This window comes from Herbiconiux oxytropis (assembly GCF_024979315.1).
Taxonomy (GTDB): Bacteria; Actinomycetota; Actinomycetes; order Actinomycetales; family Microbacteriaceae; genus Herbiconiux; species Herbiconiux oxytropis.
In genome coordinates this window covers 397,096-509,268 of record NZ_JANLCK010000001.1, presented here as the reverse complement: position 1 = coordinate 509,268, position 112,173 = coordinate 397,096, and the positions used below count along the sequence as shown (strand labels likewise).

Annotated in this window: 117 protein-coding genes and 3 tRNA genes (2 of these 120 cut by a window edge); 71 read left to right on the top strand and 49 right to left on the bottom strand. The window is 68.3% G+C overall.

Annotation, left to right across the window (positions count from 1 at the left end):
* A protein-coding gene (ygfZ, locus tag N1028_RS02500) for a CAF17-like 4Fe-4S cluster assembly/insertion protein YgfZ (RefSeq protein WP_259525186.1) crosses the window boundary here: on the top strand, positions 1–942 show its 3' portion. It extends 348 nt beyond the left edge of the window; the window shows 942 of its 1,290 coding nt (coding positions 349–1,290); its start codon lies beyond the left edge, outside the window; its stop codon occupies positions 940–942.
* A gap of 5 nt (positions 943–947) precedes the next feature.
* Positions 948–2,030, top strand: a complete 1,083-nt coding sequence (locus N1028_RS02495) for an FUSC family protein (protein WP_259525185.1) — start codon at positions 948–950, stop codon at positions 2,028–2,030.
* Positions 2,031–2,045: 15 nt separating this feature from the next.
* On the opposite strand, the gene N1028_RS02490 is transcribed toward N1028_RS02495, so the two are convergent.
* Positions 2,046–2,672, bottom strand: a complete 627-nt coding sequence (locus tag N1028_RS02490; protein ID WP_259525184.1) for a phosphoribosylanthranilate isomerase — start codon at positions 2,670–2,672, stop codon at positions 2,046–2,048.
* 11 nt (positions 2,673–2,683) lie between these two features.
* Complete coding sequence (locus N1028_RS02485) at positions 2,684–3,601, bottom strand: LysR family transcriptional regulator (protein WP_259525183.1); 918 nt, start codon at positions 3,599–3,601, stop codon at positions 2,684–2,686.
* Positions 3,602–3,697: 96 nt separating this feature from the next.
* On the opposite strand from N1028_RS02485, the gene N1028_RS02480 reads away from it, so the two are divergent.
* The gene (locus N1028_RS02480) at positions 3,698–4,609 is read left to right on the top strand and encodes a pseudouridine-5'-phosphate glycosidase (RefSeq protein WP_259525182.1); all 912 of its coding nucleotides are present in this window, start codon (positions 3,698–3,700) and stop codon (positions 4,607–4,609) included.
* 21 nt (positions 4,610–4,630) lie between these two features.
* Positions 4,631–5,062 (top strand): hypothetical protein, encoded by a 432-nt coding sequence (locus N1028_RS02475; RefSeq protein WP_259525181.1) that lies wholly within the window; start codon positions 4,631–4,633, stop codon positions 5,060–5,062.
* Here N1028_RS02475 and N1028_RS02470 read toward each other — a convergent pair.
* On the bottom strand, positions 5,055–5,867 hold the full coding sequence (locus tag N1028_RS02470; RefSeq protein WP_259525180.1) for a class I SAM-dependent methyltransferase: 813 nt from the start codon (positions 5,865–5,867) through the stop codon (positions 5,055–5,057). The two genes, N1028_RS02475 and N1028_RS02470, sit on opposite strands and share 8 nt — an antisense overlap.
* A 20-nt stretch (positions 5,868–5,887) precedes the next feature.
* Between N1028_RS02470 and N1028_RS02465 the strand changes: the two genes are divergently transcribed.
* Together N1028_RS02465 and N1028_RS02460 are read left to right on the top strand one after the other, a co-directional pair.
* A complete protein-coding gene (locus N1028_RS02465; RefSeq protein WP_259525179.1) occupies positions 5,888–6,640 on the top strand; it encodes a phosphoglyceromutase in 753 nt (250 codons plus the stop codon).
* Positions 6,641–6,644: 4 nt separating this feature from the next.
* Entirely contained in the window at positions 6,645–7,799 is a 1,155-nt protein-coding gene (locus N1028_RS02460) for a zinc-binding dehydrogenase (RefSeq protein WP_259525178.1), read from the top strand.
* A 75-nt stretch (positions 7,800–7,874) separates the two neighbouring features.
* Here N1028_RS02460 and phoU read toward each other — a convergent pair whose 3' ends face one another.
* Positions 7,875–8,534, bottom strand: coding sequence for a phosphate signaling complex protein PhoU (gene phoU / locus N1028_RS02455; protein ID WP_259525177.1), 660 nt, complete (start codon positions 8,532–8,534; stop codon positions 7,875–7,877).
* A 223-nt stretch (positions 8,535–8,757) separates the two neighbouring features.
* On the opposite strand from phoU, the gene N1028_RS02450 reads away from it, so the two are divergent.
* Both N1028_RS02450 and N1028_RS02445 read left to right on the top strand, forming a co-directional pair.
* Positions 8,758–9,837, top strand: coding sequence for a sensor histidine kinase (locus N1028_RS02450; RefSeq protein WP_310795560.1), 1,080 nt, complete (start codon positions 8,758–8,760; stop codon positions 9,835–9,837).
* Positions 9,834–10,514, top strand: coding sequence for a winged helix-turn-helix domain-containing protein (locus N1028_RS02445; RefSeq protein WP_259525174.1), 681 nt, complete (start codon positions 9,834–9,836; stop codon positions 10,512–10,514). Before N1028_RS02450 ends, N1028_RS02445 begins: the two co-directional genes overlap by 4 nt.
* Before the next feature lie 18 nt (positions 10,515–10,532).
* Here N1028_RS02445 and N1028_RS02440 read toward each other — a convergent pair whose 3' ends face one another.
* A complete protein-coding gene (locus N1028_RS02440) occupies positions 10,533–11,087 on the bottom strand; it encodes a DUF5018 domain-containing protein (protein ID WP_259525173.1) in 555 nt (184 codons plus the stop codon).
* 171 nt (positions 11,088–11,258) lie between these two features.
* On the opposite strand from N1028_RS02440, the gene N1028_RS02435 reads away from it, so the two are divergent.
* The 4 genes from N1028_RS02435 (at position 11,259) to rlmB (ending at position 15,782) form a co-directional block, all read left to right on the top strand.
* Positions 11,259–11,741, top strand: a complete 483-nt coding sequence (locus N1028_RS02435) for a CarD family transcriptional regulator (protein ID WP_066040922.1) — start codon at positions 11,259–11,261, stop codon at positions 11,739–11,741.
* Positions 11,742–11,752: 11 nt separating this feature from the next.
* Positions 11,753–12,967, top strand: a complete 1,215-nt coding sequence (gene ispD, locus N1028_RS02430) for a 2-C-methyl-D-erythritol 4-phosphate cytidylyltransferase (RefSeq protein ID WP_259525172.1) — start codon at positions 11,753–11,755, stop codon at positions 12,965–12,967.
* 267 nt (positions 12,968–13,234) lie between these two features.
* Positions 13,235–14,668, top strand: coding sequence for a cysteine--tRNA ligase (gene cysS, locus N1028_RS02425; protein WP_259525171.1), 1,434 nt, complete (start codon positions 13,235–13,237; stop codon positions 14,666–14,668).
* On the top strand, positions 14,661–15,782 hold the full coding sequence (rlmB, locus tag N1028_RS02420; RefSeq protein WP_259525170.1) for a 23S rRNA (guanosine(2251)-2'-O)-methyltransferase RlmB: 1,122 nt from the start codon (positions 14,661–14,663) through the stop codon (positions 15,780–15,782). The genes cysS and rlmB overlap by 8 nt, the downstream gene beginning before the upstream one ends.
* A 10-nt stretch (positions 15,783–15,792) precedes the next feature.
* Here rlmB and N1028_RS02415 read toward each other — a convergent pair whose 3' ends face one another.
* Together N1028_RS02415 and N1028_RS02410 are read right to left on the bottom strand one after the other, a co-directional pair.
* Positions 15,793–17,076 (bottom strand): DUF4032 domain-containing protein, encoded by a 1,284-nt coding sequence (locus N1028_RS02415; RefSeq protein ID WP_259525169.1) that lies wholly within the window; start codon positions 17,074–17,076, stop codon positions 15,793–15,795.
* A 2-nt stretch (positions 17,077–17,078) separates the two neighbouring features.
* Positions 17,079–18,179, bottom strand: coding sequence for an ABC transporter ATP-binding protein (locus N1028_RS02410; protein WP_259525167.1), 1,101 nt, complete (start codon positions 18,177–18,179; stop codon positions 17,079–17,081).
* Between the two features lie 195 nt (positions 18,180–18,374).
* Between N1028_RS02410 and N1028_RS19725 the strand changes: the two genes are divergently transcribed.
* Both N1028_RS19725 and N1028_RS02395 read left to right on the top strand, forming a co-directional pair.
* On the top strand, positions 18,375–19,343 hold the full coding sequence (locus N1028_RS19725; RefSeq protein ID WP_310795559.1) for a DsbA family protein: 969 nt from the start codon (positions 18,375–18,377) through the stop codon (positions 19,341–19,343).
* A 56-nt stretch (positions 19,344–19,399) separates the two neighbouring features.
* A tRNA-Thr gene (locus N1028_RS02395) sits at positions 19,400–19,475 on the top strand.
* A 68-nt stretch (positions 19,476–19,543) separates the two neighbouring features.
* Here N1028_RS02395 and N1028_RS02390 read toward each other — a convergent pair.
* The 3 genes from N1028_RS02390 to N1028_RS02380 all read right to left on the bottom strand — a co-directional run bounded on the left by N1028_RS02390 (position 19,544) and on the right by N1028_RS02380 (position 21,425).
* Positions 19,544–19,774: a tyrosine-type recombinase/integrase gene (locus tag N1028_RS02390; protein WP_259525335.1), complete on the bottom strand. Its 231-nt coding sequence runs from the start codon at positions 19,772–19,774 to the stop codon at positions 19,544–19,546.
* 493 nt (positions 19,775–20,267) lie between these two features.
* The gene (locus N1028_RS02385) at positions 20,268–20,849 is read right to left on the bottom strand and encodes a hypothetical protein (protein WP_259525165.1); all 582 of its coding nucleotides are present in this window, start codon (positions 20,847–20,849) and stop codon (positions 20,268–20,270) included.
* 60 nt (positions 20,850–20,909) lie between these two features.
* Complete coding sequence (locus tag N1028_RS02380; RefSeq protein ID WP_259525164.1) at positions 20,910–21,425, bottom strand: hypothetical protein; 516 nt, start codon at positions 21,423–21,425, stop codon at positions 20,910–20,912.
* A 125-nt stretch (positions 21,426–21,550) separates the two neighbouring features.
* Between N1028_RS02380 and N1028_RS02375 the strand changes: the two genes are divergently transcribed.
* Positions 21,551–22,030 carry a hypothetical protein gene (locus N1028_RS02375; RefSeq protein WP_259525163.1) on the top strand — a complete coding sequence of 160 codons (480 nt, stop codon included), beginning with the start codon at positions 21,551–21,553 and terminating at the stop codon, positions 22,028–22,030.
* A 24-nt stretch (positions 22,031–22,054) separates the two neighbouring features.
* On the opposite strand, the gene N1028_RS02370 is transcribed toward N1028_RS02375, so the two are convergent.
* The 5 genes from N1028_RS02370 to msrB form a co-directional block, all read right to left on the bottom strand.
* Entirely contained in the window at positions 22,055–22,903 is an 849-nt protein-coding gene (locus tag N1028_RS02370; RefSeq protein WP_259525162.1) for a hypothetical protein, read from the bottom strand.
* Positions 22,904–23,601: 698 nt separating this feature from the next.
* Positions 23,602–23,814: a helix-turn-helix transcriptional regulator gene (locus tag N1028_RS02365; protein WP_259525161.1), complete on the bottom strand. Its 213-nt coding sequence runs from the start codon at positions 23,812–23,814 to the stop codon at positions 23,602–23,604.
* A gap of 397 nt (positions 23,815–24,211) precedes the next feature.
* Positions 24,212–25,414 carry an MFS transporter gene (locus N1028_RS02360; RefSeq protein WP_259525160.1) on the bottom strand — a complete coding sequence of 401 codons (1,203 nt, stop codon included), beginning with the start codon at positions 25,412–25,414 and terminating at the stop codon, positions 24,212–24,214.
* A gap of 11 nt (positions 25,415–25,425) precedes the next feature.
* Positions 25,426–25,953: a nitroreductase family protein gene (locus tag N1028_RS02355; RefSeq protein ID WP_259525334.1), complete on the bottom strand. Its 528-nt coding sequence runs from the start codon at positions 25,951–25,953 to the stop codon at positions 25,426–25,428.
* A 17-nt stretch (positions 25,954–25,970) separates the two neighbouring features.
* The gene (gene msrB, locus N1028_RS02350) at positions 25,971–26,378 is read right to left on the bottom strand and encodes a peptide-methionine (R)-S-oxide reductase MsrB (RefSeq protein ID WP_259525159.1); all 408 of its coding nucleotides are present in this window, start codon (positions 26,376–26,378) and stop codon (positions 25,971–25,973) included.
* Positions 26,379–26,432: 54 nt separating this feature from the next.
* Here msrB and N1028_RS02345 point away from each other — a divergent pair, with 54 nt between their 5' ends.
* The 9 genes from N1028_RS02345 (at position 26,433) to N1028_RS02305 (ending at position 33,565) form a co-directional block, all read left to right on the top strand.
* Entirely contained in the window at positions 26,433–26,897 is a 465-nt protein-coding gene (locus N1028_RS02345) for a GNAT family N-acetyltransferase (RefSeq protein ID WP_259525157.1), read from the top strand.
* Positions 26,898–26,954: 57 nt separating this feature from the next.
* On the top strand, positions 26,955–27,203 hold the full coding sequence (locus N1028_RS02340; protein ID WP_310795558.1) for a DUF3263 domain-containing protein: 249 nt from the start codon (positions 26,955–26,957) through the stop codon (positions 27,201–27,203).
* A 15-nt stretch (positions 27,204–27,218) separates the two neighbouring features.
* Entirely contained in the window at positions 27,219–27,779 is a 561-nt protein-coding gene (locus N1028_RS02335; protein ID WP_259525155.1) for a LytR C-terminal domain-containing protein, read from the top strand.
* Positions 27,780–27,932: 153 nt separating this feature from the next.
* Positions 27,933–28,136: a cold-shock protein gene (locus tag N1028_RS02330; protein ID WP_259486230.1), complete on the top strand. Its 204-nt coding sequence runs from the start codon at positions 27,933–27,935 to the stop codon at positions 28,134–28,136.
* Positions 28,137–28,189: 53 nt separating this feature from the next.
* Positions 28,190–29,257, top strand: a complete 1,068-nt coding sequence (locus tag N1028_RS02325; RefSeq protein WP_259525154.1) for a DUF3048 domain-containing protein — start codon at positions 28,190–28,192, stop codon at positions 29,255–29,257.
* A 120-nt stretch (positions 29,258–29,377) separates the two neighbouring features.
* Positions 29,378–30,997, top strand: a complete 1,620-nt coding sequence (gene groL, locus N1028_RS02320) for a chaperonin GroEL (protein ID WP_259525153.1) — start codon at positions 29,378–29,380, stop codon at positions 30,995–30,997.
* 161 nt (positions 30,998–31,158) lie between these two features.
* Positions 31,159–31,491, top strand: coding sequence for a response regulator (locus tag N1028_RS02315; protein WP_259525152.1), 333 nt, complete (start codon positions 31,159–31,161; stop codon positions 31,489–31,491).
* Between the two features lie 29 nt (positions 31,492–31,520).
* Positions 31,521–31,892 (top strand): response regulator, encoded by a 372-nt coding sequence (locus tag N1028_RS02310; protein WP_259525151.1) that lies wholly within the window; start codon positions 31,521–31,523, stop codon positions 31,890–31,892.
* Positions 31,889–33,565, top strand: a complete 1,677-nt coding sequence (locus N1028_RS02305) for a sensor histidine kinase (protein ID WP_259525150.1) — start codon at positions 31,889–31,891, stop codon at positions 33,563–33,565. Before N1028_RS02310 ends, N1028_RS02305 begins: the two co-directional genes overlap by 4 nt.
* A 57-nt stretch (positions 33,566–33,622) precedes the next feature.
* Here the strand turns inward: N1028_RS02305 and N1028_RS02300 are convergent, their stop codons facing one another.
* Positions 33,623–35,323 carry a sensor histidine kinase gene (locus N1028_RS02300; RefSeq protein WP_259525149.1) on the bottom strand — a complete coding sequence of 567 codons (1,701 nt, stop codon included), beginning with the start codon at positions 35,321–35,323 and terminating at the stop codon, positions 33,623–33,625.
* A 30-nt stretch (positions 35,324–35,353) separates the two neighbouring features.
* Positions 35,354–36,043: a response regulator transcription factor gene (locus N1028_RS02295; RefSeq protein ID WP_259525148.1), complete on the bottom strand. Its 690-nt coding sequence runs from the start codon at positions 36,041–36,043 to the stop codon at positions 35,354–35,356.
* Positions 36,044–36,117: 74 nt separating this feature from the next.
* Between N1028_RS02295 and N1028_RS02290 the strand changes: the two genes are divergently transcribed.
* Both N1028_RS02290 and N1028_RS02285 read left to right on the top strand, forming a co-directional pair.
* Positions 36,118–36,999, top strand: a complete 882-nt coding sequence (locus N1028_RS02290; RefSeq protein WP_259525147.1) for a universal stress protein — start codon at positions 36,118–36,120, stop codon at positions 36,997–36,999.
* Positions 36,996–38,579 carry an APC family permease gene (locus tag N1028_RS02285; protein WP_259525146.1) on the top strand — a complete coding sequence of 528 codons (1,584 nt, stop codon included), beginning with the start codon at positions 36,996–36,998 and terminating at the stop codon, positions 38,577–38,579. Before N1028_RS02290 ends, N1028_RS02285 begins: the two co-directional genes overlap by 4 nt.
* Positions 38,580–38,594: 15 nt before the next feature.
* On the opposite strand, the gene N1028_RS02280 is transcribed toward N1028_RS02285, so the two are convergent.
* From N1028_RS02280 to N1028_RS02270, 3 genes are read right to left on the bottom strand one after another with little or no spacing between them, the layout of a single operon-like run.
* On the bottom strand, positions 38,595–40,235 hold the full coding sequence (locus tag N1028_RS02280) for a DNA repair helicase XPB (protein ID WP_259525145.1): 1,641 nt from the start codon (positions 40,233–40,235) through the stop codon (positions 38,595–38,597).
* A gap of 28 nt (positions 40,236–40,263) precedes the next feature.
* Positions 40,264–42,033: a helicase-associated domain-containing protein gene (locus N1028_RS02275; protein WP_259525144.1), complete on the bottom strand. Its 1,770-nt coding sequence runs from the start codon at positions 42,031–42,033 to the stop codon at positions 40,264–40,266.
* On the bottom strand, positions 42,030–42,299 hold the full coding sequence (locus N1028_RS02270) for a hypothetical protein (RefSeq protein ID WP_259525143.1): 270 nt from the start codon (positions 42,297–42,299) through the stop codon (positions 42,030–42,032). The genes N1028_RS02275 and N1028_RS02270 overlap by 4 nt, the downstream gene beginning before the upstream one ends.
* 79 nt (positions 42,300–42,378) lie before the next feature.
* Between N1028_RS02270 and N1028_RS02265 the strand changes: the two genes are divergently transcribed.
* Both N1028_RS02265 and N1028_RS02260 read left to right on the top strand, forming a co-directional pair.
* The gene (locus N1028_RS02265) at positions 42,379–42,759 is read left to right on the top strand and encodes a cold-shock protein (protein ID WP_259525142.1); all 381 of its coding nucleotides are present in this window, start codon (positions 42,379–42,381) and stop codon (positions 42,757–42,759) included.
* Complete coding sequence (locus N1028_RS02260; RefSeq protein WP_259525141.1) at positions 42,759–43,394, top strand: DUF3027 domain-containing protein; 636 nt, start codon at positions 42,759–42,761, stop codon at positions 43,392–43,394. Before N1028_RS02265 ends, N1028_RS02260 begins: the two co-directional genes overlap by 1 nt.
* A gap of 96 nt (positions 43,395–43,490) precedes the next feature.
* On the opposite strand, the gene serC is transcribed toward N1028_RS02260, so the two are convergent.
* Positions 43,491–44,609: a phosphoserine transaminase gene (serC, locus tag N1028_RS02255; protein WP_259525140.1), complete on the bottom strand. Its 1,119-nt coding sequence runs from the start codon at positions 44,607–44,609 to the stop codon at positions 43,491–43,493.
* A gap of 92 nt (positions 44,610–44,701) precedes the next feature.
* On the opposite strand from serC, the gene N1028_RS02250 reads away from it, so the two are divergent.
* The 4 genes from N1028_RS02250 to N1028_RS02235 all read left to right on the top strand — a co-directional run bounded on the left by N1028_RS02250 (position 44,702) and on the right by N1028_RS02235 (position 47,478).
* Positions 44,702–45,394, top strand: coding sequence for an iron-dependent transcriptional repressor DtxR (locus N1028_RS02250; RefSeq protein ID WP_259525139.1), 693 nt, complete (start codon positions 44,702–44,704; stop codon positions 45,392–45,394).
* 383 nt (positions 45,395–45,777) lie between these two features.
* Positions 45,778–46,569 carry a C40 family peptidase gene (locus tag N1028_RS02245; protein WP_259525138.1) on the top strand — a complete coding sequence of 264 codons (792 nt, stop codon included), beginning with the start codon at positions 45,778–45,780 and terminating at the stop codon, positions 46,567–46,569.
* Positions 46,570–46,888: 319 nt separating this feature from the next.
* Entirely contained in the window at positions 46,889–47,386 is a 498-nt protein-coding gene (locus tag N1028_RS02240; RefSeq protein ID WP_259525137.1) for an HNH endonuclease, read from the top strand.
* A gap of 20 nt (positions 47,387–47,406) precedes the next feature.
* Positions 47,407–47,478 (top strand) — tRNA-Arg (locus N1028_RS02235).
* A 99-nt stretch (positions 47,479–47,577) separates the two neighbouring features.
* Here the strand turns inward: N1028_RS02235 and N1028_RS02230 are convergent.
* From N1028_RS02230 to N1028_RS02220, 3 genes are all read right to left on the bottom strand, one after another.
* Complete coding sequence (locus N1028_RS02230; protein ID WP_259525136.1) at positions 47,578–48,513, bottom strand: nucleotidyl transferase AbiEii/AbiGii toxin family protein; 936 nt, start codon at positions 48,511–48,513, stop codon at positions 47,578–47,580.
* A 27-nt stretch (positions 48,514–48,540) separates the two neighbouring features.
* Positions 48,541–49,281: a type IV toxin-antitoxin system AbiEi family antitoxin domain-containing protein gene (locus tag N1028_RS02225; RefSeq protein WP_259525135.1), complete on the bottom strand. Its 741-nt coding sequence runs from the start codon at positions 49,279–49,281 to the stop codon at positions 48,541–48,543.
* Between the two features lie 818 nt (positions 49,282–50,099).
* The gene (locus N1028_RS02220) at positions 50,100–50,531 is read right to left on the bottom strand and encodes a site-specific integrase (RefSeq protein WP_259525134.1); all 432 of its coding nucleotides are present in this window, start codon (positions 50,529–50,531) and stop codon (positions 50,100–50,102) included.
* A gap of 1,095 nt (positions 50,532–51,626) precedes the next feature.
* Between N1028_RS02220 and N1028_RS02215 the strand changes: the two genes are divergently transcribed.
* On the top strand, positions 51,627–53,201 hold the full coding sequence (locus N1028_RS02215) for an LA2681 family HEPN domain-containing protein (protein ID WP_259525133.1): 1,575 nt from the start codon (positions 51,627–51,629) through the stop codon (positions 53,199–53,201).
* A 584-nt stretch (positions 53,202–53,785) separates the two neighbouring features.
* Here the strand turns inward: N1028_RS02215 and N1028_RS02210 are convergent.
* A complete protein-coding gene (locus tag N1028_RS02210; RefSeq protein ID WP_259525132.1) occupies positions 53,786–54,019 on the bottom strand; it encodes a hypothetical protein in 234 nt (77 codons plus the stop codon).
* A gap of 151 nt (positions 54,020–54,170) precedes the next feature.
* On the opposite strand from N1028_RS02210, the gene N1028_RS02205 reads away from it, so the two are divergent.
* From N1028_RS02205 to N1028_RS02190, 4 genes are all read left to right on the top strand, one after another.
* On the top strand, positions 54,171–55,127 hold the full coding sequence (locus N1028_RS02205; protein ID WP_259525131.1) for a manganese catalase family protein: 957 nt from the start codon (positions 54,171–54,173) through the stop codon (positions 55,125–55,127).
* Between the two features lie 6 nt (positions 55,128–55,133).
* A complete protein-coding gene (locus N1028_RS02200) occupies positions 55,134–55,331 on the top strand; it encodes a hypothetical protein (protein WP_259525129.1) in 198 nt (65 codons plus the stop codon).
* Positions 55,332–55,351: 20 nt separating this feature from the next.
* Positions 55,352–55,636, top strand: coding sequence for a GNAT family N-acetyltransferase (locus tag N1028_RS02195; RefSeq protein ID WP_259525128.1), 285 nt, complete (start codon positions 55,352–55,354; stop codon positions 55,634–55,636).
* A gap of 110 nt (positions 55,637–55,746) precedes the next feature.
* Positions 55,747–57,045: a GNAT family N-acetyltransferase gene (locus N1028_RS02190; RefSeq protein ID WP_259525127.1), complete on the top strand. Its 1,299-nt coding sequence runs from the start codon at positions 55,747–55,749 to the stop codon at positions 57,043–57,045.
* A gap of 38 nt (positions 57,046–57,083) precedes the next feature.
* On the opposite strand, the gene N1028_RS02185 is transcribed toward N1028_RS02190, so the two are convergent.
* Positions 57,084–57,653 (bottom strand): TetR/AcrR family transcriptional regulator, encoded by a 570-nt coding sequence (locus N1028_RS02185; protein WP_259525126.1) that lies wholly within the window; start codon positions 57,651–57,653, stop codon positions 57,084–57,086.
* A gap of 87 nt (positions 57,654–57,740) precedes the next feature.
* Between N1028_RS02185 and N1028_RS02180 the strand changes: the two genes are divergently transcribed.
* Positions 57,741–59,726 (top strand): cell wall-binding repeat-containing protein, encoded by a 1,986-nt coding sequence (locus N1028_RS02180; protein WP_259525333.1) that lies wholly within the window; start codon positions 57,741–57,743, stop codon positions 59,724–59,726.
* 24 nt (positions 59,727–59,750) lie between these two features.
* Here N1028_RS02180 and N1028_RS02175 read toward each other — a convergent pair whose 3' ends face one another.
* Positions 59,751–60,839 carry an LLM class flavin-dependent oxidoreductase gene (locus N1028_RS02175; protein ID WP_259525125.1) on the bottom strand — a complete coding sequence of 363 codons (1,089 nt, stop codon included), beginning with the start codon at positions 60,837–60,839 and terminating at the stop codon, positions 59,751–59,753.
* Positions 60,840–60,984: 145 nt separating this feature from the next.
* On the opposite strand from N1028_RS02175, the gene N1028_RS02170 reads away from it, so the two are divergent.
* Positions 60,985–64,776 carry an AAA family ATPase gene (locus N1028_RS02170; RefSeq protein ID WP_259525124.1) on the top strand — a complete coding sequence of 1,264 codons (3,792 nt, stop codon included), beginning with the start codon at positions 60,985–60,987 and terminating at the stop codon, positions 64,774–64,776.
* Positions 64,777–64,801: 25 nt separating this feature from the next.
* Entirely contained in the window at positions 64,802–65,002 is a 201-nt protein-coding gene (locus N1028_RS02165) for a hypothetical protein (protein WP_259525123.1), read from the top strand.
* Here the strand turns inward: N1028_RS02165 and mscL are convergent, their stop codons facing one another.
* From mscL to N1028_RS02150, 3 genes are read right to left on the bottom strand one after another with little or no spacing between them, the layout of a single operon-like run.
* Positions 65,003–65,461 (bottom strand): large conductance mechanosensitive channel protein MscL, encoded by a 459-nt coding sequence (gene mscL, locus N1028_RS02160; RefSeq protein ID WP_259525122.1) that lies wholly within the window; start codon positions 65,459–65,461, stop codon positions 65,003–65,005.
* Positions 65,462–65,471: 10 nt separating this feature from the next.
* The gene (locus N1028_RS02155) at positions 65,472–65,774 is read right to left on the bottom strand and encodes an FmdB family zinc ribbon protein (protein WP_259525121.1); all 303 of its coding nucleotides are present in this window, start codon (positions 65,772–65,774) and stop codon (positions 65,472–65,474) included.
* Between the two features lie 37 nt (positions 65,775–65,811).
* Positions 65,812–66,393, bottom strand: coding sequence for a 5-formyltetrahydrofolate cyclo-ligase (locus tag N1028_RS02150; RefSeq protein ID WP_259525120.1), 582 nt, complete (start codon positions 66,391–66,393; stop codon positions 65,812–65,814).
* A 25-nt stretch (positions 66,394–66,418) separates the two neighbouring features.
* Here N1028_RS02150 and galU point away from each other — a divergent pair, with 25 nt between their 5' ends.
* The 5 genes from galU to N1028_RS02125 all read left to right on the top strand — a co-directional run bounded on the left by galU (position 66,419) and on the right by N1028_RS02125 (position 70,519).
* The gene (gene galU / locus N1028_RS02145; RefSeq protein ID WP_259525119.1) at positions 66,419–67,309 is read left to right on the top strand and encodes a UTP--glucose-1-phosphate uridylyltransferase GalU; all 891 of its coding nucleotides are present in this window, start codon (positions 66,419–66,421) and stop codon (positions 67,307–67,309) included.
* Positions 67,310–67,323: 14 nt separating this feature from the next.
* Positions 67,324–67,977 carry a GNAT family N-acetyltransferase gene (locus N1028_RS02140; protein ID WP_259525118.1) on the top strand — a complete coding sequence of 218 codons (654 nt, stop codon included), beginning with the start codon at positions 67,324–67,326 and terminating at the stop codon, positions 67,975–67,977.
* A gap of 86 nt (positions 67,978–68,063) precedes the next feature.
* A complete protein-coding gene (locus N1028_RS02135) occupies positions 68,064–68,969 on the top strand; it encodes a hypothetical protein (protein WP_259525117.1) in 906 nt (301 codons plus the stop codon).
* 81 nt (positions 68,970–69,050) lie between these two features.
* A complete protein-coding gene (locus tag N1028_RS02130; RefSeq protein ID WP_259525116.1) occupies positions 69,051–70,415 on the top strand; it encodes an acyltransferase family protein in 1,365 nt (454 codons plus the stop codon).
* A 31-nt stretch (positions 70,416–70,446) separates the two neighbouring features.
* Positions 70,447–70,519, top strand: a tRNA-Ala gene (locus N1028_RS02125).
* 84 nt (positions 70,520–70,603) lie between these two features.
* On the opposite strand, the gene N1028_RS02120 is transcribed toward N1028_RS02125, so the two are convergent.
* The 5 genes from N1028_RS02120 to N1028_RS02100 form a co-directional block, all read right to left on the bottom strand.
* Positions 70,604–71,344, bottom strand: a complete 741-nt coding sequence (locus tag N1028_RS02120; RefSeq protein WP_310795557.1) for a GAF and ANTAR domain-containing protein — start codon at positions 71,342–71,344, stop codon at positions 70,604–70,606.
* A gap of 41 nt (positions 71,345–71,385) precedes the next feature.
* The gene (locus tag N1028_RS02115) at positions 71,386–72,075 is read right to left on the bottom strand and encodes a GAF and ANTAR domain-containing protein (RefSeq protein WP_259525114.1); all 690 of its coding nucleotides are present in this window, start codon (positions 72,073–72,075) and stop codon (positions 71,386–71,388) included.
* A gap of 227 nt (positions 72,076–72,302) precedes the next feature.
* Complete coding sequence (locus N1028_RS02110; RefSeq protein ID WP_259525113.1) at positions 72,303–72,983, bottom strand: GAF and ANTAR domain-containing protein; 681 nt, start codon at positions 72,981–72,983, stop codon at positions 72,303–72,305.
* A 68-nt stretch (positions 72,984–73,051) separates the two neighbouring features.
* Complete coding sequence (locus N1028_RS02105) at positions 73,052–73,765, bottom strand: GAF and ANTAR domain-containing protein (RefSeq protein ID WP_259525331.1); 714 nt, start codon at positions 73,763–73,765, stop codon at positions 73,052–73,054.
* A gap of 412 nt (positions 73,766–74,177) precedes the next feature.
* Positions 74,178–74,723, bottom strand: coding sequence for a hypothetical protein (locus N1028_RS02100; protein WP_259525112.1), 546 nt, complete (start codon positions 74,721–74,723; stop codon positions 74,178–74,180).
* Between the two features lie 232 nt (positions 74,724–74,955).
* Here N1028_RS02100 and N1028_RS02095 point away from each other — a divergent pair, with 232 nt between their 5' ends.
* Together N1028_RS02095 and N1028_RS02090 are read left to right on the top strand one after the other, a co-directional pair.
* A complete protein-coding gene (locus tag N1028_RS02095) occupies positions 74,956–75,363 on the top strand; it encodes a hypothetical protein (protein ID WP_259525111.1) in 408 nt (135 codons plus the stop codon).
* Positions 75,364–75,437: 74 nt separating this feature from the next.
* Positions 75,438–75,779, top strand: coding sequence for a hypothetical protein (locus tag N1028_RS02090; protein WP_259525110.1), 342 nt, complete (start codon positions 75,438–75,440; stop codon positions 75,777–75,779).
* A gap of 47 nt (positions 75,780–75,826) precedes the next feature.
* On the opposite strand, the gene N1028_RS02085 is transcribed toward N1028_RS02090, so the two are convergent.
* The 10 genes from N1028_RS02085 to N1028_RS02040 all read right to left on the bottom strand — a co-directional run bounded on the left by N1028_RS02085 (position 75,827) and on the right by N1028_RS02040 (position 82,768).
* Entirely contained in the window at positions 75,827–76,543 is a 717-nt protein-coding gene (locus N1028_RS02085) for an MBL fold metallo-hydrolase (protein WP_310795556.1), read from the bottom strand.
* Positions 76,544–76,611: 68 nt separating this feature from the next.
* Entirely contained in the window at positions 76,612–76,869 is a 258-nt protein-coding gene (locus N1028_RS02080; protein WP_259525108.1) for a hypothetical protein, read from the bottom strand.
* A 29-nt stretch (positions 76,870–76,898) separates the two neighbouring features.
* A complete protein-coding gene (locus N1028_RS02075) occupies positions 76,899–77,780 on the bottom strand; it encodes a manganese catalase (RefSeq protein WP_259525107.1) in 882 nt (293 codons plus the stop codon).
* A gap of 177 nt (positions 77,781–77,957) precedes the next feature.
* On the bottom strand, positions 77,958–78,359 hold the full coding sequence (locus tag N1028_RS02070) for a DUF7882 family protein (RefSeq protein ID WP_259525106.1): 402 nt from the start codon (positions 78,357–78,359) through the stop codon (positions 77,958–77,960).
* Complete coding sequence (locus N1028_RS02065) at positions 78,352–78,591, bottom strand: hypothetical protein (RefSeq protein ID WP_259525105.1); 240 nt, start codon at positions 78,589–78,591, stop codon at positions 78,352–78,354. Before N1028_RS02065 ends, N1028_RS02070 begins: the two co-directional genes overlap by 8 nt.
* A 314-nt stretch (positions 78,592–78,905) precedes the next feature.
* Positions 78,906–79,622: a GAF and ANTAR domain-containing protein gene (locus N1028_RS02060; protein ID WP_259525104.1), complete on the bottom strand. Its 717-nt coding sequence runs from the start codon at positions 79,620–79,622 to the stop codon at positions 78,906–78,908.
* Positions 79,623–79,653: 31 nt separating this feature from the next.
* Positions 79,654–80,031, bottom strand: a complete 378-nt coding sequence (locus tag N1028_RS02055) for an ANTAR domain-containing protein (RefSeq protein WP_259525103.1) — start codon at positions 80,029–80,031, stop codon at positions 79,654–79,656.
* Between the two features lie 455 nt (positions 80,032–80,486).
* Complete coding sequence (locus N1028_RS02050; RefSeq protein WP_259525102.1) at positions 80,487–80,921, bottom strand: hypothetical protein; 435 nt, start codon at positions 80,919–80,921, stop codon at positions 80,487–80,489.
* Positions 80,922–80,961: 40 nt separating this feature from the next.
* On the bottom strand, positions 80,962–81,960 hold the full coding sequence (locus N1028_RS02045) for an endonuclease/exonuclease/phosphatase family protein (protein WP_259525101.1): 999 nt from the start codon (positions 81,958–81,960) through the stop codon (positions 80,962–80,964).
* 52 nt (positions 81,961–82,012) lie between these two features.
* Positions 82,013–82,768, bottom strand: a complete 756-nt coding sequence (locus tag N1028_RS02040; RefSeq protein ID WP_259525100.1) for a DeoR/GlpR family DNA-binding transcription regulator — start codon at positions 82,766–82,768, stop codon at positions 82,013–82,015.
* A gap of 225 nt (positions 82,769–82,993) precedes the next feature.
* Between N1028_RS02040 and N1028_RS02035 the strand changes: the two genes are divergently transcribed.
* The 13 genes from N1028_RS02035 to N1028_RS01975 all read left to right on the top strand — a co-directional run bounded on the left by N1028_RS02035 (position 82,994) and on the right by N1028_RS01975 (position 98,748).
* A complete protein-coding gene (locus N1028_RS02035) occupies positions 82,994–84,235 on the top strand; it encodes a cupin domain-containing protein (protein ID WP_259525098.1) in 1,242 nt (413 codons plus the stop codon).
* On the top strand, positions 84,228–85,235 hold the full coding sequence (locus N1028_RS02030; RefSeq protein WP_259525097.1) for an aldose 1-epimerase family protein: 1,008 nt from the start codon (positions 84,228–84,230) through the stop codon (positions 85,233–85,235). The genes N1028_RS02035 and N1028_RS02030 overlap by 8 nt, the downstream gene beginning before the upstream one ends.
* Positions 85,232–86,752, top strand: coding sequence for a sugar ABC transporter ATP-binding protein (locus N1028_RS02025; protein ID WP_259525096.1), 1,521 nt, complete (start codon positions 85,232–85,234; stop codon positions 86,750–86,752). The genes N1028_RS02030 and N1028_RS02025 overlap by 4 nt, the downstream gene beginning before the upstream one ends.
* Entirely contained in the window at positions 86,749–87,777 is a 1,029-nt protein-coding gene (locus tag N1028_RS02020) for an ABC transporter permease (RefSeq protein ID WP_259525095.1), read from the top strand. The genes N1028_RS02025 and N1028_RS02020 overlap by 4 nt, the downstream gene beginning before the upstream one ends.
* Positions 87,774–88,841: an ABC transporter permease gene (locus tag N1028_RS02015; protein ID WP_259525094.1), complete on the top strand. Its 1,068-nt coding sequence runs from the start codon at positions 87,774–87,776 to the stop codon at positions 88,839–88,841. Before N1028_RS02020 ends, N1028_RS02015 begins: the two co-directional genes overlap by 4 nt.
* A 48-nt stretch (positions 88,842–88,889) precedes the next feature.
* The gene (locus N1028_RS02010) at positions 88,890–89,948 is read left to right on the top strand and encodes a rhamnose ABC transporter substrate-binding protein (RefSeq protein WP_259525092.1); all 1,059 of its coding nucleotides are present in this window, start codon (positions 88,890–88,892) and stop codon (positions 89,946–89,948) included.
* Positions 89,949–90,035: 87 nt separating this feature from the next.
* A complete protein-coding gene (locus N1028_RS02005) occupies positions 90,036–91,088 on the top strand; it encodes a LacI family DNA-binding transcriptional regulator (protein WP_259525091.1) in 1,053 nt (350 codons plus the stop codon).
* Positions 91,085–91,876, top strand: coding sequence for a class II aldolase/adducin family protein (locus tag N1028_RS02000; RefSeq protein ID WP_259525090.1), 792 nt, complete (start codon positions 91,085–91,087; stop codon positions 91,874–91,876). Before N1028_RS02005 ends, N1028_RS02000 begins: the two co-directional genes overlap by 4 nt.
* A complete protein-coding gene (locus N1028_RS01995; RefSeq protein WP_259525089.1) occupies positions 91,876–92,568 on the top strand; it encodes an HAD family hydrolase in 693 nt (230 codons plus the stop codon). Before N1028_RS02000 ends, N1028_RS01995 begins: the two co-directional genes overlap by 1 nt.
* Complete coding sequence (locus N1028_RS01990) at positions 92,565–94,070, top strand: FGGY-family carbohydrate kinase (protein WP_259525088.1); 1,506 nt, start codon at positions 92,565–92,567, stop codon at positions 94,068–94,070. Before N1028_RS01995 ends, N1028_RS01990 begins: the two co-directional genes overlap by 4 nt.
* Positions 94,064–95,230: an L-rhamnose isomerase gene (gene rhaI / locus N1028_RS01985; RefSeq protein ID WP_259525087.1), complete on the top strand. Its 1,167-nt coding sequence runs from the start codon at positions 94,064–94,066 to the stop codon at positions 95,228–95,230. Before N1028_RS01990 ends, rhaI begins: the two co-directional genes overlap by 7 nt.
* A gap of 24 nt (positions 95,231–95,254) precedes the next feature.
* Positions 95,255–97,291, top strand: a complete 2,037-nt coding sequence (locus N1028_RS01980; RefSeq protein ID WP_259525086.1) for a bifunctional aldolase/short-chain dehydrogenase — start codon at positions 95,255–95,257, stop codon at positions 97,289–97,291.
* A complete protein-coding gene (locus N1028_RS01975; RefSeq protein WP_259525085.1) occupies positions 97,291–98,748 on the top strand; it encodes a rhamnulokinase in 1,458 nt (485 codons plus the stop codon). Before N1028_RS01980 ends, N1028_RS01975 begins: the two co-directional genes overlap by 1 nt.
* A gap of 11 nt (positions 98,749–98,759) precedes the next feature.
* Here N1028_RS01975 and N1028_RS01970 read toward each other — a convergent pair whose 3' ends face one another.
* From N1028_RS01970 to N1028_RS01955, 4 genes are read right to left on the bottom strand one after another with little or no spacing between them, the layout of a single operon-like run.
* Positions 98,760–99,074, bottom strand: coding sequence for an NIPSNAP family protein (locus N1028_RS01970; RefSeq protein WP_259525084.1), 315 nt, complete (start codon positions 99,072–99,074; stop codon positions 98,760–98,762).
* An 8-nt stretch (positions 99,075–99,082) separates the two neighbouring features.
* Positions 99,083–99,898, bottom strand: coding sequence for a shikimate dehydrogenase family protein (locus N1028_RS01965; protein ID WP_259525083.1), 816 nt, complete (start codon positions 99,896–99,898; stop codon positions 99,083–99,085).
* A 32-nt stretch (positions 99,899–99,930) separates the two neighbouring features.
* Positions 99,931–100,665: an SDR family NAD(P)-dependent oxidoreductase gene (locus N1028_RS01960; protein WP_259525082.1), complete on the bottom strand. Its 735-nt coding sequence runs from the start codon at positions 100,663–100,665 to the stop codon at positions 99,931–99,933.
* A complete protein-coding gene (locus N1028_RS01955; protein ID WP_259525081.1) occupies positions 100,662–101,225 on the bottom strand; it encodes a flavin reductase family protein in 564 nt (187 codons plus the stop codon). The genes N1028_RS01960 and N1028_RS01955 overlap by 4 nt, the downstream gene beginning before the upstream one ends.
* A 190-nt stretch (positions 101,226–101,415) precedes the next feature.
* On the opposite strand from N1028_RS01955, the gene N1028_RS01950 reads away from it, so the two are divergent.
* From N1028_RS01950 to N1028_RS01900, 11 genes are all read left to right on the top strand, one after another.
* Positions 101,416–102,441 (top strand): AraC family transcriptional regulator, encoded by a 1,026-nt coding sequence (locus N1028_RS01950; RefSeq protein ID WP_259525080.1) that lies wholly within the window; start codon positions 101,416–101,418, stop codon positions 102,439–102,441.
* Positions 102,442–102,515: 74 nt separating this feature from the next.
* The gene (locus N1028_RS01945; protein ID WP_259525079.1) at positions 102,516–103,619 is read left to right on the top strand and encodes an LLM class flavin-dependent oxidoreductase; all 1,104 of its coding nucleotides are present in this window, start codon (positions 102,516–102,518) and stop codon (positions 103,617–103,619) included.
* On the top strand, positions 103,612–104,679 hold the full coding sequence (locus N1028_RS01940) for a maleylacetate reductase (protein WP_259525078.1): 1,068 nt from the start codon (positions 103,612–103,614) through the stop codon (positions 104,677–104,679). The genes N1028_RS01945 and N1028_RS01940 overlap by 8 nt, the downstream gene beginning before the upstream one ends.
* On the top strand, positions 104,676–105,569 hold the full coding sequence (locus N1028_RS01935; RefSeq protein WP_259525077.1) for a hydroxyquinol 1,2-dioxygenase: 894 nt from the start codon (positions 104,676–104,678) through the stop codon (positions 105,567–105,569). Before N1028_RS01940 ends, N1028_RS01935 begins: the two co-directional genes overlap by 4 nt.
* Before the next feature lie 55 nt (positions 105,570–105,624).
* Positions 105,625–106,785, top strand: a complete 1,161-nt coding sequence (locus tag N1028_RS01930) for a sugar ABC transporter substrate-binding protein (RefSeq protein WP_259525076.1) — start codon at positions 105,625–105,627, stop codon at positions 106,783–106,785.
* A gap of 6 nt (positions 106,786–106,791) precedes the next feature.
* On the top strand, positions 106,792–108,306 hold the full coding sequence (locus tag N1028_RS01925) for a sugar ABC transporter ATP-binding protein (protein ID WP_259525075.1): 1,515 nt from the start codon (positions 106,792–106,794) through the stop codon (positions 108,304–108,306).
* A gap of 31 nt (positions 108,307–108,337) precedes the next feature.
* A complete protein-coding gene (locus N1028_RS01920) occupies positions 108,338–109,435 on the top strand; it encodes an ABC transporter permease (protein WP_259525074.1) in 1,098 nt (365 codons plus the stop codon).
* Positions 109,432–110,442: an alpha/beta fold hydrolase gene (locus tag N1028_RS01915; protein ID WP_259525073.1), complete on the top strand. Its 1,011-nt coding sequence runs from the start codon at positions 109,432–109,434 to the stop codon at positions 110,440–110,442. The genes N1028_RS01920 and N1028_RS01915 overlap by 4 nt, the downstream gene beginning before the upstream one ends.
* Complete coding sequence (locus N1028_RS01910) at positions 110,439–111,194, top strand: SDR family NAD(P)-dependent oxidoreductase (RefSeq protein WP_259525072.1); 756 nt, start codon at positions 110,439–110,441, stop codon at positions 111,192–111,194. The genes N1028_RS01915 and N1028_RS01910 overlap by 4 nt, the downstream gene beginning before the upstream one ends.
* Before the next feature lie 64 nt (positions 111,195–111,258).
* Positions 111,259–111,969, top strand: a complete 711-nt coding sequence (locus tag N1028_RS01905) for a 3-oxoacid CoA-transferase subunit A (protein WP_259525071.1) — start codon at positions 111,259–111,261, stop codon at positions 111,967–111,969.
* Positions 111,966–112,173, top strand: partial view of a 3-oxoacid CoA-transferase subunit B gene (locus N1028_RS01900; protein WP_259525070.1) — the start only. The gene runs 488 nt beyond the window's last position; only the first 208 of its 696 coding nucleotides appear in the window; its start codon is at positions 111,966–111,968; the stop codon falls past the right edge of the window. Before N1028_RS01905 ends, N1028_RS01900 begins: the two co-directional genes overlap by 4 nt.

Genomic DNA, 112,173 nt, shown 5'->3' with positions numbered 1-112,173 from the left:
TTCGAGTCCGCCGAGACCCTGCTCCTCTCGGCGAACGGCCGCATCGAGCACGCCATCCGGGTGCTCGACGACGGCGAGACCGCCTGGCTGCTCGTCGACTCGGGCGAGACGGAGGCGCTCGAGACCTGGCTGCAGCGCATGCGCTTCATGCTGCGGGTCGAGATCGCCGATCGCTCGGCCGAGTTCGCCACCGTGGGCTGGCTCGCGGCGGGCCCGCAGGGAGAGGCTCCGGCAGCGCTCGCGGCGGTGGCCGCCGCGGCCCCGGCTCCCGGTGCCGACACCCCGCAGCTGCTCACCTGGGCCGATCCGTGGCCCGAGGTCGTGACCGGCGGCGTGCAGTACGCGCAGACCGATGAGCATCCTGGCGCCGACTGGTGGTGGCGCGAGACCCTCGTGCCGCGCTCGGAATTCGGAATGCTCGCCACCGCGGTGCTCCGGGGAGAGCTCCGCATCGCGGGTACCCTCGCGGCCGAGGCCCTGCGGGTCGCGGCCTGGCGCCCGCGGCTCAGCACCGAGGTCGACGACCGTACCATCCCGCACGAGCTCGACTGGATGCGTTCCGCCGTGCACCTCTCGAAGGGCTGCTACCGCGGCCAGGAGACCGTCGCGAAGGTGCACAACCTCGGCCACCCGCCGCGTCGCCTGGTGCTGCTGCACCTCGACGGCTCCGAGGGAGCGCTCCCCGCTCCGGGCGACGAGGTCGCGGTGGCCGGAGCCGACGACGCCACCGGAACCCTCACCACGGTCGCCCTGCACCACGAGTGGGGGCCCATCGCCCTCGCCGTCGTGAAGCGGCAGCTCGACCCGGCCGCCGACCTCCGGGTGCGCTCCGCCTCGGGCGAGATCGCTGCGAGCGCCGACGAGATCGTGTCTCCGGATGCCGGTGCCGCGGTGGGTCGCGTGCCGCGCCTGCCGCGACTGGGCGCCCGCAAGACCCGCTGACGCCGGTGCCCGACGCCGGGCGCTTCGGCGCCGAGGTCCGATCCTCCTTCGACCGGGTGGGCTCGAGTCTCCCCGCCATCGTGCAGCTCGTGGTCGCCGCGACGGTGGCCTACTCGGTGGCCCACTTCGTGCTCGGGCACCAGTACCCCATCGCCGCGGTGATGGTGACGCTCTCGAGCCTCGGGCTCGTGCTCGACGCGCGCCCGCGCCGGGTGCTGGAGCTCGCGCTGGCCGTGACGGTGGGGATCGCGGTGAGCGAGGTCATCCTGCTCGCCACGGGCCAGGGACTCTGGCAGTTCGCGCTCACCATCCTCGCCGCCCTCGTGGTGACGCGGCTGCTCTCACCGGTGCCCGGGCTGCCGATCCTCGCAGCTGTGCAGGGATCGCTCGTGGCGCTCATGCCGCTGCCCGAGGGCGGGCCGTTCACCCGCACGGTCGACGCTCTCGTCGGTGGGGCGGTCGCGATCGCCTGCACGGCCCTGCTGCCGCGTGACCCGCGACGTGCCGCCCGGCGGGAGGCGCTGAAGTTCTTCAGCGCGTTCAACGCGATCGCCGCCTCCCTCGTGACGGTCGTGCGGATCGGCGACAGGGCGACGGCCGAGATGGTGCTCGGGCGCGCCCGCGACACCCAGGGCCTGATCGAGCAGTGGCGTGCCTCGCTCGACTCCGCCGCGGCGGTGGCCCGCATCTCGCCGTTCCTCCGCCGACACCGCGCCGAACTCGCGGCGCTGCAGGTTATGCAGCTCCACATGGACCACGCCACCCGCAACCTCCGCGTCGTGACCCGCCGGCTGAGCGTGCTCCCCGGCGACCGTGCGAGACCCGAGCTCGCCGAGGTGCTCGCGGGCATCCAGAGCGCCACCTCGATGCTCGCGCAGAGCATCGACCGGCCAGAGCTGCGGCCCGTGGTGCGGCAGAGTCTCGTGCTGATCGCCATCACGCTCGACCCGAGGAGCCTCATCCCGGGGCAGCCCTACTCCGAGGCGTCGATCGTGGTCTCGCTGAGGCCCCTCGTGCTCGATCTCCTGGCGGCGAGCGGCATGCCGATCGACGACGCCAGGCGGACGCTCCCCGACATCACGACCTGAGGTTCCGGCCGCGGCTCACTCCGAGGCTCGGCCCGCGGCGCCTCGTGCGGCCGCTACGAACGCCTCGATCCGAACCGGGTCCTTGACCCCGCGAGCGCTCTCCACACCGCTTGAGACGTCGACGCCGGACGGCTCGAAGAAGCGGAAGAGCCGCGCGGCGTTCTCGGGGGTGAGCCCGCCGGCGAGCAGCCAGAACCCCTCGGGCCGCCGGCCCAGCTCGGTCTCGTCGAAGGTGACGCCGGCACCCGGCTCGGCGGCGTCGATGAGCAGGCGGTACGCCCCGAGGGCGCTCCGGCGGGCCTCGGAGAGACCACCGAACGCGCTGGCCGACAACGCGCGGAAGGGGCGGAGGCCTTCGTCGACGAGGCGCCGGAGGTCGTCGTCGGGCTCCGAGCCGTGCAGCTGCACGGTGCCCACGCCGGCGGCACGCGCGATCCCGATCACCTCGTCGATCGGCTGGTCGCGGAAGACCCCGACGGTCTCGACGGTCTCGGGGACGTCGGCGACGAGGCGCGCCGCGAGCCCGGGGTCGACGGTGCGCGGGCTGCCGGGTGCGAAGACGAACCCCACGGCATCGGCCCCGGCGTCGACGGCGGTGCGCACGGTCTCGGGGGTGCTCAGGCCACAGATCTTGATGTACACGGTGTCGCCTCTCAGGATGCGGGTGCCGGTGCGGGCGCGGGGCTTCGGCCGAGGCGGCGGACGGCCTCGAGCACCCGGAGCACGTCGGGCCGATCCTCGCCGACGCGCCACGCGAGTTCCAGGGGGAGTGTGACACCGGAGGAGATCGGGATCGCCTCGATCCCCGGCGCGGTGACGGCGGCCGACGACTCGGGGAGCAGACCGAACGCGCGGTTCTCCGCGATCAGGTACGAGCGGCTGCCGATGATCCGGGGCCGGCCCACCAGCACGTAGGGGTCGAGGCCGTCGGCCGCGCACGCTGCGAGCAGGAAGTCGTAGTAGGCGGCGCTGCGCTCACGAGGCCAGAGCAGCAGGGGCAGGTCGCCGAGTTCGGCGAGAGCGACCGAGGGCGAACCGGCGAGCGGATGCCGTGTGCTGAGTGCCACGAGGAGCCGCTCGCGGCGGAGGACCTCGGTGCGGAACGCCGGGCCCGGTTCGAGGAAGCGGCCGATGCCGATGTCGGCCTCACTCGAGGCCAGCGCCCGCTCGATGTCACCGGTCTCCACGGCGAGGTCGTCGATCACGATCCCGGCGAGATCGTCTTCGGCGGCCCTCAGCAGGCGCGGCACGAACTCGTTCATGGCGCTCGGACTCGCCGCGAGCCGCACCCGCCCCGAGCGCGCCCGGCCGGCAGCCGCCGCGGCCTGGGCGAAATCACCCGCAGACGCCAGGAGAGCCCTGGCGGTCGGGAGAAGGGCGGCGCCGGCCGCCGTGAGGGCGACGGATCGGGTGGACCGGTCGAAGAGGGCGAGGCCCAGCCGCTGCTCGAGCCGCCGCACCTCCTGGCTCACGACCGACTGCGAGACGAAGAGCGAGTCGGCCGCCCGCCCGAAGTGGAGCCGCGTCGCGACGGCGTGGAACGCCTCGACCTGTCGCAGCGAGAATTCCATAGCCTCAGCCTATCAATCGACGTCACTGTCAGCTTGATGCGATCGAGCGCCGGCTCGTAGTGTGGGAGCACGCTTTCGGATGAAGGAGACACCACCGTGCCCGCAGAATTCCTCGCGATCTCAGACGAGGTCCGCGCCGCCGTCGCCGACGGGCGCCCCGTGCTGGCCCTCGAGTCCACCATCTTCACCCATGGCCTGCCCCGCCCGCGCAACGTCGAGGTCGCCCTCGAGGCCGAGGAGCGCGTGCGTGCCGCAGGCGTCGTGCCTGCCACCATCGGCCTCGTCGACGGCGTGCCCACGGTCGGCCTCTCGACCGACGAGATCGAGCGCCTCTCGAACGACGACGCCGTCGTCAAGGTGAGCCTCCGTGACATCCCCGTCGCCTCGGCCAAGAAGCTCAACGGCGGCACCACGGTGGCCGCCACGGCGTACCTCGCCACGCTCGCCGGCGTGCGGGTGTTCTCCACGGGCGGCCTCGGGGGTGTGCACCGCGGTGCCGAGACCACCTTCGACGAGTCGGCCGACCTCGGCACCCTCGCCACCCTGCCCCTCGTGGTGGTGAGCGCGGGCGTCAAGTCGATCCTCGACATCCCGCTCACTCTCGAGCGCCTCGAGACCCTCAACCTCGCCGTGGTGGGCTACCGCACGACCGATTACCCGGGCTTCTACATCTCCGACTCCGGCTACGACATCGAGTACTCGGTCGACAGCCCTGAGGAGATCGCGCGGGTCGTCGCGGCCCGCGACGCCCTCCGGATCGCCTCGACCCTCCTGGTGGCGAACCCGGTCGCGGCCGACAAGCAGCTCGACCCCGCCGTGCACGACTCCGTGCTCGCCGAGGCCCTCGCCGCAGCCGAGGCGGCGGGCATCTCGGGCAACGAGACCACGCCGTTCCTGCTCGACTTCGTGCAGCGCACGACCGGCGGAGCGAGCCTCGACGTGAACGTCGAGGTCTATCGAGGCAACGTGGCGCTCGGCGCGCAGATCGCCGTCGCGCTCACGGCCTGAGATCCGCGATACCGTAGTGCCATGAAGATGCGAAAGCTCGTTCCGCTCACGGTCGCCACCCTCGCCGCAGCCTTCGCGCTGACCGGCTGCACCGTCACCGGCCCCACCGAGAACTTCTCGGGCCTGCCGGACGAGGAGCACATCGTGACCGAGAGCGAGGGCGGCGAGGACTCGGGTCTCCAGGCCTTCTGGCTGCACGAGGGGGCGCAGATCGGCGTCTCGATCTCCGGCAGTTCCACCTGCCCCGTGATCGGCTCCAAGATCTCCATCGTCGAACCCGAGGGCGAGGGCAACACCGTCGAGATCGCGACCGTGCCGCTGCCGGCCGACCAGCCCTGCACCATGGACTTCGTGCCGCACACCTCGGTGTTCTGGACCCCTGACTTCGTCACCACCACCGAGCCGCTCACGGTGCGCGTCGGCGACCAGGAGGTCGAGCTCCCGATCAAGTAGCGGGGGCCACCGAGCTCCACGGCAGTGTGAGCTCTCCCAGCCGCTGCCGGCGCTTCGTCGTCTGCACGGGCCAGCCCGCCGCGGCGAGTGCGGCCAGGGTCGCGAGCCAGCGCTGCACGGGGCCGTAGGTCCCGAGGCTCGCATTGTGCTGCCAGAACCGGTCGAGATCGACGAGCAGCCGGTGCACGGGCTCCCCGGGCACGTTGCGGTGGATGAGCGCCTTGGGCAGGCGTTCGGCCACGATCGACGGATGCTCGAGCCCCGTCAGGCGGAGCGACAGGCTGAAGGTCTGCGGCCCGCCGTGACCCACGACCACCCAGCTGCTCACCCGGCCGACCTCGTTGCAGGTGCCCTCGACGAGCACGCCCCCGGGCTGCAGCCGGGAGACCATGAGCTCCCACGACTCGGCCACCTGCGACTCGTCGTACTGCCGCAGCACGTTGAAGGCGCGGATGACGGCCGCTTTGCGGCCCGCGGGCAGCGGCACCTCGAAGCCGCCGAGCGCGAAGTCGACCGACGCGTCCCGGGCGAAGGTCGTGCGGCCGTCCCGCACCTCCTTCAGCTGCGCGGTGGCCGTCGCCACCCGTTCCGGCGCGATCTCGAGCCCGCGTACGTGCACGTCGGGCCGCACGGCGGCGAGGCGCGCCTGCAGCTCGAAGGCGGTGACACCGCTCGCGCCGTAGCCGAGGTCGACCACGAGCGGGTCCGTCGTGCGTCGTAGCACCGGGAGCGTCGTGATGAAGCGGTCGACCCGGCGAAGCCGGTTGGTGTTCGTCGTTCCCCGGGTCACGGCACCGATAGGCATGCCCCCAATAGTATGGAGGCATGCCCAATGAGCCCTACACCCTCATCCTCCTGCGCCACGGCAACAGCGAGTGGAACCAGAAGAACCTGTTCACCGGATGGGTCGACGTCGATCTCTCGGAGCAGGGCGTCGGCGAGGCCACCCGCGCCGGCGAGCTGCTCGCCGCATCCGGAACCCTGCCCGACGTGCTGTACACGTCGCGCCTGACCCGAGCCATCCGCACCGCCGAGCTCGCCCTCGCCGAGGCCGGCCGCTCCTGGATCGACGTCAAGCGCTCGTGGCGGCTCAACGAGCGCCACTACGGCGCCCTGCAGGGCAAGGACAAGGCGCAGACCCTGGCCGAGTACGGCCCGGAGCAGTTCCAGACCTGGCGGCGTTCGTTCGACGTGCCGCCGCCCCCCATCGACGACGCCGACCCCTACTCGCAGGTCGGCGACCCGCGCTACGCGGACCTCGGCGACGACGTGCCTCGCACCGAGTGCCTGAAAGACGTCATCGAGCGGATGCTGCCCTACTGGGAGTCCGACATCCAGCCCGACCTCGCCCTCGGCAAGACGGTGCTCGTCACGGCCCACGGCAACTCGCTGCGTGCGCTCGTGAAGCACCTCGACGGCATCTCCGACGACGACATCGCCGAGCTCAACATCCCCACCGGCATCCCGCTCGTCTACAAGCTCGACGAGTCGTTCGTGCCCGTGGGCCCCGCCGAGTACCTCGACCCGGAGGCCGCCGCCGCCGGGGCCGCCGCGGTCGCCGCGCAGGGCAAGAAGTAACACCGTGACCGAGTCGACAACGGCGTCGATGAGGGCCGCGATCTGGGAGGGCACGTCGAGCGCCCTCACGGTCGAGACCGTTCCGGTTCCCGAGCCCAAGGCGGGGGAGGCCCTGCTGCGGGTCGCCGCCTGCGGGGTCTGCCACACCGACCTGCACGTCATGAAAGGCGAGGTGGCGTTCCCTGCACCCGCCGTGATGGGGCACGAGGTCAGCGGCACCATCGTGTCGTTCGGGGGCGACGTCGACGGCCGGGAGCCGGCCTCCGAATCCGATCTCGCCGTCGGCGACCGGGTGGTCGGCGCGTTCATCATGCCGTGCACGCGCTGCGAGCCGTGCCTCGAGGGCCGCGACGACATGTGCGAGGTGTTCTTCGGTGAGAACCGGCTGAAGGGCAACCTCTTCGACGGCACCTCCAGGCTCACCCGCGCCGACGGCAGCCGACTCTCGATGTACTCGATGGCGGGCCTTGCCGAGTACGCGGTGGTGCCGGTGTCCGCGCTCGCGAAGCTGCCCGACGGCGTGCCGCTCGAGGAGGCCGCCGTGCTCGGCTGCGCCGCCTTCACCGCCTACGGAGCCGTGCAGAAGTCGGGCCTCACCGCCGGCCGCTCGATGGCCATCGTGGCGACCGGCGGGATCGGCTCGAGCCTCATCCAGGTGGGGCGCTGGGCCGGTGCGCATCCGATCATCGCGATCGACGTCGATGACGACAAGCTCGCCGCCGCCCGGGAGCTCGGTGCCGACGTCGTCATCAACTCCCGCACCGAGGATGCCCTGGCGCGGGCACGCGAGGCCACCGGCGGCAAGGGGGTGCACGTCGCCTTCGAGGCGCTCGGCCGCCCAGAGACCTTCGAGCTCGCCGTGTCGCTCCTGCGCGAGGGCGGGCGGATGGTCGCCGTCGGCATCGCCGCGGGTGCGGCGACGGCGGCCGTGCCGATCACGCCGCTCGTGCGCCGCGGCCAGGAGATCGTGGGCTCGTTCGGAGCCCGAACGCGTCAGGATCTCCCCGAGGTGGTGCGCATGGCGGCCGAAGGCGGCTACGACGTCCAGGACGCCGTGACCCGGCGGTTCCCGCTCGAAGAGGCGGGGGAGGCGTTCGCGCTGCTGGATCGCGGGGGCATCAAGGGCCGGGCGATCGTCGTCATGTCACCCGAGTCCTGAGTCCGACCCGCCGCTCACACCACGAAGCCCCCGGGCCCGCTGAGGGCGCCGGGGGCTTCGTCGGTGAACGCGTGGTTACGCGTTGGAGCTGCTGCTCGGCCACTCACCTGTGGCCAGGTACTGCACCTTCTTGGCGATCGACACCGCGTGGTCGGCGAAGCGCTCGTGGTAGCGGCTCGCGAGCGTGACGTCGACCGTGTCGACCGCCTCGCCCTTCCAGTGCGCGCCGAGCACGGCGTCGAAGACGCTCACGTGCAGCTCGTCGATCTGGTCGTCGTCGTTGCGGATCTCATCTGCCAGCTGCACGTCCTCCGTCTTCAGGAGCACCGTGAGCTTCTTGGCGATCTCCACGTCGAGCCGGCCCATCTCTGAGAACGTCTGGCGCAGGCTCTTCTTCACCACCTTGTCGGGGTAGCGGTAGCGGGCCAGCTGAGCGATGTGCTCGGCGATGTCCCCCATCCGCTCGAGTGAGGCGCTCACGCGGAGGGCCGTCACGACGATGCGCAGGTCGCGGGCGACCGGCTGCTGCAGCGCCAGGATGCTGATGGCGAGCTCGTCGAGACTCGCGGCGAGCGAGTCGATCTTGGGGTCTTCGGCGATGACCGTCTCGGCCAACGTGACATTCGACTCATTGAACGCCGTGGTGGCGTTCGTGATGGCGACGGTCACGAGCTCGGAGATCTCGACGAGACGCTCTTGAACCTCGCGCAGCTCTTGCTGGAATACCTCACGCATGCGTGCAGGGTCCTTTCTTCGGTACGGCCATCCTCACCGGAGGAGGTTAACGCGAGGTGCCGCGGAGTTGAACAGTCGACGAAGCGGCGGGCTCGCGCCCCTCCGTGGGGATCCCGAGGGTCGGCGACTCATTAGTGTAGTGCGTATGGAAACAGGCTGGTTGGTGCTGTTGTCTCTGGCACTCGGCCTCTTCGTCGGCGCAGGATTCGTGATCCTGCTCCACATGGCTGAACGACGGGGAAACGACGCGGTCACCGCCGTCTCGAGCGGTGTGCCCGACGGAGTCGACCACATGATCGACGCCCTCGACTTCGCGGGCCTCGTGCTCGACCCCTCGAACAACGTCGTCAAGGCCTCCGAGACCGCCTACACCTACGGCCTCGTCGCGAACGGGCTCCTTGTGCACGAGGAGATGCTCCGGTTCGTCGCGCGGGTGCGCACCACGGGCGACTCCGTCAACGAGGAGATCACGCTCGCCCGCGGCCCGTTCGGTGAGGCCATCATCCATCTCGACGTGCAGGTGGCCCGGCTCGGCGCCCGCTACATCCTCGTGCTCGCCGAAGACCGCACCGAGGCCTACCGCCTCGAAGAGGTGCGTCGTGACTTCATCGCGAACATCAGTCATGAGCTCAAGACGCCCATCGGTGCCATCTCGCTGCTGGCCGAGGCGCTCGAGCCGGCCTCGGACGACCCCGAGCAGGTGCGCCGGTTCGCTAAGCGCATGGGCACCGAGGCCACCAGGCTCACCCAGATCACCCGCGAGATCATCGAGCTCTCGCGGCTGCAGTCGACCGACGTGCTCGCCTCGGCGAAGCTCCTCGACATCGACGCCATCGTGTCGGCGGCCGTCGACCAGAATCACGTGGTGGCGGATGCGCGGGGCATGAAGATCGCGGTCGGCGGCTCCAGGAAGGTCAAGGTGATGGGCGACGAGACGCTGCTCACCCTCGCCCTCAACAACCTCATCGCCAACGCCGTGCAGTACTCTCCCGACGGATCGCGGATCGGCGTGGGCGTGCACCACGGCGACGGCGTGGTCGAGCTCGTGGTCACCGACCAGGGCATCGGCATCCCCGAGGACGACCTGCGGCGCGTGTTCGAGCGCTTCTTCCGCGTGGACCAGGCGCGCTCGCGCAACACCGGCGGCACCGGCCTCGGCCTCAGCATCGTCAAGCACGTGGTGCAGAACCACGGGGGCGACATCCGCGCCTGGTCGCAGATCGGGCAGGGCAGCACTTTCACCATCCGGTTACCCGAAGCCACGGCCGAGACGGCCGCCTCGCGAGGAGAGAAACAACGATGACGCACATCCTGCTGGTCGAAGACGAGGCCGCGCTCAGCGAGCCGCTGAGCTACCTGCTGCGCCGCGAGGGCTACGGGGTGACCGTCGCACCCGACGGCCCGAGCGCCCTCAGCGAGTTCGAGCGCGGGGGAGTCGACATCATCCTGCTCGACCTCATGATCCCGGGCATCCCCGGCACCGAGGTGTGCCGCGAGATCCGCACCCGGTCGCAGGTGCCGATCATCATGCTCACCGCGAAGGACTCCGAGATCGACATCGTGGTGGGGCTCGAGCTCGGGGCCGACGACTACGTCACCAAGCCCTATTCCACCCGCGAGCTGCTCGCGCGCATCCGGGCCGTGATGCGCCGGCAAGTCGAGGCCGTCGACGCCGCCGAGCCCCTGCTCGCAGCGGGTCCGGTGACGATGGACGTGGAGCGGCACACGGTGTCGGTCGACGGCAAGGAGGTGGCGATGCCGCTGAAGGAGTTCGAACTGCTCGAGCTGCTGCTGCGGAACTCCGGCCGTGTGCTGACCCGGGGGCAGCTGATCGACCGGGTGTGGGGGTCGGACTACTTCGGCGACACCAAGACGCTCGACGTGCACATCAAGCGCATCCGCTCGAAGATCGAGACGACGCCGTCAGAGCCTGCGCTGCTCGTGACCGTGCGCGGGCTCGGTTACCGCTTCGAGGGGTAGCCGGGCGGGCGGCTCCGGCTACTGGACCGGCTCGACGACCTCGGGCTGGGGGCTCTCAGTGGCCGGGGCCTCGGGGTCCACCAACACGTCGGCGGGTGCGTCTCCGGGCGTGGGGGTCGGCGTCGGCGTCTCCGTGGGTGTCGGTGTCGGCGCGAGGCCCGTGTACTCGGGCAGCGAGGTGTTGAGCACAGGCACGAGCACCTCGGCGCCCTCGGCGTCGCCCGCCTGGAAGTAGATCGGGAAGAGGCTGCCGGGCTCGGAGATGTTCGAGAGCAGGATGTCTTCGCGGTCGGAGTCGCCGAAGCTCGTGATGGCGCCACCACCGGCGACAGAGACGGTCTGGGTCACTCGCTCGCCGGTCTCGCCGTCCGCGTACTGCACCGTGATACGGGCGGCCTGGTCGCCCGTGTTGACGAACGAGATGAGGAGGCTGCCGAGCGTGCCGTCCTCGCTGATGACGATGGCGTTGCGGATGGCGACGTCGCCGATCTTCGCATTCACGCCGTCGGAGGCCTCGACGATCTTGGTGGTCGCCTGAGGGGTGACGAACGCGCATCCGGCCGTGCCGGTCACGATCAGGGCACCTACTAGAACGGATGCCGCGAACCGAGCTCTCACAAGACCCTCCAGAGTCGTCGACGCTTTGACATCAGCCTACAACGGGCGCGCGTTCGGCGGCTGGTTAGGCCACCCTTACCACATAGCCCCTGTGGTATCCTAGAGGTCACGGAAGGACATCCATTCATGCTTTTTGAGGTTGGCGAAACTGTCGTTTACCCCCACCACGGAGCCGCGACCATCTCCGAAGTCAAGACCCGGGTCATCAAGGGCGAAGAGAAGATCTACCTCAAACTCCGTGTGACGCAGGGCGACCTCACCATCGAGGTGCCGGCCGACAACGTCGATCTCGTCGGTGTGCGCGACGTCATCGGCCGTGAGGGTCTCGACAAGGTCTTCGAGGTCCTCCGTGCCCCCTTCACCGAGGAGCCCACCAACTGGTCGCGCCGCTACAAGGCCAACCTCGAGAAGCTCGCGTCGGGCGATGTCATCAAGGTGAGCGAGGTCGTGCGCGACCTGTGGCGCCGCGATCAGGATCGCGGACTGTCGGCGGGGGAGAAGCGCATGCTCGCGAAAGCCCGCCAGATCCTCATCTCCGAGCTGGCTCTCGCCGAGAAGACCGATGAGGAGAAGGCCTCGCTGGTGCTCGACGAGGTGCTGGCCTCCTAGCCACTCCCGACGTGTCGTCGCCCGCCCCGTCGATCGGGGTCGTCGTCGTCGCGGCCGGATCCGGCACACGGCTCGGCCGCGCGACGCCCAAGGCGTTCGTCGAGGTCGCCGGGCGCAGCATCCTGTCGTGGGCGATGGATTCCGTGCGCGGAATATCCGAGCCCATCGAGCTCGTGGTGGTCGTGCCCGCGGCTCTCGTCGAGGCCGCCCGCTCGCAGCTCGCGTCGCTCGGACTGCCGTTCGCGGCGGTCGCGGGCGGCACCACCCGGCAGCAGTCGGTGCAGGCCGGACTGTCGGTGCTCGGCGACGGAGTCGATGTCGTGCTCGTGCACGACGCCGCGCGCCCGTTCACGCCGGTCGAGGTGTTCGAGCGTGTGATCGCGGCGGTGCGATCGACGGGGTCGGGAGTCATCCCCGGCCAGCCGGTGATCGACACGATCAAGGGGGTCGACAGATCGGGCCTCGTGCTCGAGACGGTCGACCGGTCGCGCCTCACCGCCGTGCAGACGCCGCAGGGGTTTCCTCGCGCTCAGCTCGCGGAGGCCTATGAGCGGGCCGTCGAGGACGTGACCGACGACGCGGCGCTCGTGCAGCAGCTCGGGGGCAGTGTGTCGGTGGTCGCCGGCGATCCGCTCTCGTTCAAGATCACGACCCCGCACGACCTCGAGCACGCCGAGGAGCTGGCCGCCCGCACCGCGGGTGCCGACTCGGCCGGGAGCAGCATGATGCGCATCCGCACGGGCATCGGCGTCGATGCCCACGCCTTCTCCTCCTCTTCTCCCACCTCCTCCGGTGAGGGCGGCGGTGAGCTCTGGCTCGCTGGTCTGCACTGGCCGGGCGAGCGGGGTCTTGCCGGCCACAGCGACGGAGACGTCGTGGCCCACGCCATCTGCGACGCCCTCCTCTCCGCCTCGGGCCTCGGCGACCTCGGCTCCTGTTTCGGCACCTCCGACCCCGAGCTCGCGGGCGCCCACGGCGAGGTCTTCCTCCGCCGCACCCTCGCCCTCCTCACCGAGTCCGGCTTCACGGTGGTCAACGTGGCGGTGCAACTCGTCGGCAACCGCCCCCGCTTCGCCCCCCGCAAGCCCGAGGCCGACGCCCTCCTCACAGCCCTCCTGGGAGCCCCCGTCGCCGTCTCCGCCACCACCACCGACGGCCTCGGCTCCCCCGGCAGAGGCGAGGGCCTCACCGCCATAGCCACGGCCCTCCTCCTGGCCCCCCGCTAGCCCCCTCCCCCACCGCCCGGCGGCACAAGCCCGCACGAGTCCCCACGCAACGGGCCCTACTCGCCGACCCAAGGTGGCACCGACGCCGCCGGATGCCGCGCAGCGCCATCCGACGACGCCGGCGCCACATGTCGCCCGCGCCGCAGAGGCGGCGGCGCGGTGGAAGCACCCCACATGTCGCCCGCGCCGCAGAGGCGGCGGCGCGGTGGAAGCACCCCACATGTCGCCCGCGCCGCAGAGGCGGCGGCGCGGCATTAAGATGACACAGTGACCCTCCGCCTCCACGACTCGAAGGCCCGCGCCCTCCTCGACTTCACCCCGCTCGTCGCCGGGCAGGTCGGGATCTACGTGTGCGGCCCCACGGTGCAGTCCTCCCCGCACATCGGCCACCTCCGTTCGGCGCTCGTCTACGACCTGCTGCGGCGGTGGCTGGCGTTCAGCGGCTACGACGTGACCTTCGTGCGCAACGTCACCGACATCGACGACAAGATCCTGGTGAACGCCGCCGAGAGCGCGGCCGCGGGCAGCCCGGAGCAGTGGTGGGCGCTGGCCTACCGGATCGAGCTCGAGTTCACGGCCGCCTACAACGCGATCGGCGTGCTGCCGCCCACCTACGAGCCTCGCGCCACGGCGTCGATCCCCGAGATGCAGGAGATCATCCAGCGCCTCATCGACGCCGGTCACGCCTACGCCACGGATGACGGCACCGGCGACGTCTACTTCGACACCGCCTCCTGGTCGCTGTACGGCGAGCTCACCCACCAGAAGCTCGACGACATGGCGCCCGCCACCGACTCCGACTCCCGGGGCAAGCGCGACGTGCGCGACTTCGCGCTCTGGAAGGGACACAAGGAGGGCGAGCCGCAGTCGGCTGCGTGGCACAGCCCGTGGGGCTCCGGCCGGCCCGGCTGGCACATCGAGTGCTCGGCGATGTCCACGAAGTACCTCGGGTCGCGGTTCGACATCCACGGCGGCGGGCTCGACCTGCGCTTCCCGCACCACGAGAACGAGCTCGCGCAGTCGCACGCCGCCGGCGACCCGTTCGCCAACTACTGGCTGCACAACGGCCTGGTCTCCATCACCGGCCAGAAGATGTCGAAGTCGCTCGGCAACTCGATCTTCGCGGCCGAACTCATCGCATCCGCCCGCCCCGTGGTGCTGCGCTACTACCTCGGCGCAGCGCACTACCGCTCGACGCTCGAGTACCACGACGGAGCACTCGAGGAGGCCGAGGCCGCCGTCTCGCGCATCGAGGGCTTCCTCGAGCGCGCCGAGCGCCGCCTCGCCGGCACCCGCTTCGCCGGCACGGCCGAGCTCACGGTGCCGCAGGAGTTCCGCGAGGCGATGGACGACGATCTCAGCGTGCCCCAGGCCATCGCCGTCATCCACGAGACCGTGCGCCGGGGCAACGCTGCTCTCGACGACGAGGACTTCGCGCTCACCGCCTCCCTCCTCGGCGAAGTGCTCGCGATGACCGACGTGCTCGGCATCAACCCCCTCGCGCCCGAATGGGCCACTGGCAAGGACGACGTCGCCGAGCGCGCACTCGCTACGCTGGTCGAAAGCCTCGTCTCCGACCGGGAGACGGCACGCAAGACCCGCGACTTCACCACCGCGGACCGCATCCGGGATGAACTCGGACAGGCCGGAATCTCGATAGAAGACACGCCCACAGGCGCGCACTGGAGTCTCGATGGCTAAGAATTCAACCGGCCGCCCCTCACGGGCCGGCGCTGTCCGCAGAGGAACGAAGGGCGCCAAGGCCGTCGGCTCGGGCGGCCAGGGCCGCCAGGCCCTCGAGGGCAAGAAGCCCACGCCCAAGGCCGAGGACCGGCCGTACCACCCCGCCGGCAAGGCCAAGGCGGCGCGCGAGCGCTTCGCCGCGGCCGGTGGCAAGGGCCGTCCCGGCGCGCGCTCCGCGGGCGACCGCTCGCGCGACGACGCCCAGGGCGGTCGCCCCGCTCCGGCCCGTCGGGTCAAGAAGGCCGACGACAGCGAGATCGTGACCGGCCGCAACTCGGTGGTCGAGGCGCTCCGCGCGAAGATCCCCGCCACCGCGCTCTACGTCGCTTTCCGGGTGGAGGTCGACGAGCGCGTCAAGGAGGCGCTCTCGCTCGCCACCAAGCGCGGCATCCCCGTCATGGAGGTCATGCGGCCAGAGCTCGACCGGCTCTCCGGCCACGACGCCGTGCACCAGGGGCTCGCGCTCAAGGTGCCGCCGTATGAGTACGCGCACCCCGAGACCCTTCTCGACCAGGTGCAGCGCCGGGGCCAGAAGCCCCTGTTCGTGGCCCTCGACGGCATCACGGATCCGCGCAACCTCGGTGCCATCATCCGCTCGACGGCCGCGTTCGGCGGGCAGGGCGTCATCGTGCCGCAGCGCCGCTCGGTGGGCGTCACCGCCTCGGCCTGGAAGACCTCGGCGGGCGCCGCGGCCACCACTCCCGTCGCGATGGCCTCGAACCTCACCCAGACGCTCAAGGCATTCAAGGCCGCCGGTGTCTTCGTGGTGGGACTCGACGGCGGGGGAGACACGGATCTGCCTGGCCTCGACTTCGCCGACGGGCCGATCGTGGTCGTCGTCGGCAATGAGGGCAAGGGCCTCTCGCGCCTGGTCACCGAGACCTGCGACGCCATCGTCTCGATCCCGATCTCGTCGGGCACGGAGTCGCTGAACGCCGGCATCGCCGCCTCGGTCACGCTCTACGAGATCGCGCGTCAGCGCGGAGAGAAGAAGGCCACCAAGGCCGCGTCGAAGGCCGCTGCCTACGCGGCGAAGGTGGAGGCCGAAGGGGCCTCCACCACCGACGCCTAGCGGTACAGACCTAGACCGTCAGGCGCCAGTCGGTCTCGTCGTCGTCGGCCACCGGGATGGGCAGCGTGAACGCCCCGGTCGGCGGATCGATGACGGTCGCCTCGTCGCGCCGGTGCCGCAGCACGCTGTCGATGTAGTCGGTGAGCGCCTCGGCGAGCGGCACGTCGCGGTTCTGCCGCTGGCTCATGAACCAGCGGTGCTCGAGCAGCTGGTGGAAGATCTCGGCCGGCTCGAGCTTGCCTCGGAGGTCGCGGGGGATGGCACGGATGACGGGCTCGAAGACCTTCGCGAGCCACTCGTGCGCCACCATCTCCTCGTCGTACTCCTTGCGGCCGTAGGTCGCCGTGTAGGAGTCGAGGTCGTTGAGCAGTCGCCTGGCCTGGTTCTCCTGGGCGTCGAGCCCGGTGAGCCGGAGCAGCCGTCTCTGATGGTGGCCCGCATCCACCACCTTGGGCTGGATGCGCACCGTGGTGCCGCCCTCGGTGGTCTTGATCGCGAGCTCCTCGATGTCGAATCCGAGGTCGTTGAGACGATCGACGCGCTCGTTGATGCGCCAGCGCTCGGAGGAGCTGAACGACTCGGAGCCCGTGAGCTCCTTCCAGAGCGAGCGGTAGGCCGCCACGATGCCGTTGGAGAGGGTGATCGGATCGAGGTCCTCGTCGGCTCGACCGCCGGCCTCGAGGTCCATCAGCTCGCCCGCGATGTTCACACGCGCGATCTCGAGGTCGTTCTCGCGCTGTCCGTTGGAGAGGCCGTCGTAGAGCTGGCCGGTCTCGGCGTCGACGAGATACGCGGCGAAGGCACCCGCGTCCCGCCGGAAGAGGGTGTTGGAGAGCGAGACATCGCCCCAGAAGAACCCTGCGATGTGCAGGCGCACGAGCAGGAGGGCGAGCGCGTCGACGAGCCGGGTGGCGGTGTCGGGGCGCAGCATCTGCGAGAACAGCGCCCGGTACGGGAGCGAGAACTTCAGGTGCCGGGTGACGAGCACCGATCGCAGCTCGTCGCCGTCGACCCCGGTGCGGTTGGTGATGACGGCGAGCGGGTCGACGCAGGGGATGTCGAGCTTCTGCAGGTTGCGCAGCATGTCGTACTCGCGCTTGGCCATCTCGTCGGTCGTCTCCTTGATGGCGACGACGTGGCCGGAGAGGTGCGCGAAGCGCACGAGGTGGCGGGAGATGCCCTTGGGCAGCGCGGCGATGTATTCGTCGGGCCACTCGTCGAGGGGCAACTGCCACGGCAGATCCAGCAGGGCCGGATCCGCCGTGGCGGAGGTGATCGAGAGGGAGGTCGTCACCGTCAGCTGACGACGGCCTTGTTGCCGAGGCGCTCGCCCGACTCGAGGTCGAACAGGTGCACGTGGTTCGGGGCGGCCGTGAGGTAGACCTTGTCGCCCACGAAGGGGTGCGAGCGGCCGTCGACGCGCGTGACGATGTCGGTGCGCTTGCCCTCGATCTCCGAGTGGCCGTAGAGGTAGCCGTCGGCGCCGAGCTCCTCGATCAGGTCGACCGTCACCTCGAGACCCTCGCCCGGGGTGGAGGAGAGCACGATGTCCTCGGGACGCACGCCGATCGTGGCGCTCGTGGCCGACGAGCTCGCGAGCGTCTCGCGGTCGACCGGCACCACGGAGGTGCCGAACTTCACACCTGCGTCGGTGAGGTCGGCGTGGAAGAGGTTCATGGCGGGGGAGCCGATGAAGCCGGCGACGAACACGTTGTTGGGCTTCTCGTAGAGGTCGCGCGGGGTGCCGACCTGCTGCAGGAGGCCGTCCTTCAGCACGGCGATCCGGTCGCCCATGGTGAGGGCCTCGGTCTGGTCGTGCGTGACGTAGACGGTGGTGACGCCGAGGCGCCGCTGCAGGCTAGCGATCTGGGTGCGGGTCTGCACGCGGAGCTTCGCATCGAGGTTCGACAGCGGCTCGTCCATGAGGAACACCTGGGGCTGACGCACGATGGCGCGGCCCATGGCGACGCGCTGGCGCTGACCGCCGGAGAGGGCCTTCGGCTTGCGGCTGAGGTAGGGCTCGAGGTCGAGCAGCTTCGCGGCCTCGAGCACGCGGGTGGCCCGCTCGTCCTTGCCCACGCCGGCGATCTTGAGCGCGAAGCCCATGTTCTCGGCCACCGTCATGTGCGGGTAGAGGGCGTAGTTCTGGAAGACCATGGCGATGTCACGGTCCTTCGGGGGGATGTCGGTGACGTCGCGGTCGCCGATCAGGATGCGGCCCTCGTTGACCTCTTCGAGGCCGGCGAGCATGCGCAGGGAGGTGGACTTTCCGCAACCGGAGGGGCCGACGAGCACGAGGAACTCGCCGTCGGCGACCTCCAGGTCGAGCTTGTCGACCGAGGCGCGCGTGGCGCCCGGGTAGATGCGGGACGCCTTGTCGAACGTGACAGATGCCATGATTCAAGTGCTCCTTCACCGGCAGGTACGTGCCGGACGATCCGTAGTGATGGATTTGATTCCGGGCCGGCGTCGTCGGCGGCCCACCGCACATTATGTCACGGGTGCAGGAGTACAGGATGTGCGCGGGCAACTCCCAGATCAGGTCCCTACTATCCTTGAGTCATCCCTCACGACCCCCGGAGTAGTACACGCATGAGCATCAGCGGAGCCGAAGACCCACGGCAGTCGAAGAACCAGCGACGCGAGGCGGCCCGCGAGAAAGCCAAGCAGCTCCGGGAGAGCCAGCGCAAGAAGGACGTGCGAAACCGCGTCATCCTGATCAGCTCGCTGAGCGTCGTCGTGATCGCGATCATCGTGGGCGTGACGCTCGTGATCACCTCGACCATCCGCCCGGCCGGTCCCGGCCCGGCCAACATGGCCAGCGACGGCATCCAGATCGGTGCGGGTCTCGTGGCTGTGCAGACCCCTGCGCTTGCTGCGGGCGAAGATCCCGTGCCGACGGTCAACGATCCGGATTCCGGCGTCGTCGACATCCGCACCTACGTCGACTACCTGTGCCCCTTCTGCGGCCAGTTCGAGGCCACCAACAACGAGCAGATGACCGAGTGGATCGAGTCCGGCGCGGCCACCGTCGAGGTGCACCCGCTGTCGATCCTCGACCGCGCCTCGCTCGGCACGCGGTACTCCACCCGTGCGGCCAACGCCGCGTCGTGCGTGGCGAACTACGCACCCGACCAGTTCTGGGCCTTCAACAAGCTCCTCTTCGACAACCAGCCCGAGGAGAACTCGGAGGGGCTCGACGACGCGACGCTCAAGGAGCTCGTCGGCGAGGCGGGCGTGACCGATCAGAACACGATCGACACCTGCATCGACGACGTAGAGTTCCGCGGCTTCGTGGCCGACTCCACCTCGCGCGCACTGCAGGATCCGCTGCCAGGAACCGACGAGCCGGTCAAGGGAACGCCGACCGTGCTCGTGAACGGGCAGAAGTACGAGGGCTCCATCACCGACGCGGACGCCTTCGCCGCCTTCGTGGTGCAGGTCGCGGGCGAGGCCTACGACACGTCCACCTCGACGCCCACGCCCACCCCGACCCCGACGCCCGCCCAGGAGCCGGCTCCGGCCGAGACGCCTGCCCCCACCGAGGCGCCCGCGGGCTGATCCGCCCGGCCGCGGGCTCCCGGGAGCTCGTGGCTACAATGAGGTGTTCCACACCAGCCGGCCTGGCGCAATTGGTAGCGCACCGCTCTTGTAAAGCGGGGGTTACGGGTTCGAGTCCCGTGGCCGGCCCCATGACGCCCGTCTTTCCGGGCCTACTGCGGAGTCGAATCTGATCCAGATTCGGCGCTTGTCATGATTTGTTAATGATGAGGAAATCTGCTGCTCTTCTCGAGCGCCTTCGCCCGCGCAGTCTCCATGGCCTCAGTCACCTCGTTGAGCTTGTCCGGCCACAGATGACCGTACGTATTCAGCGTCTCCGTGGCATCTCTGTGACCGAGCATTCGCTGCACTAGCTTCACGTCGGCGCCCGCCGCGATTGCCATGCTCGCGGCCGTGTGGCGCAGCTTGTGAGCCCACGCTCGACACCGCACTGCAGACACTCGAGCACGCACACGTCGCAACCTCACCTACCCTCGGCAACGGACACACCGACAACCTCGAGCAGCACCGAGACGCGTACTTCAACATCACCCACACCACACCCGCAGTGTCCTACACGGCATCAGCTCAGGCCAAGCGTGAGTAGAACGTAAACAACAACCACGGTGCCCCGACCGCTCACCGAAGTCGGGGCACTCACACCCCCACAGACCACCTGGCGGGAGTCCCAAGGGCACCCCCTCCCTGCGGACCTTCGGGGCGGGAACTTTCTGTTTGTACGGGTCTGGGGGATTTTGAGGGCCATGGATCCAGGCTGAAACCTGCCGCGGGATCGCCTCGAATCGAGCGGGGAGAGAAAAGGTGCTCGCCCCGGAGGTACTGGCAGGGATGGGCCTTCGGAGTGGCCCCACGGGCCGTTCGACGGACATGTGTTGGATTTTGCGACTACACGGTCAGGTAGATGAGGCCGGTCCCTCCGCGTTCCTAGGCTTGGCCCGAGAGACGCATGAAACGCTCGTACGCCTCTGCGTCCTGGGCGAGTTCTAGGTAGGCGATCTCGCGGCGCGTGCGCAGCATCTCTAGTTCAGTTGTGTCGGCGCTTGAGGCTGCCGCCCTAGCGGCGATCATCTTGGAGACAAGCTCGGTGAGGGGCTCGCCGATGGCGGAGCGGAAGTTGAATCCGAGCAGTTGCATGACGTTGACCATCTCGATCGATAGGAGCGGTTCGATGAGACCCATCATTTGTTCCGTGCGCGCGGAGTCGTTTCCGCTTTGCTCGGCGAACTTCTCGATGATTGGGAGGACGTTTTGCGTGATGTACTGCACGTCCCCGCTCGACAGCCGTTGCGCTACTAGTTCGGCTTGATATGCCTGGGCAATTCGAGTTAGATCGTTTTTCTCGCCAATGAGTTCTGTAATGATCTGTTGGAGTCCGTCAAGTGTTTCCTGGTCCTGTTTCTTCGCCTTTAGAGCATTGACGCGATCCCAAACCAGTTGCGCGGAATTGCGTGCCAACGAGCCGGCGAGGCTAACTCCCAAGGACTGCACTTCGGGGCTGATATCCAATTGAAACTCCTTACTTTGACGCCAATTGAGCCTTTGCCCCCGGCCGTTTGTGCAGGCGATCTACGTCCAGGGCGACAGTCCGTCTAGCGCGCTCTCGAGTTGACTGAAGTGAAAGTTCTGCGCCCCTAAAGCCTTGTTGCATGCGTCTTCGCTGGTGGGCTCGGACCCGGTCCCGCACAAACCTTCTAGATCGATGGACTTGAGACCACTTAGTGGTACGCGAAGATCTGCGATTGCCGTCGTCATCGATGGCGGGATAGCGAGTGCATCAAGATCGTCCAGAGCGAGCTCCGCGGTGATATTGATGGTCTTTGCTTCCATGAAGCAAGAGGTGCCTTTCATCTCGTCGAGAGGCCCCTCTCCGAGAACCCATACCGTGCGACACTCGAACGCCCCGTCCAAGGTCTCTCGCCAGTCGGTGGCGCGCTTTGCGATGACCGATGCCACCTCAGCTTCGGTCGCGAACTCAGGCGTTGGGGTCGGTGTCGGGGTTGGAGTGGAAGCGACCGGGCTGGCGGCGCAACCAGTCACCAAGAGCACATGTGCGACTGCCAGTACGGCGCGCATCATCTTCATGGGTTCCTCGACAATCGTTGCCTGAGCCTACAAGTGTTGAAAGGAACGAGATGGCCCCAGTCCGGGGCTGGCATGAGATCAGGGAGTCCCGTAGTCTCGCGCCCATCACTAGCGGGGGAGATCTCATGGGTACGGACACGCTCAAAGTTGCGAGCGAAGTAATCAATCGCATCTACGAAGCTGAAGCTTTCTCGATAGATGAGCAGAATCGAACCTGGCTAGACCAAGCCGCAACACAAATCGCGCTGATCGCCGGGGATGACGAGATTCGGTTCATAGACCACGAAATCAACGTCGGCAGTTCCGTAGCGGGGCGGATCGTCGCCATCACAGACAATCTCCTCATCGTCGCGGACGTGGACCCGGAGTCCTCCGGCGGTTTGGAATCCGTGCGGATCATTGCCAGAAGGTCGCTGGTTTCGTTGAAAATTGAGCAGGTGACGAACGCTATCAAGTACGAGGGTGGTGACTGGCCGAGGGCGCTCCGGGTCACTCTCGGCTACGGGGGTGAATCCTTCTCTTTACCGTTCCATAAGTGGCGGCGTCATCTGGTCGCTGAGATGTCGCTTCTTGTTCCGTCTCTCGCCCGAGATCTGAACCACTGATCGGCTACGCCCAGGCAAGGTTTGCTACGGCCGGCTGGTCTGCTTGCTCACTCGGACCAATATCGCGCCGACCACATGGATGATGAACCATGCGTCCTCTAGCTCAGCAGGCGATGAGTTGTGCCCGTCGCCACTGGCGCTGCGATCGGCTGACACCCAGTGGAAGACCTTCTCAATAGCCTCAAGCATTGGGGCGTCGTGGGCGCTGAGGATCTTCTTCTGTTTTGCGGACTTGATGAGGGGGCCGAGGGCGTTTCCATCGCACCCAAGCAGCGTGAGGGCCTCCTGTAGTGCTGTCCCCGCGTCGGTTACAGCATCGGCAGCATCGCCTCGGGACAACTCACTGAGCGCCTTCTGATAGGCGGCCTCGACAGGTGCCCACGTCGGTTCTGATAGGAGTCGCAGCGTCGGCTCGACCACCTCGACATGCAGCTCTCGCGAGCTGAATGGAACCATCTCCCCCTTCACCATCTCAAAGCTGAGTCGGTGCTCTCGGAGCAGGTTGTTCACGAGCTTTTCGTATGTCGGACGCAGATCTCTGTTTCCGCGGGTCAAGCGAACGTTGCTGGATTGGCACGCAAAGTACCATGCCTCGAGAACGGTTGGCATCATGTCATCCGGCGCGGAAACCATGTACTTCCGATAGTCATATATCTCGCCATAGTTGTCGTCGACGAGCGATGTCCAGCCCTCGTCGAAGAGAATCAAGCGTCTTGCCTCGACATCGATGTCGCCTCGCTCTTGCGACAGCACTCCCATGATTTGCTGGAAACGGATCCTAAGTGGTTCCGAGAATTCGTCTGTCCAGAATGATTCGCCTGCCGCTTCTCGTTGCGCAATATCCGCCAGGCGACGTCGCCGGTTGTGAAGCATCTATTTTCCCCCAAGAACAATCTCGATTGCCAGAGGCACACTATCGCCCCCGCAGGTCATCAACGGATGCTCCCGGCCACACGGTCGTTTGCTTGGCGCTGACGCGACCCTTTTTCGATCATCCGATCCCACGCCAGTTGAGCGAGCACTCGAGGGTCCTGGTGGTAGCCAACGAGTTCGCGCCGACTCGGGTCGGAGCTCCACGTGACCAACCGATACCATCGGCTCGTCTTGCTGTCGTAGCCAAACCGAAGTTCGCGGATGACTCCGAACGGCTCTCCGAACGTTGACTGTCTGAGCACCCATTCGCAGGGTTCGGCGGTCTGGATTGGGTGCCAGGTCGGCAAGGCTGCTCCTCTCAAGGGAGCGCGCCGGCCCGCGCGGTTCGATGGTAGACAGAGCCACCGACGACACGCCAAACGTGCCCTACGGCTTCAACAAACGCCTGACGTGGTCGTACTGCAGCCGGCGCTGACTTGGGCTGGGAACTTCAGGCTTGTGTTCAATCTGTGCGCGGATCGTGTCGAGATGGGCGGTGCTGAAGCGGACTGTACGAGCGCCGAGCTTGCTCGAAGGCCATTGCCCCGATCGTGCTCGAGCTCGAACGAACTCCGCTGAGAGATGGAACATCTCTGCTAGATCCTCGGGCGTGTAGTAGCGCTCGGACTCGTCCACGGGTCTACCTCTCGGCTCCGAAGCTAGCTGCGGCGCGTCTCGACTATGGACGACGACACCCATGCGTGTACGTCGTCTTCACCGCAGAACACCGTCTTCGGGGTTGGCTTCGCATACCTCGGCCCCTGTCCCTTGCCGCGCAGGTACTCGACGCGGCGCACTGTCATGCCGGGTAGCATCTCGCAAACCTGCTCGGGCGAAAGCCATTGCTGAGTTCGACCTTCGGAATCTTCCACGAAAGGAATCGTACGGAACTCCGGTCAAGGCGGGCTGTCATGATCTGCTCATGATGCCACCTGAACGATGACCAATCACGAACATCGCTGGTAGATCTCCGTGACCTCAGTTCGCCCCAGAATCACGCGGAACTATGGTCTAAACAGACGTGAACGGATGGTGACTCAACACCGTCAATAGAAAGCGGGGGTTACGGGTTCGAGTCCCGTGGCCGGCCCCATTCCCTCCTGTCTGGACCGCTGCGCCTGCTCCGGCTGGTGACCTTGCTCATGCTCCTGAACCGCACCGCCGTGAGCAAGCTGATGCGTGCTCACTCGGCGCAGATCGCCCAGCTGCAGGCCACGCTCGACGCCCAGGCCCGCGGGCGGTAGTTCGGGGCACGGAGACGCAGGACGGTCAGGCGCGGAGGCGGGCGCGGCGGTCGAGGGTGAAGGAGACGGTGAGGACCGCGAGGCCCAGGGCGGCCAGGGCGACACCGACGGCGGCGGGGGAGAGGTAGCCGAAGCCCGCCGCGATGACGACTCCGCCGAGGGCCGCCCCGAGGCTGTTGCCGATGTTCAGGGCCGAGTGGTTGAGGGCCGCCGCGATCGACTGGGCGTTCTGCGAGACATCCATGAGTCGCGTCTGCACCGCGGGAGAGCACGCGCCGGCGAAGATGCCGATGAAGAAGATGCTGATGAGCAGTCCTGCGACGGTCTGCGCGGTGAGGGCGAACGCGAGCACCGAGAGCCCGACACCGAGCAGGCCGAGCGTGAGCGACAGCTTGACCGAGCGGTCGGTGAGCCAGCCGCTCACGAAGGTGCCGACGGTCATGCCGACACCGAAGGCCACCAGCACCCACGGCACGAAGCCCTCGTCGAGCCCCGTCACGTCGGTCACCACCGGGGCCACGAAGGTGTACACGGCGAAGATGCCGGCGAAGCCGATCGAGCCGAGCAGCAGCGTGAGCCACACCTGCACCCGGGTGAAGGCCGAGAGCTCGTTGCGGAGGGTGGCGCCGGGGTCGCCGGGTCGCAGAGGCACCGTGATCGCGATGGCGATCAGGGTGATCACGAAGATGACGGTCACGAGGAGGTAGGTGCTCCGCCAGCCGAACGACTGTCCGAGATGCGTGCCGATCGGCACCCCCACCACGTTGGCGATGGCGAGCCCGCCGAGCACGAAGGCCACGCCGCGAGCGCGCTTGCCCGGCCCCATGAGCGAGGCCGCGACGAGCGAGGCGATGCCGAAGTAGGCGCCGTGCGGCAGGGCGCTGAAGAATCGGGCCGCGAGTACGAGCTCGAACGAGGGCAGAATCGCCGAGAGCAGGTTGCCCACCACGAACACGCCCACGAGCAGCACGAGCAGGCGCTTGCGCGGCCAGCGGGCTGCAGCCGCCGCGATGGTGGGAGCCCCCACGACCACGCCGAGCGCGTAGGCCGACACGAGCCAGCCGGCCTGCGCGTTCGCGGCGGCAGGATCTGCGGCGTACTGGGCCGGCAGGAGGTCGGCTGCGATGTTCGGCAGCAGTCCCATCGTGACGAACTCCGTCACACCGATCCCGAAGCCGCCGAGCGCGAGCGCGAGGATCGCGAGCCAGCGCCGCGCGGGAGAGTCCACGCCCGGCCCGCTCAGAGGCTCGAGAGGTGCTGCTCGACCTTGACCCGGCTCCGCGCCCGGGGCTTCCGGGCGCGCTCCGGCAGCCCTCCCACGTAGAGCCAGCCGAGCAGCTCCTCGTTCGCCTCGAGCCGATGGGCCTTGCGCACAGCCTTCGTGCGAGTGAGCGAGCCCGTGCGCCAGAAGACCCCCCAGCCCGCCTCGTCGAGCAGCAGCGAGATGTTGTGGGCCACTCCGGATGCGACGGCCTCCTGCTCCCAGCGCGGCACCTTCTTGGAGCCCAGCGACGCGACGATCGCGAGGATCAGCGGGGCCCGGCGGGCCTTCTGCCGATGCTTCTCGGCGTCTTTGCCCTTCTTGCCCTCGGCCTTGGCGAAGCCGTCGCCGACCCGGTCTCGGGCGTCACCACGGATCTCGATGACCCGCCACGGGCGCAGACCGCTGTGGTCGGCGAGCTGGCCGGCTGCTTCGACGACCGAGACGATCTCGGCGTGGGTGGGCGAGACATCCGTCACCTTCGACGACGACCGCCTGACGAGCATCGCCTCGCGGGCGCCGCTCACGCCTCGTCGGCCGATTCGAACGTGAGCGAGACGGAGTTCATGCAGTAGCGGTCGCCCGTGGGGGTCTGCGGGGCGTCGTCGAAGAGGTGCCCGAGGTGCGAGCCGCAGTTCGAGCAGCGCACCTCGGTGCGCACCATGCCGAGCGAGCGGTCCTCGATGAGCTCGACCGCGTCGGATCCGCTCGGGTCGTAGAAGCTCGGCCAGCCGCAGTGCGAGTCGAACTTGGTGGTGCTGCGGAACAGCTCCTGGCCGCAGGCCTTGCACTTGTAGACGCCCTCGCGGCTCTCGTCGAGCAGTTCGCCCGTCCACGGCCGCTCGGTGGCGGCCTGGCGGAGCACCGCGAACTCCTCGGGCGAGAGCTCGCTCTGCCACTCGTCGTCGGACTTGGAAACCTGATAGCTCATTGCTGCTCCTGCGCGTGCTGGGGGACCTTCGATCATCCCACTAAACTCTGGCACGTGCCCGACCACGCCCTCATCGCGAAGCCCTGGAGCGAACTCTCGGTCGAGGAGCTCTACGCCTTCGTGAAGCTCCGCACCGACGTCTTCCTCGTGGAGCAGAAGGTCGACGAGGCCGAGCTCGACTGGCGCGACGCCGAACCGACGACGCTGCACTACTGGATCGAGCGCGACGGCGTGACGGCCGCCTACCTCAGGGTGCTCGAGGATGCCGAGCCGGAGCACGCCGACGCGCGCCGCCTGATCGGCCGCGTGGTGGTGCACCCGGATCACCGCGGAGTGGGACTCGCGCTCGCCCTGCTCGAGCGGGTCGTGGCCGACTGGGGGCGCGAGGCGCTTCTGCTGCACTCGCAGAGCTACATCGCCCCGCTCTACGCCCGCGCCGGATTCGAGGCGTTCGGCGGGGAGTACCTCGAAGCGGGCATCCCGCACATCTCGATGTACCGGGCCGGCCGCGCCGACTGACGCCCCCGCGCGTGGCTATCGGCTCCCGCCAAGCCGCGCGCCAATATGATGTGGCTCATGTTGGACGACCGCGACACCCGCATCCTCCGCTTCGAGCGGAGCTGGTGGCGGCACGCGGGGGCGAAGGAGCAGGCGATCCGCAAGGAGTTCGGCCTCTCCTCGGCCCGGTACTATCAACTCCTCGGTGCGCTGATCGACTCCCCGGCCGCACTCGCCCACGACCCGATGCTCATCAAGAGGCTCCAGCGGGTGCGCGACGCGCGACTTGCCGCACGCTCCGCCCGCCTCCTCTCGCGCGACGACTAGGACACCCCCTCACCCATGTCATTCCCAGAGGACAGCTTCGACCGCCTGCCCGCCCATCGAGAGCGCGTGGGCGCCCATCGCGGACCGGCGCCGCGCGGCCGCGGCTGGATGGTGCTCGCGTGGGCGGCCCTCGCCACCGTGCTGCTCGTGGGCGGCGGCATCACCTACCTCGCGGTGATCAACGACAACATCCAGTTCACCGATTCCAACAGCCAGGCGGCCACCCCGGCGCCGGAGGAGACGGCAGCGCCGGAGCCCGTCGCGCCGATCACCGACGGCACCCTGGCCGTGACCATCCTCAACGGCACCGAGAACGTCGGCCTCGCCGGCCGCGTCGGCGAGGCGGCCGCGGCCGGCGGCTGGAACGTGGCGACCCAGGCCAACGCCAGCACGACCGACTTCGCCACGACGACCGTGTACTACGAGGATCCGGCCAACGAAGCCGCCGCCCTCGGGCTCGCCCAGCTCCTCGGCGGGGCCGCCATCGAGCTGTCGTCGAACTTCCCCGGCGCCGCCCTCACCGCGGTGCTCGGAACCGACTACGCAGGCCCCGGCCTCGAAGCTCCCGTCGCCTGATCGGCCGCAATATTACGCGCGTGTTTCAGTCGTGTTGAGTTGCGGTCACGATGTGCAGAATTCACCGTGCGCCCCGGCGCGCGTTGATTAGTATCTGGAAATGGTCGTGGCAACTGTGTCACCTCTGCAGAAACACAGCACTTGGGAGTAACAATGGCGAACGGAACCGTCAAGTGGTTCAACGCTGAAAAGGGCTACGGCTTCATCACCGTCGACGGAGGTGGACAGGACGTGTTCGTCCACTACTCCGCGATCGACATGTCGGGCTACAAGGTCCTCGAAGAGGGCCAGCAGGTCGTGTTCGAGGTCGGAACCGGGTCGAAGGGGCCTCAGGCCGAGTCGGTCCGCTTGGCGTGACGCGCCGGATCCGCCGGGGTCCGCGCTCGCTCGGTCGACGCTAGTCTGTGCTGGTGGTCAGCCGAGTGAATGGTGCCGTGCGCATCGCAGCGGGGTCCGTCGCCTTCGTGATGGCCGTGGCTCTCGTCGCGTGCACGGGCGATGACTCGCAGGCCCCGCCGAGCACGGTCACGCCCACCGCCGCGTTCTCATCGGACTTCGTCGAGCCCGAGCCTCTCGTGCCTGCGCCGCTGCGCGGTACCCTCGTGCCCGAGGGAGCCCTCACCGGCCCGTCTCTGGCGGCGAAGGTCGACAACCACGAGGAGGCGCGACCCCAGCTCGGGCTCGAGCGCACGGACATCGTGTTCGAGGAGCTCGTGGAGGGCGGCCTCACGCGATACGTGGCGATCTGGCAGTCGGACGTGCCGGAGCTGATCGGGCCGGTGCGCTCGATCCGCCCCATGGACCCCGACATCGTGTCGCCCTTCGGCGGCATCATCGCGTTCTCGGGCGGCCAGGAGCAGTTCGTCGACATGATGCGGAACACCCCGGTCTACAACGCGATCCACGGCGAGAGCGACACCGAGTCCACCTTCTACCGGATCGACGGGTACTCCAGCCCCCACGACGTCGTGGTGCGCGCCCAGCAGCTGATCTCCGAGCATCCCGACCTCGCGGCGCCCGCCCAGCAGTTCGCCTACTCCGTCGATGCTCCGTCCTCCACCGCAGGCCTCGACGGCGCCCCCACCGCGTCGATCGACCTCCGCTTCTCGGACGAGCGGTTCCCGGGCTGGGTGTGGGACGGATCATCCGGAACCTGGCTGCGCTCGCAGGAGGGCTCGCCGGACCTCGATGCCGAGGGCGCCCAGCTCTCGGCGGTCAATGTCGTGACCCTCCGCGTCGACGAGGTCTACGACTACGACGCCGAGGTGCCGCAGGCCGTGATGGTGGCCTCGGGTGAGGCGTGGGTCTCGACCGGAGGGAAGACCGTGCACGCCACGTGGGCGAAAGATGCACCGACGGCGCCGATCCGGCTCGTCGACGATCTCGGGGCGACGGTGCGCCTGGCGCCGGGAAACACCTGGGTCGAACTCGTGCCCAACGATCAGGGCACCGTGACGATCGTTCCTCCTGCCGCGTAACGCGGCGTGACGTCACTTGCACTCGGGCATCCCGAGTGCCAATATTGGTTTAGCACTCGAAGCAACTGAGTGCTAACCACCTGAATCTTTGATGACGTCCAGGGAGGACGAGAAACACACATGGCAAAGATCATTGCTTTCGATGAAGAGGCCCGCCGCGGCCTCGAGCGCGGCCTGAACATCCTCGCCGACGCCGTGAAGGTGACGCTCGGCCCGCGCGGCCGCAACGTCGTCCTCGAGAAGAAGTGGGGCGCTCCCACGATCACCAACGACGGCGTGTCCATCGCCAAGGAGATCGAGCTCGACGACCCGTACGAGAAGATCGGTGCCGAGCTCGTCAAGGAGGTCGCCAAGAAGACCGACGACGTCGCGGGCGACGGCACCACCACCGCCACCGTGCTCGCTCAGGCCCTGGTCAAGGAAGGCCTCCGCAACGTGGCCGCCGGCGCCGACCCGATCTCGCTCAAGAAGGGCATCGAGAAGGCCGTCGCCGCCGTCTCGGCCGAGCTGATCAAGAACGCCAAGGAGATCGAGACCAAGGAAGAGATCGCCGCCACGGCTTCGATCTCGGCCGCCGACCCCGAGATCGGCGCGATCATCGCCGAGGCCATCGACAAGGTGGGCAAGGAAGGCGTCGTCACCGTCGAGGAGTCGAACACCTTCGGCACCGAGCTCGAGCTCACCGAGGGCATGCGCTTCGACAAGGGCTACCTGTCGGCCTACTTCGTGACCGACCCCGAGCGCCAGGAAGCGGTCTTCGAAGACCCCTACATCCTGATCGTCAACTCGAAGGTCTCGAACATCAAGGACCTGCTGCCGATCGTCGACAAGGTCATCCAGACCGGCAAGCAGCTCCTCATCATCGCTGAGGACGTCGACGGAGAGGCGCTCGCGACCCTGGTCGTGAACAAGATCCGCGGCATCTTCAAGTCGGTGGCCGTGAAGGCCCCCGGCTTCGGCGACCGTCGCAAGGCGCAGCTGCAGGACATCGCGATCCTCACCGGTGGCCAGGTCATCTCCGAGGAGGTCGGTCTCAAGCTCGAGAACGTCACCCTCGACCTGCTCGGTCAGGCCCGCAAGGTCGTCATCACCAAGGACGAGACCACGATCGTCGAGGGTGCCGGCGACGCCGAGGCCATCGCCGGCCGCGTGGCCCAGATCCGCGCCGAGATCGAGAACAGCGACAGCGACTACGACCGCGAGAAGCTCCAGGAGCGCCTCGCCAAGCTCGCCGGTGGTGTCGCGGTCATCAAGGCCGGTGCCGCCACCGAGGTCGAGCTGAAGGAGCGCAAGCACCGCATCGAGGATGCTGTGCGGAACGCGAAGGCAGCCGTCGAGGAGGGCATCGTCGCCGGTGGTGGCGTGGCCCTCATCCAGGCCGGCAAGACCGCCTTCGCGAACCTCGAGCTCACGGGCGACGAGGCGACCGGTGCGAACATCGTCAAGGTCGCCATCGAGGCGCCCCTGAAGCAGATCGCCTTCAACGCCGGCCTCGAGCCCGGCGTCGTCGCCGCCAAGGTCCGCGACCTCGACTACGGTTGGGGCCTCAACGCCGCCACCGGCGAGTACGTCGACCTGCTGGCTGCCGGCATCATCGACCCCGCCAAGGTCACCCGTTCCGCTCTGCAGAACGCGGCGTCCATCGCCGGCCTCTTCCTCACCACCGAGGTCGTCGTCGCCGACAAGCCCGAGAAGAACCCGGCCCCGGCCGGTGACCCCACGGGTGGCATGGACTTCTAGTCCACACGCCTTCGGGCATCATGCACAGGGCGGTCCCTCCGGGGGCCGCCCTTCTGCGTGCGGGCTGTACGCTTCAAGGGCGGGGCCTCCATCCGGATCGGCTCAGGCGGGAAGAGGGTGTCGTGTCACAACGGGCTTCACGCCACGGCGGGAGATCGGCGTTGATCGTCGACGATTCGGAGGATCAGGCGCACCTGCTGCAGGTGCATCTCGAGCGTCTGGGCTTCACCGTCTCGATCGCCGGGACGGCGGAGGACGCGATCGAGTCGTACCGCCGCATCGAGCCGGCCGTGGCCGTGGTCGACCTGCTGCTGCCCGGGATGGACGGCTGGCAGCTCGTCGACGCCATGAAGGCGGAGGTGCCAGGATCCCGGCTCGTGGTGACCTCGGTGCTCGGCACCGAGGATTACCCGACGGCGGATGCGGTGCTGCCGAAGCCGTTCACGTTCCGGCAGATCGCACACACGATGGACAGCATCTTCCCGCCCGGCTAGCGGGGGAAGTCTCGAGGGGCGCGAGCACGATGAACGTACTGATTGCCGATGACGACGCGGATCTCCGCGAGCTCGTCTCGATCGCGGTCCTCAAGGCGGGTTTCACGGTGACCGCCGCCGTGGGCACGGGCACCGACGCCTGGGCGATGCTGCAGAACTCGGCCGTCGACCTCGCGGTGCTCGACATCTCGATGCCGGGCATGACCGGTCTCGAGGTCACTCGGCTGGCGAGGGCGGAGCCCGGCCTCGAGCAGCTCGCCGTGCTCATCATCACGGCAGACGGCTCGGTGACCATCGGGGCCGAGGCGGAGGCCGCCGGCGCGAACGGACTCCTCACGAAGCCGTTCCAGGTGCGCGAGCTCGTGCGACTGCTGCGCGAGCACGCCCCGGCGGGTCGATGAGCGAGCGCAGCGCCGACGAATCGACGGCGGGAACGTTCGGATCGTGGCCGCCACTGCTCAAGCACGGCGCAGCCCTCACCGGTTTCGCGCTGGCGACCCTCATCCTCGTGTCGCCGATGGACATCGCGGCCGTGGTGTGGCCGGTCGTGGTGGCAGACGCTCTCATGCTCGCGGCAGCGGTGTTCGCGATCGTGCTGCCGCGCTCCTCGCTGTCGCCGCGGTGGGAGATCGTCATCCCTCTCGTCACCTTCGTGGCCGTGGCGCTGCTGCGCACGGCCACGGGAGGCCAGCTCTCGCCGTTCGGCGCCCTCATGATCATCCCGGTGGTGTGGATCGCATCCCAGCCGGGGCTCCGCTACGTGCTCATCTCGTTCGCGGGGGTGCTCGGTGTGGTGGCGGTACCGTTCGTCGTCGGCATCTCGTCCGTGTCGGTGGCGGCCGACGTGGCGCGCCTCGTGTTCACGCCGGCGGTGTTCGCCATCGCCGCCGTGCTCATCAACCAGATCGCGCGGGTGCAGAACGACCGGCTGGTGCGTCTGCAGCGGCTCGGCCTCGAGCGCGATCGCCTCGTGCAGTCGCTCGAGGACTCGACGCGGGAGGCGCTCCGCCGACAGGAGCAGACGCTCGAGGCGGCTCGCCTCCGGGACAGCGTGTGGGAGGCGATCACGGGGCACGCCATCATCGGAACCGATCTCGACGGCACCGTGAACGTCTGGAACCGCGGCGCAGTGTCGCTCCTCGGCTACTCCAGCACCGAGGCGATCGGGCGGCTGGACATCCTCGACGTGCACCCGCGCTACGACGAGGCGCGCTCGGCCCTGCGGGGCGGGGCGGATGCTCCCGAGGCGACCGACTGGACGTATGCGCGAAAGGACGGCACGACGTTCCCGGCTCACGTGCTCGTGACCGAGCGGTTCGACGAAGACGGCGATCCGGCCGGATTCATCTTCGTCGCCACCGACGAGACGGAGGCCACCGAGCTCCAGCGGCTGAAAGACGAGTTCACGAGCCTGATCTCGCACGAGCTGCGCACACCGCTGTCATCGATCCTCGGCTACGTCGAGCTCCTCCGGCCCGAGGACGACTTCGACGACCCGATGACGGATCAGCAGCTGAAGTACCTCGACGTCGTGGACCGCAACGCCAGGCGGCTGCTGCAGCTCGTGGGCGACCTCCTGTTCACGGCGCAGGTGGGTTCAGGCCGCTTCACCATCGAGCCGGTGCCGACCTCCCTGACGGGCCTCGTGCGGGCCGCGGTCGACACCGCGACGCCGGCGGCCGACGAGGCGCACATCACTCTCACCGTCGTGACGCCGGACGACGACGTCAATGCGAGCGTCGATCCGGTGCGGATCGGCCAGGCCCTCGACAACCTGCTCTCGAACGCCGTCAAGTTCACGCCGCGCGGCGGCTCGGTCACGATCGGCCTCGAGAGCGCTCCCGGCGCCGCCCGCCTGATCGTGGCCGACACGGGCATCGGCATCCCCGCCGACGAGGTGGCCCGCCTCTCGGAGCGCTTCTTCCGCGCCAGCACGGCCACCCAGCACGCCGTCAAGGGAGTGGGCCTCGGCCTCACGATCACGAAGGCCATCGTCACCGCCCACGCCGGCACCATCGACATCGACAGCACGGTAGGCGCCGGCACCACCTTCACGGTGGAACTGCCCCTCTAGCCCCGTCGCGCAGGGCGGGGACCGGCGCGACCGTAGCACCCGACCGAAGCCCGGGCGCTACTCCAACAACGGCAATGTGACCCGGAAGGTGGCGCCCCCACCCGGCGTCTCGAGCGCCTCCACGGTGCCGCGGTGGGCGGCCACGATGGAGGAGACGATGGCAAGGCCGAGGCCCGATCCGCCCGTCTCGCGGGTGCGGGAGGAGTCGGCGCGCCAGAACCGCTGGAAGATCTTCTCGCGGATCTGCGGGGGGATGCCTTCGCCGTGGTCGACGATGTCGACGGTGGCGACCCGACGCTCTTCATCGACCTTCACGGCGAGCTCGATGGGGGAGTCGGCGTCGGTGAAGCGCAGGGCGTTGCCGATGAGGTTCGTGAGCACCTGACGGATCTTGTTCTCCTCGGCGAGCACGATCGGGCGCGTGGCGGCCGTCGGTACGGCGACCGGGCCGGTGGCGCTCGGCTCGTCGGCGGCCGGGGCGAGCGGAACCACCGGCTGGGTGTCGCCCTTGGCGGTGCCGGGTCGAGGCCGACGCCGGAGCCTGGCGAGCGTCGCGTTCGCGAACGCGATCGGGCGGGTCGCCGTCGACGGCGTGCGCGATCCGTCTGCACCCGCGGCGTCGTCGTCGGGGGCCTTCTCTTCGAGCGCCGGTCCGAAGGTCACCGCGGCGGGGTCGTCGGGCGTGATGACGGACACGACTCGGCCCGGGCTCGCCGCCCTCGCGTCCATGGCCGCGTCGAGGGTGAGTGGCACGAGGTCGACGGGCTCGAGCTGCAGCGGGCGGGTCTCGTCGAGGCGGGCGAGCTCGAGGAGGTCCTCCACGAGCGTCCCCATCCGGATGGCCTCCTTCTCGATCCGGTCCATCGCCTGGGAGACGTCTTCGGGCGTCTGCAGGGCGCCCATCCGGTACAGCTCGGCGTACCCCCGCACCGAGACGAGCGGGGTGCGCAGCTCATGCGAGGCATCGCCCACGAAGCGGCGCATCTGGTCGATCGTGCGTGCGCGGTCGGCGAAGGCGCGGTCGATCCGGGCGAGCATGGTGTTGAGCGAGCGGTTGAGCCTGCCCACCTCGGTGTTGGGCGTGACGTCCGACATGCGCTGGCTGAAGTCACCTCCGTCGGCGATGGCGGCAGCGGTGCGCTCGACCTCGCGGAGGGGCCCGAAGGTGCTCGTGACGAGCAGCCTCGTGAGCATGGCGCCGAGGATCACGACGCCCACCCCGAAGGCGAGGAAGATCGAGAGATAGGTGGCCGTGGTGCGCTCGGTCTCGAAGAGCGACTTGGCGATGATGACGTTGCCCTGCTCGGTGCCGCCGAAGAGGTAGACCTGCGCGGCGACGGCGTGCCACTCCATCCGCCCGTCGTGCGACTCGATGCTGAACACCTTGCCGTCGAGTTCGTTCGCCTGCTCGAGCGTGACCTGCACGTTGGGCATCTCCTCCGGCTCGCCCTCGCCCCAGTTGCTGGCGAGCAGGTTGCCCGAGGAGTCGACGAGCCCCACGAAGTAGTCGGTGGGCGCCGAGGTGATGTCGGCCACGTCGAACTGCTCCGGAGTGGCCGACGGCCCGAGGAACGGCGAGGGATCGCGGTCTCCCGCGTCGAGCTGGGTGTCGACCTGCTGCAGCAGGTAGGTGCGCAGCACGATCATGGTGCCGACGCCCGAGACGACCAGCCCGAAGGTGAGCATGAGCACCGTGACACCGGTGATCTTCGTGCGCAGGGAGACGGCGCTCCACTGCTTCAGGATGGCGTTCAGCATGGCGTGAGCAAGGCTACCCTCCCGGGCTGATCAGACCTTGCTCACCTTGAGCATGTAGCCGAAGCCGCGCTTGGTCTGGATGAGCGACTCCTCGGTGTGCGCGTCGAGCTTGCGCCGCAGGTAGGAGATGTAGCTCTCGACGATCCCGGCGTCTCCATTGAAGTCGTACTCCCAGACGTGGTCGAGGATCTGCGCCTTCGACAGCACGCGGTTGGGGTTCAGCATGAGGTAGCGCAGCAGCTTGAACTCGGTGGGGGAGAGCTCGATGGCCGTGTCGCCCACGAAGACCTCGTGCGTGTCCTGGTCCATGGTGAGCTCGCCGGCGCGGATGATCGCGTCTTCGTCGGCCTGCATGGTGCGCCGGAGGATCGCCTTGATGCGGGCCACGATCTCGTCGAGGCTGAAGGGCTTGGTGACGTAGTCGTCGCCCCCGACCGTGAGGCCCGTGATCTTGTCCTCGGTGTCGTCCTTCGCGGTGAGGAAGAGGATGGGCGCGGTGTACCCGGCGGCGCGCAGCCGCTTGGTGACACCGAAGCCGTTCATGTCCGGCAGCATCACGTCGAGGATGATGAGGTCCGGCTCCTCCTCCAGCACGGCGGAGATGGTCTGGGCGCCGTTGCTCACGGCGCGCACCGCGAAGCCCGCGAAACGCAGGCTCGTGGTGAGGAGATCGCGGATGTTCGGTTCGTCGTCGACGATGAGGATGCGAGGGCCGGTCATGCGTCCATTCTCTGCGGGTTCGCTGGGCGAAAGCTGGGAGCCTGTCGCATGCCCGGATGCGCCACTATGGTGCGATGAGATACATCGTGGGCTACACGGACACCCCGGCCGGACACGACGCCCTGGCCCTCGGTGTGCGGCTGGCCCGTACCGACGGTGCGCGGCTCGACGTGGTGCTCGTGCTCGCCAACGAGGAGCGGCCGACCATCGTCCCGGCCGATCCCGGCTACGAGAAGTTCCTGCGCGAGACCGCGGAGGGCTGGCTCGCCGGAGCGATCGACCGGGTGCCGGAGGGCGTGAAGGCGACCTCTCACCTGGTCTACGCGGAGTCGCTCGCCGACGGGCTGCTCGAAGCGATCGACACGCTCGGCGCCTCGCTCGTGGTGGTGGGAGCCGCCCGTGGAGGCCTGCTCGGCCGGTTCGCGCTCAGCACGGTGGCGAACGCCCTCCTGCACGCCGCGCCCGTGCCGGTGGCGCTCGCGCCCTCGGGCTGCCGCGACCTCGCCGAGACGCCGGTCAGTCGCATCACCTGTGCGGTCGGCACCCGGGCAGGAGCCGATGCGCTCCTGGCCACCGGCATCCGGGCCGCGCGAGCCGGCGGCGTGCCGCTTCGCCTGCTCTCGCTCGTGGCCCTCGACGAGCCCACGGGCGCCGACCGACCCGAAGCCCTCGCCCGTGCGCGCGAGCACGCGGAGGAGGTGCTCGCCCACGCTGTGGACGAACTCCCGCGGGATCTGGCGGTGACCTCGGAGGTGGCCACCGGTCGCGCCATCGACGACGCGATCACCGCCATCGCCTGGGATCCCGCCGAGATCGTCTTCGTCGGCTCGAGCCGGCTCGCCCAGCCCCGCCGCCTCTTCCTCGGCTCGACCGCGGCGAAGATGCTGCGCGAACTGCCCGTGCCCCTCGTGGTCGTGCCGCGTGACGCACCCACTCAGATCGGAGACCCGTCATGACCGCTCCCGAGACCACGCCGCAGGGCTCCTCCGACCCGGCCTCGCCGCCGACTGCCGCCACCGCCGCGCTGTCGAAGAAGGGCCTCGGCGCCGGCACCGTCGGCCTCGTGGGTGCCATCGTCATCGGCATCTCGTGCATCGCCCCCGCCTACACGCTCACCGGCGCCCTCGGGCCCACCGTGGCGGAGGTCGGCACCCACGTGCCCGCCATCTTCCTCGTCGGCTTCATCCCGATGCTGCTCGTGGCGTTCGGCTATCGCGAGCTCAACAGCCGCATGCCCGACTCGGGCACCTCGTTCACCTGGGCCACCCGGGCCTTCGGGCCGTGGGTCGGCTGGATGGCGGGCTGGGGGCTGATCGCCGCGACGATCGTGGTGCTGTCGAATCTCGCGGGCATCGCGGTCGACTTCTTCTACCTGATGCTGTCGCAGATCTTCCAGAACCCCGACATCGCCGACCTCACCACGAATCCGTTCATCAACGTCGTGACGTGCCTGGCGTTCATGCTCGGCGCCACCCTCATCTCCTATCGCGACATGCAGACCACGCAGAAGCTGCAGTACGTGCTCGTGGGCTTCCAGCTGCTCGTCATGGTGTTCTTCGGCATCGTCGCCTTCGTGCACGTGGGAGCGGGCGACGCGTTCGACGCCCTGCCGATCTCGCTCGACTGGTTCAACCCGTTCGCGGTCGGCTCGTTCAGCGCCTTCGCCGCAGGGCTCTCGCTCTCGATCTTCATCTTCTGGGGCTGGGATGTCACGCTCACGATGAGCGAGGAGACCAAGGGCTCGAGCTCCACGCCGGGCAAGGCCGCCACCGCGACCGTCGTGATCATCGTCGTGCTCTACCTCTTCCTCTCGGTCTCGCTCATCAACTACGCCGGCGTCGGCGAGGGCGAGTTCGGACTCGGGAACCCCGACATCCAGGGCAACGTGTTCTTCTCCCTCGCGGGCCCCATCCTCGGCCCGCTCGCCATCCTGGTGTCGATCGCCGTGCTCTCCTCGTCGGCGGCGTCGCTGCAGTCGACCTTCGTGTCGCCCGCGCGCACGCTGCTGGCCATGGGCCACTACGGCGCGCTGTCACCGAAGTTCTCGAAGGTGCACCCGCGGTTCTTCACGCCGGGCTACGCCACGATCGTGTCGAGCCTCGTCGCATCCGTCTTCTACACCGTGATGCGGTTCATCTCGGAGGACGTGCTGTGGGACACCATCACGACCCTCGGCATGCTCATCTGCTTCTACTACGGGCTCACGGCGTTCGCGTGCGTCTGGTACTTCCGCAAGCAGTGGTTCTCGAGCGCGCGCAACTTCTTCTTCCAGTTCTTCTCGCCGCTCGTGGGTGGGCTCATCCTGGCCGTGCTGTTCTTCACGACCATCATCGAGAGCGCGAACCCCGACTACGGCAGCGGGTCGAACATCGGCGGGGTCGGGCTCGTGTTCATCCTCGGCATGGTCATCATCCTCACCGGGATCGTGGTGATGCTGATCCAGGCGAAGCTGCGGCCCGACTTCTTCAGGAACCGCACCCTCGCGCGCGGCATCGCGGGCGACCGCAACGAGTCGACCGCCGCCCTCCCGGAATAGGGAGAGCGGAGGGGCTCAGGCTGCTGCCTGCTCCGCGTCGAGGATCGTGTAGGCGTAGCCCTGCTCGGCGAGGAAGCGCTGGCGGTTCTGCGCGAACTCCTGATCGACGGTGTCGCGCGCCACGAGCGTGTAGAAGCTCGCCGGCAGCCCCGACTCCTTCGGGCGCAGCAGCCGGCCGAGGCGCTGGGCCTCCTCCTGGCGCGAGCCGAACGATCCGGAGACCTGGATGGCGACGCTCGCCTCGGGCAGGTCGATCGAGAAGTTGGCGACCTTCGAGACCACGAGGATCTTCTCCTCGCCCTCGCGGAACGCCTGGAACAGCCGCTCGCGCTCGGGCACCGGGGTGGCCCCGGTGATCTGTGGTGCGCCGAGCGCGTGCGAGAGCGCCTCGAGCTGCTCGAGGTACTGGCCGATCACGAGGATGCGCTCGCCGCGGTGCTGCTCGATCAGGCGCTTCGTGGCATCCAGCTTGGCGGGGGCCGTTGCGGCGAGGCGGTAGCGCTCGTCGTCGGCGGCCGCGGCGTAGGTCATCCGCTCCTCGAACGGCAGGTCGACCCGCACCTCGTAGCAGTTCGCGGGAGAGATGTAGCCCTGGGCCTCGATCTCCTTCCACGGCGCGTCGAAGCGCTTGGGGCCGATGAGGCTGAAGACATCGGACTCCCGGCCGTCCTCCCGCACGAGCGTGGCGGTGAGCCCGAGGCGGCGGCGGGCCTGGAGGTCGGCGGTGAGCTTGAAGACGGGCGCGGGCAGAAGGTGCACCTCGTCGTAGACCACGAGGCCCCAGTCGAGGGCGTCGAGGAGCTCGAGATGGGCGTACTTGCCGCTGCGCTTCGAGGTGAGGATCTGGTAGGTCGCGATCGTGACCGGCTTGACCTCTTTGACGAGCCCGGAGTACTCGCCGATCTCCTCCTCGGTGAGGCTCGTGCGCTTCAGCAGCTCCGCGCGCCACTGGCGGGCCGAGACGGTGTTGGTGACGAGGATGAGGGTGTTGGTCTTCACCGCGGCCATCGCGCCGGCACCCACGAGCGTCTTGCCGGCGCCGCACGGGAGCACCACCACACCGGAGCCGTGCTCGGCGAAGTTCTCGATCGCGTGCCGCTGGTAGTCCCGGAGGTGCCAGCTGGTCTCGTCGAGGTCGATCTCGTGCGGGGTACCGGGAGTGAATCCCGCGAGGTCGTCGGCCGGCCAGCCGAGCTTGATGAGCTCCTGCTTGAGCTGGCCGCGGGCCCAGGCCTCGATCTCCCAGCTGCCGTCCTCCCGGCGCACCGTCAGGAGCGGTGCCACCTTCTTGGCGCGGGTGATCTCGGTCAGCACCGCAGGATCCGTCGAGCGCAGCGTGAGCTCGCCCTCGGGCTGCCGCTCGATCACGAGCTTGCCGTAGCGCCCGATGGTCTCGACGATCTCGAGGGTCACCGACTGCGGCACCGCGAACTTGGAGTAGCTCTCGAGGGTCGCCAGGATCTCGTCGGCGGTGTGGCCGGCGGCGCGGGCGTTCCAGAGGCCGAGGCGGGTGATGCGGTAGGTGTGCACGTGCTCGGGAGCGCGCTCGAGCTCGGCGAAGACAGCGAGCTCGTGGCGGGCGGCGGCGGCGGCGGGATGCGCCACCTCGAGCAGCACGGTGCGGTCGCTTTGGACGATGAGAGGGCCGTCGGGCATAGCTGGCAAGTCTACGCCGGGGCGGTGGTCACAGGGCGTGCACGCGGGTGATGTTCGCTACCGGCACCGTGCGCTCCACGCCGGCGCGCTCGTCGACGAGGCGGAGCCTTCCGTTGGCCAGGCTCTGCGGGGTCACCTGCATCTCGGTGGTCGAGCCGTCCGGCATCCGCAGTTCTATGCCCACGGCGGTGCGGGAGCGCACGGCGCGGTCGAGCTGACGGGAGATCCACGCGGCGTCGTCATCGTGCGGGGGCGGGCCGCCGCCGCTGGCGCTGCGGAGACGGGGGAGGAGGTGGCGGAGCTCCTGGGTGAGCGCGGGGGGTGCGTCGGCTGCTGCACCGGATGCGGCGCCCGACGCTGAGTGGAGTGCATCCGCTCCACGGCGGGTGGGGAGGATGCGCGCGCGGCGCATGACGAGCAGGCCCCCGTCGGCGTCTTCCGCGAGCACGGGATAGCGGGCGTCGGCGAGGAGCCAGTAGACGGTGGCGGGCTCGATCCGGCTCGAGAGGGTGTCGTCGGATTCGCGCCGGAACCCCAGCGATGCGAGGGATTGGTCGACCGCGATGCTGCCGAGCACGCGGGTGTCGCTCGAGTGCACGCGGGTGCGCCTGCTGCTGCCGGCGCTGCCGACGGGTGAGACGCGGACGAGCCCGTGGCGGCGCTCGCCTTCGCCGATGAGGTAGTCGAGGGCCTGGGGGACCCCCGTGAGCGAGATCTCGCCGAGGAACTCCCGGAGCCCTTCCGCCGTCTCACCCGACGCGAGGGCGCGGTCGATCGTCTGCGCCGTGATCCGGTAGCTGCTGGCGAGGCCGCGGTTCTCGATGTCGGCGACCGTGCGGAGACGCGCGTCGATGGCGGGGCGGAGAGGGCCTGGGGCGATGATCGAGAGGTCGTGCTGCAGGTAGACCCGGTCGACCTCGTCCGGGAGCTCGGCCGCGAGGCCAGAGGGCGCGGCTCCGAGCAGGAGAGCGAGCTCATCGATGTGATGGAGCTCGGCGCTCATGGTCGCGTCGGCGGCCGGGTAGCGGGTGGCGAGGGCCTCGCGGAGGGTCGCACCGCTCGGCCACCGGCCGCCCTCGACGGCATCGGCGAGAAGGGATCGGAACGGGGTGTCGAGGCTCGCGACCCAACCGGAGACGAGGGTGCTCCAGCGGTCGCGGTGGCCGAGCAGGTTCCACTCGTCGGCGAAGGCCGTGGAGAAGAGGAGGTCGCCGTCGAGGTCGATCAGGCCGGCTGCGCGAGCGACCTCCATGAGCGGGGGCACGAGCTCGGGCTCGAGTCCGAGGAGGGCCGAGAGGCGCTTGCTCTCCGCGGCCGGGATTCCGCCACGTGCCAGTGTGCGCACCGGAGCGAGGCGCAGCTGCTGCACGAGTTCGGCGACCGCCGAGATGGCGGTGAAGGCTCGCTCGGCGACCGGCGTGGCCGCCAGCGCGTCTGCCGCGGGGGAGATCGTGGGTGGGCCGGTCTCGGGTGCGGGGGCGGGTTCGTCGAGCAGGGTCCTGGCCACCTCCGCGACCACGGCGTAGGGGCGGCCGGCCTCATCGCGCAGCGCGAGCTCCTCGAGGGGGAGCGCGTCGAGCGCGACCCTGTTCTCCGCGGGGGCGGCGAGCCCCTCGATCTGGTCGCGGTCGAGGCGGCGGAGCGCTGCACGCACCGAGACCGGGTCGAGCAGCGCATCGGCGAGGTCGAAGAAGTCGCGGATCTCCCGCGCCGCGACCGGGCGCGCCGCGAGCAGCGCGATCAGCTGGTCGTCGCTCTTGGCGCTCAGGGAGCGCGCGAGCGTGAGCGGATCGCTCACCGACTCCCGCGAGCCTCGCGGAGACGGCGTCTCATGTTGACGATGAGGAGGACCAGCATGAGCACCAGGCCGATCGGCAGGCCGATGTAGGGCACGAGGAAGACGGCGGGCCAGACGCCCGAGCTGAAGGACTCGCCCTTCACGCCTGCCGCGGTCGCGATGATGATGGCGAGGAACGCGATGATCGACATCCCGATGACGGCCGCGATCATGACGGCCAGGGTCCGTTCGATCCGGCTGCTGGCTGTCTTGTCGGCGTCACTCACATCCACAAGGATACGGGCACGGGTAGGCTGGTCAGTGGCCCGAAGAGGTATTCGGGCCGATTACACGAGGAGATTCGCGATGCCAACCGGCAAGGTCAAGTTCTACGACGACGAGAAGGGCTTCGGCTTCATCAGCACCGATGACGGCCAAGAAGTGTTCCTGCACGCGTCGGCCCTGCCCGCGGGAACCACGGTGAAAGCCGGCAGCAAGCTCGAGTTCGGCATCGCCGATGGCAAGCGTGGCGCGCAGGCGCTCTCGGTGCGGGTGCTGGAGGCGCCCCCGAGCCTCGCGAAGATGGCGCGGAAGCCCGCCGACGACATGGCGATCATCGTGGAGGACCTCGTGAAGGTGCTCGACTCCATCGGCGGGAACCTCAAGCGCGGCCGCTACCCGGACAACGCGCACAGCCGCAAGATCGCCGCTCTGCTGCGCAAGGTCGCAGACGAGCTGGACGCCTAGTGCCGCAGGACGCACCAGAGCCGGGCGCCGTCGACGAGGGCGTCGAGGAGACCGCTGCCATCGAGCCCGCCGTGGACGAGGTGCTGCTCGGATCGGTGCAGTTCGCTCGGGCCGCGCTCGTGGGCATCGCTCCGGCGGGCACCGTGGGCGAGCTGGCGGGTTCGCGGGCCGAAGAGGACCACGTGCTCAGCCTGTTCTTCGCCTCGAAGCTTCCCGGCTACCCCGACTGGCGGTGGACGGTGACGCTCGCGCGTGTCGACGAGGAGTCCGAACCCACTGTGCTCGAGGTCGAGCTGCTGCCGGGGGAGACCTCGCTCGTCGCTCCGGACTGGGTGCCCTGGTCGGAGCGCCTCGCCGAGTACCAGCTCGCGCAGGAGCTCGCGGCGGCGACCGCGGCGGAGGGTGACGACGACGACGAGGACCTCGACGACGAGGACGAGGACCTCGACGACGACGAGCACGACGATGACGAGCACCCCGAGGAGGACGACGACGACGATCTCGACGAGGTGGATCTCGACGACGTGACCGACCTCGACGACCACATCGCCGACGACGACGAGCTCGCGGCCGCGGCCGAAGAGATCGACGACGACGAGGACTCCGACGACGAGCCGCCCTCCGAGGGCCGCTGACACACCCGCGTCCGCGGACAACGACAAAGCTCCCGCCGATCGGCGCCCAGGTGGGCCCGGAGAGCGGGAGCTTCGGCGTTGTCCGTGCCGGAAGGGCTACGCGCCCAGGTTCTCCACGACGTACTCGATCGACGAGATGAGCTGCGTGACGTCGGAGGGCTCGATGGCCACGAAGGTCGCCACTCGCAGCTGGTTGCGGCCGAGCTTGCGGTAGGGCTCGGTGTCGACGATCCCGTTGGATCGCAGAGCCTTCGCGATGGCCGCGGCGTCGATCGAGTCGTCGAAGTCGATCGTGACGACGACCTGCGAGCGCTCGGCCGGCTCGGCGACGAACGGCCGGGCGTAGGAGACGCTCTCGGCCCACGTGTAGAGCGCCGACGACGACTCGGCCGTGCGGGCCGAGGCCCAGGGCAGCCCGCCGTTGCCGTTGATCCAGGAGACCTGGTTCTCCAGCAGCACGAGCGTGGCGATGGCGGGGGTGTTGAGCGTCTGGTCCAGCCGCGAGTTGTCGACGGCGTTCTTCAGGCTCAGGAACTCCGGGATGTAGCGTCCGGATGCCGCGATCGTCTCGATCCGCTCGAGGGCCGCCGGCGACATGAGCGCGAACCAGACGCCGCCGTCGGAGGCGAAGTTCTTCTGCGGGGCGAAGTAGTAGACATCCGTCTCGGTGACGTCGAAGTCGATTCCGCCCGCGGCGCTCGTGGCGTCGATGACGGTGAGCGCGCCCTCGTCGCCGTGCACGCGCTGCACGGGAGCCATGACACCGGTGCTCGTCTCGTTGTGCGGCCAGGCATAGACGTCGACGCCCTCGAGCACCTCGATCCGCCCGAGCGTTCCGCCTTCGGACTTCACCACGTGGGGAGCCTCGAGCCACGGGGCGCCGGCCGCCGCGGCGAACTTGGAGCCGAATTCGCCGAACGACAGGTTCTCGGCACGCTTCTGGATGAGTCCGAACGACGCCGCGTCCCAGAAGGCCGTCGAGCCGCCGTTGCCGAGCACGACCTCGTGACCCTCGGGCAGCGAGAACAGCGACGACAGCCCCTCGCGCACCGAGCCCACGAGATTCTTCACGGGCGCCTGCCGGTGGCTCGTGCCGAGGAGGGACGCGCCGCGGGTGACGAGGTCCTCCAGCTGGGCGGGGCGGACCTTGGAAGGGCCGCAGCCGAACCGTCCGTCCACGGGAAGTCGATCGGTGGGAATCGTGATCTCGGCCATGCGGTCCATAGTATCGACGCGCGAACAGCCTCGGTGTCGTGGCGTGACACTAGGCTGGGTTAGGTACGCCTCACAGGGCCTAGGAGTATGCCGTGACTGATTTGATCGACACCACAGAGATGTATCTGCGGACGATTCTCGAACTCGAAGAAGAGAACATCAATCCGCTGCGCGCGCGCATCTCGGAGCGGCTCGGTCACTCCGGGCCCACGGTGTCCCAGACGGTCGGGCGCATGGAGCGCGACGGTCTCGTGGTGGTCTCGGTCGATCGTCACCTCGAGCTCACCGAGGTGGGCCGACGGAAGGCCATCTCGGTCATGCGCAAGCACCGGCTCGCAGAGCGGCTGCTGAGCGACGTCATCGGCCTCGACTGGGAGCTCGTGCACGACGAGGCATGCCGGTGGGAGCATGTCATGAGCGAGCAGGTCGAACTCCGCATCCTGGAGCTCCTCGATCACCCCACGGAGTCGCCCTACGGCAACCCCATCCCCGGTCTCGACGTGCTGGGAGATGAGGCGACGATGCCGTTCACGAAGGGCGTCGTGAACATCGTGACACTCGTGCACGGAGCTGTGGGGCCGCAGACGAAGACCATCCGGCGCCTCGGTGAACCGGCTCAGGTCGACCCGGAGCTGCTGCTCCAGCTCAAGCAGGCGGGCGTCGTGCCGGGCAACTCCGCGGCCTTCACCGCGGTCGGCTCCTACGTTCTGGTAGAGGTCGAAGGTTTCGAGGAGGGGCTCGAGCTCCCCAACGAGGTCGCATCCCACATATTTGTTGGGATCTGAGCGAAATCCATCCGAGGAGCGTTACGGAATTGTTAAACAAACTGTCGCTCAAGGTGACATTCGGCCGCCCCTCCCGTATTCTCTAACGAGTCCGCCACCCCCTAATGGGTGCGGGACCGGGCCAAGACACCTCGCTTTCCCGTCTCTTGGTCGCAGAACACGCACGCAACTCGGTGTGGACGGGAGCAGTGCCCTAGCTGCGAGAGGTGCCGGAGGAACGTATTTTGGCCCTTGATGGAAACTCGCTCCCCTCGGAGCGGAACCCCGAAGACCCGAACAGACCCGAGACACCCTCACAGGCAACCGCACTCACCCGCCGGGAGCTCCGTGCGGCGGAGTCGGCCGCAGCTGTAGCGTCGAAGCCGGGCGTGTCCAGTGCTCTCGTGAAGCGTGCGCCCGTCGCGCCGCCGGCCCGCGCGGCCGAGCCCGCTCAGGGCGGCACCCGTGCACCGCGCTCGCGACCGCGCTTCAAGCGCCCCACGAAGAAGGGCGCCGTCAGCACGGTCGTCATGACCTTCGCTGCGGCTCTCGTGGTCACGATGTCGCTCCCCGCCTACGCCTTCGGCGGCGGCGGCAGCTTCGACAGCACGGTCGCATCCGCCGAGGCCGATCTCAGCGGCTCGCAGACCCTCGTGGTGCCCGACGCGTCGGCCGCCCTCGCGGTCAGCCGCGACAACTACACCGCTCCCACCTCCGCCGAGCTGGCCGCCGCTCGCGAGGCCGCGGCCGCCGCGGTCGCCGCCACCGAGGCCGCCGCCGCTGCTGCATCGGCCGCCGAGTCGTCGCGCTCCTCCGCCCCCGGAGGCACGTTCGCGGTCAACCCGCCCTCCGGCCCCTACAGCGGCCAGGCCATCGTGGAGTTCGCCAAGCAGTTCGTGGGAGTCGTGCCCTACGGCAGCGGTGCGAGCCCCGACACGAGCTTCGGTTGCGACGGACTCACCCAGTACGTCTTCGGGGCCTTCGGCATCTACCTGCCGCGCACCGTGAGCAATCAGGCCGCCCTCGGCATCCCGATCGCTCCTGAGGACGCGCAGGCCGGCGACCTCATCGTCTGGCCCATCGGCCACATCGGCATCTACGACGGTGCCGGCGGAACGATCGACTCTCCCGACTGGGGCCGCTACGTCGAGCACCGTCCGCTCTGGGGCAGCTACTACTTCGTGCGGATCGTGTAAACAGTTCGTTACCAGGCCATGAAACGGCGTGCCACCACTGTGTGGCACGCCGTTTCTGTCGTACTCTGAGGCTCTGATCGTCCCCGAGATCATGGAGAGACCGATGAACGACGGCCGGAGCATCCGCACCACGGATCGCCTTCAGCTGCGCGTGCCGCGGCACTCGAACGGACTCAGTCGGTTCCGGATAACCGGATCCCCCTGCAAGGCGCTGTCATCATGACGGCGCCTTTTTTGTTGTCCGCCAGACTCCTCGACCCGAGGCGATCCGCTGTATCGAACACCTGGAAGCCGTCCAGGTCTCTTCGAAAGGGAGAGCATGCGAACACTGGTACTGAACGCAGGATATGAGCCGCTCGGCGTCATCTCGTTCAAGCGGGCGATCGTGCTCGTGCTGAACGACAAGGCCCGCGTGCTGGCGAGCGACGACGCGCACCCCGTGATCGGGATCACGAGCGCCTTCGAGCGACCCGCCGTCATCCTCCTCACCCGCTACGTGCGGGTGCCGATCAACCGGATGATGCCGGTCTCGCGCCGGGGAGTGCTGCGCCGCGACGGTCAGCGGTGCGGTTACTGCGGAGGCACGGCGACGACCATCGACCACGTGCAGCCGCGCTCGCGCGGGGGCAAGGACACCTGGGAGAACCTCGTGGCCTGCTGCCTGCGCTGCAACAACATCAAGAGCGACCGCACGCCGGAGGAGATGGGCTGGTCGTTGCGCTTCGCCCCACGGATGCCTCACCAGTCGGGCTGGAGCATCAAGGGTGCCGAGAAGGCCGAGCCCCAGTGGGAGATGTTCCTCGCCACGGCGGCCTGACCGCTAAACTTGCCCGGTCAGCCTCTGTAGCTCAATGGAAGAGCAGTTCCGTCCTAAGGAAAGGGTTGGGGGTTCGAGTCCCTCCAGGGGCACCCTTCTGTCGGGCGCTCAGATCCGCGCGATTCCGGGGATCTGGGGCCCTCCGATCTCTTTACGAAATCGCTTTTGCCCACACTCGGCGGCGTGCGGTTTCAGTCGGACCAGGCGCGCTTCTCAGGAACCCACGTGCCCGACGTCCGCTTGCCGGAAAGAATGGGATCCAGGCACGGCCGTGTCTCGTCCAGAGATGCGTCGAGTTCATAGAGCTTGCTCGAGTACTCAGCGAAGGTTCGTGCCTGGCGCGGAAAAGCGATCCGCCACTCTTCGGCAGGCGCCTCCATGCGGCTCGGTAGCGTGATTCTCCGACGACCCGATTCGCGGTCGAGCACTTCCTTGAGGCGAGCGGTATCGATGGGGCCGGCGTCAAGAATCCGGACGATGTCGGCGAGGTCGCGGTAGCGGGTGGAGGGCGAGTCACCGTCTCTCCCGTGTCGCTCGTACATCGCACACACCTTGTCGGCCAGGTGGTTCTCGAGCGGAGTCGTCGGCACCGACGGCAGATGGGAGAGAGTGTCGTGTTCGATGACCGCGCGGAGGGGCACCTGATCGACGGGAGCATCGAGGTGGCGTCTCTCGGTGAGGTCGATGGTGAACGTGTCGAAGACCTGGGCGCCGAGGAGCGCCTGCACCCTTGCTTTCGCCGTCTTCGCGCCGTAGTCGAACGGGTCCGGCTCGGAGTGCGGCTCGACAGCGACCACCACGAAGGTAAACGGGTCTCGGTCTGCGCTGGCGTCAGCGAGCGATTGCAGTTCGGCGCGCACATCGTTGCTTGATGCCCACTCGCTTTCGCGGGCCAGGTCGATGTCTTGGGTGAACCGTCCGCCGCCGGTGCGGATGAGGAGCGCGTTCCCGCCGAGAAGAACCCAGGGCGCCTGCGGTTCTGGGGAGAACAGTCTGCTCAGGAAGACTGTGAAGATGTATTGCTTGCGGATGACATCCGCGGTCACACCCCGCCGGCGCGCCTCGTTGTTCAGCTTGGCCTGAAGCGACCGGGCGAGGCTCGCCAGTTGCATCTTCGTGTGCGCCATGTGTTTCCTTGCCCGTGTTGAAGTGCCTTATGAAGCGAGGCGCTCCTCGAGGAATGACAGAAGGGTCTTCGCACCATCGGGCTCTGCGAGAAGCTTCAGGGCCTGCTTCCGAAACTGGGGCGAGCGCGTGACGGCCGTGCGAACTGCGCTACCGATCGCAGCTGCTACGTATCCGGGTGCGACCTCTGCGAGAAGCGCTCGCCCGGAGTCGAAACCGTAGCGCGCGGCATAGGGGGAGAGCGCCTGCGCGAGCTCCTCGACATCGACATCCAGATTCTCGACCCCGGCGGACAGAACGCCGGCGAGGTGGTCGGAATCCAGCAAGGACGCAGCGAGGTCGGCGGCCGTGCGCACCACTGTGGTGACCGGAAGCCCGTCGACCACGGTCACATCGTCGTCGCTCAATTCGGCGCGGTGGAAGCGGAGGTCTGGCAGCGTGCTCTGGCGGCGCACCGAAGCGGTGAACTCGTGCGCCGCAGGAACGAGGTCACCCAGGCCATGCACGACGGCTGCCGAGGCGCCGGAAACGACGACGTCGCCGTTTGCCGACGCCGCCAGCCACGCCCCACGCAGGTCTTGCAGTCGGTCAGCCCCCGCCGAAGGCAGTGCGTAAACTCCGTGGCGGACACGGAGGAGCTTACTTGAGTCGGTGAGGCGACTGAGGTCCACGCCCGAGAGACCCGATTCGCGAGCCTGAGCGGTCGTCACGAGGCCGCGTTGCGTCGAGCCGAGCAGTTCGAGAACCTCCAAAGCATCAACAGCACGCATTATTACACCTCCTCACTCGATGGCGCTTCTAATATTACATCTGAATGTAAGTTTTCAAGCGTGCGGTGATAGAGAGTGGACTCGCGTTTCACGGCATCGCTCCAGCAATCATTGGGCCCCTCGGGCACTTGTCACGCCAGATTATCTGCCCACGCGTTGCCTGGGCTCGCCTCGCGCGCTGCGTCCTGCATCTTGGCCGCCACCATCAGCCGAGGTGTGACCGAGCATCCGCTGAACAGTCTTCGCGTTCGCGCCGCTGCTTATCAAGCATCCGATAGAGGCCGCCGTCACCGCAGAGTCCAACAATTGCCACTGCTAGATAGACGACCCTTTCTGCCTCTTTCTGAGTTGAAGTCCTGTTGGCCGTCCCAACCCCCGTGGCGGTCCGGATCTGGCCAGATGAGCCGAATCACGGATTCCAGGGTCTTCCCGTCGTCCATAGCGGCACTCGACGTACTCGGGGGCAGTCTCCATTTGTGAGACGCGCCACGAAGTTCTCCAGCGACACCGCCAAGGTTGGGCTGAGCCACGATCGGGATCACAAGGGGGATAAGAAGTTCCTCGACGGCTTTGATCGAGTGATCCCATGCGTCGGATGGATCAGAACTTCTTCCGAACGCAGCCCGCCACGCCTCGTCCAGCTCTGAAGCTACAGAATCACTCACGCTCCGAGCTGCCTCATATGCCGTAACCGTCGATGGATCAACCCTTCGTTCGAGTCCGCGCCCATCCGCCCGAACTGTCCACGCTGAAGCACCGATTTCGAGAATGTTCGTCATGTGGAAGGCGCCGCCGCCGAACACGAGCTGCGTGGGCCCCTAGTCGGCGCACTGCTCGGCGAGGCCCGCGCTGAGCAGCTCCGGGTAGGGCACGGATCGGCGCTCATGCACCCTGGTCGTGCCGAGGTGGATGATGGCGCCAACCTTCACGGCATTCTCTTCGACGGTGAGCCGGCGCCGGAGCAAGTTGATGTGCCGCACGCGCAGCGCGGTCACCTCGCCCCATCGGATGCCCATGTAGGCGAGGCAGAGCACGAGCGTCGGATGCGCAGACAAGCCGGCGAGAGTGTGCACCTGGTCGTGGCCGAGGTAGACACGATTCAGCTTCCCGGTCTTGCGGGGCAGCTTCACTCCGCGCGCCGGGTTCCGAGGAAGGCGGCGGTCGGTGACGGCCATGTCGAGGATGCCTGCGAGCACGCCGTGTGCGCTGATCACCGCGGAGGGCGACCGGCGGCCCGCCAGTTCACTCACCCATACCTGCACCTCTGAGGGAACGATGGTTGAGATTTCGCGGTTCCCCCATCGCTCTGACACGTGCACGCCCCAGGCGACCTCGAGCGGCTTTGACGATGAGGGCTTGAGTACAAACTTCGAGCGCAACCACAGAGGAGCGAGGTCGCCGACCGAAACGCGAGCAAGAGCCGGATCAATGTAGTCACCGGCCGCCTTTGACACCGTCACCCAGGCGAGGAACAGCTCGGCTTCGCGCTTGGTCTTGAAACCCGCTTGTCCGTCTGCGTGTGATCCGGTTTCCGGTACCGCACGCGGTATCGCTTGCCTTGCGAGGTGCTGTGCGGGGTCACGCTGCCTGCCATCTCTAGCTACCTCAACCTTTTCCGCTACCACGTCGCCAAGCGCCCTCGTCGTCGTGGTTCGACGCTCATCCCTACGGTCAATTCTGTGACGGGCGGGAGACATCTGAGTGGCGCCAGTAGGGGGCAAGTTTTTGGCCCCTCCAGAGCATGGAAGTAGCTGCGTGCGCGACTCCGGATCGAATCTCCGCGTTCGTTCGTCTCCATGCTCGTGGGTCTTCCATTGCCTATCCTCGGGCGGGAAGAGGCAATAGAACCGTTTGTCCCTCTCCTCGCCTGCGCCACCGCCACCCCCGCGCAGAGCGCGCTTCCCAACCCCCCCAAACATCGTTGCTGTCTGACGGAGGTTGGGAAGTGAAGGGGTAGCGGTGGCGCAGGCGTGAAAAAAGTCTCAAGAAGAAGATCGGTGAGGCAGAGAATGCGAAAATTTGGCAGGGATGTTCAAGCGACCCGAAATGGGGAATGCAACTGCGGCAGTGAACGATTACATTCGTGCTGGATAGTTGGGGCTCGTGCCTGGAATAGACAGTACAAACTCGCTGGCCTGCCTGGTTGTCGCGAGGTAGCATCGCCGCATAAAGCTGTAGGAGTCCGCAACACATGGGTCTGGGAGGTTCGCGGAACACCAAGCGATTGATGTCTTTGCGTGCCAACACCAATGAACCTCAAGTCAGTAGCTCGCATCATCGCGATGGTGAAACGTCGCCCAGCAATCGGCTGATGAAAGTCCGCAACGCGATAGGTCGGAGTCTGGATGCCCACTCGAATCGGTCGTGAAATTGCTGGCGCCGTTCAGGATGAACTTGATCGACTAGGCATGCTCGGGGAGCAGGATCAGCAAGACGTTCTTGACGAGGTGCCGAGGCTGATTGTGCGACTACGTCAGATCGAGCCATCGGTAGATATCCCTGCAGAGGAGTATTACGACCTCCTTAATCTCGCAGCGGGCATGCTGAGCGACGCGGTCCCTTCCACTGGTGGTGAAGAAGTTTTGGCGGAGGCTGAGGCTCTCCAACGAGAAGTTGTGGCGGCTGACATCTCGGAGTCCCTTAGGGCGTGGGCAAGCTATTGCCTTGGGACTACGATCTGCCAGTTGGTCAATCAAGAGGAGCGAAGTCGCTGGTCCTGGACGGCGCAACTCGAGCAGGAAGAGCAGCCCGTGAGGTGGCAGCGTCGCGAGCAGCTTCGGGAAGGGCGTCTCCTTCTCGCTCGGGCAGGTCGGTCGCCCGATATCGAATCGCTTCTGCGATCGAAAGCTCTGTGCAACCTGGGGAACGAACTCGACTCTTCCGGCAGATGGATCGAAGCGTATGAGGCATACCAGGACTCGCTCGCGGAATATCCGAACAATGGCAATGCTGCGGGCAACCTCGCACAGCTTCTCGCGGCACGAATTCGGCTCGGGCGAGGTCAACCTGCTCACTATGCGGCTTTGTACAATAGGTACTCGCGCATGGCGAAGAGCCTGCGCGAGCACACGATCGGAATTTCTAACGAATCAACCGCTGAGAGCTGGGATGCATTAGGCGAATTACAGGGCGTTGGCCACGAGTCACATGACGGAGACCCTGACGATCCCTATCAGCAGTGGGTGGCAACGAACCGTCTTGCGCTATCGGTAGCAATGGAGGGCCTCGGCTCAGACTCATCTCAGTGGGACGATGCAGGGGTGGACGCAGCTCTGGTCCCCGTTGATTCGCCAACGCCACTAGCTATTCTTGCAGCCGTAAATGTTCTGAAGTCCGAGTACCTAGTTGCCCGGCAGTTGGCGTACGACGGCATCGTAGAACTGGCTGGGAATGCTGTTAACGACAGCGGCAGCTATGCGGATACTGATGACGACTCGGTATACGGGCAGCCCGCCGCAAAAATCGTCCTAGCACAACGTGCGACTCTGGACGTTCTCGACAAGATCGCCGTGGTCGCAAACTTGTACTTTGACGTTGGTGATGCGCCAGATCGAGTAAGTTTCCGTGCCTTCTGGACCGAGCGGACGACGTCAGAATTGCGACCTGAACTGCCACAATTCAAGCCCTGGCCCAATCACCGGGCGACACTTGCCGAACTTGCCTACGACATCCATGAGGAAGGCCTCTATGCGCGGGCTCAGCTACTTCGAAATGCCGGGACCCATCGACTAGTTCATGTTAGGAAGTTCACGTTTTCGGGGCCCACCCGAGCCGCCATAGTCTCGGTGGGAGAGCCAGAACTTGTGGCCGCTTCCCTCGAAGCACTCCGAGTGGCCCGCGCAGCATTCCTCTACCTCATCGATTTCATCGCTGAAGACTATGAGGCGGCAGAGGCGGCAGAGGCCGCCTCACTTTCCTGAGTTACAAGGGTTGGCTTTAAAGCGGGGCGAACGTCTGGTCTCTGCCGGTTATCTACCGGCGACACCACATCATCACCTGGAAGGTGGCAAAGTGCCTTTCGATCGGCGCGCTCGAGAACTCGGGAGCTCGATCGCTAGTCAGAGCCTTTGACGAGATGCCAGCCAGGCGGAGTGACACACCATTCGACCGACGGTGGTGTAGCCGGCGGCAACGCGATCGTCGCGGACTCAGGCACCCTCCGGGGTGAGCCCGTGTCTGTGTCCCTTCGGCGCGCCCAGGCTCGGTTAGACCGATAGCAGAGCCAGTGCCGCGGCGTCCTCTTGCTTTTCTCGACGATGATTCGTAAAAAGGAGCGCCAGTAGAGTCATTCGGGAAGACGATGTCTGACGACGGTTCTATAAAATTGACGGAGATTGGTGCGGTGAATTCGTGCCCACATTTTGCCCACAATGAATCTCAAAATGGCCTGATTTAGCGTTATCGACGTGATCCAAAGACCGCGTAAATACGCGGAAGTTGCGAGCTTGCGTAGGCCTCGCGGACCCGCCTACCGAGTTCGAGTCCCTCCAGGGGCACCGTCGCATCAGTCGTCGCTGCCGGTCTCGGCGCCTCGAGGCGGCGTCTTCAGGTCCCAGGGCCCCGGGGTCCACTCGCCCGTCTCCTCGTAGAGCTTGACCGTCTTGTAGTGGTCGGCGAGCGCCGTGCGGATGGCCTTCTTCACGAGCCAGTAAAAGATGACCAGGCTGACCACGATCACAACCAGGTAGGCCACGATCGGAATGACGATGGCGATCGCGGATGCTGTCGAACTGTTCACTGTTCCCCCCTCAGAGATGCATCGAGCCTACCGGCCGACCTCGCGTACACGCGGCGGCGCGGTTTGCAAGGGGGCTGCTTCACCGGGCGAGCGGGAGCACGGTGGAAGAGGCGCGCACCGTGCGTGCACTTCACGCCTAGGAGGCACTCCCGTGTATTTCCACGTACAGGAATGGATCAACGACATCGCCGAGGACGAGCCGGATCCCGCTGCGGCGAACGCACTGCAGGAAGGGCTCGGAGGCCAGTTCGGCGAGATGCGCACGATGATGCAGTACCTGTTCCAGGCCATGAACTTCCGGGGGCCCTCCGCCAAGCCGTACCGCGACCTCATCCAGGGCGTCGGCACCGAGGAGATCAGCCACGTCGAGCTCATCGGCACCACGATCTCCCGACTGCTCGACGGATCGCCGCAGTACAAGGGCAAGCTCACCGACCCGCTCGACACCCCGGGGGCCGGGGGAGCGACGCCGCTCAACATCGCCCTCGACCACAGCAACATCCACCACTACCTCGTGGGAGCGCAGGGCGCGATGCCCGTCGACGCCGCGGGCAACCCGTGGCTCGGCAGCTACGTCTACAACTCGGGCAACCTGGTGCTCGACCTGCTCTACAACCTCATGCTCGAGTCGACCGGTCGGTTGCAGAAGTGCCGCATCTACGAGATGACGGCCAACAAGACCGCCCGCTCCACGATCGCGTACCTGATCGTGCGTGACCAGGCCCACGAGAACGCCTACGCCAAGGCCCTCGAGACACTCGGCGTGGATTGGAAGAAGACCCTCCCGATCCCCAAGACGAACGCCGAGCAGTTCCCGGAGGTCAAGGAGCTCCTGGACCTGGGCCTGCAGAGCAAGCAGTTCTCCTTCGATCTCAAGGGCGAATCGGAGGCCGGCCGCATCTTCCAGGGTGCATCGCCCTCCAATGACGGCACCGACCTCGACGCCACGGAGCAGGCACCCGTCGGGACCCCGTCGTTCATCGCTCCCGAGCGGCTCGAGGAGTTCAGCCCGGGCCTCGACCCCGAACTGCTGAAGCTCATCCAGGCCACCGCCGAGCAGGAGCTCGCCGACGTCGAGTCCTTCTACGGACCGACCGCCGGGAAGTAGGGCGCCGTGACAGACGGAGCGACCTCGTCTCCCGAGCCCGACCCCGCTGTGACCGCTCCTCGCGACGAGGAGCTCGCCGAGCTCATCAAGGAGGCGGATGAGGACGAGGACGGCCAGGGCGCGTCCGGGATGTCGGACCGGCTCCGGGACCGCACCGAGCAGTCCGAATCGGTTCCGGAGTCTCCCGCCGACCTCGTGGACTAGGACGAGCGTAGGGTGGTGGCATGGCACAGGAATTCAGTCATGACGCCGATCAGAACCGATACTCGCTGCGGATCGACGGGGCTCTCGCGAGTGCCGTCGACTACGTGGTGAACGAGAACCACATCTCGTTCACCCACACGTTCACCGACCCGCGGCAGCGCGGCAAGGGGCTCGCGGGTGAGATCGTGGCGTTCGCGGTCGACGACGTCGAGGCCAACACGCCCTACCGGGTCGTGCCCATGTGCTGGTACGTAGGCAAGTGGTTCGACGAGCATCCGGAGCGCGCGGCGCTGCTCTCGCGCTGAGTGGCGGCACGGTGCCGGGGATTGCTATGCTCATGCGTGGGGAGGGCTTCGGCCCTCTCCACCACTCGTTAACGGGCCGGAGATCGATCGACCCGGGCTAGCGTGGAGCCATGGCATCCGAGACCGCAGACGAGTACGAGTTCCGCACCTTCCCGGCGGCCGCCCCCGACGGCAGGGCCGACGCCGCCACCCGGAACTGGCTCGTGGCGGAGTCGCGCGGCTTCCACGAGCCGCGGATGACGCCTGAGGCGATCGACCTCGCCGCCGTCGACATCGCAGCCGACGGCCGACGGCTCACCGGCGCGTACACGACGACGACACCGGAATCGGCGCTCGGGCCCGACGTGCCCGTCGCGACCTTCGCGGCCTACGAGCACACCCTCAACGTGGGTGGGGCGGAGCTGCTGCCCGCGCACCTCATCGCCGGCGTGACCGTGCGCCCGACGCACCGGCGTCGGGGCCTCCTGCGACGACTGATGACCGACGATCTGACGGCCGCGCACGCCGCAGGCCAGGCGCTGGCGGCGCTCACGGTCTCGGAGGCCACCATCTACCGGCGCTTCGGCTTCGGCACCGCCTACGGGCTCGACTCCGTCACCGTTCCGGCCGGACAGCGCTTCCGCCTGACCGTGCCCACCACCGGCCGGTGCGAGCTCATCGACGCGCATGATCTCGTCTCGATCGCCCCTCGCGTCTTCTCCGCCTTCCACGCCCGCACGCCCGGTTCAGTGGACCGGCAGCACGCCTACTGGCGACGGAGCGCCGGTCTTGCCGGACCGAACGGCGCGGCCGACGACACCGTGCGCGCCGCCGTGCACTACGGCGTGGGCGGCGCGATCGACGGCTTCGCGGCTTACCGCGTGCACGAGGGGGACCGCGCGACCGAGCTCGAGGTGATCGACCTCGTGGCCGCGAACGACGGCGCCTACCTCGGTCTCTGGGAGCTGCTCGGGTCGATGGACCTCGTCGACACCGTGCGGTTCGACGCCGCTCCCGCGGACGACCCGCTGCGCTGGGCTCTCGCCGACTGGCGCGCGGTGCGCACGACGGGGCGGAGCGACCGGCTCTGGATCCGCCTGCTCGATGTGGGGACCGTGTTCGAGGCGCGCGGCTACCTCCCGGATGCGGAGGGCGAGGTCGTCGTCGAGGTCGCCGACGACCTCGGGTTCGCTGCGGGCCGCTACCGCATCCGGGTGGCCGGCGGTCGGGCGAGCGTGACCCGTGGCGGGTCTGCCGAGCCCGACGTCGAGCTCGAGGCGTGGGTGCTCGGCTCGCTCTACCTCGGAGCCGTCGACGCCCGCACCCTCGCGTCGGCCGGACGGATCGTGGAGCGCACAGCGGGTGCGGTCGGCCGGCTCGCCGCGCTGCTGACGCCGGTGCGGCCGGTGTACGGTGTCACGCACTTCTGACGCGGCAGCGCCCCGGGGCTTCTCGGCCCTGACCGCGGTCACCGCGCAGGGTCGATGAGCGCGCGCGCAGCCCGCAGGAAAGCCGCGCGCACGGCATCCGGCTCGTCGAGGTAGCCGCCGACGAGAGCGCCGTCGCGCAGGAGCACGATCTCGGCCGCGAGATCGGAGGCGGGGGAGGAGGAGCCGAGCGCGCGCTCGATCAGTTCGACGAACCAGGCGCGGTGGGCGGCGACGATGCGGCGCACCTCGCTCGCCGGGTCGGGGTACTCGATGGCGGCGTTGATGAAGGGGCAGCCGCGGGAGTGGCGGCCGGTGAGGTCGTCGGCGATGAGCACGAGCAGGCGGTCGGCATCCGGATCGGGGGAGGCCGTGAGCGCGGCCCGCACCCGCTCGTCCTCCCGCTCGAGGCACGCCGCCACGAGCGCCTCCTTGCCGGAGAAGTGGCGGTACATCGTGGCGCGGGGCACTCCCGCCTCGGAGAGCACCCGGTCCATGCCCACCCGGCCGATGCCCTCCCGGTAGAACAGCTCGGAGGCGGTCGTGAGCAGTCGCTCGCGCGCGGCCGAGGGCCTGATCCGTTCGCCTTCGAGGCCGGCTGCGCTGCTCACCCGGCCAGTTTAGGGGAACAGTCGTTCTCCCAGGCAGCAGCTCTATCAAACACCTGTAGAGCACTGTAGGGTCGGCCCGTGAGCAGAATGCGCGTGTGGAAGAGCCTGTCCCTGAAGACGGCCACCGTGGTGGCGGGTCTCTCGCTCACGGTGGGGCTGATGGCGGCGGCACCGCAGGACACGGTGGCTCCCGACCCCACGGTCACGGCAGCACCGACAGCCACGCCGGACGTGACGCCCGCCCCGACAACCGCGCCCGATGCGACGCCGACACCGACACCGACGCCGACACCGACACCGACACCGACCCAGGCGCCGGATGCGGCACCGACGTCGACCCCGGATGCGACCGAGACGCCGGCACCCGAGGCGACCACGACGCCGGAGCCCGCGGCGACCACTCCGCCGGGGGTCGAGGCGGAGCCGAACATCCTGGGCATCAACACCTACAGTTTCCGCGCCGACGACATCATCAGCGACAAGAACATGTACGACGGCGATGCACTCGACGCAGCCGCCGTGCAGTCGTTCCTCACGAGGCAGGTGCCCGCGTGCGGCAACGCGAGTTGCCTCGCCGGGCCGACGAAGTTCTCTGTGACGACGATCCCGAAGGATGCGCACTGCGCGGCGTACACCGGCGGCTCGCAGAGGGCGGCGACCATCATCGCGAACGTCGGAAAGGCCTGTGGGGTAAGCCAGAAGGCCCTGCTCGCCCTGATCGAGAAGGAGTCGGGCCTCGTGACCTCGACGGCCCCCACGGCCGGTCGACTCGACGCGGCGACCGGCTACGACTGCCGCGACGATGGAACGCCGTGCGACGAGGACACCAAGGGCTTCTTCAAGCAGGTCTACAACGCCGCGCGCCAGCTCAAGAGCGACTTCCAGAACCCGCGCCTCCCGATCGGCTCGCCCACGCAGGTGCTCTACTACCCGGTCGAATCCAATCCGGCCTGCGGATCCGCCCCCCTCACGATCCGCACCAAGGCCACCGCGGCGCTCTACAAGTACACGCCGTACCAGCCGAACCCCGCGGCGCTCGACAGCGAGAGCGATGGCGACGCCTGCTCGAGCTTCGGCAACCTCAACTTCTGGGTGATCTACACCGACTGGTTCGGCTACCCGCACATCGACGTCGACCGCATCCAGGGCGAGACCCGCTACGACGTCTCCGTGGCGATCGCGAAGGAGGCCTACCCCGACGGCGCCCAGACCGTCTTCCTCGCTTTCGGCGGCGGCTACGCCGACGCGCTCTCGGCCGGCCCCGCGGCGGTCAAGAAGGGCGCACCGCTCCTCCTCACGGGCACCTCGGCCGTGCCCCCCGTCGTGGCCGCCGCCATCCGCGATTCGCTGAAGCCCACCACGATCGTCGTGGTGGGAGGGCCGAACTCGGTCTCCGATGCCGTCGTGAAGCAGCTCAGGAGCCTGCGGCCCGGGGTGCGCATCGACCGCTGGGGAGGTGCCGACCGCTACGAGGTCTCGCGCACGGTCGCGGCCTTCGCCTTCGGCGCGGGCAGCTCCGGTGCCTACGTGGCCACGGGCACCAACTTCCCCGACGCCCTGAGCGCGAGCGGAGCCGGCGGCGCCACGAACAAGCCGGTCGTGCTCGTCTACGGCAAGGCGGCATCCGTCGATCAGGCCACGGCGACGCTGCTCACGTCGACCCTGAAGGTGAAGAACGTCACCATCGCCGGAGGTCCGAACTCGGTCTCACCGGCCCTGCAGTCCTCCCTCGGGTCGCTCCGCACCAACGGAGCACCGCTCACGGTGTGGCGGCTCTCGGGCGCCGACCGCTTCGAAGCCTCTCTCGCCATCAACCTCAATGCCTACGACTACGCCGCCACGAAGGTGCGCCGTGACCGGGTGTTCGTGGCGACGGGCATGAACTTCCCCGACGCACTGGCGGGCTCGGCGCTCGCCGGAGCGAAGGGCTCTCCGCTCGTGGTGGTGCCTCCGAACTGCGTCTCGCCCGAGTTCCGGCAGAGTCTGCAGAAGTTCCGTGCCGTGCGGGTCACCCTCCTCGGTGGCCCGAACTCCCTCGGCGCCGGAGTCGCCGCGCTCACCCCGTGCAGCTGATCGGCCGACGCCTCGCGGGGTGGCTCAGCGCGCGGTGAAGTGCGGCGCGACGAGCTCGAGCGAGCGGATGCGTGCCGGCGAGTCCGTCATCGAATCGCCCTCGTGGGCGCCTCCCACGGGCGACACCATGACCTCGTCGACCCCGTGCTGCTCGGTGAGCGAGCGGATGCGCGCGGCCACCTCGTCGGCCGTGCCGATCAGCCAGCGGCGCGACTGGTCGCGCACCGACTCCTGCTCCATGGGCCCGAGCTCCGTGGCCGCGGCGGCCTCGATCGTCAGCTGCGGGGTGAGCGCGCCCCCGGTGCGGATGCGGGCCATCTGGATGAGCTGGGGGAGCGCGAGCTGCTCGGCCTCCTCGGCGGTGTCGGCCACCGAGATGTTGGCGGTCACGAGCGTCTTGGGGGCGGCGAGAGCCTCGGAGGGCTGGAACGACGAGCGGTAGAGCTCGAGCGCGCGCTCGATGCCGGGTTGGCCGAAGTGGTTGGCGAAGACGTAGGCCATGCCGAGCTTCGCGGCGAGGGCGGCGCTGAAGTCGCTCGAGCCGAGCAGCCACATCTCGGGCGCGCTCGTGACGCGGGGTGTGGCCTTCAGCTCGTACGACCGCGCGCGGATGTTGAGGCCCACACCCGGCTGGTCGTCGCCGAACGGCTCGTCGCTCGGCGGGCGATCGGAGCCGAGCAGCGCCGCGACCGTCTCGACGTCGGTGGGGAAGGTCTCGGCGGGATCGCCGTCTGTCGTCGTGCGCGGCCCGCGCAGCATGTAGGAGGTCACGGGGTCCGAGCCGGGGGCCCGGCCGAGGCCGAGATCGATGCGCCCCGGGTGCATGGCCTCGAGCAGTGCGAACTGCTCGGCGATCGACAGCGGTGCGTGGTTGGGGAGCATGACACCGCCCGAGCCGAGGCGGATGCGTGACGTGCCGGCCGCGAAGTGCGCGATCAGCGTCGACGGCGAGGTCGAGGCCACGGCGGGCATGTTGTGGTGCTCCGCGAGCCAGTACCGGGTGAAGCCCAGCCGCTCGGCGGCCTGCACGAGGGCGAGGCTGGCGGCCACCGCCTCACCGGAGCTCTGCCGGGAGCGGACGGGGATCAGGTCGAGCACCGAGAGGTTCGTCATGTCCCAGGTTCAAGCCCGTGACGGACCCGGTTTATTCCGCCGCGGTCGCCACCCGGCCCGCGGCCAGGGTGCTCTCGCCACGCCGGATCGCGAAACTCGCCCGTGATTACCCGGGATTCCGGGCGACGACACGTACTGTGGCCCTGTGTGGCGCGCCGATAAGAAACGAGAAGCAGACGAGACCCCGTCTGCGGTCGACCCCGTGGAGTCGGCCTGGGGGCGGAACGGTCAGGGCGGTGGCCAGGTCGGCCAGGTCTACAGCACCGACAGCCTCGTCGAACCCACGCGCGACGCCTGGCGCGCCGAGATCGCTGCGATCGGCGGCCCCTCGCCCCTCATCGCGTTCGACGACTCCCCACGCTCTCGCATCGAACTGAGCACCACGCACCCCGGCGGTCTCGCCCAGTTCATCACCGGCAACTCCACCCTGCTATCGAGCCTCATCCGCGACGAGCTCGCCCTCCGGAACGCCCGCATCGCCGCCGGCGCCATCACCGACAAGGGCGTGGAGCTGCGCTCGGTCCGTGGCATCGACTCCGTGCACCTCGCCATCGGCCTCGCCGAGTGGCGCGGCACTGCCCCCGATGCTGGCCCCGGGGCCGACGGCGGGGCCGGTGCGGAGCAGTCCTTCCGCGCCCCCGTGCTCCTGCGCCCCATCTCGGTGCGACGCTACGGCCGCGACTTCGAGCTCAAGCTCCGCGGCGCCCCCTTCGTCAACCCCGTGCTCGCGCGCCGCCTGCAGGAGCAGTTCCAGATCACGCTCGATCGCGAGTCGCTCGTGGCGCTCGCCGCCTCCAACGGCGTCTTCAAGCCGCAGCCGGTCATCGACCGCCTGCGCAGCCTCACCTCGCACCTCGCGTGGTTCCAGGTGCACCCGCGTCTCGTGGTCTCCTCGTTTGCCGACGTCGCGAGTGACATGCTGGCCGACAGCGGCGACCTCGCGCATCCGGTGCTCGACGCGCTCGCAGGCAACCTCACCTCCCGTCGCGGAGTGCAGGACGGCTACCACCCCATCGACCCGTCTCCGCAGGACCACCGCGCGCCCTCCACCGACACCCTCCTGCTCGACGCCGACGGCGAGCAGGAGAACGTGATCGCGCAGATCGCGGGCGGCAACTCGCTCGTGGTGAAGACCCTCCCCGGCACGGGCGGCACCCAGACCATCGTGAACGCCATCGGCGCGCTCGTGGCCCAGAACAAGCGCGTGCTCGTGGTGAGCCCGCGCCGGCTCAGCCTCGGCGGCATCAACCGACGTCTCTCCGACGTGGGGCTCCCGGGCGTCGCGGTCTCGCCGCGCACGCTCCGCCGTGACCTCATCCAGTCGATCGGGCGCAACGAGAAGGCCGCGCAGCCCCGGGTGGCCGACGTCGACGAGGCGCTCGTGCGCCTGCGCAGCGTGCTGCTGGACTACCGCACCTCGATGTCGCGGGTCGACCCGCTGCTGAAGGTCTCGGTGCTGGATGCGCTGCGCGAGCTCGCGCGGCTCGCCCTGCTGCCGAACCCGCCGGCCACCACCGCCAGACTCGACCGCCCGGCGCTCGAGTCGCTCGCCTCCGGCCGGCAGAAGGCCGCCAAGACGCTCTCACGCGCCGCCGAGCTCGGCCAGTTCCGCTACGGCCCCGACGACTCGCCCTGGTACGGCGCCCAGTTCTCCTCGGGCGACGACGCCCACCGCGCACACGCTCTCGCCAAGCGCCTCAACAACTCCGATCTGCCCAAGCTCCTCACGGGCGCCTACGACCTCATCGGCCAGACCCGCATGCGGCCGTTCACCTCGCTCACCGAGCTCGGCACCTACCTGCGACTGCTCGCCGACCTCCGCGAGACGCTCGACAAGTTCCTGCCCGTGGTCTTCGACCGCTCGCTCACCGACCTCATCGCCGCCACCTCCCCGCGCCGCGACGCTCCGCAGATGTCGTCGACCTCGCGCCGGCGGCTCAAGTCGCTCGCCAAGGAGTACGTGCGTCCCGGCGTGCACATCGGCGACATCAACGAGTCGCTCCGCCGCATCCAGCAGCAGCGCACCCTCTGGTACCGCTTCGCCGCGGCCGGCATCCCGCCGGAGATCCCCGTGGGCATCAACGACGTGCAGATGGCGTTCCAGCGCGTCACCGAGGATCTGGCGCAGCTCGACCTTCCGCTCGGCACGGTCGGCACCTCGAAGCAGCTCGGCTCGCTGCCGATCGACCAGCTCATCGGCATGATCGAGGGTCTCGCCGCCGAGTCGGAGGTGCTCGCCAACCTGCAGGAGCGCACCGAGCTCCTCGACTCGCTGCGCGAGCACTCGCTCGATCCGCTGCTCGTCGACCTCTCGAACCGGCACGTGCCCGAGCACGCCGTGCCCGACGAGCTCGAGCTCGCCTGGTGGCAGTCGGTGCTCGAGCTCATGCTCGCGAACGACCGAGCCCTGCTCGGCGCCAACACGGGCGTGCTCGACCGCCTCGAGGGCGACTTCCGGCTCGTCGACGAGGCCCACGCCTCGATGAACGGCCAGCTGCTCGCGTGGCAGCTCGCCGAGACCTGGAGCGTCGGCATCCTCGACCACCCGATGGAGGCCACCGCCCTCAAGCAGCTGCTGCGCGGCGACGGCGTGTCGTCGTTCTCACTGCACGAAGCCGCTCCCCATCTCGGCAAGGTGCTCGCGCCGGTCTGGCTCGCCTCTCCCTACGAGGTCTCGCAGATCACGGATGCCATCACCTTCGACACGGTCGTGCTCGTCGACGCCGGCGCCACGACCCTGGCCGAGAACGTGGGCGCCATCCGCCGTGCCCGCCAGGTCGTCGCGTTCGGCGACCCGGTGACGCAGACGCCCTCGCATTTCGAGGTCGCCATCCGCCCCGTCGACGACCAGCGCACCCGCTCACGCGACGACGCGTCGCTTGTCGACGAGCTGCACTCGGACTCCGCGCTCGCGCGCCTCGCCGACCTCGTGCCGACCCTCTCGCTCACCCGCAGCTACCGCGCGGGCGGCGAAGATCTGGCCGAGCTCGTGAACCACCGCTTCTACGGCGGCAAGATCGACTCGCTCCCGTGGGCCGGCACATTCCTCGGCCACGGCAGCCTCGCTCTGCACTACGTCGAGGGCCGAGGCGGCATGCCCGACTCCGAGACCGGAGCCGTCGAATCCGTCGACGCCGAGGTCGACGAGGTCGTCTCGCTCGTGCTCGACCACGCCATCAACTACCCGCGCGAATCGCTCATGGTCATCACGGCTTCGCCCAAGCACGCCGTGCGCGTGCAGCAGGCGGTGCTCGCGGCCTTCGCCAAGCGCAGCGACCTCGCCGACTTCGTGCTCAAGGAGCGCGCAGAGCCGTTCATGGTGGCCACGCTCGAGCAGTCGGTGGCGCAGAGCCGCGACCGGGTGATCTTCTCGGTCGGCTACGGCAAGACCGCGCACGGCCGCGTGCTCACGAACTTCGGCGGGCTCGCCCGCCCCGGAGGCGAGCGCCTGCTCGCGGTCGGGATGACGAGGGCCCGCCGATCCATGGACATCGTCAGCTGCTTCACGCCGGCCGACATCGACGAGGACCGGATGAACTTCGGTGTCGTCGCGCTCCGCCAGATCCTGCAGGAGGCTGAGTCGGGCCCGACCCCCGACACCTTCTCCTCTCCCGGCGACGCCCTGCTCATCGACCTCGCCCGCCGCCTCGGCGCACGCGGCCTCGACGTGGCCTTCGAGCACCGTGGCAAACTCACGCTCGTGGCCTCGCACGACGGCAGGGCCATCGCGATCGAGACGGATGCGGTGGTGCACTCCACGTCGCTCCGCGAGTCGCTCCGGCTCCGACCCGACATGCTGCGCCGTCTCGGCTGGCACTACCTCCGTGTGCACTCCTTCGAGCTCTTCACGAACCCCGAGGCCGTGGCCGCGAGGATCGCGAACGTGCTCGGGGTGCGGGAGCTGGCGCTCGTCGAGACCCAGCCGATCTCGTTCTAGGCCGTCACGACCTAGGATCGCTCGCATGAGTGTGCAGAGGACAGGCCGGCGCCGGGTCTCGACCGGCCCCGTGCCCGGTAGCGACCCGACGCCCCAGGCGACTCCGGAGGGCGCGCCGGTGCGCGCGGCGGAGGACACCGACGAGTCGTGGGGCGACCGGCCGCCCTCGGCGACGACGGGGCCCAACGACGACCGGCTGAAGCGCGACGTTCCGCCGCACTGGTGACTAGTGCTTGGGGGCGTGCCCGGTAGCCGGCGGCTCACCCGCGGCGGCGGCGCGCTCGTTCGCGAGCAGGTCGCGGATCTGGATGAGCAGCTCGGTCTCGGTGGGAGGCAGCTCCTCGTTCTTCTCCTGCAGCGACTCGGCCGGGGTCTTCTTGATGGCGAAGGCCGCCTTCTTGAGGTGGTTGATCGGCAGCACGAAGACGAAGTAGACCACCACGGCCACGAGCAGGAACTGGATGAGAGCGCCCAGCACCGCGCCGAACTTGATGTCGGACCCGTTCAGTGTCCAGACCGCCACGTTCTCCAGGTCGCTCGCTCGGAAGATCGACGCGATCAGCGGGTTGAAGATGTTGTTGACGATCGAGTTGACGACGCCCGTGAAGGCGGCTCCGATGACGACGGCCACGGCCAGGTCGATGACGTTCCCGCGGAGGATGAACTCCTTGAATCCCTTCAGCATGCCGACAACCCTACGATGCGGACTTGCTGGGAGCCGCGGCCGGGGCGGCCGGTGCGCTCGCAGGGGGAGTGCTCGACGACGAACCCGACCCGTCGCCCGACGAGCCCGACGACCCGGATGAGCCCGATGAGGTCTTGGCGCGCGAGTCGGTGCGGTAGAAGCCCGATCCGTTGAAGGTCACGCCCACGGGGCTGAAGATCTTGCGCAGCCTGCCGCCGCAGACGGGGCACTCGCTGAGCGTGTCGTCGGTGAAGGCCTGCTGGATGTCGAAGGCGTTGTCGCACTCGGTGCAGCGGTAGGAGTAGGTGGGCACGGGGTCTCCGGGGATCAGGGGCGGTGCAGGTGGCGGGTCACGAGAAGCGGATGATCCTCGTGGGGGTGACGGCCCCGTCGACGGGGGCGTCGTGGAGCTCGCGCGGCACCTGCTCAAGGATCTCATCATCGAAGACCACCGCGAACACAGGCGGCCGCTTCTCCATGGAGCCGAGCGTGCGGTCGAAGTAGCCCCGGCCCCAGCCCATGCGGGTGCCGTGCTGGTCGACGGCGGAGGCGGGGATGAGGATGAGGTCGGCGTCGTTGATGGCGATGGGGCCGAGGATGCCGCCCACGGGCTCCGGCAGGCCGTAGAGTCCCTCGGTCTCGGTCTCGCCGTCGCCCTCCGCCCAGTCGAGCAGTCCGTCCTGCCGGGCGATCGGGAGGAGCACGCGCCGGCCGTCGGCGATGGCCCAGTTGAGGAACTGCCGGGTGTCGGGCTCGAACGACGTGGAGAGGTACGCCGAGATGGTGCGCGCCTGCTTCTCGGTGGCCAGGGCGATCAGGTTCGCCGTGAACCCGGCGTTGGCCGCGTCGACCACGTGGGCCGGCCTCGTGCGGCGGCGCTCGCGGAGCTCGGCGCGCAGAGCCCGCTTGTCGTTGGACTCATCCGTAGGCATGCCAGCAGGATACGCTGGGAGCATCATGGGGACACAATTGACGAAAGCCGTAATTCCGGCTGCCGGACTCGGCACACGCTTCCTGCCCGCGACGAAGGCGATGCCGAAGGAGATGCTCCCTGTCGTCGACAAGCCGGCCATCCAGTACGTCGTCGAGGAGGCCGTCGACGCGGGGCTCAACGACGTGCTCGTCGTCACCGGCCGCAACAAGGCGGCCATCGAGAACCACTTCGACCGGGTGTACGAGCTCGAGTCGACCCTTCAGCAGAAGGGCAAGGGCGACATGCTCCGAGTCGTCAACGAGTCGACCGCCCTCGCCGAGATGCACTACGTGCGCCAGGGCGACCCGCTCGGCCTCGGCCACGCCGTGCTGCGCGCGCGCATGCACGTCGGCCACGAGCCCTTCGCCGTGCTCCTCGGCGACGACATCATCGACGCGCGCGACCCGCTGCTGAAGCGCATGCTCGAGGTGCAGCAGTCGCGCACCGCCACGGTGATCGCCCTCATGGAGGTCGACCCCTCCATGACCCACCTCTACGGTGTGGCCTCGGTCGAGCAGACCGATGAAGACGACGTGGTGAAGGTCACCGGTCTCGTCGAGAAGCCAGACAAGGGCACCGCTCCCTCCAACCTCGCCGTCATCGGCCGCTACGTGCTCATGCCCGAGGTGTTCGACATCCTCGAGAACACGCCTCCGGGCAAGGGCAACGAGATCCAGCTGACGGATGCTCTGCTCACCCTGGCGGGCGACGACGAGATCGCGGGCGGCGTCTACGGCGTCGTCTTCGGTGGCCGCCGCTACGACACCGGCGACAAGCTCGACTACATCAAGGCCATCGTGCAGCTGGCGAGCGACCGTCAGGACCTCGGGCCCGACCTCCGCCCGTGGCTGCAGGAGTTCGTCAAGGGCCTGTAGGGGTCTGGCGAAGGATGTTCGTTCCCACGCTCGTCGAGGGGCCGGTGACGGCCAGACCCATCCGGGTTCGAGACGCCAAGCCCCTCGAACGGGAGCTGATCGAGAACCGCACGTGGCTGCGCAAATGGGAGGCCACCAATCCGCAGGGACCGATGTCGTTCGACACCCGTGCGAGCATCCGCGCGTTGCAGGCGAACGCCCGTGCCGGCCTCGGCCTGCCCTTCGTGCTCGAATACGACGGGGAGCTGGCCGGGCAGCTGAACGTGTCGTCGATCAGCTACGGCTCGGTGGGCTCCGCATCGATCGGCTACTGGGTCTCGGAGCGGTTCGCGGGCAAGAACATCACACCCATCGGGGTGGCCCTCGCGACCGACTACTGCTTCTACTCGGTGGGGCTGCACCGGGTCGAGATCTGCATCCGGCCCGAGAACGGCCCGAGCCTGCGCGTGGTCGAGAAGCTGGGCTACCGCTACGAGGGGCTCCGGCGTCGCTACATCCACATCAACGGCGACTGGCGCGACCACTTCTGCTTCGCGCTCGTGCGTGAGGAACTGCCGGTGGGTGTGCTGCGGCGCTGGCAGGAGGGGCAGGTGCCGGTCGGCGACGGCTCCGTGCCCGAGAGCGACCGGATCGCGGCCACCCGGCAGCTGCCCGTGCAGCCCCGCTGAGCATCCGCTGAACGCTTCCCGGCGAAGCATCCGACACGCGCCCCTCATGCGGGGGCGGCGTGCCCGCTCGCCCCTACCGTAGAGCCATGACGACGGACTGGCTGAGCGGTGGCTTCATCATCGCGCTCGCCGCGGTCCTGTGGCTCGCGTACCTGCTGCCGTCGTGGTTCCGCAGCCGCCAGTATCTCGCGACCGAGCGCAACGCGGTGAGGTTGCAGCAGACGCTCCGCATCCTCGCCGAGACCGCCGAGCTGCCGCAGGAGGTGCGCGTGGAGGCCAACGCCCGCGCCATCGCCGAGCAGGAGCGCATCCTGAAGCACCGGGCTCTCGAGCGCGAGCTCTCGGTGGTGCCCGCCGCCGTGCGCACGGCCGATCGGCTCCGGCGGTCTCGTGCCGGGACCTCCGTGGTGCTGCTGCTGTCGGTGGCCGTCGCAGTGCTCGGCGGCATGCAGGCCGTCTACACCGGGGCCTGGATCATCCTCATCGGCGGCGTGATCGCCTCCGGCGTGAGTGTGGCCGTGCTCGTGAAGCTCTCGAAGGCAGGGCGCCGGCTGAGGCTGCCCCGGCCCGAAGCGCCCACGGCGCAGGTGTTCGTGATCCACGACGTGGGGGAGGACCGTCAGGGCGACGGCGTCTCCGAGCTCGTCGAGGCCGAGGAGCCCGTGGCGGTCGAGGAGGAGCAGACGGACGGCTGGACCCCCGTCGCGATTCCCCGCCCGCTGTACATGTCGCGCGCGGCCTCGGCCCCGCTCGGGCTCGACGACGGGCCCGACGAGGCGGAGGTGCTGCGTGCCGCTGCCGCCGCCGACGAAGCGGCACTCCGAGCGCGGCTCGAAGCCGAGCGTGCCACCGTGGCCGAGCTCCCGGTGGCGCCGGTCGCCCAGGCGCCCGCGGCCGCCCCGTCGCGCTTCGCCCGCATGGGGATCGTCGACGCCGACACCGAGCCGCACCTCGATCTCGACTCGGTGCTAGCCCGGAGGCGGGCCGGCTGATTCCGGCGTACGGTGCGTCGTCGGCGCCCCGTGGAGTGTCCATGCCCGGGCGGCGATGGGTCGCCGACCTAGGATGACTGCATGAGCGACGCCGGAGTCACCCCACGCGCCCCCGCTGCTGCTTCCCAGGCCCGGCGACCGGGCCCAGGGGGCGCGCGTGGCGCCTCCGCCATCGACATCTCCAAGCGCGATCTCACGCTCGACCTCGCGCGCGTGTTCTGCGTGCTCCTCGTCGTCGTCATCCACCTCCTGATGGTGGGGGTGGGCTTCGGCGCCGACGGGCAGGTCGAGGTGTCGAGGCCGCTGGAGAGCCAGTGGTGGTTCGCGCCCGTGACCTGGGCGGGGCAGATCATGCCGCTGTTCTTCGTGGTGGGCGGGTTCGCGTCGATCACGGCGTGGCGGAGTCTCACCCGGCGGGGCGGCACCGCCTCCGACTACGTGCGCAACCGCGTGCTGCGGCTCGCGCAGCCGGCGCTGCCGCTGTTCGTCTTCTACGTGGTCGTGATCGGTGGGGCGCGCCTCGCCGGCATCGAGCCGCAGCTCGTCGATCTCGCGGTGGAGGGTGCGGCGTCACCGCTGTGGTTCCTTGCCGCCTACACGCTGTGCCAGGCGCTCGTGCCGCTCATGGTGTCGTGGCACAGCCGTGCGCCCAAGGCGACGCTCGCGGTGCTGTTCGCGGGAGCGGTCGCGGTCGACGCGCTGCGCTATTCCACCGGCATCGACACCATCGGCCTCGCCAACCTCTTCTTCGTGTGGCTGCTCGTGCAGCAGATCGGCTTCTTCTACGCCGACGGCTGGTTCGACGCTCGGCGATGGTACGTGCTCGTGGCGATCCCGATCCTCGCCTACGCCTCGCTCGTGCCGCTGACGGTGTGGGGGCCGTACTCCGACGACATGCTCACCAACCTCAACCCGCCCACCGTGCCGCTGATCGCGCTCGCGGTGGCCCAGGCGTGCATCCTGCGCCTGCTGCGGCCGGCGCTCGCCAGGCTCATGAACACGCACGCAGCCCGCGCCGTGGTGTTCCTCGTGGGCACCCGGCTCATGACCATCTACCTCTGGCACCTGCCCGTCATCCTCATCCTCTCGGGCATCGCGCTGCTCGTGCCCTACGCGAGCCCCGAGCCCGCGAGCCTCGCCTGGTGGTGGACCAGGCCGATCATGTTCCTGCTCGTGATGGCCGGGGTGTTCGGGCTCTCGTTCCTCGTGGGGCGCTGGGAGGCGCCGCGCGAGGTGGAGCCGACGCCGCCGCCCGCGGTCGTCGCGATCGCCACGGTGCTCGCGTTCCTGCCGCCGTTCGCAGTGATGGAGTACTTCATGGATCTGCCGATCGCAGTGGGCGGGAGCATCCTGCTGGGGGTGTCGATCCTGCTGCTCGGGAGGTGGAAGAGCAGGACGGGGCGTCGCGCTCCGGCCGGTTCGCGTTCCTCGGCGGTTTCGTCGTAAACTGTCTGAGTTGTCGCAGCGATGCGACGGCGGGGCTATGGCGCAGTTGGTAGCGCGTCTCGTTCGCAATGAGAAGGTCAGGGGTTCGAATCCCCTTAGCTCCACCGACCGGACGGTCGATCGGACATGTGAAGGCATGTCTGGTCGGCCGTTCTGTCATTCATGTGTTCTGCGCAACGTCGCGCGCACTACTGAGTTGTGAGGTGCTCGCTTGCGGGCAGTGTGAGGGTTCGTTCCGCGACTTCCTCGGCGACAGTGCTGAGATTGAGATGGTTGCTGCGGGCGTAGTCGCGAAGAATGGCGAAGGCAGTGTGCAGGTTGGCACCGGTCTGCGCGGCGATGACACCTTTCGCCTGCTCGATGATCACTCGGCTGTCCAGGGCGCGCTGCAGTTGGTCCGTGACGAGAGTGGTGTCGCGGAGGGGGCGTTCTTGAAGGATGCCGATGGTCGCGACATCCGCCAGCGCCTGAGCGACGGCCAGATTAGATTCGCTGAGCTCGCCTGTGGTGTTACTGAGAAGTCCCATTGCGCCGATCGTCTGTCCGCGCAGTCGCAACGGGAACGCATGCATGGACTGAAATCCTTGCTGAAGGGCTGCGGCACAGAATGCCGGCCACCGGTCCTCTTCCGAGATGTCGGGGATCGTCACTCCCTCACCGGTCTTGAACGATTCCACGCAGGGTCCCTCGCCCGCGTTCAGCTGAATCACCTCGACGAACTCGGCCTCTTCGTTGGTGGAGGCGATCAGCTGCAACCAGCCATCCGGGTCCGTGATCAGCAACCCGCCTGCATCGGAATCGACGAGGTCGGTGCATACCTGCACGAGCGTGTCGAGGAGGTCCACGACGTCATAGTCGTCGACCAGCGTGTCCGCCACTTTCACGAAAGCGGCGCTGAGACGGGCATCCCGTGACAGTTCAGCCATCATCCTTTTCCTTCCTCCAGTTTCGTCCGCACCGCTGCCTCCCGCTACCCGGTGGGCTCGGTGAAGTCGAGGGTCTGTGCCACCACGTCGCGTGCTATGTCGTCGACGCTTCGGCCGACGACATAGGCGTAGCCGCGGAGCCGGGCGAACGCGTCCGTGACGGACGTGTCGAGTTGGACGGCGATCATGCCGGTTGCTTGGTGGACGTGGCGCCGCGTGCCCCCGACCAACGCCGAATCGTGCCGTCCGTCACCGTCGGCATCTGCGGCCGCGTACGCCGCGGCCCTGCCCGCGGCGGCCCCCGCAAGAGCTGTGGCTTGAGCGACATCACGGTCGGAGAGGAGGCCCGGTGAGAGGCGGTACAGGTCGACGACTCCCACTGTCGCTGCGCCTATCCGCATCGGGAACGAAAAAAGCGCCTTTGCATCCGTGTCGACGACGGCGTGCCCGAACATCGGCCACACCGAGTGATCCGCGGCCTCGACGTCGGGCACGAGCACGGGCTTCTGCAACTCCAGTGCCCGGTAGTGCGGGCCTTCTCCGAGGTCGTACTGCAGCTGCTCAAGGCGGGTGGCCAGAGCGTCGCTGGAGGACACCGTGGATTGATTCCCGGCCACCGTCACCATCGACACCGATGCTCCATCGACGGGCAGACGCGCCAAGAAGCCGGCATGCAGAGCATTCGAGCGCGGCGGCTCGGCCCCATCGACATGGCCCGCCTCGATCGTCACCATCAGCCCCTCGGTGTCAGACCAGTAGGGGCGTGAGCGCCTTCTACCGGGACGCGGGGACCAGGCGTCGTAGTGCCGACCCTACAGGACTGGGCCTTGGTTGGCGCCCATCGTCTCGTCCGAGCCGCTCTGAGTCAGGCCGGACGCCTTCAGGGGACGGTGCGAACGTTCGATCACGGCCAGGGTGGTCCCATGACGTCAGAGCTGCTGGGCACTCACGATGGGACACTCTATGGCTGGCGGTTCTGGGCTTGGGAAATGATCTTCTCGGCGACGTCGGACAGGCGTGCACCGGTCGTGCGGGCGCGTGCGCGCATGCGATTGAACGCTTCGGTCATGTCGATGTTCTCAGAGTGTGAGAGCACCCCTTTGGCTTGCTCGATGACTACCCGGCTGTTGAGTGCGTGCTGAAGTTGTTCCTGTGCAATCTGGGCCTGCCGGAGGGTGCGTTCCTGCAGGATGCTTATGGTTGCGACATCCGCCAGTGCTCGGGCGGCGATGGCGTCGTCGGGATGGAGTGGCCCGGTAGCGTCTCGGAACAGGTTCAGGGACCCGATGGTCTGTCCCCGCAATTTCATGGGGATAGCGTGCATGGAGAGGTAGTCGAGCTCGGCGGCGTCGGTCGCGAACTTCGGCCAGCGGGCAAAGGTTGCAGCGATGCTCTCGACCGTGACGAGTTCGCCGCTTTCGTAAGCGTCGACGCAGGGACCCTCGTCGGCGCGCACCTGCAGCAGGCTGATCAGCTGGCTGCGTTCGCTGGTGGAGGCGATGACCTCCAGGTCCCCGTAGGGGTCGGGGAGGAGGATGCCGGCATCGGTGGCGTCGAGGATATCGGCGCAGCGCTCGACCAGGGTGTGGAGGACATCGACGATGTCGTAGTCGACGACGAGGGTGTCGGCGAGGTCGACCAACGTTCGGAGTAGCTGTCGTTCTCTGTCAGATGCGGTCACTGAATACTTCACCTACTTCTCTGCATTGGTCACGATGGGAACGTCAGTTGTCGCGCGATGACCTGTGCTGCGATCTCTCGAACGGGTTTCCCGTCAGCGAAGGCTCGGGCGCGAATGAGCAACAGGGCATCGTCGGAGTTGACGCCTGTCTGGGAGACGACCATGCCGGTGGCCTGGTGCACCTCGCGGCGCGAGTAGGGCCCGTCGCCGAGTGGGTCGCCTTCGTACTCTGGCCGGCGCCTCATCTCCCGATCCAGAATGAGCACGGCCGCGACGTTGGCCAACGCGGAGGCCCTTTCCACGTTGGCCACTGTGAACGGGTGCTTGGTGTCGACGTAGAGGTCTACCGCCCCGATCTCGAGGGTTCCGACAACAAGAGGAAACGCAAACACTCCGTGAATGCCGCTGGCAGCGATGGCGTTGTGAAGACTCGGCCACGCCGGATTCTGGGTGCTCTGCACGTCCGGGACCAGCACGGGGGCGCGGGTGTTCAAGGCCTCCCAGCACGGCCCTTCCCCGAGATCCAATTGCAACTCATCCAGGCGGGCGGCGAGGTCGTCACTCGCGCAGATGGTCTGGACATCGAAGGGATTCTTCAGTGTCGAGACGGCTGCTCTGGAGATCGGCAAGGATGCGAGGAACGGAGCGCAGAAAGTCGGTGTCATAATCGATCCCCGGTCATCGGCGAGGGCGGGTTCATTGTCGAGATTCTTGTCATCGTGTCCTCCCGGCCTGTCACCCAGCAGTTGTCCGTGTGTCCCGCACTGAGATTCGGGCCGACGCCGAACTAGGCTCGGCCCCGCTTCAAGACGAGACCCATCTTAACAACACCAAGCCTCCTACAGAACGAGCGTGGCCCTGGTGCTTCGCATCGCCATGTGCCTGGTCCTCGGACACGTTGCAGCCCAGCGGCATGACGATGACCATGGGCGCCAGGGCCGTGGCGGTAGCGCGGCCCCGTCTGACGCCTCGGTATGAGCGGAAGCGCATGGCAGATGTCTGTCTCCGCGTGCGCTTCTTCAGCACGTCAGCGAGGGCTTTGCCGATGCCGAGGCCTTCTCCGAGTCACCCAAGGACGCACCGCTTCGCCGCTGACTCGATATCGGCCGCACCAGTGGGCCTTGGGTGCGGACGAGCGCGGAGGAACTCTGCAGCCTATTTGCCCGTGACTTTGCGGAGGAAGCCGGCGACGGGACGCTGTTGCTCGCCTTGCTGGGACGCCAGCACGATCAGGGTTCCCGTGAGGGCCGGAATCACCCACTGCAGTATCCGCTGCTTCCGCTGGGCTGCGGCGAGAGCTTTCGATGCGGTGGGGCCGGGCTCGGTGACACCTTCTCCGCCTTCGTCGGCGTGCTTGCCGATCGTTGCGCCGAGGATGGCCGAGTAGAGACTCGCGGCTCCGGCCAATCCGGTGATCACGAGTTTCACCTTCGTGTTCGATCGGGCCTCGGGCTGGCCTGCGAGGCGTGCTTTGTTGCCCGTGATCAGGCCGATGCCGCCGATACCGTGGGTGATGATGGCCACCAGCTGGACGGGCGCCCATTTCGCCCAACCCAGCGATGAGAGACGGAGCCGCTCGGTGGGGTCGTTCGCTGTGGCGGTCGCCCCGTTCAGGCCGACGGCGCCCATGAGTGTGCCTCCGAACCAGGCGGCCAGGCCGACGTCGTGCATTCCCCGAACCAGCGTGTTGCGTTCTGACATCATGCGTCCTCTCGTGTGGATGGATTCTCACTCTCGGTCGGATGCCGGATCGGACGAGTGGGTTGACAGAACGCATCCGTCCGGCGGTGAGCGAAACGACCTGCGCAATGAGGGTTGGTCAGGCTGTCAAGCCCCAAGCGGTAGCCAGGGCCGGTCGTAGCGTGCTGACCAAACCAGGTCGCCGCGTGCGGCGGGGCCGCGCCGGAACCACTACCGCCATTGGAGGCACTTCATGTTCGCAAAATGGATCGCTCGTATCCTCGGAATCGTCGTCGCGTTGCTGGCGGTGGCCGGCCTGTTCGTCGAGGGTGAGCATTTCGGCGGCTTCGCAAACGTCGATCTGCCGCTGGACATCGCCCGCATCGTGATTGCGATCGCGCTGCTCTGGGTCGGATTCGCTCACGTCCGCCGTGCAGCTCTCTCCACGGTCCTCGCACTCGTCGGCATCGTCTATCTGCTGATGGGCGTGATCGCGATCTTCGACGCTGACCTGTTAGGCATCCTGCCCACCGGGTTCACCGGCTTCGACATCGCGTTCCACATCGTCGCGGGCCTGCTCGCCCTGATCGCCGCGTTCGTGCCGCGACGTGAAGAAGTTGACACCCGTGCTCCCAGCGGGCTTCCCGCTGCCCGCAGATGACGGATCCCAGGCCCCGTGCCGTCGCTGCTGACGTGCCCTGGCCGCTTCTGGCCGCTCTGATCGAATACGGAGAGATGGATCGCATCACCTTCGCGGTGTCCGACGTAGCTCCCGACGCTGACATCGGCCCCGTCGTGCTCGGCATCGACCTCCTGGCGGGCGAGTCCGGGGATGCGCTCACGTTTCTCGCGCGGTTCGATAGGACGGGGTTCAGCGCCTGCACGACCTCAGGTGATGCGTTGACGGCGCTGCACGGGGCCTGTGTCGCGTACTCCGATGGCGCGGTGAGCGTGACGGCGCGCCTGCCTGTTCAGCGGGACAGGTCCGGCCGTTCGCCGGTCGCGTTCTGCATCATCGACGGTGTCCCGATCCAGACTGGCATCCCGGTCGTGATCGTTCCATCCATCGCAACCTGACCCACCGTCCGACGCTGGCCGGGAGCTGCGGCGCCGGGTGAGAAAGGTCAGCTCGCTCCGGTAGTGCGGGCGATGGCCACCGCGGAGTGGATGCCGCCTGTGAAAGGTGCGCCGTGGCCGGGTAGGACGATGCGTGCTCCAGTCGCATCGAGGCGACCGAGGGAACTCAGTGCTTGTTCGGAGTTGGCGGTAGCTGCGCCGGCGACGATTCTCGGCCCCTCCGCACCCGTGTAGGGATCGAGAGTCACCAGCGCGTCGCCGGTGATGACGGCGTCGGCGTTGGGGAGGTTCAGCGCGCAATGCCCGAATGTGTGGCCGGGTGTTTCAACGACGACGGGACGCCCTGGCACGTCAAGCGTGCCGGTGCCTTCGTAGGGGACGACATCCGAGATGCCGCGCACCCACAGTGCACCGGCGGCCGCCATCCCTGCGAGAACTGGGACGGCTCGCGGGTACATGGCGGGGTAGAGCAACCGTGAACGCTCGTGTGCGTACCGGTAGGGGTGCCGGGCGATGTAGGCATCGTCAGGGTGCACGTGGACGGGGCATCCGATGTCGCGGTGCAGGCGCTTCGCCGCCCCGATGTGGTCAAAATGCGCGTGTGTGAGCACCAGGGCCTCGACATCTTCTGGTCGGTGCCCGAGAGCGTGAATCGCGGCGAGTATGAACCGGTGACTGTCCGGTAGCCCGGCATCGATCAGGGTCAGTTTTCCGCCCTCTTCGAGGAGGTAGCAGTTGACGTGAGCATGCTCGAGTCGGTGCACTCCGGGCGCCACAGATCGCGTCAGTACGGCTCGTGACCGCCGTGTCAGCTGCCTCATGGCTGGCTCGTTCATGCGCTGTATGCGGACAGGAGGGGGGCGTTGCTGTCGCCGAGGGTGGCGTAGATCACCTGGAGGGCTTCCTCGAGATCCCCGCACAGGCCCACCTCGTACGGTGGGAGCACGTCGATGCTTTCGAAGACGGAACCCATCCTGGTCACGAACCCCACGCATGCCCAACTCGACGTCAGGTGCACCTCCCACTCATCCCTCGTGGGATGCGCGACCTCGACGTCGACGATGACCCCTCCGAACCGGGTGCCGGTCACGACGCCCCCCTTCCTGTCCGCGTCATCGCTTACTTGGTGCTGAGCTTGTCTTTGATCACACCGGTGGCCTTGTCGACCAGGTTCGGCTTCGCATCGGTACCGAAGAACCGCGGGTCCGGCTGTGTGGGCGGCGGCATCGGCACCGAGGTCTCCGGGCCGTCGCGGTAGCTGAACTCGCCCTTCCCATCCGGGGTCGGACCCGACGCCCACGAACCCTCTGCGGCGGTCTTGCCGTCGGAGAAGTTGATGTACTCGTAGGAGAACTCGCGGTGCTCCTGGTTGATGGGGAAATTGCTCGGCACCGGCAGCGTCTCGGTGCCCTCGGCCTGCAGCTCGGCGACCGCAGCCAGCCACTGGTTCTGGTGCATCGTGTCGCGGGCGATGAGGAACGACAACAGGTCGCGGACGCCCTTGTCGTCGGTCATGTTGTAGAGGCGTGCGGCCTGCACACGGCCCTGCATCTCGGCGTTGGCATTGGCGGTGAAGTCGGCGAGGAGGTTGCCGCTGGCGGTGACGTAGGAGCCCTGCCAGGGGTTGCCGTTGCTGTCGACCGGGCGGGCGCCCGCACCGGCGACGATCGCGGCCTGCACGTCCGTGCCGCCGATGACTGCACCGAGCACGGGGTCGGCGGCCATCGCGGCTTCGGACTGCTCCACGGGAGCCTTCTCGAGGAGTTGGGCGATCATGATCGCCAGCATCTCGACGTGACCGAACTCCTCGGCTCCGATGCCGAAGAGCAGGTCGCGGTATTTGCCGGGCTTGTGGGAGTTCCAGGCCTGGAATCCGTACTGCATCGCCACGGAGATCTCCCCGTACTGACCTCCGAGCACTTCTTGCAGCCGGCGTGCGTAGACCGCGTCAGGCTTCGAGGGTGATGCTGTGAATTGCAGTTCTTGCTTGTGGAAAAACATGAATCGTCCTCCTGTTCCGCGCTCCGCAGGTCGGGGCGTGTTGGTCGCGAACCTACGACCTGCTCTTGAGGCGACGAGGGGCTGGACTTCTGCCGCTCGACACCATATGCGCAGCGTCGTCGAGCGAGGGGTGCACTTTCGCGGGTCGACGGTGAACTCGATGTCCCCTGTGGCTGGTCACGCCTTGATGAGATTGGATGCGGACATGACTTCGGCTTCGTCGATCAGTCGGAGCCCGGTGGGTGATTCCGCGGTTGCGATGATCGCCCTCACCCATTGCTCATCGATTCGGGGTGGGCGGCTGCCGTTGAAGCGGAATCGGATGTCGGTGGATGGGCAGACCCAGAGCGTCTCGCGGCCGCTGCCGAGGTCGGGGGCGCGTTCGAAGGAGAACGCGATGCTCTTGCCGGCGCGGAGCAGGCTGAGCAGTGCGAGAGTCGCTGCGCTTTCGGCGGATGCTTGGTCCAGGTAGGTGGTTTCGAGGTTCTCGCAGTCCATACCGGACAGGTCGTAGGGATGTTGAAGCACGAAGTGGCTTCCCATCGCGGTGAGCTCGTGGAGGATTTCGATCTCAGGCATGGTCACCTCGTTCGAGGCACTGTTGGCGGGCTGCACGGGCCGCGTCCTCGAGCGAATCGAAGTATTCGCTCGCCAGACGGGGGGTCAGCCAGACTGCATGGAAGCCGGCACCGTCCGCTTCCACGAATCCGAGCAGGCCGCGGGAGTCTGATTCGGGCATCGAACTGTCCCAGAGCCGCCACCCTGCGTCGACGACTGGCATGATCTCGACGACGTCGACGTGTGTTCTCATGAGGTGAGCCGCTCAGGCCGACACGCGTTGAAGCTCGGCCGGTTCATCCATGAGGTAGAGGCCGGTGCCGGCAATGCAGGCGTCGGCCGACCGCCCAGCCGCTGTTGCCAATATGTAGATAACCCACCCGAAGACCACCCTGTTTCTCGCAATGAGACAACAATCCGGGACCGGGACCTGAGGTTTCCCCCCGCCGACTAACCCTTTGAGCCGGGGGTGGGTACTGCTGACCGTACGCGCACCTGGCGGCCGTGTCACGGGTCTGGAACGAATCCTCGAGGGTAGATTTACGGGGAGGTCGTGTGCAACGCGCGCTAGGCGCGGTGAGCGCTGGCGTCGATGATCTCTTGGGCCACCACGGAAAGGCGGCGGCCGCTGTGGCGGGCGCGATTGCGCAGCAACGTGAACGCTTCGTGCATATCGACCCGTTCGGTCTGTGCCAGCACCCCCTTGGCCTGTTCGATCACGACACGGCTGTCCAGGGCGTGCTGCAACTGTTCCCGGGCGATGTCGGATTCCCGCAGCGCACGTTCCTGCAGGATGCTGATCGTGGCGACATCGGTCAGAGCTTTTGCGACCGCGGTGTCCTTGGGCTCCATCGGCCCGAGTCGGTCGCTGAACAGATTCATCGACCCGATCGTCTGGTTCCGCAGCCGCATGGGGATGGCATACATCGACTGGTAGTCGACGCTCGCGGCGCTCGTGGCGAACGTGGGCCAGCGGGCGTACGTCGAGGCGATGTTGTCGACGGCGACGATCTTTCCGGTCGTGTACGCGTCGACGCAGGGGCCTTCCTCTGCCCGGAGTTGGAGGATGCTGATGAGGTGGCTGCGTTCGCTGGTCGAGGCGACGACCTCCAGCGATCCCGAGGCGTTCGGCAGCAGGATGCCGGCGTCGGCCGCTTCGAGAATGCCGGCCGCCCGTTCGACCAGGGTGTGGAGGAGGTCGATGACGTCGTAGTCGTCCACGAGGGTGTCGGCGAGATCGACGAACGTTTCGGTGATCAGTTCTTCTCGTGCGGGGACAGTCATGCGCCTAACTTACGCCCTGCGTCTGGGGCGGTCACGGCTGCAGCGTGATTCGCCGGGCCGTGATGTCGGCCGCCGTTTCTCTCACCGAGCGACCTGAGGCGTAGGCATGGGCACGGATGAGGAGCAGAGCGTCCGCGGCGTTGACACGCATCTGCGCGATAACCATCCCGGTCGCTTGATGCACCTCGCGGCGAGAGTGGGGGCCGTCTTCTCCGGGTGCGTCGTGCCGGTGTTCCAGGGCATGCCGGAGCACATCGGTTGCTGTCATCACAGCCAGAGCACACGCCTCGACGAGTGCTGTAGGTGTGAGCGTGTTCGTTGCCATGGCGTAGAGATCGACGGCGCCGATTCGAAGGGTGCCGATGGTGAGCGGCAATGAGTAGACCGCGTTGACGTCAAGACCTGACACCCCATGGACGAATAGCGGCCACCGGCCTGCACTGGCCTCCGAGAGATTGGGAACGAGAACGGGGGTTTGAGTGGCGTGAGACTCCCACCCGGGGCCCTCCCCGACATCGAGCTGCATCTCACTCAGCCGCGCAGCGACGTCGTCGCTCGTGCTGACGGTTTCGACGTCGAACGGGGCACCCAGCGTGGAGATCGCTGCTCGGTCGACGGGAAGCGTCTGGACGAAGGGTGTACAGAAATCGGGCTGCGAAGTTGCATGGGCCGACGTGATGGCGTCCTCCTGACCGTGCCGGTGATCACCGGCGTGAGCGGCCTGGGTCCAGGACTACCTACCCACCGACCCTAGCCCTCACACCTGAACGAACCACCACACTAAAGCAAGCCCTCGCCTCGATAAAGCAAGCCCTCATGTCGGCTTTTTCTCGGACTACCTGAACCCAGGTTGCCTGGCCCCGGTCACGATCCTCCCGCTTCACGATCAGCGAACCCTGGTCGAGATGGCGGGTTGAGGGGCCTTCCGGTGCGCATCGCGTGCCAACCGAGACGAGCAAGAAGAAGGAGCCAGCTCTCACTCGTCAGGTCGATGCCCGGGCCGTGCAACCGGAAGTGCATCAGCTCGAGCCGCTGCAGCACCGCAAGCGTGTAGCCGCTTCCGTGCTGCCCGACGATCCACAAGTCCGCCCCGGTGCGGGTGATGAAGAAGCGCCTGGACTCGTGCGAGAACGCGACCCTGTCACCCAGATCGATAGGAAGGACAGGCATTGAGATCAGGTCCACGGGGCACCCCTTCGGCGCGGTGAATGTCATCTGCGCACCGGCCGGGTCTGGGGCCAGCAATGTGCCAAAGGTACCGGTCACCTGGCAACGCAGCAAGAACTCTTTCGGCTTCATCCCACGTTGAGCTGCGCGTCGTCGCTGGGTCGACTGCGTTCTAGCCGCGGATGAGCAGGGTGGCGACGACCGGGCGGTGGTCGCTGCCGGCGGAATCCTCAGCGCTGAGCACCTCCGAGGCGTCGGCACGCCAGTCGCCCGTCATCAGCACATGATCGATCGGGGCCCCGAGAAGTGGCGGCAAAGACGTGGGCCAGCTTCCCTGTGCGCCGGCGCCCGCCTCGCCGAGCGCGTCCGAGCATCCGCCCAGCGGGCCGAGGTGATCGAGCGTCGCGTTGAGGTCGCCGCCGAGAACGAGGTCGGGCTCGTCGCAGAGCGACAGCACCCAGCCGAGGTCGCTTCGCCACGACGTCATGATCGATGGCAGCGGGGGCATCGGATGCGCCGCGACGAGCACGGGGCCGGTTCCGTCGGCGGGACGCGCCACGATGCTCGGCATCGTGCCGGTATCGCCCAGTTCACCGGTGACCTCGTAGTCGCCCAACCCTTCCGAGACGAGCATCGCCGTCGGTGGAACGTCGGAAGGGTCGCCGCGCTCGGCCGTGAACACCTGCATGGGCTGGCCCGAGGCATCCATGACCCGGGCGACGGACTCGGCCGTGCTGCGCGAGGTCTCGGGCAGCGTCAGCACGGTCGAACCCTGGGCGAGGGCGACGCGGGCGATCTCGTCGGCGGTGACCGTGTCGTAGGTGTTCCAGGTGAGGATCCGGATGCTCGTGGCGGGGTCGGTGGAAACGGCGCCTGGGCGGGCGGATCGGGATTCACCCTCGGCGGATCGCGCGGCCGTCTCGGGTCGGGCTCCCGATCCAAAGCCTCGCCCGGCCTGCACGACCACGTGAGCGCCCGCCGCGAGAAGCGCGATCGCGGCCAGGCCCGCAACGACGGGGCGCGCCGTTCGAGCCCGGCCCCGGAGCAGCCAGAACAGCAGCGCGCCGACGAGGCCGAGCACCGCGAAGCCGAGGGCGAGAAGTCCGCGGAACGCGATCAGCTGCGCGAAGACGAGCTGACGCTGCAGCCCCAACAGGCCGGGAGCACTCACGAGGAGCGCAGCGCACGCGCATGCGACGAGCAGAACGATCCGAGCCCACATGTCAGCGCAGTTCGACGAGGTCGCGGAAGTCGTCGAGGCGCGGGTCGGCGGGGGAGAGCTCCGTGATGAGCACGGACGCCCGGGAGAGCTCGAACGAGGCGGCGGTCGACTGCTGCTGCAGCTTCGACGAGTCGATGCACAGGACGAGCTCCTTCGACACCCGGAAGAAGGCCCGCTTCATCTGTGCCTCGGCGAGCGACACCTCGGTGGTGCCGAAGCCGGAGTCGATGGCGCTCGCCGAGGCGAAGAACCGGAGGTAGCGCAGCGATTCCGCCGCTTGCACCGCGAGCGGGCCGACGAAGGTGTCGGTGGTCTCCTCGGTCTCTCCGCCGATCAGGATGGGAGTGACCCCCGTCGTGCCCTTCAGCACCGCATACGTCGGGTAGGAGTTGGTGGTGACCGTGAGGCCGGAGCGCGGCCCCAGCCGCTCGGCCAGCGTGCCCACCGTGGTGGAGGCGTCGAACGCGATCGAACCGAACCGGGGCACGAGCGCGAGCGCCTTCTCGGCGATGACCTCCTTGGCCCGGGAGTGCTCGGACTGGCGTTCGTCGAAGGGGCGCGGGCCGATGACGGAGATCGCCCCACCGCGCACCCGGCGGAGCATTCCTTCGCCCTCGAGGTCGGCGAGGTCGCGACGGATGGTCATGACCGACACACCGAGGTCGCTCGCGGCCTCCGTCAGCCGCACGATGTTGTCGCGCTCGAGGATGGCCAGCAGCTGCTCCCGCCGCCGGCCGGATTCGGTGGGACCGGGCATCTCCGCCTCCGTTACAAGTCTGTGATGTTCGTGTTACCTCTCGTCATTATCTAACATTTCGGAGCGATTCGCCCCGGATTCCAGGGGTGAGAATATGTCTCCTCACAAATCGTTGACACACGCGAAAACGCGGTGTTACATTCCCCGGGTGGTTCATTGAACCCGATCACCGGCAGCGTCGCCGCGCCTCTGCGGCGACGCCTGAAACGACGAAGGGTGTCGAAGATGACCTCCGAGGCTTACGAGAACATCGTCTCCCAGACGGCCGCATTCGACCGCGTGCTCGCCGCAGGCGAAGGCGTCGTGAGGTTCGCCCCCGCCTGGGTCCCGAGGGCCTTCTGCACTCCCGGGCGACGCATCCGCCTGCATCCCGACGACTACTTCCCGTTCGAGCAGACCCGCGGGGGCATCGACGAGCGGTGGCTCGCCAGCACCATCCGCGCCGACAACGGTCCGCTCACGGGAGCACACGAGGGGTTGAGCCTCGTGGTCGACCCCGAGGGCGGCCTGCTGCCCTTCGACGAGTTCGTGGAGCACCACAAGGCCGACGTCATCGGCGACCGGCTCTGGGACCGCTTCGGCGGCTGGACCATGTACTCGAAGTTCTACGACAACCTGCAGCCCCTGCCCTTCCACGTGCACCACTCCGACGAGAAGGCCGCTCTGGTGGGCAAGGTGGGCAAGCCCGAGGCCTACTACTACTCGCCGCACATGAACAACTACACCGCCGACCAGGCCATCTCGTTCCTCGGCCTGCAGCCGGGCACCACCCGCGCCGAGCTCAAGGAGCGGCTCGAGCGGTTCATCGAGGGCGGCGACAACCGCATCACCGACTACTCCCTCGGCTACCGCACCCGGCTCGGCACGGGCTGGGACATCCCGGCCGGAGTGCTGCACGCCCCCGCCAGCATCTGCACCTACGAGCCGCAGGCCGCGAGCGACGTGTTCTGCATGTGCGAGTCGTGGAGCAACAACCGCGAGGTGCCCGCCGAACTGCTCTGGAAGGACGTGCCGCACGAGCATCACGGCGACTTCGACTTCTTGATCGACCTCCTCGACTGGGAGAAGAACGTCGACACCGACTTCGTGCCCCACCGCTTCATGCAGCCCTACGCCACCGAGGCCTCGGCGGCCGACGGCGGTTCGGCCTACGTCGAGAACTGGATCGTCTTCCGCTCCGACGCCTTCAGCGCCAAGGAGCTCACGGTGCGCCCCGGCCAGACCGTCGTCATCACCGAGCAGGATGCCTATGGCGCCATCGTGGTGCAGGGCGCAGGCACGTTCGGCGGCCACGAGACGCAGGCGGCCACCGTCATCCGCTTCGGCCAGCTCAGCCAGGACGAGTTCTTCGTCTCGGCCCCCGCGGCCCAGGCGGGAGTGACCATCACGAACCGCAGCAGCACCGACGACCTCGTGGTGCTGAAGCACTTCGGCCCCGGCAACGTGGAGCTCGGTCCCGTTGAGTAGCGCAACCACCGCCTACGGCACACCGATCGACGAGGCCCTCCTGCGCGCGGGCTCTCTCGATCAGGTCGCCCGCGTCGACCGCTTCATCGACGACGACGGTCCCTCTCGGGGGGCCCGTCGTCTGCGGGTGGTGAACGGCGGCGGACTCGAGTTCGACGTGCATCCAGACCGCGGCCTCGACATCGGCGCCGCCTCCTTCGAGGGCCTTCCGCTGGCCTGGCTCTCCTCGACCGGCTTCACCCGGCCCGACGCCTACGAGCCCGAGGGCCGCGGCTGGCTGCGCTCGTTCGGCGGCGGCCTCGTCACCACCTGCGGCCTGAACAGCTTCGGCCCGCCCGCCGACGACGAGGACGGTGTCGTGGGGATGCACGGACCGATCGGCAATCTCTCGGCCCGCCTGATCGAGACCAGCGCGACCCCCGAGGCCGTGACCGTCGTGGGCGAGGTGCGCCAGACCTCCGTCTTCGGCGAGAACCTCGTGCTCCGCCGCACCATCACCTCGCGCGTCGGCTCCTCCACATTCGTCGTCGACGACACCGTCACGAACGAGGCCGAGACCGCCAGCCCGCACATGGTGCTCTACCACGTGAACCTCGGCTGGCCCCTGCTCGACACCGGATCGACCGTCGACATCCCGGCCGTGAGCGTCGAACCGAGAGACCCGGATGCGGTGGCCGGCTTCGCCGAGCGCGCCGCGATCGGCGAGCCCACCGCCGGCTTCCGCGAGCAGGTCTACGTGCACACCGCGGGCGACGAGCGGGTCGCTCGGGTGACCAACCCGATCCGCGGTCTGCAGTTCACCCTGCGCTACTCCGAGAGCCTGCCGGCGGTCTTCCAGTGGAAGCTCACCGCCACCAAGCACTTCGTTCTCGGGCTGGAGCCCGCGAACACCCCTGAGATCCAGGGCAGGGCCGCCGCGCGCGAGCACGGCATCCTGCCCCGGCTCGAGCCCGGCGAGAGCCGGAGCTACTCCATCGAGATCGAGGTGAACCGCACATGACCGAGGCCCCCCTTCTGCAGCTCGACGGCGTGAGCAAGTCGTTCGGCGCGGTCGCCGCTCTGGTGCGCGCCGATCTCGCCCTGGAGGCCGGCAGCATCCACGCCCTCGTCGGCGAGAACGGCGCGGGCAAGTCGACCCTGGTGAAGATCATCGGCGGGCTGTATCAGCGCGACGGCGGAGAATTCACCCTCGAGGGAGAGAGCGTCGACTTCCACAGCACGCGCGACGCCAAAGAGGCGGGCATCGCGGTCATCTACCAGGAGCCCACGCTCTTCCCCGACTTCACGGTGGCCGAGAACATCTTCGTGGGGCGCCAGCCCTACACGAAGCTCGGCCTGCTCGACCGGGCGAAGATGCGCCGTGAGACACGCGAGCTCACCCAGCGACTCGGTGTGCCGATCGACCCCGACCGCGAAGCGCGCGGCCTCTCGATCGCCGACCAGCAGGTGGTGGAGATCGCCAAGTCGATCTCCGTGGGCGCCAAGGTGATCATCATGGACGAGCCCACCGCCGCCCTCTCGGGCGTCGAGGTCGACCGGCTGATGGGCATCGCCCGCCAGCTGCGCGACGAGGGCAAGGGCCTGATCTTCATCTCGCATCGCTTCGACGAAGTGTTCTCGCTCTGCGACACCATCACCGTGATGCGGGACGGCACCTACATCGCCACCAACACCACCACCGAGACCACCGAAGATGCGATCATCCGCCAGATGGTGGGCCGCAGCGTCGAGAACCTCTTCCCGAAGCAGGAGACGACGGTCGGCGAAGCGGTGCTCGAGGTGACCGACCTCACCAGCGTCGGCGTGTTCGAGAACGTGAGCTTCACCGTGCGCTCGGGAGAGATCGTCTGTTTCGCAGGGCTCGTCGGGGCCGGCCGGAGCGAGATCGCGCGTGCCGTGTTCGGTGTCGATCGCTACGACTCCGGTTCGGTGCGCATCGGCGGCAAGGCCGTTCCGCCCAAGAACCCGGCGGCCGCGATGCGGCTCGGCATGGGCTTCGTTCCCGAGGACCGTCGCAAGCAGGGGCTGGCGATGGATGCGGGGGTGCAGTCGAACATCACCCTCGCCATCCGCGACAGTCTGTCGAAGTTCGGCTTCATCACCAGCTCGCTCGAGGAGCCGAGCGCCCGCACCTGGGCCTCGCGCCTGCAGGTGAAGACGCACGCTCTCGACACCGAGGCCTCGATGCTCTCGGGCGGCAACCAGCAGAAGGTGGTGCTGGGCAAGTGGCTCGCCACCCAGCCCTCCATCCTCATCGTCGACGAGCCCACCCGCGGCATCGACGTCGGTACCAAGGCGGAAGTGCACCGGCTGCTCTCCGAACTCGCCGGCACCGGCGTCGCCGTGCTGATGATCTCGTCGGAGCTGCCCGAGGTGCTCGGCATGGCCGACCGCGTGCTCGTCGTGCGCGAGGGCCGCATCACGGCCGAGATCGCCCGCGAGCAAGCCACCCCCGAGAACGTGATGTACGCCGCCACCCACGCCCCGGCCGACAACAGCACGGAGACCGCCGCATGAGCGTCACGCACACCGTCCCCCCGATCGAGGCGGGGCGTTCCCCCCTTCAGAAGGTGCTGCGGGCACGCGAGTTCGGGCTCGTGGTGCTCATCGTCGCGCTCATAGCGGTGACCACGGCCGTGCAGCCCACCTTCCTCTTCAGCGACGGGGGCTGGCGCGAGCTGCTGCGGCAGCCGACCATCCTCATCCTGATCGCGCTCGGTGAAGCGATCGTCATCATCACGCGCAACATCGACCTGTCGATCGGGTCGATCCTGTGCCTGTCGACGTACACCTCGGGCTGGCTGTTCGCGAACGTCGAGGGCATCCCGATCGTCCTGGTCGTGGTGATCGGTGTGGCACTCGGAGCGTTCCTCGGTCTCATCAACGGGCTGCTCGTGGCGTTCCTCAAGGTGCCGTCGCTGGTCATCACGCTGGGCACGCTCTACGCCTACCGCGGCATCGCCATCCTCTGGATCGGGCCGCAGTTCATCCGTTCGAGCTGGTTGCCGCCGGAGTTCCGGGCACTCGGCACGATGCAGTGGGCATCCATCCCGGTGCTGCTGATCCTCGTGCTGATCGTGGTGCTCATCGTGGGCTGGTTCATGACCAGTCGGCGCGCGGGCCGTGACCTCTACGCCCTCGGCTCGAACCCCGAGGCCGCCAAGCTCTTCGGCCTCAGCGAACGGCGCCTCACCCTCAACGCCTTCGTCACGAGCGGCGCGCTGGCCGGCCTCGGCGGGCTCGTCTACCTCTCGATCTACGCCACCGGGGATGCGCGGGTGGGCACGGGCTACGAGCTCGAGGCCGTCGCCGCCGCGGTGGTCGGAGGGGTCGCCATCGTGGGCGGATCCGGAACCATCTGGGGAGTCGCCCTCGGTGCCTTCTTCCTCGCCACCATCAGCTCCGCGCTGCCGGTGCTGGGTGTGCCGAGCCTCTGGCAGCAGGCCATCGTCGGCATCTTCATCGTCGGTGCGATCCTGCTCGACCGCGTGCTGTTCCTCAGCCGAACACGGCGCGCCAAGCGAAAGGGGAGTGAGTCATGAGCCAGGCCACACTGACACCGTCATCCGCCCCTGTGCCGGCCCCGGCCGAGCGGCAGTACCAGCGGCACGACAAGCCGCTGTGGAGACGGACACTGCTGCGCACCGAGTCGGCCATCATCCTCGCCATCGTGCTGCTGCTCGTGATCGCCACCTTCACGGTGCCGTTCTTCGCCCAGCCGTACACCTACCAGACGATGATCCTGAATTCGGCGCCGGTGCTGCTCATGCTGCTGCCGGTGACGCTCATCATCATCACCGGCGACATCGACCTCTCGGTGGGCAGCGTGCTCGGGTTCTCGAGCGCGATCTTCGGCCTGGCCTTCCAGGCCGGCATCCCGATCGGGGTCGCGGCGGTGCTCGGCGTGCTCGCCGGCGGGCTCGTCGGGGTGTTGAACGGGGTGCTCGTGACGATCGTCGGGCTGCCTTCGCTCGCGGTGACGATCGGAACGCTCGCGCTGTTCCGCGGCATCGCGGTCGGGCTTCTCGGCACCACATCGGTCACCGACTTCCCGACCGACATCACCCGCGCGATGACGGCGCCGCTCGGCGGACTGCCCGTTCCCGTGGTGACGCTCGCCATCGTCGTCCTCGCCCTGCTCTTCGGCGCCCTCCTGCACTTCACCCCGTTCGGCCGGGGGGTGTTCGCGATCGGGCAGAGCCCCGAGAACGCGGCCTTCTCGGGGGTGCGGGTGAACCGCACCCGCCTCATCCTGTTCGTCATGAGCAGCCTCGTGGCCGGCGCGACGGGCGTCTACTTCACGCTGCAGTACTCGAATGCGATCGGCACGAACGGGTTCGGCTTCGAGCTGCAGGTGGTGACCGCGATCGTGCTGGGAGGCGTCTCGATCTGGGGCGGTCGCGGCACCATCCTCGGCGCCCTCGCCGGCGGCGTGCTCATCGCAGCGCTGAACAAGACCCTCCAGCTCGCGGGCATCGGCTCCGACACCATCAGCATCGTCACCGGTGCTGCCCTCATCTTCTCCGTCGTCGTGGCGAGTGTGGCGGGATTCATCTCCCGCCGGCGACGGTCGAAGGCCACCGCGGTCGTCGCGGTCGGCACCTGAGCACTCCTCTTCTATCCCTGCACCACAATCACCAAGGAAGGCAGAACAATGAGGTTCACAACCAGCGGGTTCTCCCGCAAGAAACTGGCCGTCGCGACGGCGACCCTCGCCGCCACGGCGCTGCTGCTCACCGGCTGCGCCGGCGGCTCCGGCACCGCCCCCTCGACCGATGGCGCAGCCGCCGGCGGCGGTGGTGACACGAGCGTCACCTTCATTCCGAAGAGCCTCGGCAACAAGTACTTCGAGGCCTCCGACAAGGGCGCCGCCGAGGCGGCCGACGAGCTCGGGATGACCTTCAAGGAGGAGGGCCCGACCGCGACCGGTTCGGCCGACCAGGTGCCCTTCATCCAGACGGCCATCCAGACCGGCCAGAAGTCGATCGCCATCGCGGCGAACGACCCCACCGCCGTCTGCAACGACCTCGAGCAGGCCCGCAGCCAGGGAGTGAAGGTCGTCGCCTACGACACCGACACCGACTGCCGCGACGTGTTCGTGAACCAGGCGACGGTCGACGGCATCGCCGAGGGCCTCGTCAAGCTGACCGCCGACCACCTGGGCGAGGAGGGCGGCACCATCGCCATCCTCTCGGGCGGCGCGAACGCGGCCAACCTGAACGCGTGGGTCGACGCCATCCAGGCCCTGATCAAGAAGGACCACCCGAACATCACGGTCGCGAAGGTCGCCTACGGCGACGACGTCGACGAGAAGGCCTACCAGGAGGCCCAGGGCCTCATGCAGTCGATTCCCGACCTCAAGGCCATCATCGCTCCCGACACCGTCTCGGTGAAGGAGGCGGCCCACTATCTCGCCGACACCCCCGAGTACCAGGGCAAGGTCTGGGTCACCGGTCTCGGCCTCCCCAGCGAGATGGCGGAGTACGTCGAGAGCGGCATCGTGGAGGAGTTCGGCCTCTGGAACCCCGAGGACCTCGGCTACCTGGCCTCCTACGCCGCCGACGCCCTGATCGCCGGCACCATCACCGGTGAAGAGGGAGACACCTTCGAGGCGGGCAAGCTCGGCGAGTACACGGTCGGCGAGGGCGGCGAGATCGTCCTCGGACCGATGTTCGTGTTCAACAAGGAGAACGTCGGCGACTTCTCCTTCTGATCCTCGGATCGGAGCGAGAAGCGACACCCGGGGGCCGGCGCCGTTCGCGGCGCGGGCCCCCGACTGACGACGAAGGAGGTGAGATCGATGGCGACCATCAAGGATGTCGCGCGGCACGCCGGTGTCTCGGCGGGCACCGTGAGCAACGTGCTCAACCGGCCGGGCTACGTCGCCGCGGTGACCCGCGAGCGCGTGCTCGCCTCCATCGCTGATCTCGGCTTCACCCCCACGCAGGAGGCGCGGAAGTTCCGCACCGGCCGCGGACGCACCCTGGGGCTCGCGGTCGCGGATCTCGCGAACCCGTTCTTCGTCGACGTGGCACTCGGTGCCGAGGCCGAGGCGAAGGAGCTCGGAGTGGGGGTCGTCGTCATCCACAACGGCGAGGACGCGACGCGGGAGCAGCACAATCTCGACGTGCTCGTGCAGCAGCGCGTGCACGGCATCATGATCGCCCCTGTGCACGAGGAGCAGGCGCAGGCCGACAGGCTCGACGGTCGCGGCATCCCGCTGGTCTACGTCGACCGGGTCTCGGACGGTTCCGAGGGCTGCTGGGTGAGGACCGACGATCTGGCGGGGGGCGGCCTCGCCGGCCGGCACCTCCTGGGCCTCGGCCACCGACGGGTCGCCTTCGTGGGCAGCTTCGGCGGCACCACCCAGGCCGACCACCGGTTCGAGGGCTTCGCCACAGCGCTCGCTGCGGTCGGCAGCCGGCCCGAACGACTCGCCACGCTCTCCTGGCGCATCGACGACGGAAGGGAGGCCGGCGCCGCCCTCGCCGCACGACCTCGCGACGATCTGCCCACCGCCGTGATGTGCATCAACGACCTCATCGCCATGGGGCTGCTGATCGCGTTCGCCGAGCACGGCATCCGGGTGCCCGACGATGTCTCGGTGGTGGGGTTCGACGACCTCACCTGGGCGGCGACGGCCATGGTGCCGCTCACGACCGTCCGGCAGCCCCGCGCCGAGCTCGGCCGGCGCGCGGTGCGGATGCTGCTCGACGAGATCGACCGCGGCGAGACCCACGTGCACCGCCACGAGCTGCTCGAACCGGAGCTCGTGGTGCGCTCGAGCTCCGGTGCACCCCGCGACGACCTCGCGGTCTCCGCCCACGACGTCGCCCCTGGAGGCAGCAGATGACCACCACCTGGCACCCCGACCTCGTCAGCGACGAGCTCATCGCGCTCTCCCGCTCACTCGGGGATCCCGCCAAGGACCTGGTGATCCTGGCCGAGGGCAACACCTCCGAACTGCTCGGTGACGGGCGCATCGCGGTGAAGGCCTCGGGCGCCTACCTCTCCGAGACCACCCGTGCCGACTTCGTCGTCACCGAGATCGAACCGCTCATCGCCGTGATGGAGGACGAGCGTGCCGACCAGGAGGATCTGACGGCGCTCCTGGATGCCGGTGTGCACGACGGCGCACGTCGTCGCGGCTCGATCGAGACCCTCGTGCACGCCGCCGTGCAGTCCGTGCAGGCCGGACTGTCGGAGCAGCCGGCCGCCTTCGTGGCGCACACGCATCCGACTCCCGTCGTGGGCCTGCTGGCGAGCGTGCACGCGGCGACGGCATTCGACGAGTGGGTCTACTCGGACGAGGCCATCGTGATCGGCACGCCGCTGTTCGTGCCGTATGCCGCTCCGGGCATAGACCTCGGAAGGCTCTTCCTCGCGCGCCTGCGGAGCTACGCCGACGAGCGCGGGGCGCTGCCGTCGGCGGTGCTGCTCGGCAACCACGGCATGCTGGCGATCGCCGACAGTGCGCGAGCAGCCGAGGCCATCACCCTCATGACGGTGAAGGGCGCCCGGGTGAGGATCGACGCCCTCTCAGCCGGGGGCGTGCAGGGGCTCGGCGGCGACACCGTGTCGCACTACTTCGAGCGCACCGACATGATCGAGCGGCGCCGCAACCTGGCGGGCACGACCTGATGGGCATGCTGCAGGCCGTGTTCCTCGACGTCGGAGGGCCGATCTACGACGACGAGAACTACGTCGCCGCCGTGCTCACGGCGCTCGACGAGCTGCGTGCCGCCGACGGCCGGGGAGCGGCGGATCGCGCGACCTTCCGCCTGCTCTACGACGAGGTGCGCGCGGCGCAGGGCGGATCCCTGCGATCGGCGCTGGCCGGGGAGTTCCTGGGCGACCGCGCACGCCGGGCCGAGTTGCACGAGCGCACGAGGGAGCACTGGGTGCACCCCGCCGGCACCCTGTACCCCGACGTGCTGCCGTTCCTGCGTTCGCTCGAGTGCCGGGTGCGCGTGGGCGTGCTCGCCAACCAGGAGGAGCGCGTGGTGCGGGCGCTCGAGCGCGACGGGGTCGCCCCCTTCATCGACGTGTGGGGAGTGTCGGCGATCGTGGGGTTCGAGAAGCCCTCTCCCGAGCTGTTCCGGTGGTGCCTCGAGCAGGCGGGCGTGGAGGCCTCGGGGGCGGTGCACATCGGCAACCGGCTCGACACCGATGTGCGGCCGGCTGCGGCGCTCGGACTCGCCACGGTGTGGCTGCTCCGCGGAGAGGCGGCGCCGTCGCCCACGCCCGAGCAGCTGAGCGAGCCCGACCTCGCCGTGCCGACGCTCGACGGCCTCGCACCCGAGTTGTTCTCGCTGATGGAGGCGCGCGCGTGAGCATCGTGCTGGGCATCGATCTGGCCACCGCAGAGGCCCGCGTGCAGGCGGTCGACGCGGAGACGGGTGCCCCGCTCGCGGAACGGCGGCAGCCGCTGACCGTCGTCGGCGCAGCCGCACGAGCAGCCGGACGGCGCGAGCAGCCGGCCGTGCACGGACGGGTGGCCCTCGATCTCGTGGCCGCGGTGGTCGCCGACCTCGGCGAGCGGGCCCGTGAGGTGCGGGCCCTCGCGGTCACCGGCACCTCGGGCACCGTCGTGCCGGTCGACCCCGCGGGTTCGCCCGTCGGTGACGCCGTGCTCTACGACGACCCCCGGGGCGCCGAGCTCCTCGACCTGCTGGCGGATGAAGGCTTCGACAAGCGGCCCCGCGCCGCACTGGCTCGCGCGGCCTGGATGCACGCGGCCGCATCGCACGCCGCCTCGTCGACCCGGTACGTCTTCACACCCGACCTGGTGGTCGCCGCGCTGGCCGGGCGGCCGCTGCCCTCGGACACCTCGCACGCACTGAAGAGCGGCATCGACCCGGTGGCGGGCCGGTGGGACGAGCGCGCGCTGGCCCTCCTCGGCCTTCCGGTGGAGTGCCTGCCCGAGCTGGTGGCGCCCGGCCGCGTGATCGGCGAGGTTCAGGCGCCGGTCACCGCCCTTCTCGGCCTTCCTCACGGGGTGCTGATCGTCTCGGGAATGACCGACGGCTCCACCGGCCAGATCGCCACGGGAGCCGTCTCGCTCGGCGACACCGTGGGGGTGCTCGGCACCACGCTCGTGCTCAAGGCCGTCTCGTCGGTCGATGTCGTCGACGACGTCGCGGGCGTCTACTCCCACGTAGCCCCCGACGGACTGTTCTGGCCGGGTGGGGCCTCCAACACGGGTGCCGGTGTGCTGCGCCACGGTGCGACCGCGGGCTTCGAACCCGTCTCCGGGACCACCGCCGTCGCCGACACCGGCCCGGCGTCCTCCGTGTCCTACCCCCTGGCCGGACCGGGGGAGCGCTTCCCGGTCGCCGACCACTCCTTCGAAGGGTTCGCTGTGCCCTTCGATGGATCGACCGGCCCGGGCTCCCGCCCCGACTCCGTCGCAGCGCGCGTGCGGGCCGTCTACGAGGGCGTCGCCTTCGTCGAGCGCTTCGGACTCGAGCGGCTCGCTGCCCTCGGCGTGGAGCAGCAGCGGCACCACCTGGCCGGCGGCGCCTCGGCCAGCGGCCTGTGGAACCTCCTCCGCGCCTCCGCCCTCGGCCGGCCCGTCGTCGTCGCCGAGGGCGCCGGCAGCGCTCGGGGTGCGGCCGCGCTCGCCGCATCGGCCTGGAGCGGCGAGCCGCTCGCCGAGGCGGCCGAGCGGTTCGCCGGACGTCGGCACACGATCGACCCCGACCCGGTGCTGACCGAGCCCCTGGAGGCGCGCTACCGCGTCTTCCTCGCTGCGCTCGACGAGCGCACCTCGGAACGCACCTCCCCCCGACTCCTCTCCACGACCTCCGAACCGAAAGGCCCCTCATCATGGTGACGTTCAACGACATCGCAGCCGACCTCGAGCGGCAGGCCATCGAACTGCCCTCCTGGGCCTTCGGCAACTCCGGCACGCGCTTCAAGGTGTTCGGCACGCCGGGCACGCCCCGCACGCCCGAGGAGAAGATCGCAGACGCGGCCCAGGTGAACCGCTACACCGGACTCGCTCCGAAGGTCGCGATCCACATCCCCTGGGACGCCGTCGACGACTACGCAGCGCTCCGCTCCTACGCGAACGACCTCGGCGTGGAGCTCGGCACGGTGAACTCCAACACCTTCCAGGACGACGCCTACAAGTTCGGCTCGCTCACCTCGAGCGACCCGGCCACGCGCCGGAAAGCGGTCGACCACCACCTCGAGTGCATCGACGTGATGCACCGCACGGGGTCGCAGGACCTCAAGATCTGGCTCGCCGACGGCACGAACTATCCCGGTCAGGGTGACATCCGCTCGCGCCAGGACCGGCTGCATGAGTCGTTGCAGGAGATCTACGACGGTCTCGGCGACGACCAGCGGCTCGTGCTGGAGTACAAGTTCTTCGAGCCCGCGTTCTACCACACCGATGTGCCCGACTGGGGAACGAGCTACGCCCACGTCAGCGCCCTCGGCCCGAAGGCCCTCACCTGCCTCGACACCGGCCACCACGCGCCGGGCACGAACATCGAGTTCATCGTGGCTCAGCTGCTGCGGCTCGGGAAGCTCGGCTCGTTCGACTTCAACTCCCGTTTCTACGCCGACGACGACCTCATCGTGGGATCGGCCGATCCGTTCCAGCTGTTCCGCATCCTGTTCGAGGTGGTGCGCGGCGGCGGCTACGACGTGGGCTCGCCCGTGGCCTTCATGCTCGACCAGTGCCACAACATCGAGGACAAGATCGTCGGTCAGCTGCGCTCGGTGCTCAACGTGCAGGAGATGACGGCGCGGGCGCTGCTCGTCGACCGGGATGCCCTGCTGGCCGCCCAGAACGACAACGACGTGCTCGGGGCCAACGGCATCCTGATGGATGCGTTCTACACCGACGTGCGCCCGCACCTGGCCGCCTGGCGCGAGTCGCGGGGCCTCCCGGCCGACCCCATAGCCGCCTTCAAGGCCTCCGGCTACCAGGAGCGCATCGTGGCCGAGCGCGCCGGCGGCGTGCAGGCCGGCTGGGGCGCGTAGAGACCGATGACGAGAGACGAGACCATGACCAATCCTGCTGCTGCCGACCTGATCGCGCGGTCGAACCGCCTCGGCTCCGACCCCAAGAACACGAACTACGCCGGGGGGAACACCTCCGCGAAGGGGCACGAGACCGACCCGGTCACGGGCGAGCCCGTCGAGCTGATGTGGGTGAAGGGCTCGGGCGGTGACCTCGGGACTCTCACCGAAGGGGGACTGGCGGTGCTCCGCGTCGACCGGCTGCGGGCGCTGCAGAACGTCTACCCGGGCATCGACCGCGAAGACGAGATGGTGGCCGCGTTCGACCACACCCTCTTCGGGAAGGGCGGGGCCGCGCCCTCGATCGACACCGCCATGCACGGCCTCGTCGATGCCGCGCACGTCGACCACCTGCACCCCGACTCGGGCATCGCCATCGCCACGGCTGTCGACGGCGAGGCCCTCACGCAGACGATCTTCGGCGACAAGGTGGTGTGGGTGCCGTGGCGCCGACCGGGCTTCCAGCTCGGGCTCGACATCGCCCGGATCAAGCGGTCGAACCCGGATGCGGTGGGCTGCATCCTCGGCGGGCACGGCATCACCGCGTGGGGCGACACGAGCGACGAGGCCGAGGCCAACTCGCTCTGGATCATCGACACCGCCGCTGCCTACATCGAGGAGCACGGCCGGCCGGAGCCGTTCGGGCCGGCACTCGAGGGCTTCGCCGCCCTCGACGAGAGCGAGCGCCGTGCGAAGGCGGCCGCGCTGGCACCAGCCATCCGGGGTCTCGCCTCGACCGACCGCGCGCAGGTGGGATCGTTCACCGATGCCGACGTGGTGCTCGACTTCCTCGCCTCGAGCGAGCACCCGCGGCTGGCGGCGCTCGGCACGAGCTGCCCGGACCACTTCCTGCGCACGAAGGTGAAGCCCCTCGTGCTCGACCTCCCGGCCGATGCCTCCGTGGAGGAGTCGATCGCCCGCCTGAAGGAGCTGCACGCGGCCTACCGCGAGGACTACCGGGCCTACTACGAGCGCAACGCCTCGCCCGACTCGCCGGCGCTGCGCGGGGCCGATCCGGCGATCGTGCTCATCCCAGGGGTCGGCATGTTCAGCTACGGCGCCAACAAGCAGACCGCGCGGGTCGCGGGGGAGTTCTACATCAACGCCATCAACGTGATGCGCGGTGCCGAGGCCCTGTCGACCTACGCGCCGATCGACGAGGCGGAGAAGTTCCGCATCGAGTACTGGGCGCTCGAAGAGGCGAAGCTGCAGCGCCTGCCCCAGCCGAAATCGCACGCGACGCGCATCGCGCTGGTGACCGGTGCGGCATCCGGGATCGGCAAGGCCATCGCCACCCGGCTCGCCGCCGAAGGAGCCTGCGTGGTGATCGCCGACCTCGACCTCGCCAAGGCGCAGGATGCGGCGGCCGAGCTCGGCTCGACCGACGTGGCCATCGGTGTGAAGGCCGATGTCACGGTCGAGGCTGAGGTGCAGAAGGCCGTCGACGCGGCCGTGCTGGCCTTCGGCGGCCTCGACCTCGTGGTCAACAACGCCGGCCTCTCGATCTCGAAGCCGCTGCTGGACACCACGACGGCCGATTGGGATCTGCAGCACAACGTCATGGCGAAGGGCTCGTTCCTGGTGTCGAAGGCGGCGGCGCGGGTGATGGTGGAGCAGGAGCTCGGCGGCGACATCATCTACATCTCGTCGAAGAACTCGGTGTTCGCCGGCCCCAACAACATCGCCTACTCGGCCACCAAGGCCGACCAGTCGCACCAGGTGCGGCTGCTCGCAGCCGAGCTGGGGGAGCACGGCATCAAGGTCAACGGCATCAACCCCGACGGCGTGGTGCGCGGATCCGGGATCTTCGCGGGCGGGTGGGGCGCGAAGCGGGCCGCGGTCTACGGTGTGCCGGAGGAGGAGCTCGGGGCCTACTACGCGAAGCGGACACTGCTGAAGCGCGAGGTGCTGCCCTCGCACGTGGCCAACGCGGTCGCGGTGCTCACGGGCGGCGACCTCACCCATACGACCGGGCTGCACATCCCCGTCGACGCCGGCGTCGCCGCAGCCTTCCTCCGCTGATGAACGCGGGCGGGGCGCTGACGAGCACGGGCGGGGCGGTGGCCGCCGTCGACCTGGGGGCGACGAGTGGGCGGGTGATGCTCGGCTATGTCGGGCGCGACGAGCTGCGGCTGGAGCCCGTGGCGAGGTTCCCGAACCATCCGGTGCGGACGATCGACGGATTGCACTGGAACATCCTCGAGCTCTACCGCAACGTGCTCGCCGGTCTCGGGCAGGCGCTGCACGACGAGCCGGACCTCAGCAGCATCGGCATCGACTCCTGGGCGGTCGACTACGCCCTCGTCGCGGGCGACCGCATGCTGGGCACGCCATTCCACTACCGCGACGAGCGCACCTCCCGCGGGATCGACGCCGTGCACGCCGTCACCGGGTTCGAGGAGCTCTACGGCGTGAACGGGCTGCAGTTCCTCCCCATCAACACGCTCTACCAGCTCGCCGCCGAGCGCGAGGGCGGCTGGCTCGACCGTGCCGACAGCATGCTGCTCATCCCCGACCTGCTCGCGTTCTGGCTCACGGGCGCCCGGCGCGCAGAACACACCAACGCCTCCACCACGGGGCTGCTGGATGCGCGCACCGGCCGGTGGGACACCGCTCTGGCCGAGCGGCTCGGCATCCCGCCCCGCATCCTGCCGCCCCTGGCCGAACCGGGAACGATCGTGGGGACCCTGCTGCCGGCCGTCGTGGCCGAGCTCGGGGCCCCGTCAGCCCTGCCCGTGACCGCCATCGGCTCGCACGACACCGCCTCGGCGGTCGTCGCAGTGCCGGCCACCGAGCCGGAGTTCGCCTACATCTCGAGCGGCACCTGGTCGCTCGTGGGTGTGGAGCTCGAGCAACCGGTGATCACCGATGCCAGCCGCGCCGCGAACTTCACCAACGAGAGCGGGGTCGACGGGCGGATCCGCTTCCTGCAGAACGTCTCGGGCCTGTGGCTGCTGAGCGAGTCGGTGCGGCACTGGGAGAAGGAGTCGGGCGAGACCATCTCGCTCCCTGCTCTGCTCGCGGCGGCCGCAGAGGCGCCCGCTCCCGCGGCGGTGTTCGACGCCGGAGACCCCGAGTTCATCCCCCCGGGCGACATGCCGGCGCGCATCTCGGCCTGGTTCACCTCGCGAGGTCTCGACGCTCCGCGCAGCCGGGCCGAACTGACCCGGGTCATCCTCGAGAGCCTCGCCGAGGCGTATTCGCACGCCATCCGCCTGGCCGCGGAGCTCTCGGGCCATCCGGTGAGGGTCGTGCACGTGGTGGGTGGGGGCTCGCAGAACGCGCTGCTGTGCCAGCTCACCGCGGACCGCACGGGCCTGCCGGTGCTGGCGGGGCCCGTGGAGGCCACGGCCGTCGGCAACGTGCTGATCCAGGCGCGGGCGCAGGGACTCGTGCCCGCGGACTCGAGTCTGGAGTCACTGCGCGCGCTCGTGGCGCGGGTCTTCCCGCCCACGCGCTACTCTCCGACACCGCGCTGAGAGTGTTGCGGTCATTCGGCGAGCTCGATGGTCGGAGAGAACGAGGTCGGTCGGAGGATGCGGCTCTCCTGGTGCTCGACGAGCGGGAGGCTCTGATCGAGGTAGACCCGCCAGAGCGGGTCCTCGGCCAGACGCGCCCGACGGACCTCGCGATCCAGCACATCGCGGTAGGCCCACAGATGGACGACCTGATTCAGCGTTCCGCTCTCCGACGTGTAGTACCCGACCAGGGAGCCGCAGTACTTCTGGTACAGCGGTAGGCCGTGGTCGGTGAACAGCCTGATCAGTTCTTCGGTGCGGCCAGGCTTGATCGTGTAGGTGCGCATATCGACGATCACTTCGTCCCCTTCTCTGCGTGCACCGGGATCCCGGTGAGGAAGTCGGCGATCAAGCGGATCTGGCCGACGAGCATGTGATGGCCACCGTGCAGGCGAAGACCCCGTCCGGCCGCGGCGGCGAGGAAGGGGGTCGGTCGATCGCTGATCACGACGTCGGCCGCTATGGCGGCGGCGGGGAACGCTGCGCCGGGAAGCGGGGATCGATCCGCAGCGTTCAAGCCGGACGACGTCGCGTTGACCACCAGATCGGCATCGGCCAGGTGACCCAGGCCGGTGCCGACGTCGCGGTCCGGATGCTCGCCCCTCAGCCGGTCGGCGAGGTCGATCGCTCTCGACGCGGTGCGGTTGTGCACGTCGAGGCGTCGGACGCCCGCTTCGAGCAGCGCGACGGCGACCGCGCTGGCCGCACCCCCGGCCCCGAGGATGACCACGCGCATCCCGGTCGGGTCGATCCCGGCACTCCTCAGCCCGTGCACGAAACCCAGTCCGTCGAAGGTCTCACCGACGAGGGTTCCGTCCGACTCTCGTCGGACCACGTTGACCGCACCCACGATCGTCGCCTGAGGCAGGAGGTCGTCGCACAGCGCAGCGATGCTCTGCTTGTGCGGAACGGTGATGACGGCGCCGCAGACGCTGGCGTTCGCACGCATCCCCGCCACGAAGTCGGCGAGGTGGTGAGGAGTCACCTGAGCAGGCACGGTGATCAGATCGCGCCCCTCCGCTTCCCAGATCTCATTCAGGGCCTGGGGCGTGCGCAGGTGGGCGACCGGGTCGGCCGCCACCAGGACCGTTCTCGTGTTTCCGTCGATCATGGGTCACCGATTTCTCTGGAGCATCGTCGTCGTCAACTGATGAACGTGCCGCCGTTGACGGCGATCGTCTGGCCGGTCACGTACGAGCTGTCCCCGGTCGCGAGGAAGGCGATCGTCGAGGCCACCTCCTTCGCGGTCCCCTTGCGGCCGAAGGGGATGCCCTCGATGAGGTCGTCCTGTCGATCTGCGCCGAGGGAATCGACCATCGCGGTGTCGATGATGCCGGGGGCGACAGCATTCACTCGGATTCCCCGCGGGGCGAGCTCCTTGGCCAACGTCATCGTGAGGCCGATCACCCCCGCTTTCGAGGCGACATAAGCCGGCGAGGTGAGGGTCGAGGCGGTGCGACCCGACGTCGATGCGACATTGACGATGGTCCCGCCAGGGGCCGCAAGATGGGGGACGGCGGCGCGGCACACGGCGAAGGTCCCGGTCAGGTTGATGGAGGTCACCCTCGTCCAGATCTCGTGCGAGACATCGGCGATACCGCCGAGATGCACCACGCCGGCGCAGTTGACGACTCCGTTGAATTCGCCCAGCTCGACCGTCGCCGCCACGGCCGCGTCGATGCTGTCCGCATCCGTCACATCGAGTTCCACCGCGCGGGCAATGCCACCCCCGGAGGTGATGTGCCGAGCTACCGCGCGGCAGGCCTCCAGGTTCAGGTCGGCCACGACGATGCCGAATCCGCGGCGCGCGAGCTCGCCCACCGAGGCTCTCCCGATGGCACCGGCCGCACCGGTGACGAGGATGGTCTTGGGGCTCACAGGAGGACCGCCGACGCGGCGTTCAGGCGGTGCCACGTGCGGTTCTGATAGACCAGGGGCTGGCGGTCCGCCGCCTCCTCGCCCGCCGAGTGCACCTGCAGCGCCTCGGCGACGAAGACGGTCGCCATGCCTGCGTCGATCCGGTCGACGATCCGGCAGCGCAACCACATCGACGCCTCGGTGAACACGGGCTCTCCGGTGGAGAGTTGATGCCACGCGATCCCCGCGAAGCGGTCGATGCCGCTCGTCGCGGCACGCTGCGCGAGAGGAAGCTCGTCGGCGGTGAGCAGGTGCACGACCACCGATGACGACCGCCGCAGGGTCGGTGTGCTGGAGGACATCGCGGAGGCAGAGAAGACGATCAACGGCGGTGTCGCACTTACCGAGATGACCGAGGTCGCGGTCATCGCCACCGGGCCGGTTCCATCGTCTGACGTGATCACGGCGACACCGGCAGGGTGATTGCGGAAGGCCATCCGGAACGCTTCAGGTGAGAGCTTGGTGGCATCTTCTGCTGCGGCCTCCGGGGCGGTGGCCCCTGCACGGGGTGATTCAGGCATCATCTGGGCTCCTGTCGGCACTGACCTCAGCACTCCATGGCGCGGAGGCAGGGCGAACCTATGCGGTGCCGCGACCGCACGTCATCCGATTCGCGCCTGAACGCATCCGGATCGCGCCGCGGGTTTGTAGTGCATCATGGAGGCTCGGGACTGCGGTGTCACCGCGGGCCGGCGGAACAGGAGGCGCGCGATGACATCGGACGACGCTCTCGTGCCCGTGCTGCCCGAACGATTCTTCGTCCTGCATCGAGCCGACGGTGACAGTGTCCGTTCGGTGATGACCCGGGCGCTGACGCCGCATCGCTCGACCCCGCTGGCCGAGAGCCTCGACTACACGGCGAGCGTCGCGGTGGCCGAGCTCGGTCCGCTCTCGCTGGTCTACGCCCAGCACTTCGGCACCGAGATCGACACGCGTTTCACCGCCGAGGTCGACTACTACGACATCAATCTCGCCGTCTCGGGGTGGAACCACGTCTCATCCGGCGACCAGCAGGTCACGCTCGACCATCGGGCCGCGGCGATCCTGTCGCCCTCGATGCGCGCCGCGATGCACCTGAGTGACGAATACGCGCAGCTTCACCTGCGGATCGAGCGCTTCGCCCTCGAGGCCCAGCTCGAGCGGATGCTCGGCCGTCGCATCGTCGAGCCGCTCACCTTCTCGATGCGGATGGATCTCGAACGTCCCGCCGTGCGGTCGTGGGTGAACACGCTCGGGCTGCTCGTGCGCGATCTCGAGCTGCCCGACGGGCTGAGCTCCGGTGAGAGCGGTGCCGCAGCCTGGTCGGATTTCCTGACCTCGGGATTGCTTCTCGCCCAGCCGCACAACTACACCGAGCAGCTCGCCCGAGGCGAATCCGCCAGACGCATCCCGGCGCGGCTCCGGAGGGTGACCCAGCTGATCGACGAGGCGTCGCACGAGGAGCTCGGCCTCGATCGCCTCGCAGAGGCTGCCGGCATCGCGCCCCGCTCGTTGCAGAGGGACTTCCAGGTTCACCTCGGCGTCTCGCCGCGCGTCTACGTGGAGCGCGTGCGATTGGCCCGGGCCCGCACAGAGCTCGTGGCCGGCGCGGGCCGGACGGTCGCGGAGATCGCCTACGGCCAGGGCTTCGTCCATCTCCCGAGATTCGCCGCCTCGTACCAGGAGCTCTACGGCGAGACCCCGTCCCAGACGCTCAAGGGTCTGCGCAACCGGGGCCGGGCATCGCCCTTCGACTGAACCCGTGACGCGAATCGGATGGAACTGACGCTCGTCGGATGAGGCGGCTCCCTGCACGCTCCTAGCGTGACGGCATGAGCAATGAAGCCTTTCCTGCCGAGGCCGTGAAGTTCGTGCACCAGTACGGTGTGGGACTGCACTCGCCCGAGCACGAGTACGACGTCCACGATCCTGCGTGGCAGAAGCGCCAGGTGGACGACTTCATCGAATTCGCCGTGCTGGCCGAAGATCTCGGCTTCGACGGTCTGACGGTGACTGAACACCACGCGCCGCAGATGACCTGTCCTTCGCCGCACCTGCTCATCGCCGCCGCCGCGATGAAGACGTCGACCATCCGGCTGGGTACGGCCGTGACCGTCTTGCCGCTTTACCACCCGGTCAGGGTGGCCGAGGAGGCGGGACTGCTCGACCTGCTGAGCGGAGGGCGTTTCGAACTCGGCCTCGGCCGCGGCGTGCCCGGCGAGGCTCTTCTCGCCGGCGTCCGTGAGATGGACCAGGACTCGTCCCGACGCGCCTGGTCGGAATCCCTCGACCTGCTGAACCGGATGCTGACCGGACGCGACGTCACCTTCGACGGCGAATTCTTCACGGTCGAGCGCCCCACCACCATCGCGACCCGCTCCCTGCAGCCGACGCTTCCGATCTGGCTGGGCGGCGCGAGCCGTGAGACCATGCAGCTCGCAGGCCGCCACGGCTGGAACATCATGCGCAACTTCGGCAGCAATGCCGATCATCGAGAGGCGCTCGACGCCTACCTCGAGTCGGCATCGGCGCACGGTTTCGAGCGCTCGGGCGAGAACATGATGATCGAACGCTTCGTCGCCATCGGGGAGGACTCCGCGCAGGCCGAGCAACGTCTCTCGAACCTTGCGAGCAACTTCGGTCGCTTCATCTCGCTCTACACCGCTGACGGCCGGCGGGCCGTGCCCGAGACCGACGGCGAGTTCCAGATCGACAAAGGCTCGAAGGGCCGACCGGCGCTGGCGGTCGGTGGGACTCCCGAGGAGATCATCGACTCGTTGCAGGAGACGATCGACGAGTCGGGGGCGCGCCGCATCCTCGTCGAGACGTTCTCCCGAGAGGAGACCGTGCTGTTCGCCACCGAGGTCATGCCCGTGCTCCGCGCACGCAGCGCTCGGAACAGCGACGAACGCGCAGGTGTCGCCGCGCATGCCTGAGATCACCCACCGGACCCTGGGACAACGGGTGTCGTTCGGCCACGGCACGGCCGCCGCCGCTCTCAGGCGCGAGACGGGCCGGCTGGATGCGCATCGGTTGTTCGTCATCAGCGGCCGGCCGGCTGTCGTCTCGCGGCTGGTCGGGGGCAGTGACGCCGTCGTGAGCTGGACCGAGGTCGTCGAGCACGTCCCTGTCGGCACCGCAGTCAGAGCGCGCGGTGCCGCCGCTGAGGTGGGGGCCGATTGCCTCGTAGCCATCGGCGGCGGTTCGGCGATCGGGTTGGCCAAAGCGGTGGCACTGACAACTGCGCTGCCCATCATCGCCGTGCCGACCACCTTCGCCGGGTCCGAGGCCACGAACGTGTGGGGAACGACCGAGTCGAACCGCAAGACCACCGGCGTCGACGACCGGGTGCTGCCATCCGCCGTGATCTACGACAGCGAACTCGTCGTCGGACTGCCGGTGAAGACCGCCACGGCCTCGGCTTTCAATGCGCTGGCGCATTGTGTGGACAGCTTCTGGGCGCCGGACGCCGATCCTGTCGCAGCCCTCCTGGCGGAGGAGGCCATCCGGTCGATTAGTGGCGGTTTGCGACGGGTGACGGACCGGCCCGGCGATGTCGAGGGGCTCCAGGCACTCCAATACGGTGCCTACCTGGCGGGCGTGGCCTTCGCGTCGGCCGGTTCCGGGATGCACCACAAGATCTGTCACGCACTGGGGGGTGCTTTCGACCTGCCGCATTCGGCGACGCACGCGACCGTGCTGCCGTACGTGCTCGCCTACAACCTCGCGGCAGCACCGGAATCCCGGCGGCGCATCACCGCCGCGCTCGGGCATCCCGATGCCCTCGCGGCGGTGGACGAGCTGCTCACGCTCACGGAGGCGCCCCGTACGCTCCGCGACTGCGGGATGCGGGCCGACGACATCCCGGCGGCCGCCATGTCGATCCTGCCGACGATCCCCTCCTCGAACCCGCGCCGAGTGACGCTCGACACCCTGACGAGACTGCTCGAGGCCGCCTGGGCGGGCATCCCACCCAGGGAGTTGGAAGAGCCGTGACGACCGTGTCCGACGAACAGAGCCGCCGCGAGGCGCAGCTCACCGAGACGGTCGAGAGATCGTTCGACACTGCTCCCGATGCCCGCACCCGGGAGATCATGCAGGCCCTGGTGCGCCACTCGCACGCCTTCGTGCGGGAAGTCCGGTTGACCGAGGCGGAGTGGGATGCAGCGATCGCGTTCCTGACAGCAGTCGGCCACATCACGGATGACCGCAGGCAGGAGTTCGTGCTGCTCTCAGACGTGCTGGGAGTGTCGATGATGACGGTCTCGGTCAACAACGAGGCCGACGGCGACGCGACGGAGTCGACGGTCTTCGGCCCGTTCTTCGTCGACGACGCCCCACTCATCCCCCTGGGGGGCGACATCGGCGGGGGAGCGCCGGGCGAGCCGTGCTGGGTCGAGGGTCGGGTCACCGACCTCGCAGGCATCCCGGTTCCCGGAGCCCGGGTCGAGGTGTGGGAGGCCGACTCGGAGGGACTGTACGACGTGCAGTACGGCGACGACCGGGTCGCGGGCCGGGCCCACTTCTTCACCGACGGCAACGGCGACTACCGATTCTGGGGGTTGACCCCGACCCCCTATCCCATTCCCGACGACGGCCCGGTGGGGGCGCTGCTGACTGCGGTCGACCGCTCACCGATGCGCGCATCCCACCTGCACTTCATGGTCACCGCCCCTGGCTTCCGCACACTGATCACCCACATCTTCGTGCGCGGCGACGAGCTGCTCGCGAGCGATTCGGTGTTCGGGGTGAAGGACTCGCTGGTGATGGACTTCGATCGTCAGGTGCCCGGCGCGCCCACGCCGGACGGTCGCGAGCTCGGCGCCTCATGGAGCCGCACCCGCTTCGACATCGTGCTCGCCCCAGGGGGTGACGCAGCAGCCTGACCATCACCCGCTCCACTCAGAAGACAACGACGTCCAGATGAAAAAGAGGTTCCCCTTGTCCACACATGACCGCTCGTCCACATCGCGCAGCCCCCGCTCCGCCCTCCTGTCGTTCACCCTCCTCGCAACCACCGCCGTCGCCCTGGCGGGCTGCTCCTCCGGCGGACCGAGTGCGACCACGGCGTCAGGCGAGCAGGTCGCCGACCTCGCCGCCGCGACCGCCTATCTGCAGCCCTACACGGAGCATCCGAACGACGTGCTCATCTCCGAACCGCTCGCCGCGCTGCCGCCGGCCGGAACCTCGATCACCGTGATCGACGTCGGAACACCCATCTCCGAAGCCTTCTGGGCGGGGTTGCAGGAGGCCGGAGCCGTGCTCGACGTGGAGATGACCCGCGTGCAGGCCGGTCAGGACGCCCAGAGCATCAACACTGCGCTCAACTCCGTCGTGGAGGGCGACCCGTCGGCGGTCATCAACATCGGCCTCGACCCGACCCTCTTCCAGTCGCAGCTCGATCAGCTGCAGGGCGCGGGCATCCCGGTCATCAATGCGTCGATCGTCGATGCCGAGAAGTTCGGCATCGACACCATCGTCAACGGCAACGACGAGCTCGAGGCGACGGGCGCAGCGCTCGCCTCTGCCGCAGTCGTGCGCACGAACGGCGAAGCCGACAGCTTCGTGCTCTACACCGTTCCGGAACTCGCTTTCAGCGGTGTCATCCTCGAGGGCGCGCAGAAGCAGCTCGAGTCGCTCTGCGCGGAGTGCACGGTGCGGGTCGTCCAGATCCCCATCACCGCGCTCGGGAGCACGGCGGCCGACGCCGTGGTCAGCGACCTCCAGGCCAATCCCGACACCGACTACTTCATCTCCACCCTCGACGAGGTGCAGGTCGGGCTGCACCAGAAGCTGCAGCTCTCCGGCCTCGACGTGAAGGGCATCGGCAACTCGCCTATCGCCGCGAACTATCAGGCCATCGCCGACGGACAGCAGGATGCGGCACTCGGGCTCGACGTCAACCTCTTCGTGTGGACGCTCATGGACCAGGCCGCCCGCGAGCTGGCCGGCCAGCCGGTCGAGTTCCCGAGCGGCGAGATCGTCGCACCGGTTCTGCAGGGGCTCGTGACCGAGGACTCGCCGGTGAGCGACCCGCAGCTCGGTTACGAGGCCATCCCCGACTACAAGGAGCAGTTCACCAAGCTCTGGACCGGCGAGTAGCAGCGGATGCAGACGCGTCAACTCCTCCTCCGGGTCGAGGGGATCGTGAAGGCGTTCCCCGGCCTGATGGCCTTGGACGGGGTCTCGCTCGACGTGCGGAGCGGCGAGGTCGTGGCGGTGGTCGGGCACAACGGCTCGGGCAAGTCGACACTCGTCAAAGTGCTGGCCGGCATCTACCAGCAGGATGCCGGCACGGTCGCACTCGAGACCATGGCCGGGCAGACGGCCGAGCTCCACTTCATCCATCAAGACCTCGGACTGGTTCCCGCGCTGTCGGCTGTGGAGAACCTCAACCTGGTCCAGGCGTCGTCGGGTGCGCTAGCCCCGCTGCGCACGAAGGGGGAGACGCGGCGCGCCCGCTCACTGCTCTCGCGATTCGGTCAGCAGTTCGACGTGCACGCCAAGGTCTCCGAGCTCACGCCGGCCCAGCGCGCGATAGTTGCCATCGCCCGTGCTCTCGAGGGCTGGGCGGGCCCGCACAACGTGCTCGTTCTCGACGAGCCCACCGAGGCACTGCACAAGAACGAGGTCGACATCCTCTTCTCCGCTGTGCGCAGCGTCGCCGGCGACGGGGCGGGCGTCATCTTCATCTCGCACCGGCTCGACGAGGTGCTCGATCTCGCCGACCGCGTGGTCGTTCTGCGTGACGGTGTGAAAGTGGCCGACGAGCGGGCCCAGGATCTCGACCACGGCCGGCTGGTCGAACTCGTCACGGGCTCAGCGCTCAGCGAGCAGCGCGAGCACGTGCGGCGGGAGCGGGGTGCCGATGCGGTGCTCCGCATCCGAGGCCTGCGCGGGGCCGTGGTCGATGGTCTCGACCTCGACCTCCGCCCGGGGGAGACGGTCGGCGTGGCAGGTGTGCTGGGCTCGGGCCGGGAGGAGGTGCCGTCGCTCGTCTTCGGCGCCGACGGCGGCACGAGCGCGGAGTACCTCCTCCACGGTCGTCCGTACGAACGGCGCTCCGCGGCGGCGAGCATCCGCAACGGGTTGGCCTTCGTCGCCGGCGACCGTGCCCGGTTCGGCTCGGTGCCCCAGCTGAACGCTCGCGAGAACATCACGCTCCCGCGCCTCGGGGCGCATCGGTCGCGCATGGGAGCCATCAGCATCCGGCGGGAGCGAGCCGAGGCAGCGAGGCTCGCCGCGGTGTTCGATGTGAAGCCGGCCCGCACCGAGCAGCGCTTCGGGCTGTTCAGCGGCGGCAATCAGCAGAAGATCGTGATGGCCAAGTGGCTGCGCAACACTCCGAGCGTGCTGCTGCTCGAAGAACCGACCCAAGGTGTCGACATCGGAGCCAAGGCGGCGATCTACGCTGCGGTCGACGGAGCGAGCGCCGCGGGTGCTGCGGTTCTCGTCTGCTCATCGGACGCCAAGGAGCTGGTGCGCCTGTGCGACCGGGTGCTTGTGCTCCGGGAGGGCCGCGTCGCCGCCGAGCTCTCGGGCGACGAGCTCACCGAGCGCCGTCTGGTGCTCGAAGGCTACGGCCTTGTCGACGAACAAGCCGTCCCGCATCCGTCCATCTGACCCTCAGCATCCGATTTCCATCAGGAGACCCATGACCACGACGAGAGACCCCGAGACCACACCCGATCGGCATCCGATCGGCGATCCGGGTGCGCCCGGCCCCGCGACGGCGTCACGCGGGGCCGTGGTGGCGAGATTGCTGTCGTTCCGCAACATCAGCGCGATCTACATCTTCATCGCGATCTTCGTCGTCTTCGCGATCTGGACACCTCAGACCTTTCTCACGGCCGGGGTCTGGCGCACGTTGCTCGATGCGCAATCCGTCACGGCCCTTGCGGCGATCGCGGCGCTCATCCCGCTCGTGACCGGTTCGTTCAACCTCGCGGTGGGTGCCGAGGTGGCCTTCGCCGGCATCCTGACCGCGTGGTTGCTCGCCAGAGCCGATCTGCCGGTGACCGTCTCGGTTCCTCTGGCTTTGCTCGCGGGTGCGCTGATCGGCTTGGTCTCGGGGTTGCTGATCACGAAGGTGAAGATCGATTCCTTCATCGCGACGCTCGGGATGAGTTCGATCCTGCTCGCGGGCGTCGCCTGGGTGTCGGGGAGTCAACAGATCCTCGACCTGGGTCAGGGCCTCAATGAGCTGGCGACGACATCGCTCCTCGGCGTCACTCTGCCTGTCTATATTCTCTTCGCAGTCGCGATCGTCAGCTGGTACGTGCTCGAGCGCACACCCGTCGGGCGTCGTATGTACGCCACCGGGTTCAATCCCGACGGGGCACGACTGGCCGGGGTGAACATCGCCCGGATGCAGATCGGTTCGTTGGTGGCGGGTGGCGTCGTCGCCGCACTCGCCGGTGTGCTCCTCACCTCGCGCATCAACACGGGAGACCCCACGGTCGGGCCGTCGTTGCTCCTGCCTGCGCTCACGGCGGTGTTCCTGGGCTCGACCCAGTTCAGGGGCGGCAGATTCAACGTGTGGGGCACGGTGCTCGCGGTCTACGTGCTGGCAGCGGGCATCAAGGGACTGCAACTGGTGGGTGCTCCGTCGTGGATCAACGCGCTGTTCAACGGAGTGGCCCTGCTTCTGGCCGTCGGGCTCTCACGCTGGGAGCGCACGGGCAGGCGGGCGGGAGCGATCCGGCGGGTCACGAGCCGAAGGGCCGCTGCGGTCGGGAGGGCCGGGCGATGACCGGCCACCGCCCACCGCATCTCGAGGACCGCCCCACGACGACATCGAGGAAAGGATTCTTCTTCGTTCCCGGCGACATCGTGCAGACGCCGGCGGGGACCGTGCAGAAGGGTTCCGCCTACGTGGAATGGGAGGCGCACGAGCATCCGGCCCACTCCCTGCCGATCGTGTTCGTGCACGGCGGCGGCGGCCAGGGCACGGACTTCAAAGGCACTCCGGATGGCCGACCAGGCTGGTTCGACCACGTCGTCGACGCCGGGTACGCCGCGTACAACCTCGATCGGCCCGGTCACGGGCGATCCCCTCGGCACCCCGACGTGCTCGGGTCGACGCGACCGCCGTTCAGCTATGAGTTCGCGCAGCGACTTTTCGCACGGGGTGAGGCGTCCCAGACGCAATGGGTCGGTGAGCCGGTGGTCGGAGATCCTGTGTTCGACCAGTACATGGCATCGTCCGGGGCCTTGGCGTCCGACCTCGCAGCGAGTCAGGCGCTGGATGGGGACCGCGTCGCCCGACTGCTCGACGTGATCGGGCCTGCCGTGCTCGTCACCCACTCCGCGGGAGCGCCCGCGGGGTGGTTCGCGGCGGCCAGACGGCCGGGCCTGGTGCGGGCTATCGTGGCGATCGAGCCGTTCGGCCCGCCGTTCGCCGATGTGGGGGGTCTCGGAGAGTTGACCTGGGGGCTCACCTACGAGCCACTCGACGCGGAGGCGTCGATCACGAGCGCTCGTTTCCGCGAGGCCGTTCCGAGGCTGCGCGCCTTCGAGGGTCTTCCCATCGCCGTCGTCGTCGGCTCGGCGTCGCAGTTCGTCGAATGGGCGCCGGCGACGGCCGAATTCCTGAGAGAACTCGGTGCCGCCGCGGAGGTCGTCGATCTTGGCGATCACGGCGTGCGGGGGAACGGACACGGGCTCATCTTCGAGGCGAACTCCGCCGAGGCCCTCGTGCCCGTCTTGGACTGGATCGTCCGAGCCGTAGCCCGCGACACGCAGTGGAGCGCCTCATGAGGCCGCCGCTGGCAGTGGTCAGCGGAGGCGCGTCGGGCATCGGCAGGGACTTCGGCCGACACTGGATCGAGCGCGGCGGAAAGGTCGCGGTGCTCGATCTCCGACAGGCTGCGGTCGACGAGGCGGTGGCGTTCCTGGGAGCGGACGCCTCGGGCCACGTAGTCGACGTCCGTGACGTCGACGGTGTGACCGCCGCGGTCGACCGCGCGGCACACGGCAGTGATGGTCGCATCGACGCGGTCGTGAACTGTGCCGGGATCGCGAGGCCGGCGCCGTCGTCGCAGGTCTCCGACGACGAGTGGATGACCATGATCGACATCCACCTCAACGGAACCATGCGGGTGTGCCGGGCCGCTTACCCCCATCTCCTCGCGAGCGACCGAGCCTCGATCGTGAACGTGTCATCCGTGGCCGCGGCGGTCGGCATGCCGGGGAGGGCCAGTTACGGAGCGGCCAAGGCCGGCATCGAGGGACTCACCCGCACGTTGGCCGTGGAGTGGGCTGGACAGGGGATCAGAGTGAACGCGGTGGCTCCGGGATATGTGAGGTCGGCGATGACGGACGGTCTGGTGGCGTCGGGGCAACTCGACCTCGACCCGATCGTCGTGCGCACCCCGATGCGGCGCTTCGCGGATGCCCGTGAGATCACCGAGTGCCTCGCCTTCCTCGCCTCACCCGCGGCCTCCTTCGTGACGGGCCAGATCCTCTGCGCCGATGGCGGCTTGACCGTCGACGGTGACTGGTACCCGTGAGGTCGCCGAGCCCGGTGGACGCCGTACCCGAGCACGAATGCAGAACGATGAGAGAGGCTGGCCGATGATCTCCAAAGTGGTCTCCGACCCGGATGACGCCGTGAGCGGCATCGAAGACGGTTCGACCATCCTGATGAGCGGCTTCGGGATGGCCGGGCACCCGGTCGCTCTGATCGATGCGCTCCTCGACCAGGGTGCAGGCGATCTCACCGTCGTGAGCAACAACGCCGGCAACGGTGACACCGGCCTGGCCGCGCTCCTCAAGGCCGGTCGCGTCAGGAAGGTGATCTGTTCGTTCCCCCGCCAGAGCGACTCGTGGGTGTTCGACGGTCTCTACCGCTCCGGAGAGATCGAACTGGAGCTCGTGCCGCAGGGAAATCTCGCCGAGCGGCTCCGCGCGGCAGGCGCCGGGATCGGCGCCTTCTACACACCGACGGGGTACGGCACCTCAGTGGCGGCGGGCAAGGAGACGCGCACCATCGGGGGCCGCGGCTACATCCTCGAATACCCGCTCCATGGTGACTACGCGTTGATCGGGGCGTTCAGGGCCGATCGCTGGGGCAACCTCGTCTACCGCAAGACCGCTCGCAACTTCGGCCCGGTCATGGCCACGGCGGCGCGGATCACCGTGGCGCAGGTCGACCGGGTGGTGGGTCTCGGGGAACTCGATCCCGAGACCGTGGTGACACCCGGCATCTTCGTCGACAGGGTCGTGGCCACAGGCGAACGCCATCGGCTGCACGACGATGTGGCCCCGGCAGAGGTGGCCGTATGAAGGGCGCATCGTGCCGGGGAGTCGACCGCCGGGTGCTCGCTGCGCGCATCGCGCAGGACATCCCCGAAGGCTCCTACGTCAATCTGGGCATAGGAGCGCCGACGCTGATCTCGAACTACCTCCCCGGCGATCTCGACATCGTCCTGCACACCGAGAACGGGCTGCTCGGAATGGGGCCCGAGCCCACTGCCGCCGAGGTCGACC

Coding starts and splice junctions, on each gene's coding strand:
- N1028_RS02485 (WP_259525183.1), bottom strand. CDS start 3,601: ATGGAATTCTCGCTGCGACAGGTCGAGGCGTTCCACGCCGTCGCGACG.
- N1028_RS02475 (WP_259525181.1), top strand. CDS start 4,631: ATGAAGATGCGAAAGCTCGTTCCGCTCACGGTCGCCACCCTCGCCGCA.
- N1028_RS02470 (WP_259525180.1), bottom strand. CDS start 5,867: ATGCCTATCGGTGCCGTGACCCGGGGAACGACGAACACCAACCGGCTT.
- N1028_RS02465 (WP_259525179.1), top strand. CDS start 5,888: ATGCCCAATGAGCCCTACACCCTCATCCTCCTGCGCCACGGCAACAGC.
- phoU (WP_259525177.1), bottom strand. CDS start 8,534: ATGCGTGAGGTATTCCAGCAAGAGCTGCGCGAGGTTCAAGAGCGTCTC.
- N1028_RS02450 (WP_310795560.1), top strand. CDS start 8,758: ATGGCTGAACGACGGGGAAACGACGCGGTCACCGCCGTCTCGAGCGGT.
- N1028_RS02445 (WP_259525174.1), top strand. CDS start 9,834: ATGACGCACATCCTGCTGGTCGAAGACGAGGCCGCGCTCAGCGAGCCG.
- N1028_RS02435 (WP_066040922.1), top strand. CDS start 11,259: ATGCTTTTTGAGGTTGGCGAAACTGTCGTTTACCCCCACCACGGAGCC.
- rlmB (WP_259525170.1), top strand. CDS start 14,661: ATGGCTAAGAATTCAACCGGCCGCCCCTCACGGGCCGGCGCTGTCCGC.
- N1028_RS02410 (WP_259525167.1), bottom strand. CDS start 18,179: ATGGCATCTGTCACGTTCGACAAGGCGTCCCGCATCTACCCGGGCGCC.
- N1028_RS19725 (WP_310795559.1), top strand. CDS start 18,375: ATGAGCATCAGCGGAGCCGAAGACCCACGGCAGTCGAAGAACCAGCGA.
- N1028_RS02380 (WP_259525164.1), bottom strand. CDS start 21,425: ATGAAGATGATGCGCGCCGTACTGGCAGTCGCACATGTGCTCTTGGTG.
- N1028_RS02375 (WP_259525163.1), top strand. CDS start 21,551: ATGGGTACGGACACGCTCAAAGTTGCGAGCGAAGTAATCAATCGCATC.
- N1028_RS02370 (WP_259525162.1), bottom strand. CDS start 22,903: ATGCTTCACAACCGGCGACGTCGCCTGGCGGATATTGCGCAACGAGAA.
- N1028_RS02355 (WP_259525334.1), bottom strand. CDS start 25,953: ATGCTCGTCAGGCGGTCGTCGTCGAAGGTGACGGATGTCTCGCCCACC.
- msrB (WP_259525159.1), bottom strand. CDS start 26,378: ATGAGCTATCAGGTTTCCAAGTCCGACGACGAGTGGCAGAGCGAGCTC.
- N1028_RS02340 (WP_310795558.1), top strand. CDS start 26,955: ATGTTGGACGACCGCGACACCCGCATCCTCCGCTTCGAGCGGAGCTGG.
- N1028_RS02335 (WP_259525155.1), top strand. CDS start 27,219: ATGTCATTCCCAGAGGACAGCTTCGACCGCCTGCCCGCCCATCGAGAG.
- N1028_RS02330 (WP_259486230.1), top strand. CDS start 27,933: ATGGCGAACGGAACCGTCAAGTGGTTCAACGCTGAAAAGGGCTACGGC.
- groL (WP_259525153.1), top strand. CDS start 29,378: ATGGCAAAGATCATTGCTTTCGATGAAGAGGCCCGCCGCGGCCTCGAG.
- N1028_RS02310 (WP_259525151.1), top strand. CDS start 31,521: ATGAACGTACTGATTGCCGATGACGACGCGGATCTCCGCGAGCTCGTC.
- N1028_RS02305 (WP_259525150.1), top strand. CDS start 31,889: ATGAGCGAGCGCAGCGCCGACGAATCGACGGCGGGAACGTTCGGATCG.
- N1028_RS02300 (WP_259525149.1), bottom strand. CDS start 35,323: ATGCTGAACGCCATCCTGAAGCAGTGGAGCGCCGTCTCCCTGCGCACG.
- N1028_RS02295 (WP_259525148.1), bottom strand. CDS start 36,043: ATGACCGGCCCTCGCATCCTCATCGTCGACGACGAACCGAACATCCGC.
- N1028_RS02290 (WP_259525147.1), top strand. CDS start 36,118: ATGAGATACATCGTGGGCTACACGGACACCCCGGCCGGACACGACGCC.
- N1028_RS02285 (WP_259525146.1), top strand. CDS start 36,996: ATGACCGCTCCCGAGACCACGCCGCAGGGCTCCTCCGACCCGGCCTCG.
- N1028_RS02280 (WP_259525145.1), bottom strand. CDS start 40,235: ATGCCCGACGGCCCTCTCATCGTCCAAAGCGACCGCACCGTGCTGCTC.
- N1028_RS02265 (WP_259525142.1), top strand. CDS start 42,379: ATGCCAACCGGCAAGGTCAAGTTCTACGACGACGAGAAGGGCTTCGGC.
- serC (WP_259525140.1), bottom strand. CDS start 44,609: ATGGCCGAGATCACGATTCCCACCGATCGACTTCCCGTGGACGGACGG.
- N1028_RS02240 (WP_259525137.1), top strand. CDS start 46,889: ATGCGAACACTGGTACTGAACGCAGGATATGAGCCGCTCGGCGTCATC.
- N1028_RS02230 (WP_259525136.1), bottom strand. CDS start 48,513: ATGGCGCACACGAAGATGCAACTGGCGAGCCTCGCCCGGTCGCTTCAG.
- N1028_RS02225 (WP_259525135.1), bottom strand. CDS start 49,281: ATGCGTGCTGTTGATGCTTTGGAGGTTCTCGAACTGCTCGGCTCGACG.
- N1028_RS02215 (WP_259525133.1), top strand. CDS start 51,627: ATGCCCACTCGAATCGGTCGTGAAATTGCTGGCGCCGTTCAGGATGAA.
- N1028_RS02195 (WP_259525128.1), top strand. CDS start 55,352: ATGGCACAGGAATTCAGTCATGACGCCGATCAGAACCGATACTCGCTG.
- N1028_RS02190 (WP_259525127.1), top strand. CDS start 55,747: ATGGCATCCGAGACCGCAGACGAGTACGAGTTCCGCACCTTCCCGGCG.
- N1028_RS02180 (WP_259525333.1), top strand. CDS start 57,741: ATGCGCGTGTGGAAGAGCCTGTCCCTGAAGACGGCCACCGTGGTGGCG.
- N1028_RS02175 (WP_259525125.1), bottom strand. CDS start 60,839: ATGACGAACCTCTCGGTGCTCGACCTGATCCCCGTCCGCTCCCGGCAG.
- N1028_RS02165 (WP_259525123.1), top strand. CDS start 64,802: ATGAGTGTGCAGAGGACAGGCCGGCGCCGGGTCTCGACCGGCCCCGTG.
- mscL (WP_259525122.1), bottom strand. CDS start 65,461: ATGCTGAAGGGATTCAAGGAGTTCATCCTCCGCGGGAACGTCATCGAC.
- N1028_RS02150 (WP_259525120.1), bottom strand. CDS start 66,393: ATGCCTACGGATGAGTCCAACGACAAGCGGGCTCTGCGCGCCGAGCTC.
- galU (WP_259525119.1), top strand. CDS start 66,419: ATGGGGACACAATTGACGAAAGCCGTAATTCCGGCTGCCGGACTCGGC.
- N1028_RS02140 (WP_259525118.1), top strand. CDS start 67,324: ATGTTCGTTCCCACGCTCGTCGAGGGGCCGGTGACGGCCAGACCCATC.
- N1028_RS02135 (WP_259525117.1), top strand. CDS start 68,064: ATGACGACGGACTGGCTGAGCGGTGGCTTCATCATCGCGCTCGCCGCG.
- N1028_RS02130 (WP_259525116.1), top strand. CDS start 69,051: ATGAGCGACGCCGGAGTCACCCCACGCGCCCCCGCTGCTGCTTCCCAG.
- N1028_RS02120 (WP_310795557.1), bottom strand. CDS start 71,344: ATGATGGCTGAACTGTCACGGGATGCCCGTCTCAGCGCCGCTTTCGTG.
- N1028_RS02115 (WP_259525114.1), bottom strand. CDS start 72,075: ATGGTGACGATCGAGGCGGGCCATGTCGATGGGGCCGAGCCGCCGCGC.
- N1028_RS02100 (WP_259525112.1), bottom strand. CDS start 74,723: ATGTCAGAACGCAACACGCTGGTTCGGGGAATGCACGACGTCGGCCTG.
- N1028_RS02095 (WP_259525111.1), top strand. CDS start 74,956: ATGTTCGCAAAATGGATCGCTCGTATCCTCGGAATCGTCGTCGCGTTG.
- N1028_RS02090 (WP_259525110.1), top strand. CDS start 75,438: ATGGATCGCATCACCTTCGCGGTGTCCGACGTAGCTCCCGACGCTGAC.
- N1028_RS02075 (WP_259525107.1), bottom strand. CDS start 77,780: ATGTTTTTCCACAAGCAAGAACTGCAATTCACAGCATCACCCTCGAAG.
- N1028_RS02070 (WP_259525106.1), bottom strand. CDS start 78,359: ATGCCTGAGATCGAAATCCTCCACGAGCTCACCGCGATGGGAAGCCAC.
- N1028_RS02065 (WP_259525105.1), bottom strand. CDS start 78,591: ATGAGAACACACGTCGACGTCGTCGAGATCATGCCAGTCGTCGACGCA.
- N1028_RS02060 (WP_259525104.1), bottom strand. CDS start 79,622: ATGACTGTCCCCGCACGAGAAGAACTGATCACCGAAACGTTCGTCGAT.
- N1028_RS02050 (WP_259525102.1), bottom strand. CDS start 80,921: ATGAAGCCGAAAGAGTTCTTGCTGCGTTGCCAGGTGACCGGTACCTTT.
- N1028_RS02040 (WP_259525100.1), bottom strand. CDS start 82,768: ATGCCCGGTCCCACCGAATCCGGCCGGCGGCGGGAGCAGCTGCTGGCC.
- N1028_RS02035 (WP_259525098.1), top strand. CDS start 82,994: ATGACCTCCGAGGCTTACGAGAACATCGTCTCCCAGACGGCCGCATTC.
- N1028_RS02025 (WP_259525096.1), top strand. CDS start 85,232: ATGACCGAGGCCCCCCTTCTGCAGCTCGACGGCGTGAGCAAGTCGTTC.
- N1028_RS02020 (WP_259525095.1), top strand. CDS start 86,749: ATGAGCGTCACGCACACCGTCCCCCCGATCGAGGCGGGGCGTTCCCCC.
- N1028_RS02015 (WP_259525094.1), top strand. CDS start 87,774: ATGAGCCAGGCCACACTGACACCGTCATCCGCCCCTGTGCCGGCCCCG.
- N1028_RS02010 (WP_259525092.1), top strand. CDS start 88,890: ATGAGGTTCACAACCAGCGGGTTCTCCCGCAAGAAACTGGCCGTCGCG.
- N1028_RS02005 (WP_259525091.1), top strand. CDS start 90,036: ATGGCGACCATCAAGGATGTCGCGCGGCACGCCGGTGTCTCGGCGGGC.
- N1028_RS02000 (WP_259525090.1), top strand. CDS start 91,085: ATGACCACCACCTGGCACCCCGACCTCGTCAGCGACGAGCTCATCGCG.
- N1028_RS01995 (WP_259525089.1), top strand. CDS start 91,876: ATGGGCATGCTGCAGGCCGTGTTCCTCGACGTCGGAGGGCCGATCTAC.
- rhaI (WP_259525087.1), top strand. CDS start 94,064: ATGGTGACGTTCAACGACATCGCAGCCGACCTCGAGCGGCAGGCCATC.
- N1028_RS01980 (WP_259525086.1), top strand. CDS start 95,255: ATGACCAATCCTGCTGCTGCCGACCTGATCGCGCGGTCGAACCGCCTC.
- N1028_RS01975 (WP_259525085.1), top strand. CDS start 97,291: ATGAACGCGGGCGGGGCGCTGACGAGCACGGGCGGGGCGGTGGCCGCC.
- N1028_RS01970 (WP_259525084.1), bottom strand. CDS start 99,074: ATGCGCACCTACACGATCAAGCCTGGCCGCACCGAAGAACTGATCAGG.
- N1028_RS01965 (WP_259525083.1), bottom strand. CDS start 99,898: ATGATCGACGGAAACACGAGAACGGTCCTGGTGGCGGCCGACCCGGTC.
- N1028_RS01955 (WP_259525081.1), bottom strand. CDS start 101,225: ATGCCTGAATCACCCCGTGCAGGGGCCACCGCCCCGGAGGCCGCAGCA.
- N1028_RS01950 (WP_259525080.1), top strand. CDS start 101,416: ATGACATCGGACGACGCTCTCGTGCCCGTGCTGCCCGAACGATTCTTC.
- N1028_RS01945 (WP_259525079.1), top strand. CDS start 102,516: ATGAGCAATGAAGCCTTTCCTGCCGAGGCCGTGAAGTTCGTGCACCAG.
- N1028_RS01940 (WP_259525078.1), top strand. CDS start 103,612: ATGCCTGAGATCACCCACCGGACCCTGGGACAACGGGTGTCGTTCGGC.
- N1028_RS01925 (WP_259525075.1), top strand. CDS start 106,792: ATGCAGACGCGTCAACTCCTCCTCCGGGTCGAGGGGATCGTGAAGGCG.
- N1028_RS01920 (WP_259525074.1), top strand. CDS start 108,338: ATGACCACGACGAGAGACCCCGAGACCACACCCGATCGGCATCCGATC.
- N1028_RS01915 (WP_259525073.1), top strand. CDS start 109,432: ATGACCGGCCACCGCCCACCGCATCTCGAGGACCGCCCCACGACGACA.
- N1028_RS01910 (WP_259525072.1), top strand. CDS start 110,439: ATGAGGCCGCCGCTGGCAGTGGTCAGCGGAGGCGCGTCGGGCATCGGC.
- N1028_RS01905 (WP_259525071.1), top strand. CDS start 111,259: ATGATCTCCAAAGTGGTCTCCGACCCGGATGACGCCGTGAGCGGCATC.